The organism is Agrobacterium leguminum (assembly GCF_015704895.1).
GTDB lineage: Bacteria > Pseudomonadota > Alphaproteobacteria > Rhizobiales > Rhizobiaceae > Agrobacterium > Agrobacterium leguminum.
In genome coordinates, this window is sequence record NZ_JADQWB010000007.1 from 115,344 (window position 1) to 230,686 (window position 115,343).

Annotated in this window: 95 protein-coding genes and 1 riboswitch (2 of these 96 cut by a window edge); of the genes, 47 read left to right on the plus strand and 48 right to left on the minus strand. The window is 60.2% G+C overall.

Annotated elements, in window-relative coordinates; translation table 11 throughout:
- Window positions 1–349, plus strand: partial view of a L,D-transpeptidase gene (locus I3J13_RS12830; RefSeq protein WP_020811492.1) — the final stretch only. It extends 437 nt beyond the left edge of the window; only the last 349 of its 786 coding nucleotides appear in the window; the start codon falls outside the window, past its left edge; its stop codon occupies window positions 347–349.
- 54 nt (window positions 350–403) lie between these two features.
- Here the strand turns inward: I3J13_RS12830 and aptA are convergent, their stop codons facing one another.
- Entirely contained in the window at window positions 404–1,738 is a 1,335-nt protein-coding gene (aptA, locus tag I3J13_RS12835) for an omega-aminotransferase AptA (RefSeq protein ID WP_059758580.1), read from the minus strand.
- 145 nt (window positions 1,739–1,883) lie between these two features.
- On the opposite strand from aptA, the gene I3J13_RS12840 reads away from it, so the two are divergent.
- The 4 genes from I3J13_RS12840 (at window position 1,884) to I3J13_RS12855 (ending at window position 6,501) form a co-directional block, all read left to right on the plus strand.
- Window positions 1,884–2,432 (plus strand): cupin domain-containing protein, encoded by a 549-nt coding sequence (locus I3J13_RS12840; RefSeq protein WP_196379033.1) that lies wholly within the window; start codon window positions 1,884–1,886, stop codon window positions 2,430–2,432.
- 619 nt (window positions 2,433–3,051) lie between these two features.
- The gene (locus I3J13_RS12845) at window positions 3,052–3,732 is read left to right on the plus strand and encodes a sugar transferase (protein ID WP_003523803.1); all 681 of its coding nucleotides are present in this window, start codon (window positions 3,052–3,054) and stop codon (window positions 3,730–3,732) included.
- Window positions 3,733–3,926: 194 nt separating this feature from the next.
- Window positions 3,927–5,183, plus strand: coding sequence for a polysaccharide biosynthesis/export family protein (locus I3J13_RS12850; protein ID WP_196379034.1), 1,257 nt, complete (start codon window positions 3,927–3,929; stop codon window positions 5,181–5,183).
- Between the two features lie 7 nt (window positions 5,184–5,190).
- Window positions 5,191–6,501: an O-antigen ligase family protein gene (locus I3J13_RS12855; protein ID WP_196379035.1), complete on the plus strand. Its 1,311-nt coding sequence runs from the start codon at window positions 5,191–5,193 to the stop codon at window positions 6,499–6,501.
- Between the two features lie 78 nt (window positions 6,502–6,579).
- Here the strand turns inward: I3J13_RS12855 and I3J13_RS12860 are convergent, their stop codons facing one another.
- The 5 genes from I3J13_RS12860 to I3J13_RS12880 all read right to left on the minus strand — a co-directional run bounded on the left by I3J13_RS12860 (window position 6,580) and on the right by I3J13_RS12880 (window position 13,951).
- On the minus strand, window positions 6,580–7,074 hold the full coding sequence (locus I3J13_RS12860; RefSeq protein ID WP_035262271.1) for a hypothetical protein: 495 nt from the start codon (window positions 7,072–7,074) through the stop codon (window positions 6,580–6,582).
- Window positions 7,075–7,159: 85 nt separating this feature from the next.
- Window positions 7,160–8,518: an HlyD family type I secretion periplasmic adaptor subunit gene (locus tag I3J13_RS12865; RefSeq protein ID WP_035262274.1), complete on the minus strand. Its 1,359-nt coding sequence runs from the start codon at window positions 8,516–8,518 to the stop codon at window positions 7,160–7,162.
- 8 nt (window positions 8,519–8,526) lie between these two features.
- Complete coding sequence (locus I3J13_RS12870; protein WP_196379036.1) at window positions 8,527–10,731, minus strand: type I secretion system permease/ATPase; 2,205 nt, start codon at window positions 10,729–10,731, stop codon at window positions 8,527–8,529.
- 83 nt (window positions 10,732–10,814) lie between these two features.
- Window positions 10,815–12,833, minus strand: coding sequence for a hypothetical protein (locus I3J13_RS12875; protein WP_196379037.1), 2,019 nt, complete (start codon window positions 12,831–12,833; stop codon window positions 10,815–10,817).
- A 152-nt stretch (window positions 12,834–12,985) separates the two neighbouring features.
- Window positions 12,986–13,951: a hypothetical protein gene (locus tag I3J13_RS12880; protein ID WP_035262284.1), complete on the minus strand. Its 966-nt coding sequence runs from the start codon at window positions 13,949–13,951 to the stop codon at window positions 12,986–12,988.
- A gap of 914 nt (window positions 13,952–14,865) precedes the next feature.
- Between I3J13_RS12880 and I3J13_RS12885 the strand changes: the two genes are divergently transcribed.
- The gene (locus I3J13_RS12885) at window positions 14,866–15,639 is read left to right on the plus strand and encodes a helix-turn-helix domain-containing protein (protein WP_035262289.1); all 774 of its coding nucleotides are present in this window, start codon (window positions 14,866–14,868) and stop codon (window positions 15,637–15,639) included.
- 59 nt (window positions 15,640–15,698) lie between these two features.
- Here I3J13_RS12885 and I3J13_RS12890 read toward each other — a convergent pair whose 3' ends face one another.
- Complete coding sequence (locus I3J13_RS12890) at window positions 15,699–16,049, minus strand: hypothetical protein (RefSeq protein WP_035262291.1); 351 nt, start codon at window positions 16,047–16,049, stop codon at window positions 15,699–15,701.
- A 393-nt stretch (window positions 16,050–16,442) separates the two neighbouring features.
- On the opposite strand from I3J13_RS12890, the gene I3J13_RS12895 reads away from it, so the two are divergent.
- Genes I3J13_RS12895 through I3J13_RS12915 form a run of 5 tightly spaced genes read left to right on the plus strand, consistent with a single transcriptional unit; the run spans window position 16,443 to window position 21,878 of the window.
- A complete protein-coding gene (locus I3J13_RS12895; protein ID WP_035262294.1) occupies window positions 16,443–17,465 on the plus strand; it encodes a UDP-glucuronic acid decarboxylase family protein in 1,023 nt (340 codons plus the stop codon).
- Window position 17,466: 1 nt separating this feature from the next.
- Window positions 17,467–18,450, plus strand: a complete 984-nt coding sequence (galE, locus tag I3J13_RS12900) for a UDP-glucose 4-epimerase GalE (RefSeq protein WP_020811999.1) — start codon at window positions 17,467–17,469, stop codon at window positions 18,448–18,450.
- The gene (locus I3J13_RS12905; protein ID WP_196379038.1) at window positions 18,447–20,384 is read left to right on the plus strand and encodes a glycosyltransferase family 2 protein; all 1,938 of its coding nucleotides are present in this window, start codon (window positions 18,447–18,449) and stop codon (window positions 20,382–20,384) included. The genes galE and I3J13_RS12905 overlap by 4 nt, the downstream gene beginning before the upstream one ends.
- A gap of 14 nt (window positions 20,385–20,398) precedes the next feature.
- Window positions 20,399–20,902 carry a DUF995 domain-containing protein gene (locus I3J13_RS12910; RefSeq protein ID WP_003523821.1) on the plus strand — a complete coding sequence of 168 codons (504 nt, stop codon included), beginning with the start codon at window positions 20,399–20,401 and terminating at the stop codon, window positions 20,900–20,902.
- Window positions 20,903–20,915: 13 nt separating this feature from the next.
- Window positions 20,916–21,878 carry a glycoside hydrolase family 26 protein gene (locus tag I3J13_RS12915; protein WP_003523822.1) on the plus strand — a complete coding sequence of 321 codons (963 nt, stop codon included), beginning with the start codon at window positions 20,916–20,918 and terminating at the stop codon, window positions 21,876–21,878.
- 50 nt (window positions 21,879–21,928) lie between these two features.
- Here I3J13_RS12915 and I3J13_RS12920 read toward each other — a convergent pair whose 3' ends face one another.
- Window positions 21,929–23,113, minus strand: coding sequence for an AGE family epimerase/isomerase (locus I3J13_RS12920; RefSeq protein WP_196379039.1), 1,185 nt, complete (start codon window positions 23,111–23,113; stop codon window positions 21,929–21,931).
- A 433-nt stretch (window positions 23,114–23,546) separates the two neighbouring features.
- Here I3J13_RS12920 and bcsN point away from each other — a divergent pair, with 433 nt between their 5' ends.
- The 5 genes from bcsN to I3J13_RS12945 all read left to right on the plus strand — a co-directional run bounded on the left by bcsN (window position 23,547) and on the right by I3J13_RS12945 (window position 32,607).
- Window positions 23,547–24,449 carry a cellulose biosynthesis protein BcsN gene (bcsN, locus tag I3J13_RS12925; protein ID WP_206696182.1) on the plus strand — a complete coding sequence of 301 codons (903 nt, stop codon included), beginning with the start codon at window positions 23,547–23,549 and terminating at the stop codon, window positions 24,447–24,449.
- A gap of 94 nt (window positions 24,450–24,543) precedes the next feature.
- A complete protein-coding gene (gene bcsA, locus I3J13_RS12930; protein ID WP_065655596.1) occupies window positions 24,544–26,733 on the plus strand; it encodes a UDP-forming cellulose synthase catalytic subunit in 2,190 nt (729 codons plus the stop codon).
- Window positions 26,730–29,231 carry a cellulose biosynthesis cyclic di-GMP-binding regulatory protein BcsB gene (locus I3J13_RS12935; RefSeq protein WP_196379041.1) on the plus strand — a complete coding sequence of 834 codons (2,502 nt, stop codon included), beginning with the start codon at window positions 26,730–26,732 and terminating at the stop codon, window positions 29,229–29,231. Before bcsA ends, I3J13_RS12935 begins: the two co-directional genes overlap by 4 nt.
- Window positions 29,228–30,283 (plus strand): family 8 glycosyl hydrolase, encoded by a 1,056-nt coding sequence (locus I3J13_RS12940; protein WP_196379042.1) that lies wholly within the window; start codon window positions 29,228–29,230, stop codon window positions 30,281–30,283. The genes I3J13_RS12935 and I3J13_RS12940 overlap by 4 nt, the downstream gene beginning before the upstream one ends.
- On the plus strand, window positions 30,274–32,607 hold the full coding sequence (locus tag I3J13_RS12945) for a cellulose synthase (protein WP_196379043.1): 2,334 nt from the start codon (window positions 30,274–30,276) through the stop codon (window positions 32,605–32,607). The genes I3J13_RS12940 and I3J13_RS12945 overlap by 10 nt, the downstream gene beginning before the upstream one ends.
- Before the next feature lie 29 nt (window positions 32,608–32,636).
- On the opposite strand, the gene I3J13_RS12950 is transcribed toward I3J13_RS12945, so the two are convergent.
- Together I3J13_RS12950 and I3J13_RS12955 are read right to left on the minus strand one after the other, a co-directional pair.
- Complete coding sequence (locus I3J13_RS12950) at window positions 32,637–33,791, minus strand: amidohydrolase (protein ID WP_196379044.1); 1,155 nt, start codon at window positions 33,789–33,791, stop codon at window positions 32,637–32,639.
- A 60-nt stretch (window positions 33,792–33,851) separates the two neighbouring features.
- Window positions 33,852–35,498 carry a GNAT family N-acetyltransferase gene (locus I3J13_RS12955; protein WP_196379045.1) on the minus strand — a complete coding sequence of 549 codons (1,647 nt, stop codon included), beginning with the start codon at window positions 35,496–35,498 and terminating at the stop codon, window positions 33,852–33,854.
- A gap of 234 nt (window positions 35,499–35,732) precedes the next feature.
- Here I3J13_RS12955 and I3J13_RS12960 point away from each other — a divergent pair, with 234 nt between their 5' ends.
- Window positions 35,733–36,467 (plus strand): SDR family NAD(P)-dependent oxidoreductase, encoded by a 735-nt coding sequence (locus I3J13_RS12960; RefSeq protein ID WP_003524050.1) that lies wholly within the window; start codon window positions 35,733–35,735, stop codon window positions 36,465–36,467.
- A gap of 36 nt (window positions 36,468–36,503) precedes the next feature.
- On the plus strand, window positions 36,504–37,856 hold the full coding sequence (locus tag I3J13_RS12965) for an aspartate aminotransferase family protein (protein WP_196379046.1): 1,353 nt from the start codon (window positions 36,504–36,506) through the stop codon (window positions 37,854–37,856).
- A 39-nt stretch (window positions 37,857–37,895) separates the two neighbouring features.
- Here the strand turns inward: I3J13_RS12965 and I3J13_RS12970 are convergent, their stop codons facing one another.
- Together I3J13_RS12970 and I3J13_RS12975 are read right to left on the minus strand one after the other, a co-directional pair.
- A complete protein-coding gene (locus I3J13_RS12970; protein ID WP_196379047.1) occupies window positions 37,896–38,333 on the minus strand; it encodes an EamA family transporter in 438 nt (145 codons plus the stop codon).
- Between the two features lie 183 nt (window positions 38,334–38,516).
- Entirely contained in the window at window positions 38,517–39,863 is a 1,347-nt protein-coding gene (locus tag I3J13_RS12975) for a dicarboxylate/amino acid:cation symporter (protein WP_196379048.1), read from the minus strand.
- 236 nt (window positions 39,864–40,099) lie between these two features.
- Between I3J13_RS12975 and I3J13_RS12980 the strand changes: the two genes are divergently transcribed.
- Window positions 40,100–41,941 carry a sensor histidine kinase gene (locus tag I3J13_RS12980; RefSeq protein WP_196379049.1) on the plus strand — a complete coding sequence of 614 codons (1,842 nt, stop codon included), beginning with the start codon at window positions 40,100–40,102 and terminating at the stop codon, window positions 41,939–41,941.
- Between the two features lies 1 nt (window position 41,942).
- Complete coding sequence (locus I3J13_RS12985; RefSeq protein ID WP_196379050.1) at window positions 41,943–43,307, plus strand: sigma-54-dependent transcriptional regulator; 1,365 nt, start codon at window positions 41,943–41,945, stop codon at window positions 43,305–43,307.
- A gap of 89 nt (window positions 43,308–43,396) precedes the next feature.
- Here the strand turns inward: I3J13_RS12985 and I3J13_RS12990 are convergent, their stop codons facing one another.
- Window positions 43,397–43,873, minus strand: coding sequence for a BA14K family protein (locus tag I3J13_RS12990; RefSeq protein WP_003519917.1), 477 nt, complete (start codon window positions 43,871–43,873; stop codon window positions 43,397–43,399).
- A gap of 179 nt (window positions 43,874–44,052) precedes the next feature.
- Between I3J13_RS12990 and I3J13_RS12995 the strand changes: the two genes are divergently transcribed.
- Window positions 44,053–44,763 carry a GntR family transcriptional regulator gene (locus I3J13_RS12995; protein ID WP_003519916.1) on the plus strand — a complete coding sequence of 237 codons (711 nt, stop codon included), beginning with the start codon at window positions 44,053–44,055 and terminating at the stop codon, window positions 44,761–44,763.
- A gap of 48 nt (window positions 44,764–44,811) precedes the next feature.
- Here the strand turns inward: I3J13_RS12995 and I3J13_RS13000 are convergent, their stop codons facing one another.
- Window positions 44,812–46,068 (minus strand): D-amino acid dehydrogenase, encoded by a 1,257-nt coding sequence (locus I3J13_RS13000; RefSeq protein WP_065655608.1) that lies wholly within the window; start codon window positions 46,066–46,068, stop codon window positions 44,812–44,814.
- Between the two features lie 7 nt (window positions 46,069–46,075).
- Window positions 46,076–47,242 carry an alanine racemase gene (alr, locus tag I3J13_RS13005; RefSeq protein ID WP_142780429.1) on the minus strand — a complete coding sequence of 389 codons (1,167 nt, stop codon included), beginning with the start codon at window positions 47,240–47,242 and terminating at the stop codon, window positions 46,076–46,078.
- A 127-nt stretch (window positions 47,243–47,369) separates the two neighbouring features.
- Here alr and I3J13_RS13010 point away from each other — a divergent pair, with 127 nt between their 5' ends.
- Complete coding sequence (locus I3J13_RS13010; protein ID WP_003500727.1) at window positions 47,370–47,828, plus strand: Lrp/AsnC family transcriptional regulator; 459 nt, start codon at window positions 47,370–47,372, stop codon at window positions 47,826–47,828.
- Window positions 47,829–48,060: 232 nt separating this feature from the next.
- Here I3J13_RS13010 and thiD read toward each other — a convergent pair whose 3' ends face one another.
- From thiD to I3J13_RS13035, 5 genes are read right to left on the minus strand one after another with little or no spacing between them, the layout of a single operon-like run.
- Complete coding sequence (gene thiD / locus I3J13_RS13015) at window positions 48,061–48,858, minus strand: bifunctional hydroxymethylpyrimidine kinase/phosphomethylpyrimidine kinase (RefSeq protein ID WP_196379051.1); 798 nt, start codon at window positions 48,856–48,858, stop codon at window positions 48,061–48,063.
- On the minus strand, window positions 48,855–49,517 hold the full coding sequence (gene thiE / locus I3J13_RS13020; protein ID WP_196379052.1) for a thiamine phosphate synthase: 663 nt from the start codon (window positions 49,515–49,517) through the stop codon (window positions 48,855–48,857). The genes thiD and thiE overlap by 4 nt, the downstream gene beginning before the upstream one ends.
- Window positions 49,504–50,244 carry a hydroxyethylthiazole kinase gene (locus tag I3J13_RS13025; protein ID WP_196379053.1) on the minus strand — a complete coding sequence of 247 codons (741 nt, stop codon included), beginning with the start codon at window positions 50,242–50,244 and terminating at the stop codon, window positions 49,504–49,506. The genes thiE and I3J13_RS13025 overlap by 14 nt, the downstream gene beginning before the upstream one ends.
- A complete protein-coding gene (locus tag I3J13_RS13030) occupies window positions 50,241–51,191 on the minus strand; it encodes an ABC transporter substrate-binding protein (protein ID WP_196379054.1) in 951 nt (316 codons plus the stop codon). The genes I3J13_RS13025 and I3J13_RS13030 overlap by 4 nt, the downstream gene beginning before the upstream one ends.
- Window positions 51,188–51,973, minus strand: a complete 786-nt coding sequence (locus tag I3J13_RS13035) for an ABC transporter permease (RefSeq protein WP_020810523.1) — start codon at window positions 51,971–51,973, stop codon at window positions 51,188–51,190. The genes I3J13_RS13030 and I3J13_RS13035 overlap by 4 nt, the downstream gene beginning before the upstream one ends.
- A gap of 124 nt (window positions 51,974–52,097) precedes the next feature.
- Window positions 52,098–52,200: riboswitch (TPP riboswitch) on the minus strand.
- Between the two features lie 219 nt (window positions 52,201–52,419).
- Here I3J13_RS13035 and I3J13_RS13040 point away from each other — a divergent pair.
- Window positions 52,420–53,709: a pilus assembly protein TadG-related protein gene (locus I3J13_RS13040; RefSeq protein WP_196379055.1), complete on the plus strand. Its 1,290-nt coding sequence runs from the start codon at window positions 52,420–52,422 to the stop codon at window positions 53,707–53,709.
- 25 nt (window positions 53,710–53,734) lie between these two features.
- Here the strand turns inward: I3J13_RS13040 and I3J13_RS13045 are convergent, their stop codons facing one another.
- From I3J13_RS13045 to I3J13_RS13070, 6 genes are all read right to left on the minus strand, one after another.
- Window positions 53,735–55,729 carry an alpha-glucosidase gene (locus I3J13_RS13045; RefSeq protein ID WP_196379056.1) on the minus strand — a complete coding sequence of 665 codons (1,995 nt, stop codon included), beginning with the start codon at window positions 55,727–55,729 and terminating at the stop codon, window positions 53,735–53,737.
- Between the two features lie 12 nt (window positions 55,730–55,741).
- A complete protein-coding gene (locus I3J13_RS13050) occupies window positions 55,742–56,596 on the minus strand; it encodes a carbohydrate ABC transporter permease (protein ID WP_003519886.1) in 855 nt (284 codons plus the stop codon).
- A 4-nt stretch (window positions 56,597–56,600) separates the two neighbouring features.
- Complete coding sequence (locus I3J13_RS13055) at window positions 56,601–57,512, minus strand: carbohydrate ABC transporter permease (protein ID WP_020810525.1); 912 nt, start codon at window positions 57,510–57,512, stop codon at window positions 56,601–56,603.
- A 174-nt stretch (window positions 57,513–57,686) separates the two neighbouring features.
- Window positions 57,687–58,937 carry an ABC transporter substrate-binding protein gene (locus I3J13_RS13060; RefSeq protein WP_196379057.1) on the minus strand — a complete coding sequence of 417 codons (1,251 nt, stop codon included), beginning with the start codon at window positions 58,935–58,937 and terminating at the stop codon, window positions 57,687–57,689.
- Window positions 58,938–58,987: 50 nt separating this feature from the next.
- Window positions 58,988–60,064 (minus strand): ABC transporter ATP-binding protein, encoded by a 1,077-nt coding sequence (locus I3J13_RS13065; RefSeq protein WP_196379058.1) that lies wholly within the window; start codon window positions 60,062–60,064, stop codon window positions 58,988–58,990.
- Window positions 60,065–60,399: 335 nt separating this feature from the next.
- A complete protein-coding gene (locus I3J13_RS13070) occupies window positions 60,400–61,104 on the minus strand; it encodes a GntR family transcriptional regulator (RefSeq protein WP_196379059.1) in 705 nt (234 codons plus the stop codon).
- Window positions 61,105–61,204: 100 nt separating this feature from the next.
- On the opposite strand from I3J13_RS13070, the gene I3J13_RS13075 reads away from it, so the two are divergent.
- Genes I3J13_RS13075 through smoA form a run of 3 tightly spaced genes read left to right on the plus strand, consistent with a single transcriptional unit; the run spans window position 61,205 to window position 63,779 of the window.
- Window positions 61,205–62,362 carry an LLM class flavin-dependent oxidoreductase gene (locus I3J13_RS13075; protein ID WP_003519880.1) on the plus strand — a complete coding sequence of 386 codons (1,158 nt, stop codon included), beginning with the start codon at window positions 61,205–61,207 and terminating at the stop codon, window positions 62,360–62,362.
- Window positions 62,362–63,255: an aldo/keto reductase gene (locus I3J13_RS13080; RefSeq protein ID WP_080854584.1), complete on the plus strand. Its 894-nt coding sequence runs from the start codon at window positions 62,362–62,364 to the stop codon at window positions 63,253–63,255. Before I3J13_RS13075 ends, I3J13_RS13080 begins: the two co-directional genes overlap by 1 nt.
- Window positions 63,255–63,779, plus strand: a complete 525-nt coding sequence (gene smoA, locus I3J13_RS13085; protein ID WP_003519878.1) for an NADH-dependent FMN reductase SmoA — start codon at window positions 63,255–63,257, stop codon at window positions 63,777–63,779. The genes I3J13_RS13080 and smoA overlap by 1 nt, the downstream gene beginning before the upstream one ends.
- 103 nt (window positions 63,780–63,882) lie before the next feature.
- On the opposite strand, the gene I3J13_RS13090 is transcribed toward smoA, so the two are convergent.
- The 4 genes from I3J13_RS13090 to I3J13_RS13105 all read right to left on the minus strand — a co-directional run bounded on the left by I3J13_RS13090 (window position 63,883) and on the right by I3J13_RS13105 (window position 71,324).
- Complete coding sequence (locus I3J13_RS13090) at window positions 63,883–67,023, minus strand: efflux RND transporter permease subunit (RefSeq protein WP_196379060.1); 3,141 nt, start codon at window positions 67,021–67,023, stop codon at window positions 63,883–63,885.
- Window positions 67,020–68,297 carry an efflux RND transporter periplasmic adaptor subunit gene (locus tag I3J13_RS13095; protein WP_196379061.1) on the minus strand — a complete coding sequence of 426 codons (1,278 nt, stop codon included), beginning with the start codon at window positions 68,295–68,297 and terminating at the stop codon, window positions 67,020–67,022. The genes I3J13_RS13090 and I3J13_RS13095 overlap by 4 nt, the downstream gene beginning before the upstream one ends.
- A gap of 291 nt (window positions 68,298–68,588) precedes the next feature.
- Window positions 68,589–69,785, minus strand: a complete 1,197-nt coding sequence (locus I3J13_RS13100) for a polysaccharide biosynthesis/export family protein (protein ID WP_196379062.1) — start codon at window positions 69,783–69,785, stop codon at window positions 68,589–68,591.
- A 414-nt stretch (window positions 69,786–70,199) separates the two neighbouring features.
- Window positions 70,200–71,324 (minus strand): glycosyltransferase family 4 protein, encoded by a 1,125-nt coding sequence (locus I3J13_RS13105; RefSeq protein WP_174057747.1) that lies wholly within the window; start codon window positions 71,322–71,324, stop codon window positions 70,200–70,202.
- A 504-nt stretch (window positions 71,325–71,828) separates the two neighbouring features.
- Between I3J13_RS13105 and I3J13_RS13110 the strand changes: the two genes are divergently transcribed.
- From I3J13_RS13110 to I3J13_RS13130, 5 genes are all read left to right on the plus strand, one after another.
- A complete protein-coding gene (locus I3J13_RS13110) occupies window positions 71,829–73,355 on the plus strand; it encodes an ABC transporter substrate-binding protein (RefSeq protein ID WP_196379063.1) in 1,527 nt (508 codons plus the stop codon).
- A gap of 208 nt (window positions 73,356–73,563) precedes the next feature.
- Window positions 73,564–74,505: an ABC transporter permease gene (locus tag I3J13_RS13115; protein ID WP_059758179.1), complete on the plus strand. Its 942-nt coding sequence runs from the start codon at window positions 73,564–73,566 to the stop codon at window positions 74,503–74,505.
- The gene (locus tag I3J13_RS13120) at window positions 74,505–75,380 is read left to right on the plus strand and encodes an ABC transporter permease (RefSeq protein ID WP_065655629.1); all 876 of its coding nucleotides are present in this window, start codon (window positions 74,505–74,507) and stop codon (window positions 75,378–75,380) included. The genes I3J13_RS13115 and I3J13_RS13120 overlap by 1 nt, the downstream gene beginning before the upstream one ends.
- Window position 75,381: 1 nt before the next feature.
- Window positions 75,382–76,605, plus strand: coding sequence for an amidohydrolase/deacetylase family metallohydrolase (locus I3J13_RS13125; protein WP_196379064.1), 1,224 nt, complete (start codon window positions 75,382–75,384; stop codon window positions 76,603–76,605).
- 87 nt (window positions 76,606–76,692) lie between these two features.
- Window positions 76,693–77,187, plus strand: coding sequence for a RidA family protein (locus tag I3J13_RS13130; RefSeq protein ID WP_003519868.1), 495 nt, complete (start codon window positions 76,693–76,695; stop codon window positions 77,185–77,187).
- Window positions 77,188–77,193: 6 nt separating this feature from the next.
- Here I3J13_RS13130 and I3J13_RS13135 read toward each other — a convergent pair whose 3' ends face one another.
- Window positions 77,194–78,030 (minus strand): IclR family transcriptional regulator, encoded by an 837-nt coding sequence (locus tag I3J13_RS13135; RefSeq protein ID WP_196379065.1) that lies wholly within the window; start codon window positions 78,028–78,030, stop codon window positions 77,194–77,196.
- Between the two features lie 88 nt (window positions 78,031–78,118).
- Here I3J13_RS13135 and I3J13_RS13140 point away from each other — a divergent pair, with 88 nt between their 5' ends.
- Together I3J13_RS13140 and I3J13_RS13145 are read left to right on the plus strand one after the other, a co-directional pair.
- Window positions 78,119–79,315, plus strand: a complete 1,197-nt coding sequence (locus I3J13_RS13140) for an aminotransferase class V-fold PLP-dependent enzyme (RefSeq protein WP_196379066.1) — start codon at window positions 78,119–78,121, stop codon at window positions 79,313–79,315.
- A 210-nt stretch (window positions 79,316–79,525) separates the two neighbouring features.
- Window positions 79,526–81,361 (plus strand): ABC transporter ATP-binding protein, encoded by a 1,836-nt coding sequence (locus tag I3J13_RS13145; protein ID WP_196379067.1) that lies wholly within the window; start codon window positions 79,526–79,528, stop codon window positions 81,359–81,361.
- A gap of 6 nt (window positions 81,362–81,367) precedes the next feature.
- Here I3J13_RS13145 and I3J13_RS13150 read toward each other — a convergent pair whose 3' ends face one another.
- Both I3J13_RS13150 and I3J13_RS13155 read right to left on the minus strand, forming a co-directional pair.
- A complete protein-coding gene (locus I3J13_RS13150; RefSeq protein ID WP_196379068.1) occupies window positions 81,368–81,997 on the minus strand; it encodes a glutathione S-transferase family protein in 630 nt (209 codons plus the stop codon).
- A 1-nt stretch (window position 81,998) separates the two neighbouring features.
- Window positions 81,999–82,364 carry a metalloregulator ArsR/SmtB family transcription factor gene (locus I3J13_RS13155; protein WP_196379069.1) on the minus strand — a complete coding sequence of 122 codons (366 nt, stop codon included), beginning with the start codon at window positions 82,362–82,364 and terminating at the stop codon, window positions 81,999–82,001.
- Window positions 82,365–82,575: 211 nt separating this feature from the next.
- Here I3J13_RS13155 and I3J13_RS13160 point away from each other — a divergent pair, with 211 nt between their 5' ends.
- The 4 genes from I3J13_RS13160 to I3J13_RS13175 are packed head-to-tail and all read left to right on the plus strand — an operon-like array spanning window position 82,576 to window position 87,428.
- On the plus strand, window positions 82,576–83,427 hold the full coding sequence (locus I3J13_RS13160) for an ABC transporter substrate-binding protein (RefSeq protein WP_196379070.1): 852 nt from the start codon (window positions 82,576–82,578) through the stop codon (window positions 83,425–83,427).
- Window positions 83,424–84,551, plus strand: a complete 1,128-nt coding sequence (locus I3J13_RS13165; protein ID WP_196379071.1) for an LLM class flavin-dependent oxidoreductase — start codon at window positions 83,424–83,426, stop codon at window positions 84,549–84,551. The genes I3J13_RS13160 and I3J13_RS13165 overlap by 4 nt, the downstream gene beginning before the upstream one ends.
- Before the next feature lie 29 nt (window positions 84,552–84,580).
- Window positions 84,581–86,413 (plus strand): TRAP transporter large permease, encoded by a 1,833-nt coding sequence (locus I3J13_RS13170; protein WP_196379072.1) that lies wholly within the window; start codon window positions 84,581–84,583, stop codon window positions 86,411–86,413.
- A gap of 16 nt (window positions 86,414–86,429) precedes the next feature.
- Window positions 86,430–87,428 carry a TRAP transporter substrate-binding protein gene (locus I3J13_RS13175; RefSeq protein WP_196379073.1) on the plus strand — a complete coding sequence of 333 codons (999 nt, stop codon included), beginning with the start codon at window positions 86,430–86,432 and terminating at the stop codon, window positions 87,426–87,428.
- Window positions 87,429–87,495: 67 nt separating this feature from the next.
- On the opposite strand, the gene aztD is transcribed toward I3J13_RS13175, so the two are convergent.
- Window positions 87,496–88,746: a zinc metallochaperone AztD gene (gene aztD, locus I3J13_RS13180; RefSeq protein ID WP_196379074.1), complete on the minus strand. Its 1,251-nt coding sequence runs from the start codon at window positions 88,744–88,746 to the stop codon at window positions 87,496–87,498.
- 268 nt (window positions 88,747–89,014) lie between these two features.
- Window positions 89,015–90,526: an aldehyde dehydrogenase (NADP(+)) gene (locus I3J13_RS13185; protein ID WP_196379075.1), complete on the minus strand. Its 1,512-nt coding sequence runs from the start codon at window positions 90,524–90,526 to the stop codon at window positions 89,015–89,017.
- Window positions 90,527–90,770: 244 nt separating this feature from the next.
- Here I3J13_RS13185 and I3J13_RS13190 point away from each other — a divergent pair, with 244 nt between their 5' ends.
- Window positions 90,771–91,124: an antibiotic resistance protein VanZ gene (locus I3J13_RS13190; RefSeq protein ID WP_196379076.1), complete on the plus strand. Its 354-nt coding sequence runs from the start codon at window positions 90,771–90,773 to the stop codon at window positions 91,122–91,124.
- 27 nt (window positions 91,125–91,151) lie between these two features.
- Here the strand turns inward: I3J13_RS13190 and uxuA are convergent, their stop codons facing one another.
- The 7 genes from uxuA to I3J13_RS13225 all read right to left on the minus strand — a co-directional run bounded on the left by uxuA (window position 91,152) and on the right by I3J13_RS13225 (window position 98,367).
- Entirely contained in the window at window positions 91,152–92,360 is a 1,209-nt protein-coding gene (gene uxuA, locus I3J13_RS13195; protein ID WP_196379077.1) for a mannonate dehydratase, read from the minus strand.
- 16 nt (window positions 92,361–92,376) lie between these two features.
- Window positions 92,377–93,423, minus strand: coding sequence for an L-idonate 5-dehydrogenase (locus I3J13_RS13200; RefSeq protein WP_196379078.1), 1,047 nt, complete (start codon window positions 93,421–93,423; stop codon window positions 92,377–92,379).
- 70 nt (window positions 93,424–93,493) lie between these two features.
- The gene (locus tag I3J13_RS13205; RefSeq protein WP_196379079.1) at window positions 93,494–94,900 is read right to left on the minus strand and encodes a TRAP transporter large permease; all 1,407 of its coding nucleotides are present in this window, start codon (window positions 94,898–94,900) and stop codon (window positions 93,494–93,496) included.
- Window positions 94,901–94,904: 4 nt separating this feature from the next.
- Window positions 94,905–95,477 carry a TRAP transporter small permease gene (locus tag I3J13_RS13210; protein ID WP_064263022.1) on the minus strand — a complete coding sequence of 191 codons (573 nt, stop codon included), beginning with the start codon at window positions 95,475–95,477 and terminating at the stop codon, window positions 94,905–94,907.
- Between the two features lie 60 nt (window positions 95,478–95,537).
- On the minus strand, window positions 95,538–96,512 hold the full coding sequence (locus I3J13_RS13215) for a sialic acid TRAP transporter substrate-binding protein SiaP (protein WP_196379080.1): 975 nt from the start codon (window positions 96,510–96,512) through the stop codon (window positions 95,538–95,540).
- A 62-nt stretch (window positions 96,513–96,574) separates the two neighbouring features.
- Window positions 96,575–97,291 carry a FadR/GntR family transcriptional regulator gene (locus I3J13_RS13220; protein ID WP_020809475.1) on the minus strand — a complete coding sequence of 239 codons (717 nt, stop codon included), beginning with the start codon at window positions 97,289–97,291 and terminating at the stop codon, window positions 96,575–96,577.
- Between the two features lie 389 nt (window positions 97,292–97,680).
- The gene (locus I3J13_RS13225; protein ID WP_059757355.1) at window positions 97,681–98,367 is read right to left on the minus strand and encodes an HAD family hydrolase; all 687 of its coding nucleotides are present in this window, start codon (window positions 98,365–98,367) and stop codon (window positions 97,681–97,683) included.
- 406 nt (window positions 98,368–98,773) lie between these two features.
- Between I3J13_RS13225 and minC the strand changes: the two genes are divergently transcribed.
- From minC to minE, 3 genes are read left to right on the plus strand one after another with little or no spacing between them, the layout of a single operon-like run.
- The gene (gene minC, locus I3J13_RS13230) at window positions 98,774–99,502 is read left to right on the plus strand and encodes a septum site-determining protein MinC (RefSeq protein WP_196379081.1); all 729 of its coding nucleotides are present in this window, start codon (window positions 98,774–98,776) and stop codon (window positions 99,500–99,502) included.
- Window positions 99,503–99,539: 37 nt separating this feature from the next.
- Window positions 99,540–100,355, plus strand: coding sequence for a septum site-determining protein MinD (gene minD, locus I3J13_RS13235; protein ID WP_196379082.1), 816 nt, complete (start codon window positions 99,540–99,542; stop codon window positions 100,353–100,355).
- A complete protein-coding gene (gene minE / locus I3J13_RS13240) occupies window positions 100,352–100,612 on the plus strand; it encodes a cell division topological specificity factor MinE (protein ID WP_020809474.1) in 261 nt (86 codons plus the stop codon). The genes minD and minE overlap by 4 nt, the downstream gene beginning before the upstream one ends.
- A gap of 42 nt (window positions 100,613–100,654) precedes the next feature.
- On the opposite strand, the gene I3J13_RS13245 is transcribed toward minE, so the two are convergent.
- The 3 genes from I3J13_RS13245 to I3J13_RS13255 all read right to left on the minus strand — a co-directional run bounded on the left by I3J13_RS13245 (window position 100,655) and on the right by I3J13_RS13255 (window position 104,871).
- A complete protein-coding gene (locus tag I3J13_RS13245; RefSeq protein ID WP_196379083.1) occupies window positions 100,655–101,557 on the minus strand; it encodes an amino acid ABC transporter substrate-binding protein in 903 nt (300 codons plus the stop codon).
- Window positions 101,558–101,628: 71 nt separating this feature from the next.
- Entirely contained in the window at window positions 101,629–102,522 is an 894-nt protein-coding gene (locus tag I3J13_RS13250; protein ID WP_196379084.1) for an amino acid ABC transporter substrate-binding protein, read from the minus strand.
- Window positions 102,523–102,552: 30 nt separating this feature from the next.
- Window positions 102,553–104,871, minus strand: a complete 2,319-nt coding sequence (locus I3J13_RS13255; protein WP_196379085.1) for an EAL domain-containing protein — start codon at window positions 104,869–104,871, stop codon at window positions 102,553–102,555.
- 343 nt (window positions 104,872–105,214) lie between these two features.
- On the opposite strand from I3J13_RS13255, the gene I3J13_RS13260 reads away from it, so the two are divergent.
- Entirely contained in the window at window positions 105,215–106,573 is a 1,359-nt protein-coding gene (locus I3J13_RS13260) for an amidase (RefSeq protein ID WP_196379086.1), read from the plus strand.
- Between the two features lie 173 nt (window positions 106,574–106,746).
- Here the strand turns inward: I3J13_RS13260 and I3J13_RS13265 are convergent, their stop codons facing one another.
- From I3J13_RS13265 to I3J13_RS13275, 3 genes are read right to left on the minus strand one after another with little or no spacing between them, the layout of a single operon-like run.
- The gene (locus I3J13_RS13265) at window positions 106,747–107,388 is read right to left on the minus strand and encodes a ThuA domain-containing protein (RefSeq protein ID WP_196379087.1); all 642 of its coding nucleotides are present in this window, start codon (window positions 107,386–107,388) and stop codon (window positions 106,747–106,749) included.
- 17 nt (window positions 107,389–107,405) lie between these two features.
- Entirely contained in the window at window positions 107,406–108,506 is a 1,101-nt protein-coding gene (locus I3J13_RS13270; RefSeq protein ID WP_196379088.1) for a Gfo/Idh/MocA family protein, read from the minus strand.
- 54 nt (window positions 108,507–108,560) lie between these two features.
- Complete coding sequence (locus I3J13_RS13275; RefSeq protein ID WP_196379089.1) at window positions 108,561–109,760, minus strand: ROK family transcriptional regulator; 1,200 nt, start codon at window positions 109,758–109,760, stop codon at window positions 108,561–108,563.
- Between the two features lie 195 nt (window positions 109,761–109,955).
- Here I3J13_RS13275 and I3J13_RS13280 point away from each other — a divergent pair, with 195 nt between their 5' ends.
- The 5 genes from I3J13_RS13280 to I3J13_RS13300 form a co-directional block, all read left to right on the plus strand.
- Window positions 109,956–111,257 carry an ABC transporter substrate-binding protein gene (locus tag I3J13_RS13280; protein ID WP_196379090.1) on the plus strand — a complete coding sequence of 434 codons (1,302 nt, stop codon included), beginning with the start codon at window positions 109,956–109,958 and terminating at the stop codon, window positions 111,255–111,257.
- A gap of 68 nt (window positions 111,258–111,325) precedes the next feature.
- Complete coding sequence (locus I3J13_RS13285; RefSeq protein ID WP_196379091.1) at window positions 111,326–112,264, plus strand: carbohydrate ABC transporter permease; 939 nt, start codon at window positions 111,326–111,328, stop codon at window positions 112,262–112,264.
- Window positions 112,257–113,105 (plus strand): carbohydrate ABC transporter permease, encoded by an 849-nt coding sequence (locus I3J13_RS13290; RefSeq protein WP_020809465.1) that lies wholly within the window; start codon window positions 112,257–112,259, stop codon window positions 113,103–113,105. Before I3J13_RS13285 ends, I3J13_RS13290 begins: the two co-directional genes overlap by 8 nt.
- A 17-nt stretch (window positions 113,106–113,122) precedes the next feature.
- Window positions 113,123–114,196 carry an ABC transporter ATP-binding protein gene (locus I3J13_RS13295; protein WP_059757335.1) on the plus strand — a complete coding sequence of 358 codons (1,074 nt, stop codon included), beginning with the start codon at window positions 113,123–113,125 and terminating at the stop codon, window positions 114,194–114,196.
- 144 nt (window positions 114,197–114,340) lie between these two features.
- Window positions 114,341–115,343 carry the 5' portion of a sugar phosphate isomerase/epimerase family protein gene (locus tag I3J13_RS13300; protein WP_196379092.1) on the plus strand. The gene runs 50 nt beyond the window's last position, so the window shows 1,003 of its 1,053 coding nt (coding positions 1–1,003); its start codon is at window positions 114,341–114,343; the stop codon falls past the right edge of the window.

Consider the following 115,343-nt stretch of genomic DNA (forward strand, 5'->3'; position numbering starts at 1 on the left):
ACTCGAACCCTATAGCAGCCGCAACGGCGGCATGGAGCCGGGCCTCAAGAACCCGCTCGGTGCGCGCGCGCTCTATATCTTCAAGGATGGCAAGGACACGATCTACCGCCTGCACGGCTCGCCGGAATGGTGGACCATCGGCAAGTCGGTATCCTCCGGCTGCGTGCGCTTGCTCAACCAGGATATCATCGACCTTTACAACCGTGTGCCCGATGGCACGCCGATCGTGGTGACGGCGCTCGGCCCAGCACAGCAGGGCGTGCCGATCGGTCAGGAAGGTGTGCCCGTGGCGCAATATGGTAACGGCGTGATCGGCGACGGCCTCTCGCAACCGATGCAGACCTACTGACAGGGCACAAAAAAGGCCGCGCTTCCAGGCGCGGCCTTTTTGTTTGCATGGTCTTTACTGCGCGCGCTTCAGCGCATCGCCGAGGATCGAGACGATATCGTCGAAATGGGATTTTTCGGCGATCAGCGGCGGCGAAAGGGCGATGATGTCGCCGGTAACGCGAATGAGCAGGCCGCGCTCGAAGCAATCCACGAAGACATCATAGGCGCGTGCGCCAGCAGCACCGTCGCGCGATTGCAGCTCGATGCCGGCGATGAAGCCGATGGTGCGGATGTCGATGACATTCGGCAGGCCCTTCAGGGAATGGATGGCGTCGTGCCAGACATCCTGCAATTCGGCCGCGCGGGTGAAAAGGCCCTCATCGCGATAGATGTCGAGCGTCGCTATACCGGCGGCGCAGGCGACCGGGTGGCCGGAATAGGTATAGCCGTGGAACAGCTCGATCTGGTTTTCCGGCCCATGCATCAGCGCATCGTGCACCTTGCGGCTGGTGAAGACCGCGCCCATCGGGATCGCGCCGTTGGTCAGTCCCTTGGCGGTGGTGACGATATCGGGCGTAACGCCGAAATAATTGGTGGCGAAGGTGGAGCCCATGCGGCCGAAACCGGTGATGACCTCATCGAAGATCAAGAGGATGCCGTGCTTGTCGCAGATGGCGCGCAGGCGCTCCAGATAACCCTTGGGCGGCACCAGCACGCCGGTGGAGCCGGCGACCGGCTCGACGATGCAGGCTGCGATGGTTTCCGCACCATGCAGGGCGACCAGACGTTCCAGATCGTCAGCAAGCTCGGCGCCGTGCTCGGGCTGGCCCTTCACGAAGCTGTTCTTCGCCGGATCATGGGTATGACGCAGGTGGTCTGCGGGAATTTGCGGGAAAACGCGACGGTTGTTGACGAGGCCGCCCACGGAGATGCCGCCGAAACCGACGCCATGATAACCGCGCTCACGACCGATCAACCGGCTGCGGGTGCCCTGGCCGATGGCGCGCTGATAGGCGATGGCGATCTTCAGCGCCGTATCGACCGATTCCGATCCGGAGCCCGTATAGAAGACACGGTCGAGTTTTGCACCTTCCGGGCCGGGTGCAATCTCCGCCAGCCGCTCGGCGAATTCAAAGGCAACCGGGTGGCCCATCTGGAAGGAGGGCGCGTAATCCATCGTCGAAAGCTGGTGCTTGACGGCAGATGCGATCTGCTGGCGGCCGTGGCCGGCATTGACGCACCAAAGGCCAGCCGTGCCGTCGAGAACCTGGCGACCGTCATTGCTGGTGTAATACATGCCCTCGGCGCTCGTCAGCAGGCGGGGATTGGCCTTGAACTGCCGGTTGGCGGTAAACGGCATCCAGTAGCTGTCAAGCGAGGTGGAATTGGATCGGCTCGGGTTGTCCATTGTGGTCTCCTGTTCGTTGCCGGTGATTGAATGCTATTTTCACGACTGAACAAGCCCTTTTCTCTCTGTGGCCAAGCCATTGAAAATGCTATAGGCCTGAACTCGGGTTTTCGATATTTCGAACAAGGGCAACGGGGGCTCAGGCATGTCGGTGGATATAGGCGGGCGTTTGCGCCATTTGCGGCTGCGCCACAATATTTCCCAGCGGGAACTGGCAAGGCGTGCCGGTGTCACCAATTCGACGATTTCTCTGATCGAATCCAACACCTCGAACCCTTCCGTCGGCGCGCTGAAGCGCATTCTTGATGGCATACCGATCGGCCTTGCCGAGTTTTTCGCTTTCGAGCCGCAGACGAGCCGCAAGGCTTTTTACCGGGCGGATGAGCTGGTTGAAATCGGCAAGGGGCCGATATCCTTCCGGCAGGTGGGTGAGAATGTCTTCGGCCGCAGCCTGCAAATCCTCAAGGAATGTTACCAGCCGGGCGCAGATACCGGCAAGGTGCCGCTGGTTCACGATGGCGAGGAAGGAGGAATCATCCTCTCCGGACGGCTGGAAGTGACGGTTGACGAAGAGAGGCGGGTGCTCGGGCCGGGGGATGCCTATTATTTCGAAAGCCGCAGGCCGCATCGTTTCCGTTGCGTCGGTCCCGTGCCCTGTGAGGTCATCAGCGCCTGCACACCGCCAACCTTCTGATTCCAGCGGTTTTTGCGCCTCGTAACGCTCTTAGAACGGCCAAGTCGGAGCAATTCGGTAAAAAATGGCCGTGAGCTACGGCAATTTTGCGTGGCTGCCATGACTAGAATGCAGTTTCTTGCCACTCTTTTGCCGTGTTTGCGCCCTTTTAGCAATTTTTCCATCGCTTTTTCTTGGCGGCCTGGCAATGTCAGGCAAAAAAATCCCTACGGATATGTCAAATTTTATATGCATTGCCGCAATCTTGCTGCGATGCAAAAAAATTTTATATTCTGTTACAGACGGGGCTGTTCTTAACGTTCCTGTCTCATCTCGCCAAGTCATAAGAAACACATAAGAAAAGACTGCCGCTGGCACAAAACCCAATACATGCCGGGGCGGTACCCATGCTCTCAACACATGGCCGTCGGCACATTTGTTGCTTTTTTATGCAACCGTTAATATTGCCCGGACGTTGATCGGCCGCTCGCGCAAGAAATCGCATAGACGGTTATGGCCAATGTGCCTTACAAAAAATCCATTAGCATCAAATTCCGAACACAGACTTGTTATCTCTTTTAGACGGAAAGACGCGCCTCCGGGCACCGACCAATCGCAAAACATAAATGGAGTTCTCTCTATGAAGTCCGCGACCCAATCGGCTGAACAGACACTCAGCAGCTCCGAAGACTTCGATGTCAGTTTCCCTATCGGGGGCATCGCAAAACGCAGTTTCGATATGACATCGGCTGCGCTTGCGCTGCTCATCTTCAGCCCGATATTCCTGTTGATCGCCGCGCTGGTGAAATTGTCTGATCCCGGCCCGATCTTTTATGGCCACCGGCGTGTGGGACATAATGGCCGCTATTTCCATTGCCTGAAATTCAGGACGATGGCGATGAACGGCGATGAGATCCTGCGGCAATATCTTGCCGCCAATCCGGAAGCCGCCGAAGAATGGCGCGCCACCCGCAAGCTCAAGAACGACCCGCGTGTTACGGCTGTCGGCGCTGTGCTGCGCAAGCTCTCGCTCGACGAACTGCCGCAGCTCCTCAACATCATTCGCGGCGAAATGAGCGTGGTTGGCCCACGCCCGGTCGTCGATGAGGAACTGAGCTATTATGAAAGCGCTGCCGCTTATTATCTCAGCACCCGCCCTGGCCTGACCGGCCTGTGGCAGATCAGCGGCCGCAACGACGTATCCTACAAGACCCGCGTCGCTTTCGACACGCACTATGTGCAGAACTGGTCGATGCGGCAGGATGTCTTCATCATCGTCAAGACCATTCCCGCCGTGTGCCTTTCACGCGGAAGCTACTGAAAACCGATATTGAGTTCGGCTTTATCGATCTTCGTTTCGACACGCACCCCGACCGGGATCCCAAGTCCGGTCTTTGGGTGCGTCATTGGTGCTAATCATACCGGCCGCTTTTCGCGGCGCTGTGCAGCCGGCCTTGCCCAGTTGCGCGACGGCCGGATCGCCCGTGTGGCGATCCGCTAACAGGGAGTTTCCCGATGAACGGCTTGTCTGCCGCCCGCCGCCCGTTTGTGGCCTTCGTATTTGCCGCTTCCGTCGCCCTTTCCGCGCCGCTCTCCGCCATGGCTGCGGATGGCGCTCAATATAAGCTCGGTACCGCTGACAAGCTGCGTATCCGCGTTGCCGAATGGCAGCCGGCGGATGGCAGCATCCGCAACTGGGATGTGATCAACGGCGATTATTCCGTCGGTCCGTCGGGGGCGCTGTCCCTGCCTTTCATCGGTCAGCTGGATGTTGCGGGCAAGACCCCATCGGAGGTCAGCGAGCAAATTGGAGCCCAGCTTCAGAGCAAGTTCGCCCTTCGCAACCTGCCTTCGGCCTCCGTCGAGATCGCGCAGTTCCGACCGATCTTCTTGAGCGGCGATGTGCAGACGCCGGGTGAATATCCCTATGCCGCCAATCTCACGGTGCTGAAGGCGGTCAGCCTTGCCGGGGGCCTGCGGCGCTCGGATGCCGGGCAGCGTTTTGCCCGCGACTTCATCAATGCCCGTGGTGACGCCGCCGTCTATGACAACCAGCGCGCAAGGCTGCTCGCCCGTCAGGCGCGCCTGGTCGCAGAGGTCAAGGGTGACGCGACCATCGCCAAGACGCCTGAAATGGAAAAGATCGGCGAAATCGACGTGCTGCTGGCCAGCGAAAGCGCGCTGATGAAATCGCGCACCGAACGTTACACCCTGCAGCTCAAGGCGCTGACGGACCTGCATGCTCTTCTGCAGAGCGAAGTCGAATCCCTGAAGAAGAAATCGGAAACGCAGAATCGTCAGCTCCAGCTTGCCAACGAGGACCGCGACCGGGTCAACCGGCTGAACGAGCAGGGGCTTGCGCTGTCGCAACGGCGTATTTCCGCGGAAGAACGCGCCGCGGAAGTGGAATCCAACCTGCTCGATATCGATACGCAGTCGCTGCGCGCCAAACAGGATATCAACAAGGCGACCCAGGACGAGATCAACCTGCGTAACGACTGGGTGGCGCAGCGCTCCAAGGAATTGCAGGACACGGAAGCGGAACTGGACAAGCTCAATCTGCAACTGACCACCAGCCGCGAATTGATGTCGGAAGCGCTGGCGCAATCGGCCGAAGCGATCCGTTTCGACCCGTCGGGCAAGTCCGCGACGATCGGCTATGTCGTGGTGCGTGAGGAAAACGGCAAGCCGAAGGAGCTGAAGGTGGATGAAAACGCCATGCTCCAGCCCGGCGATGTCATCAAGGTCTCGTCTGAAATCCTGATGCAGTGAGGTTTCAATGCGGATCGCCAAATCGGCGCTGATCGATCCCGAACGCAATGAGATTTACGGAATGGCGGCGGTTGCGCTGTCGTTCTTCGTCTTCGCTTACTCGTCGCGTTTCGGGCAAATCTCGGTTCTGGCCTATTATGGCATGTGGCTGCCGCTGGTGGTGGTCGATTACCGGCGCGTGCTCGGCAATTATCCGCGCTATCTCTGGATATTCGCCTTCGGCATCTTGACGGTTCTGTCCAGTTTCTGGTCGGAAGCGGCGTCGGTGACCATGCGCGCCTCCATCCAGTATATGACGCATATCGTCTGCGCGCTGATCGCCATGCGGGTGATCTCCATCCGGACGTTGACGCGCGGGGCGCTGATCGGCATCGCCGTCGTTCTGCTCTATTCGCTGCTATTCGGCATTTATCTCTTCGATGCGCTGGATGGCACCTATAGTTTCGTCGGCGCTTTTTCTTCCAAGAACCAGCTCGGCTTTTATGCCTCGCTCGGCGTCATTTTCGCCGCCGCATCGGCGCTGGTGCTCAAGCAAAGGGGCGTCTGGCTGCCGATTGCCGGCGTCACCGGGCTCCTGTCGGCCTATAGCCTCCTTGCGTCCCAATCGGCCACATCCACTATTACCACGGCGGCGGTGGTCGCGCTCATCATCGGCTTCATTCCCATCGGCATGCTTTCGCCGGCGAACCGAAAGATGACGTTTTTTGTGCTGGGCGGTCTCGGCGCATTGCTGGCTGTCGCATCCCTGCAATTCGGCCTGCTGGACGCAATTCTCGGCATTTTCGGCAAGGATTCGACGCTGACCGGCCGAACTTACCTCTGGCAGCAGGGCATCGAGGCGGCGAAACAAACGCCGATCCTCGGCGTCGGTTATCAGGGGTTCTGGGTTGCGGGTTTTCCCGATGCCGAACGGTTGTGGAACGATTTCTTCATTACCGGCCGCAGCGGCTTCCATTTCCATAATACCTATATCGAAACCGTGGTGGAAAACGGCTTCGTTGGCATGCTGCTGCTTGGCATAGTGCTTTACGGAACGCTGCTCGGGCATCTGCGCTCGGTGCTGATGCGCAAGAGCGATCCGCAGGGCGTCATCCTGTTTGCGATCTGCGCCCTGTTTGTCGTGCGTTCCTTCGTGGAGATCGACATCATCTTTCCCTACCAGATCGGCTCGTTCCTGCTTTATTTCGCAGCCGGTAAACTGTGCCTTCCGGCAAGGGCTGCGGAGGGTAGCGTTCACCTGACTGGAGTTCGTGGCGGTTTCTCTCTCCGTCATTCCGGCCTTGGGCCGGAATCCAGCCAGCCCAAGTCCTTGGGCTGAAAGAACCCGTCTTCGCCGCGCGAGAGCCGCGTCGGCTGAATTCCGGCTCAAGGCCGGAATGACGTAGGCGAGGTGGTTCTAAAGATAATCCGCAGAGACATGCGGACTGGCATGGATGAAACTCCACATGTCCTTGCTGACCTCGACGATGTCGGCGATCGATTTTTCGAGCTGTCCGATTTCCTTCTCGTCCATGCGCTCCACCTTGCCGTAGCGCACCTGGCTGTCATCCTCCACCAGCCGCATGAGCTGCGTGCTGGCGATTTCGCCTTTTTCGTCGAAGGAATAGATGCAGTGATTATATTTGTTGCGCGTCTTCGCTTCCTTCTTCAGCCGCGCCATGATGGAGAGGATGGTCTTGCGGTCCTTCGCATCGGTGGAGGGAAGCTTCGCCAGGCGCTCGATCAGATCCATGCGCGCCCGCGTGGTGTTGAGCGTCAGGAACACGACGATGGCCGCTTCCTTTTCCACTTTCAGGAGATGGACGATCAGATAGATCATCAGGCTTTCCGTGTTGGTCCACACGTAATTCAGCCTGCCGACCAGCAGCAATACATCCGACATCGCCGCCATGCTGCTTCTCCCGCCCCGACGAAACATATTTGGATATTATATGCCGACCGCTGCGGAAAAGACAGTGTAGGTTACTGATATTTCTTCATCTTTCCTTGAAAGCACGGGACATGCTGTCGGAGATCGGCTTGGTCAGATATTCGAAGAAGGTACGCTCCGAAGTCTGGATCAGCACGTCGGCCGGCATGCCGGGCACGGGGTGGAAATTGTGAACCTTGGCGATTTCCTCGTCGGGTATCTGCACCCGCACGATGTAGACGTCCTTGACCTGAAGGCCGGCATTTTCCTCGATGCTGTCGGCTGAAACGTAAAAGACCTTGCCGTTCAGAACCGGTGTGGTGCGGCGGTTGAGCGCCGACAGGCGGATCGCGGCGGTCTGGCCCTCATGCAGCTGGTCGATGGAGGTTCTCAGCACCTGCGCCTCCAGAATAAGGGGCACATGAGCGGGCAGAATTTCCATGATCGGCTTGCCGGTGGTGATGACGCCGCCCGGTGTATGATAATAGGCGCGCACGACAGTGCCGTTGACGGGGGAACGGATGACGGTGCGCTCCAGCACTTCGGCGGCGCCACGCACCTGTTCACGCACGCTGTCGAGATCGGATTCGGCGGTTTCCAGCGCATCGAGCGCTGCCTGCTTGTTGGCGTTGACGGCAATGACCGCTTCCTGCCGGAACTTGGCGATTTCCGCCTCGCTCTGGTTCATTTCGCCGCTCAGCCGGGCGATGTCGCCCATGGCGTCGGCGATGGCGCGCTCCAGCGCCAGCATGTCGGTCTTGCGGATGACGCCGTCCTTGGCGAGCCGCTCCTTGGAATCGCGCTCCTGTGTCAAAAGCGCCAATTGCCGGTCGAAGGACTGTTTTTGGCCGTCATAGCCCGCATAGCGGAACTCCAGCGACCGGATATTCTTGTCGATCAGATTCATCTGCTCCTCAAGCTTGATGAGCTTGCTGTGGAACACGATGTTCTGGCTCTGGATGATGGAATTGATATCCGGATCGCCGGCTTCCTTCATGACGATATCCGGCACCTTGAAGCTTTTCGCGCCCTGGGCCTCGGCGCGCAAGCGCACCACGATGGTTTCGAGGCGAAGCCGCCGCAGCTGCAACATGCGCTCGTTGGCAAGCGCCGTCGTCTTGTCCAGCGTCAGAAGAACGTCGCCTTCCTTGACCGTGTCGCCTTCGCTGACCATCATTTCCTTGATGATGCCGCCTTCCAGATGCTGGACCACCTTGTTGTTGCCGGTGGCGACGAAACTGCCCTGGGCGATGATGGCGGAGGAGAGCGGCGCAGTGCCGGCCCAGAATCCGAAACCGCCGAAGGAGGCGAGCAGCACGGCAAGACCGATCGAGCTGTGCAGGCGGATGGAGCGCGGCACCTCGCTGTACCATTCGAGCTGGCCCTGGGGTTTGACTTCGGCAATGGCGTTTTTCTTTTTGAACATGACGGTTCTCAACCCTCGATCTGCGGGGACTGGTTGGCCTCGCGGCCATTGCCGGAAAGCGCCTTCAGCACGTCCATCCTTTCGCCGAACATGGCGACCGATCCGTCCTTCAGCACCATGATCTTGTCGACGCATTGAAGCAGCGCCGGCCGCTGGGTGATGGTGACGGTGGTGATGCCCTGTCTTTTGGCGTGCAGCAGCGCCTTGGCCAACGCCTGTTCGCCCTGCGTATCCAGATTGGAGTTCGGCTCATCCAGCACCACGAATTTCGGATCGCCGAAAAAGGCGCGGGCAAGTGCGATGCGCTGTTTCTGGCCGCCGGAAAGCGGTGCGCCATCGGCAGCGACCACGGTTTCATAACCCTGCGGGAAACCGGCGATCAGCTCGTGCACATCGGCCAGCACTGCCGCCTCGTAGATCTGCCGGTCTTCGATATCGTCGCGCATGCGGCAGATATTGGCTTTGATGGTACCGGGGAAAAGCTGCACGTCCTGTGGCAGATAACCGATGCTTTCACCGAATTGTCGCTGGTCCCAGTTGCGCAGATCCATGAGATCGAGACGTACATTGCCTGATGTGGGCAGAATGGAGCCCACCAGCATCTTGCCGAGCGTCGTCTTGCCGGAGCCGGAATTGCCGATGATGGCGAGCGACTCCCCCTTTTTCAGCGAAAAGGAAATGCCGTTCAAAATCACCTTTTTCTGCGGCGGCGGCACGAAGAGGATGCGCTCGACGTCGAGACGTCCTTCCGGGTTGGGAAGGCGCAGGCGAGGGAAGTTCAGCGGCGAATTGATGAGAAGCTGCTTGATGCGGCCATAGGAGGCGGCAGATTTGTTGAACTGGTGCCAGCCTTCTATTGCGCCTTCGATAGGCGCCAGTGCGCGGCCGGAAATGATGGAGGCTGCAATCACCATGCCGCCGGTCAGTTCGCCGGATAGCGACAGATGCGCGCCCCAGCCGAGCAGCGCCACCTGGGTAATCATGCGCGCCGCCTTGGAAACGCCGGAGAACATAATGTTGCGATCCTGCGCCGCCACATGCGATTTCAGCGAGCCGGCGGTTTCGCGGCCCCACATCTTCACCGCTTCGGGGATCATGGCGAGCGCATTGATGATCTGCGAATTGCGCGACATGGAATCGAGGTGGAAATTGGCGCGGCTCAAATAACCGGAAGCCTCTGAGAACTGTCTTGCGGTGAAGCGCTGGTTCAGCCAGGCGATGCCGAACAGCACGACGCAGCAGACCATGATGATGATGCCGAGATGCGGATGGACGAGATAGACCACCACGATGAAGAGCGGCATCAGCGGCGCATCGAGAAAGGCGATGAGCGTGCCGGAGGTGAGGAAGGAGCGCAATTGCTGTAGATCCTGCAAGGTCTGGTAGTCCTTGCCACTGCCATGCAGGGAGGCGCGGGCGGCGGCGGACAGGATCGGCGCGCCAAGCTGCACCTCGAGTTCGACGGCGGTGCGCATCAGGATGAAGCGGCGGATGGCGTCCATGAAGGCCTGCAGCAGAACCGCGCCAAGGACGGCGACCGTCAGCATCACCAGCGTATCCATTGAGCGGCTGGTCAGAACCCGGTCGGAAATCTGGAACAGATAAAGCGGGATGGCGAGCAGCAGGACGTTGATGGCGACCGTGAACAGCATCACCACCACCATGTTGCGCCGCACGGCGGCGATGCCCTTGGCAAGGCTTGCGGCGAAGTTGATCGGCTCGCTGCGTTTGTGAAAACCGCTCTGGCTTCCACCACCGCCGCCGCCACCACCGCCACCACCATTGTCCGTCGGCTCCTTGCCGCCGCCGCCCGTCACTGGCCGGCGTTCGTTTTCACGGATCGGTCCGTCATTATTGTCGATGGTCTTGACGAAAGGCAGGTCGGCATTGTCGATCTTGGCCTGCGGTTCCGGCGGGGAGGCAGGTTGCCGGTCCCGTTGAGGTGCCGGCCTTTCCGGGGGAACATCCCGCAACTGTTCCGTCTGCTCCGTTTTTGCATGCGGTTGGGAGAGAACTTGTGGGGGGGCGGTCTGTGCAGGGGAGGAAACTTCTTTTGCCGTCTGTTCCGCGCCGGATAATTGGCGCAGGTTTTCGACGGCTTCATTGATTGCTGAAATACAGGCGTCCGTCAGTTTGCTGTCTTCCGCATCCTGATCCAGCGGCAAGTCCAGCGAGCGTCCATCGGCAATGGTTTTTCTAGAAATATGATCCATTTTATATCGGTCCCCTCGGTGATCTAGCGGTGTTTGCGGTTCTGGCTGCGGCGGGGTGCGTTTGCAGCCCCGCCTGCCAGAGGTTACGCAACGACCGTCTGCATGACGTCGGCCGGATGGGCATTCGACCATGACAGGTCGTGACCGGCATTGATGACGCCATTGGATTCGTTTTCGATGGTGGCGGGATCGTCGTGAAGAAAGGCGATGACCTCGTTGGCCAGTTGGCCTTGCTGGGGTTGCGACGTGTCGTTTTCGATGATGCCGCCCTGTATCAGTATGGCATCGGAATAAACGCCGCCGGCGACATAGGTGGTGGAGCCGAAGCTGTCGTAGTCGACGATCTGCGCCAGATTGACCACGGCGTTGCTGCCGGTATCGATATGAACGGTGGCGTCCTCGTTATTTTCAAGAACCTTGGCGGCGGCCTGCGTCACATCGTCGGAATCACCCAGGACGCTCACCTGTTTTATGATGCTGACATCGTAGAGATTGCCGGTGATATAGAGGACGTTCAGACCCTCATAGCCGGCGAAATTGACGTCATGGGCAAGCGCATCCGGCATGTTGGGATCGCGCTCGTTGATGGCGTTCACCGTCTGGTTCATATAGTCCGGCATGGTTTCGAAACGATCGTTGCTGCCGACATTGTGAATGGCGGCGTCGTTCCACAGCAGGTTGTTGCCGGACTGGATGGTGGCGCCGTCCGGCGCATCGGGGTTGGCGCGCGCCCAGTCATTGTCGTAGAGCACGGCGATCTGGCTGATGATGTTCATGTCCAGCACATTGCCGCCGACGATGATCAGGTCGTATTGCATGCCGATGCCGAGGAAATTCGCAATATTGAGCGCGGCGTTGCCGCCTGTCAGCAGGCTGACGGTGGCGCCGGAGGTCGTTATCGTCATCGTGTCATTGTCGCTGACGAACTGGTATTGCTCGATCCAGTGGACGAAGGAAACGTCGCCTTCCAGCACGCTGACGCGCCAGGCGGTCGGAAATATCGGCGGTTCGCCGTTTTCCTGGCTGCTGTTCTCCGTGTTTTCGGCGCCCGGATAGACGCTGCGCTCGAAGCTGGCGATATTGAAGGCTGCCGTCGCCGCCTGATCTTCCGACCGTGTGAAAACGGAGTCGATCTCGTCCCGGTCGCTATAGATATAGGCCTGAGTGATCGCGTCGATCTGGTGATAGTCGCCCATGACGGCGGTTACCGACGTCATGACGCCGGTATTGACCAGGGTGGCGATGTTGGCGACGACATTGGCGCCTGCGGCGACGTCGAGGCTGTTGCCGGCGGGGCTGTCCTCATGCAGCGAAACATCGCTCTTTTCCGGCTCTTCCGCCGGCTTGGCGATACCGCGATCGGGCATGTAGTCGTCGAGCATCGGCTTTTCGCTGGCTATCGAGCCATTGATGTAAAGCCCGTGGATGTCATTGCCGGCCAGAACGAAATCCTGATCCGCGCCGGTGCCGAGCGACGTCACGTCGTTTTCGCGGGCATGGTCGATATAGTCGTGCGCGGATTTGGCGAGCGCCTGCAGGGCGTCGTAACTGTCGGTGCGCTGGAAACCGGCAAAAGGCGTGAAGACGGACGCTTCATTGTAGAACTCGACGGTGCGCTCTGTGACGAAGCTGGTGTCGCGCCACACGTAGGGGCCGTCCGTCATGTTCAGATAGTCGTCGTCCTGAAGAATATTGACCTGCGCCACATGCGCGATGACCGAACCGGGACCGGTGTGAACCACCAGTTCATACTCCTCCTCAAAGGAAAGCCGGCCGGGAAAACGGAAATTGACGCCGGAAATATCGACAGGGATGGCATCTGCGAGCCGCTGCATGTCGTGTTCGACCATGCGCGCGAAATGCGGCTGCAGATAATCGAAATCATAATAGCCGGCGCGGTAGTTGACGCCGGGATCGTAGTCCTTGAGCGGAACGTCATAGTTCTTGTCGAGCAGCTTTGCTGCTTCATCGTCCGGCAAACGGTCCGGATCGGAATGCGCCGGGCCTTCGCTGTAGTTGGTTCTCAGGCGCGCTTCCTCGATCACCGTGTCGAACAGGCCGATGAAATGCGCAATCATGTCCGAAATCTTGTCGATATGCATTGGAGGTCCCTCCCTGATCATCGCGGCAGAGCCTTAAGGCTGCGGAGGGCACACGTCCTGGAGGCGGTGCTTCGTTTTACGCAACCCCGGTCCTTCAACCGCGAACTGCACCGGCGGGTGCCGGTGCAGCTCTTTTCGTCAAGAGGTGGTTATCAGGAGTGATCCTCACCGACATCAGACACATGCGAGTTACCGCCTGTGATCGTGACATCAACTGCGTTGGAGAGCATGTTGGCGCCCTGCACCAGTTCCAGATGGAAGCCGGAATTTGCAAGGATTGCCGATGCATCCGCAGTGCTGGTACCTGCTGCGTCGTCGCCTGCCTTGAGGTCCCATCCCTTGCCGTCGATGCCTTCGGCGCCGAAGGCGTCACCGGCATTGGCGCTCAGGTGGTTTTCCGCACCGCCATTCTGCATCTTGATGTCGTAGGCCTCATCCTGATCCGCCAGGTGGTTGGCCTGCACCATGCTGAAGCCGGTGTCGTTGCCATCGCCATTGAGCGAGCCGTTGAGGATATTGTCGACATCGAGAGTGAAGGAGAAGTCGTCACCCAGATTGAAGGTGAGGTCTCCGCCGGCGATGCCGAGATTGCCGACATCCTTGACGCCCGTGATGTTGCCGAAGTCGTCATCCGACTTGTAGAAACTGTCTGCGGAGTTGAAGCTGTCGGAGGTCGTCGTGGTCTTGGTGGAGGTGTCGTTGTCGGAATAGTTGGACGTCTTTGTGTCCGTATCCGTGATCGTTTTCACATTGGTGTCGTTGTCGCTGTACGACTTGCTTTCATAGCTCCAGTCGTAGTCGACCTTGATATCGGTGTTGGTTTCGGTGCTGGTCTTGGTGGTCGTGTCGTTGTCGCTATAGGACTTGCTGTCATAGCTCCAGTCATAGTCGTTGTCGCGATTGTCACCGTTATTGGCTTCAACATCGATCTTGGCGTCAACATCCACATTGGTGCTGTTGTCGCTGTTGTCGTTGTTGCGGTTTTCACCGTTTGCGGTGCCGACGTTGCTGTCTTCCACCTTGGCGTCATTGGTCGACGTGTTGGCGAAACCATCGGAAAGCGCGCCGATCTTGGTGATGTCGTCGTCGCTGCCGGATGCCTTGTGATCATAACCCATTTCGATTTCCTCCGAAAAAGCTCGGAGCAGCTTTCGAAATCCCTCTCATCTCAAACGGGATTTTTTCGCGCTTGCCCCGGGTAGCATGAAGATTGATGTTTTGCAGATGCACTCGGTACGCATCATCTGCGGTTCGGTAGTGGCCCGTGAGCGGGCTCTTTTCGTTCAGCCCTTGTGCGCTACTCGGTAAAACGGCGCACAAATCCGTTCCTCGCTCCATAAGGGGAGCGCGGTGGCTTCGTCTTTTCGCTTGCATGTTTTCTTGAAAAGGGACCGGCGTTTTTCAAACACACGTCAAGGCCGGAGGTGTCTTTCCATCGGCCGCCGTTCAGCGACGGTCAGACTGTGCCGCAGAAAAATCGCGCTTCCTAGATATCAATTCGGGCTAAACCTATCGGCGCTTTACCCGAATATATATGTCGCAGGCGGTTGTCCGGCGGGTCGTTTGGCCGGTTTGGCCTTAAAAAAACGCCGCTTCGCCAGGGCAAGGCGGCTTTTTTCGAGAAACATGGTCTATTTCGGTGGGAAAAGGCCTTTATCCCGAAAAGGAACAGGCTGCAGCGTGCTTCGCCGGCGAGCTATGTAAAGGGATATCAACTAAAAGTTATATTTTCCCGGAACGCAAAACCACAGCGAAAGCTTTTCCAATGTGATTGTTTTTGCAGCGGTTACAGAATGAATGATTCTATCTCGGCGTAACCTATTTTGTATGTCAATTGTAAAAAATAACCCGTTTGGGCCATTTATTTACACAGCTTTTCGTATTAGCGTGTGTTAATTAACGGGTAATTAATGATAGTTGACATGGCCTAAAGCGGAGAATCGCCCCCAAGTATTCAGGGGAAAGATAGCCGGCGGACAACAGACTGCACAACCAAAAGAAAGTAATGCGTAAGCGCTTGAGGGAGGCGTCAATGTTCATGGGAACGTCAGATTATGCGGCAAAACAAAAAAACGCCGTTGCTCCTATAAATGGAACTTTATTGGTCATAGCGGATCCGGACCTGTTTTCCGAGTGCCTCATGGAGGCGCTGGGCAAAAAGTTCCCCACATTCGCGGTGGTGAGCGTAAGGTCGTCGGCGGGCATCGAGGACGACTACGGTAACAATGTACGGCTGGTTTTGCCTTACCGGATGTCGGGGGATCGTCTTCATGCCGTTCTTTCGGAGGTTCGGGAAAAACATCCCGATGCGCCGATCGCGCTCGTCGTCGAAACCATCGATAAATTCGAGGAGCCGCTGAAAAGGCTGGTGGGAATGCGCGTCATCGATGGCGTGCTGCCGCTCAACCTCAGGCTCGATGTCTTCATGGCGGCCGTCGATCTGCTCATGAAGGGCGGGGAGCATTTTCCTGCTGCTCTTCTCGGCAAGCTCACGCCCTATTCGCCTTCCGTCAACAGCAAGAGCGTTCAAAGCAATGCCGTGATCGCCAACCGCGCCGATGCCCTTGCCGCAAGCAGGAGCGACGTGGCGGCGCTGACGACACGCGAGGTGCAAATCCTCGACCTGCTTTGCAAGGGAACGCAAAACAAGATCATCGCTGATCGGCTGCATCTGTCCGAGAACACCGTCAAGGTTCACGTTCGCAATATTTATAAGAAAATGAACGTGCGCAACCGCACGGAGGCGGCGTCGCGCTTCTTCAACAAAGATGAAGACACGACCTTCTCCGGCGGCTGGAAGAACTGAGCGTCAGGGCGGCTAGAGCCGTCCGGACGCCAGTTCCCTCCGGTATTTCTCCAGGAGGCTCAGGGCCTCAGGAAGCAGCGGGATTTCTGCCCGAATCCGCTCGGTGAGCAGATATAGGGAGAGGAGCCCGAGTAGGACTGCCGCGATACCGCGGGTGTGCCCGAGGCATCGGCAACAAGCGTAACGGCCGCGTTGCCGGTTTTTTGATAACCGTAGGACGCCTTCGCCGGAACGACCCTGCTCTTGGTCGTGGCGGTATTGGCCGACGCGGTCTTGATGAGAACGGCGTCTTCGACCACGGAACATGAGGCCGTCGCGAAGGTGAAGGTTACAAGTGCTGCGGCAACAAGCGCGAAGCGACAATGGCGGGCTGCTTTGCCGCTATGGGAATAAGGCATTTCATTCGTCATGTGTGTCCCCTGAAATCGACTGTCTGTCGCATCTCGCCGGGCGGTTTTGTTCCCGGTGGACCGAGCCTTACAAAACCAGGATAGCCCCGACTGGTTGAGCGAAGCTTGCGCTAATGCTCAATAAGAAAGGCATAATAGAGGCGTAGTTAAAAAGTATTAAATCAAGGGGCTATTTTGAGTAATTTTGGGTAATCAATTGTAATATTTTGATAAAATGAAGTTGACCTGTTTTCTGCTGCGCCTATCATGAAAGTTGAAATTTATCCGATCGAAATATTAAACCTCCAGAAGAAGTAAAAACCGGAGGATGATATTCAAGATATCGTACAATCGGGAGTTTGATCCAGTTTAGGTGAATCAGCTGCGCTGATTCCTCATGGGGAGGATTGTGTAATGCGTAATTTCGTTCCCAACGACCACGACAACGGCGTCACCATCTACTCCGAATGGAGACCTGGCCAACGCGTTCTCGTCAATGGCGGCGCCGGTTTTCTCGGTTCCCATCTTTGCGAGCGCCTGTTGAGCTGCGGTCACGAGGTGATCTGTCTCGACGATCTTTCGACCGGACGCACCGCGAATGTGGCGCATTTGCGGGATAATAAGCGGTTTTTGCTGGTTGAGCACGATGTGCGCAAACCCTATGACATCGATGTCTCGCTGATCTTCAACTTCGCCTCGCCGGCTTCGCCGCCAGACTATCAGCGCGACCCTGTCGGCACGCTGCTCACCAATGTCCTGGGTGCGGTCAATGTACTGGAAGTGGCACGCAGATGCGGTGCAACCGTCGTGCAGTCGTCGACATCGGAAGTCTACGGCGATCCGCACGTCAATCCGCAGCCGGAAACCTATTTCGGCAATGTAAATACAATCGGGCCGCGAGCTTGTTACGATGAAGGGAAACGCAGCGCCGAAACGCTGTTTTTCGATTATCACCGTAGCTTCGGTGTCGATATCAAGGTGGGACGCATCTTCAACACCTATGGGCCGCGCATGCGACCCGATGACGGACGTGTGGTTTCGAACTTCATCGTCCAGGCTCTGAAGGGCGCCGACATCACCATTTACGGCGATGGCAGCCAGACCCGTTCCTTCTGCTATGTCGATGACCTGATCGACGGTTTCCTGCGCTTCTCGGCCAAGCCGAAGGATTGCACCGGGCCGATCAATCTCGGCAACCCGAGCGAAATTCCGGTGCGGCAGCTCGCCGATATCGTTATCCGCATGACGGGTTCCCGTTCGCGCATCGTGCATCTGCCCGCCGCGATCGACGATCCGCAGCAGCGCCGCCCCGACATTTCGCGGGCAAAGGAACTGTTGAGATGGCAGCCGCGCGTGCCGCTCGAAATCGGCCTGGAAAAAACCATCGTCTATTTCGATGCGTTGCTGGCCGGCAAGACTGTGGCGGAGGCCGTATGAGATGCCCCGCACAATCCTCGTCACGGGCGGGGCCGGATTCATAGGCAGCCACATATGCAAGGCGCTGGCCCAATCCGGCTTCAAGCCCATCGCTTACGACAATCTCTCGACGGGTCACGCGGATTCGGTTCGCTGGGGTCCCTTCATCGAGGGCGATATTCTGGATCGCGGCCTTTTGAAAGCCACGCTGAAGGAGTTTTCGCCAGCCTTCGTCATCCATTGCGCCGCCAACGCCTATGTCGGTGAGTCCGTCGAGGATCCGCGCAAATATTACCGCAACAATGTCGGCGGCAGTCTTGCGCTGCTGGATGCCTGTCTCGACCAGAATATCGGCGGGCTGGTGTTTTCTTCCAGCTGCGCCACCTATGGCGTGCCGCCGCAATTGCCCATCCGTGAGGAAACGGCGCAAATGCCGGTCAATCCTTACGGGCGCACGAAACTGATCTTCGAAATGGCGCTCGATGATTATGCCGCCGCCTACGGTCTGCGTTTCGTGGCGCTGCGTTATTTCAATGCCGCCGGGGCCGACCCGGACGGTGAGCTTTACGAGCGCCATGAGCCTGAAACCCATCTGATCCCGCGGGCACTGATGGCGGCTGCCGCAAGGCTGCCGCAACTGGATGTCTTCGGGGCGGATTACGACACCAGCGACGGCACCTGCATTCGCGATTACATCCATGTCAGCGATCTGGCCGATGCCCATGTGGCTGCCGTCAATTATCTTGCCGAGGGCGGAGAGACGCTGCGCGTCAATCTCGGTTCCGGTCACGGTACATCGGTCGGCGATATCATCCGGGCGATCCACCGCGTGACGGGGCAGGAAGTTCCGGTCCATTTCGGCGCAAGGCGCGCCGGCGATCCGCCAGCCCTGTTTGCGGATATCAAACGTGCGGAAGAGACGCTCGGCTTTATCCCGAAGCGTTCGGATATCGACACCATCATCCGGACGGCAGGTCCCGGTTTCGGACTGGAGGTGCGGTCATGAAAGCCCATTCCACCCCTTCCGTTCCATCGGCCCGGGCAGTTGCAGTCGCCAGCGATTTGCGGATGCTGCCGGTCTTTGCCGGCTGGAACCGCACGGCCTATCTTCTCGGCATTGGCGGCTGGCTGGTGACGCTCGCTTATTTCTGGATCTGGTGGCTCGATCGCGATCGTGTCATCGACTGGCCCTATTATACCGTCGTTACGATGACGCTCGCGTGGATCACGCTTCTGCCATCCTATTTCATCTTCATCTTTCTGAACGCGAAGGTTGTCGACCGGCGCTCCCCTCTGCCACGGGGCAGGGTGGCGATGGTCGTCACCAAGGCGCCGTCGGAACCTTTCGCGGTGGTGCAGAAGACGCTGCTGGCCATGCTCGAACAGAAGGGTCTGGAATTCGACGTCTGGCTTGCCGACGAGGCTCCGGATGCGGAAACGCTGAAATGGTGTGGCGCGCACGGCGTTTTCGTTTCCACCCGACAGGGCGTTGCGGAGTATCATCGCAAGACCTGGCCGCGGCGCACGCGCTGCAAGGAGGGCAATCTCGCTTATTTCTACGATCACCACGGTTACGAGCGTTATGATTTCGTCGCCCAGTTCGATGCGGATCACGTGCCGGAACCGGATTATCTGCGCGAGATCATCCGTCCCTTTGCCGATCCGAAGGTTGGATATGTTTCGGCCCCGAGCATCTGCGACGCCAATGCCGGTGAAAGCTGGGCCGCGCGCGGCAGGCTTTATGCCGAGGCGAGCCTGCATGGCGCGCTGCAACTGGGTTACAATAATGGCTGGGCGCCTCTATGCATCGGTTCTCATTATGCCGTGCGCACGAAAGCCCTGCGGGAGGTCGGCGGCCTTGGGCCGGAGCTTGCCGAGGATCATTCCACCACGCTTCTGATGAATGCCGGCGGCTGGCGCGGCGTTCACGCCGTCAACGCCATCGCCCATGGCGACGGGCCGGTGACTTTTGCTGATCTCATCGTGCAGGAATTCCAGTGGTCGCGCAGCCTGATGACCATTCTGCTGCAATATTCAAGGCACTACGTGCCGAAGCTGCCGCCGCGGCTGAAGTTCCAGTTTCTGTTTTCGCAGCTCTGGTATCCGCTGTTTTCCGGCTTCATGGCGCTGATGTTCGTTCTTCCCGCCGTTGCGCTGATGCGCGGCGATGTGCTGGTCAATGCATCCTATCCGGCGTTTCTGGCGCATTTCCTGCCGGTTTCGCTGATCATGATCGTGTTTGCCTTCTTCTGGCGGGCCACGGGTGCATTCCGCCCGCATGATGCGAAGCTCTTCAGCTGGGAGGCCATGGTATTTCTGTTCCTGCGCTGGCCCTGGTCGCTGATGGGCGTGCTGGCGGCGATACGCGACACGATCCGTGGCGATTTCGTCGATTTCCGCATCACTCCCAAGGGCACGCAGGCAAAACCGCCGCTGCCGTTGAGGGTGGTCGCGCCTTACATTCTTCTGGCGGCGCTCAGCCTCGTGGCCATGGTTCTGGCGCCGCGTGAAAACGGGGCGGAGGGCTTCTTCGTCTTCGCCGCCATCAATGTGGCGATCTATGCGGGCCTTTCGGTGTTTCTGCTCATCCGCCATGCGATGGAAAACGGCTTGCCAAGGCTGCCGGCATTGCGCGGGGGAGCGACCGCCGCGGCCTGTTCGTTGCTGCTGGTGGCGGGCAGTGCCGTACAGCTCAGCTCCCATGCGATCGGCGGGCTGGAGGCCCTGTCGCACGGGCAGTCCTATGTCAGTTTTACCGAAACGCGGTTCACGGTCGCCGGTGCGGGCGTGGAAGGTGCGAGATCGGTGCGTCTGAAACTGCGCATTACCGTACCGGGACTGCGCGGACCGCAGGAAATGCAGGCGGAACCCATCGTGGCGCCGCCGCCGGCGGTGGCAACCGGAGAGATCATGCTGGCCGACAATAGGGTCGGACAATGAAGGAGGAGGCTGTGATGAAAACAACAATAAGCAAATGCGGATTCTCCGCTTTCGTACTCTGTCTTGCGGTGGTCGTGCCAAGCGCGGTCCACGCTGCAGGCGGCACGAAGACGCCGAAACCGCTCAGAACCAGCGAAGTCGTGGACATGTACTTCGACAAGACCTGGAAATGGGAAACGGGCGGTGGACGCTTCATCGCCCAAGACCGCAAATTCATCGCCGCAACGGAAGAAAAGGGCAAGAAGTCCATCGGTGAAGGCCGCTGGACCGTCGATGCCAACGGCACCCTGTGCATGCGCGCCACCTGGAAAAGTGCGGCAGGAAACGGCAAGGCCGATACCTGCTTCGACCATGGCCGCATTGGCAAGGTGCTCTACCAGCGCAAGCAGGGCGGGCCATGGTACGTGTTCCGGCACAACCCGCCACGCCCTGGCGATGAATTCCTCAAGCTCGTCCGCAAGGACGATGTCACGCCGCAGATCGCCGCTTACGACAAGGCGATGACGGCAACAAGGTAGGGAGTAAGGTGTCATGCAGATAACAAGAAGAAAACTTCTGTTCGCAGGTGGTGCCGCCGCAGCCTTTACCGCCGGCATGTATCCGGTGCTCAAGCTCGACGCACAGGGTGTCGCCCCCATGACGTCGACGGGCATGAAGACACTTGCCGACAAAAGACCGACATTGCATGCGGACGGCATCCGTTTCGGTGCCTACGATCCGCACGGCGATTTCACGGCCCAGACCGGGGTGGCGTCGGAACATCTGTTCCTGCCCTGGGAAGACGTGGATCTCGACAGTCTCGCACTTGCGGATGCCTACGCTCTGGAGCGCAAGCGCAACGTGCTGATCACGGTCGAACCCTGGTCCTGGGACGTTAACTGGCGGCTCACCTCCGACGAGTTGCGTCGCAAGGTAATGAGAGGCGACTATGACCAGAACATGCAGGCGATCGCCGCACGCATGTCGGCGATGAAAAGTCCGCTGATCCTGCGCTGGGGACAGGAAATGGAAGACACGTCCGGCCGCTTCTCGTGGTCGGGCTGGAACCCGCGTGATTACATCACGGCGTATAAACGCATGGTGGACATGACCCGCAAGGCGGTTCCCAGCGTCAAGGTGATGTGGTCACCGAAAGGTCTGGACGGTCTGCAGGCCTACTACCCAGGTGACAGCTATGCCGATCTGGTCGGCCTCTCGGTCTTCGGTCTTGAGGAATACGACAAGATCGAATATGGCGGACCGAAGACCTTCACCGATCTGCTGCGCAAGGGCTATGGACTTGTCGAAACCTTCAACAAGCCGGTCTGGGTTGCCGAACTGGGTTATGAAGGCGGCGATTCCTATGTTCGTCCGTGGATGAATGACGTGACGCTGAAACAGGCGGATTTTCCGAAGCTGGAAGAGGTCGTCTATTTCAACGACAAGGATGTTCATGCCTGGCCGCACAATCTCGGCAGACCGGACTGGCGCGTCGTGCGCCCGGCCAAGGCCTGATCGACGCCGAAAACCGGCGAGCGGCGATGCCGCTCGCCGGCGGTCCGATATTAGCTGGCCGTCGCCAGCACAGCCTCCGCCTCATATATGGCGCAGACGATGTGATAAAACGTGCTTGCCGGCGCCGGCTCGTCGAGCATCGGCCTGTCGGCCGGCCATTTGTCGAACCACAGGCCCTTGACCGGCGTGTCGAGGAAAGGCTGCAGCGCGCCGATGGCGCTGAGACCGGAGGCGAGGTAACGTTGCCGCTCCTCGCCGCTTGTGACGCTTGCAAGCCGCACCGAAGCCTTCAGCCATTCCGTCTGCGGCCATAACCGCGCCAGCCCGTCATGCACCGAAAAATCGTCGTAGAGGCTCATCACCGCCACCTTGCGGCGCGGGCAGATGCCGTAGGCCTCGCCGATCTCGAACAGCCGTTTTGCCTTGCCCATCGCTTCGTCGTTTCCACGCAGGCTGCCCCAGCGCACCAGAAGCCAGGCCCATTCGAACTGGTGGCCCGGCTCCATGATCCGGCCTTTGTCGCTGTCATGCGGTGTCCAGTCATGGGTAAAGAATTCGCGCAAGCCGCCATTGCCGCCATCGATGAAGCGGTTAAGCGCAAGATCGGCGATCTCGTCGGCCAGCGCCGACCACGGGCCGTCCGGGTCCTGCACCTCCCAGGCCAGCATCGCCTCGAAGAGATGCATATGCGGATTGGAGCAGAGCGGCGTGCGCGGCGGGTTCGCTTCCTCGAAGCCGGCGACCGGATGTCTGTAGTCGCGTTCGAGGATGGCAAGAATATCGAGCGCCCGGCCGCGCATCTCGTCCCGGCGCTCGGGAAGGCTTGCGGCGGCCTGTGCGGCGGCAAACAGCGCAAAGGCCTGATTGTAGAGATCGAAGGAGGGATCGATCAGCCGGCCGGTCTGGTCGGCAAGGTTGCCGTAAAGGCCGTTTTCAAGGCGATAGACCTTTTCGAACCAGGAAAGCCCGTGCAGGAGCGCGTCTTTCCACGGTCCCTGCCAGCCATGCTGGCCGGCGGCGGCGAAACAATAGGCCTGGCGCGGCTGCACACGGGCGCGGCGGTCATCGGAAAAAACCGGTTTGGCATCCTGGCCGAGACGTTCGTAAAAGCCGCCATCCGGCCGCGCCGAACCCGCCTCCCACCACAGGGGCAGGGCGTCCTCATCCAGCCATTTGCGTAATCTTCCGATCTCTTCGGCAAGCGTCTGCGCGATGCTCGGAAATTGCAATGTCATGCGTCAACTCTCTGTTTTTACAGTTGAATAAAAAGCGGGCCAATAAAAATACGTCATTATGGAGGCAAGTAGACCATGGGACATATTGCGCTGCAACCGTAAAATTATCGACCTGACAGGAAGCCAACCCCCGGCGGCGCGATTGGTTCCACCTTCTTCCATGGCGAACATGGGGCGGCAATGGTGATTCGCTAGCCATAAAGTGTCAGAAATTACAACGCAAATTTGAGATTGCTTATTCGTAGTCCTCACGTATTTCGTAACAATGGTCTGGTCATTAGTGATTCGGTCTCCTTTTAACCTGGGCGGCGTTGGGGAAATAAAGGGGCGTAAGGCAGTGAATTTTTCTGCCTATACTTCATTGCTGTTCTCCATTGCGGTTCTGTCGGGCTGCAATACTCCCGCGGGCGTTCGGTCCTTCGGGGGACCCCAGATGCTGTCACCTTCCGAGGCGCTGGTTTTCCCGCCGCCCGGTGGCCCCGAAATCGTGACCGTGGTCAACCGCACCTATTCCAACGCCGTGGCGCAGCAGGTCATCTTGCGCTCCGAGGCCGCAACGCCCGGGCAGAACTACATCAAGGCGGAGTTTTTCGGTCCGCAACAGGCCGGCGATACCGGTGGCGACGCTCTGGCTTTTTCCGGTTTCAGGGCATCTTCCGTCGCGCGGGAAATCCGCGCCGAGTTTCCGGGCGAAAACATCGCCATGTCGGCAAATTACCTGCAGAACGGTTATGGCGCGTTCTCCTATGCCGCCGGCAGCGGCCGTGGCGACGATACCTGCCTTTATGGCTGGCAGGACATACGCTCGCCGGAAAGCATGCGGCAGGATTTCCGCAATCTCGGACGCATCAAGGTGCGGCTGCGCCTTTGCCAGTCGGGCGCCAGCGTCGAGCGGCTGCTGGCGGTCATGTATAATTACACGATTACCGGCACCTATGCCTCGCCCAGCTGGAACCCTTACGGCACGCCGCAGGCAGTGGATAAAAATCTCGGACGGCCGGGCCATCCGGTCTATCCCATAAAGGCGGATGAGGTGCCGATGCGGCCCGGCGGCGAGGTGACCGCGAGCGTGCCGCCCCGGCCCGTTCGTCGCACGGCTGCCGTTGCACCGCCCGCCCAGCCGGAACCGCAGCCGCTTCCACCCGTTGCTGCAGTCAGTATCCCGTCGCCCGCATCGGCTGGCGCACCCCTCCAGCCTGCAAGGCCCACGGTGGCGGGCAGGCGCCTGGATGGTGTGCCGGCGGCTAGCGGTGGGCAACCGTCGCAGGTTCCGCAGGTATCCATTCCGTCGCCCGCATGTCTGTCCGGTTCGGGGGTGGCGTCAGGATGCAGGTGATCGCCGGAACCAGCGGGAAAGAGCGCGCCAAGGCGCAGATCGCAAAAATTCCGGGCCGAAATTCCGGGTGGGGAAGACAACGGAAAGTTTCTGGATGAGCAAGGCCATCACAATCATTGTCTGGTTACTTGTGTCGCTTTGCGTTCTGGCCATCGTCACGATGCCGGTCAGCCTGCAGACGCATCTGGTTGCTACGGCGATTTCGCTCATTCTGCTGGCGACGATCAAGAGCTTCAACGGGCAGGGGGCCTGGCGTCTGGTAGCGCTCGGTTTCGGCACGGCCATCGTGCTGCGCTATGTCTACTGGCGCACCACCAGCACGTTGCCGCCCGTCAACCAGCTCGAGAACTTCATTCCCGGCTTTCTGCTTTATCTGGCGGAAATGTACAGCGTCGTGATGCTGGCGCTCAGCCTCGTCATCGTGTCGATGCCGCTGCCGTCGCGCAAGACGAGACCCGGTTCACCCGATTACCGGCCGACGGTCGACGTCTTCGTGCCGAGCTATAACGAGGACGCGGAGCTTCTCGCCAATACGCTCGCAGCGGCCAAGAACATGGATTATCCGGCCGACCGGTTCACCGTCTGGCTGCTGGACGATGGCGGCTCGGTGCAGAAGCGCAACGCCAGCAATATTGTCGAGGCGCAGGCGGCGCAGCGCCGCCACGAGGAGTTGAAGAAGCTCTGCGAGGACCTCGACGTCCGTTATCTGACGCGCGAGCGCAATGTCCACGCCAAGGCTGGAAATCTCAATAACGGGCTTGCCCATTCGACCGGCGAGCTCGTGACCGTGTTCGACGCCGACCACGCGCCCGCCCGCGACTTCCTTCTGGAAACGGTTGGCTATTTCGAAGAGGACCCGCGGCTCTTTCTGGTGCAGACACCGCATTTCTTCGTCAATCCCGATCCCATCGAGCGCAATCTGCGCACCTTCGAGACGATGCCGAGCGAAAACGAGATGTTTTACGGCATCATCCAGCGCGGTCTCGACAAGTGGAACGGTGCATTCTTCTGCGGTTCCGCCGCCGTGCTGCGGCGCGAGGCGCTGCAGGATACCGAAGGTTTCAGCGGCGTCAGCATCACGGAAGATTGCGAAACGGCGCTGGCGCTGCATTCGCGCGGCTGGAACAGCATCTATGTCGACAAGCCGTTGATCGCCGGACTGCAGCCGGCCACCTTCGCAAGCTTCATCGGCCAGCGCAGCCGCTGGGCGCAGGGCATGATGCAGATCCTGATCTTCCGGCAGCCCCTTTTCCGGCGCGGTCTCTCGTTTACGCAGCGCCTCTGCTACATGTCGTCGACGCTGTTCTGGCTGTTTCCGTTCCCGCGCACCATCTTCCTGTTCGCGCCGCTGTTCTACCTGTTCTTCGACCTGCAGATTTTCGTGGCCTCGGGCGGCGAGTTTTTGGCCTATACGGCGGCCTATATGCTCGTGAACCTGATGATGCAGAACTATCTCTACGGCAGCTTCCGCTGGCCGTGGATTTCGGAACTTTACGAATATGTGCAGACGGTTCACCTCCTGCCCGCCGTCGTTTCGGTGATTTTCAATCCCGGCAAGCCCACCTTCAAGGTGACGGCGAAGGATGAATCCATTGCCGAGGCGCGGCTTTCGGAAATCAGCCGGCCGTTCTTCGTCATTTTTGCGCTGCTGCTGGTGGCGATGGCCTTTGCCGCTTGGCGCATCTACAGCGAGCCTTACAAGGCGGATGTCACGCTCGTGGTCGGCGGCTGGAACCTGCTCAATCTCATCTTCGCGGGCTGTGCGCTCGGTGTCGTTTCCGAGCGCGGCGACAAGTCGGCGTCGCGGCGCATCACGGTCAAACGGCGTTGCGAAGTCAAGCTCGAGGGTAGCGACGCCTGGGTGCCGGCTTCCATCGATAACGTGTCGGTGCATGGCCTGCTGATCAATCTCTTCGACAGCGCGACAACCATCGAAAAAGGCGCGACGGCCATCGTCAAGGTCAAGCCGCATAGCGAGGGCGTGCCGGAAACCATGCCTGTCAACGTGGTGCGAACGGTGAAGGGCGAGGGTTTCGTCTCGATCGGCTGTACCTTCTCGCCGCAGCGCGCCGTCGATCACCGCCTGATTGCGGACCTGATCTTCGCCAATTCGGAACAGTGGAGCGAATTCCAGCGGGTGCGTCGCAAGAACCCCGGCCTTATCCGTGGTACGGCCATCTTCCTGGCCATATCGCTTTTCCAGACGCAGCGCGGCCTTTATTATCTGGTCCGAACGCTTCGGCCTGCTCCCAGAGACGCCAAACCTGTCGGAGCGGTAAAATGACCGGCCGTAAACCCATCCGGGATTCTCTGGCAATGTTGATATGGGGGGCCGTCGCCACGGGTGCTGTGGCGCAGTCCTCCCCCTTCGACATGTCGCCGGAACGGCCCGCCCAGACGGCTCCGACACCCGTGCCGCCGTCCGCCGTTGCGCCTGCCGCGCCGCGTCAGCAGCCACCTGCCCAGATGCCGGCCCAGACGCCGTCTCAGCCATCCGCCCCGCCGCCATTTGCGGTTCAGCCCGCGCCGCAGCCGCAACAGCGCCCAGCCGTTCCGTTGCCGCCGCCGGTTGCGGCTCCTCCGAGTCAGGAAGGCGCAAGACCTCTTCCGGCAACAGCTCCGTCGCTCAACGCCGACAGTCGCCGCCGATACATCCTGCCCTATGAAAAGCTCAGTCTTTCCGGGGAGATGGACCGGCGGCAATGGAGCATCTATCTGACGCCGGAGCAGGTGAACGCCGCCGTTTCGCTCAATATCGGTTATCAGAACGCTATCGTGGTTGCGCCGGAAAGCTCGAATTTTCAGATCAGCCTGAACAATGTCGCGCTGGATCCGGCGCGTATCGAAGCGCCCGACAGCGAGGGCAATGTCTCCTTGAAGATACCGCCCGGCGTCTTGCAGGTCGGCTCGAATGTCGTGAGACTGGGCGTGCAGCAGCGCCACAGAACCGATTGCACGATCCAGTCCACCTACGATCTGTGGACCGATATAGACCCTGCCAATACCTATATCGGCTTTAATGCGGATGTCGCCGGAAGCTTTGCCAATATCGACGATATTCAGGCAACGGGGCCGGACGGAAAGGCGATGACGTCGATCGAGATTGTCGCACCGGCGCTCGCCAATCCGGCATTTGCGGATTCTCTCCTGCGTCTTTCACAGGCGCTGGCGCTCAGAACCCAGATGCCGAACCAGACGATCCGTTTCGTGGCCGCTCCTTCCGCTGAACGCAAGGCGGGCACGCTGACGGTCTTCGTCGGCACCGCCCGCGAGATTGCCGGAATTGCCGGAACGCTGCCACCCGAGGCTTCAGCGGGCGCTTTCGCCGGCTTTGGCACCGCCGCGCCGGGCGGTCTTTCGCCGCTTTTCGTCAGCGGCCCCACCCCGCAGGCGGTGCAGGCGGCAATTGAGACGCTGTTTTCGTCGATATCGCGCACACCCGGTGCGCAGAGAACGACTTTTTCGACCCGCAACTGGCATGCGCCGGATGTGCCGCTCGTCATGTCGGATCGCCGTATCGCGCTTTCCGAACTTGGTTTCGAAAGCACCGAATTTGGCGGCCGGCGTTTCCGCAACGAATTTTACGTCGGCATGCCAGCCGATTTTTATGCGTCCGCCTATGGTGAGGCGTCGCTTCTCCTCGATGCCGCCTATTCGTCGCAGGTATTGCCGGGCAGCCATGTCGATATCTACGTCAATGACCAGATTGCCTCGACCGTGCCGATTTCCAACAATGGCGGCGGCATTTTCCGGCATCTGCCGATCAATGTGACGATGCGTCATTTCAAGCCCGGGCCGAACAAGGTGACCATCGAGGCAGTGTTGATGACGGCGCAGGATCAGGCCTGCGCGCCGGGCGCACCCGCCAGCACGACGCCGCGTTTTGCATTGTTCGACACATCGGAACTTCATATTCCGGACTATGCGCAGATCGGCCGCAAGCCGGATCTTGCCGCGATGGCCGGGGCCGGACAGCCCTATCGGACCGGCGGAGCGCCTGTTGCCCTGTCGCTCGACCGTTTCGACACCGATACCATGTCTGCGGCAGCCACGCTTATCAGCCGGCTGGCAAGCGTGGCGGGGCATCCCATCGACATCGAGACTGTTGCTTCGCCACTGGTGATCGGCGATCGCGACGCGCTGTTCGTCGGCACGATTTCGCAATTCCCGCAGGCATTGATCGGCCAGTTCAATCTCGTTCCTTCCAGCCAGATATCCTGGAAAATGGGAACCGGCGTTCAGCCGCCCGCCCAGAGCAGCGAGACCCTTTTCAATGACTGGCGCGAGCGGGTGGACGGCGGTGTCTGGGAGGGGCAGGTGTCTTCTCTCGAGGAATGGATGAAGCGGAATTTCGACCTGAGCTCGGATACGCTGCGCTTCCTGCCGGCCGCCGAGCAGCTCTATGCGCCGCCAAGCAATGTCTCCTTCATGCTGGCTCAGGGACTTAGCCCCTCCGGCGAAGGGGTGTGGACGCTTGCCACTGCACCGACGTCCGCGGAACTTCTTGACGGCATGGCGGCGATGACGCGGGAAAACCGCTGGCGCGGTGTCACGGGACGTGTTGCCGCTTACGATGCCGCTGCCGAAAAGCTTGAAACGGTGGAGGTGGAACGGCCGTATTTTTACGTCACGCGGGCGTTTTCCCTTTCCAACTGGAGGCTGGTCGCCGCCAACTGGCTGTCTTCCAACGTTCTTTCCTATTCGCTGGCGTTCATCGGTTTCGTGTCTCTTCTCGGCCTCGCCACTTTCACGATGCTGCGTATGATGGGACGGCATCGATGAAGAACGGGATCTCGAAACTGGCCGGCATTTTCTTCCTGTCCATGATGACGGTGATTGCAGGTATTTCCGTCAGCCGCGCCGCTTCGGTTTCGCCGGAGGCGTGGTCTGCCTATAAAGGCGCGTTTCTCGATCCCGGCGGCCGTGTCATCGATACCGGCAACGGCAATATCAGCCACAGCGAAGGCCAGGGCTACGGCATGTGGCTTGCCGTGCTTGCCGACAACCTGTCCGATTTCGAGCTGATCTGGAGTTTCACGCGCACCGAGCTTTTGGTGCGTGACGACGGGCTTTCCGCCTGGAAATGGGATCCGCGCACCAGACCACATGTAACCGATATCAACAACGCCACGGATGGCGATATTCTGATCGCCTATGCGCTGGCGCTGGCGGCCGGGCAATGGAACCGGCAGGACTATGCCGAAGCATCCGCGGCCATCGCATCCGCCATTCTCAAGAAGACGGTGGTGCAACGCGGCGGGCGAACGCTGCTTCTGCCGGCGGCCAGCGGTTTCGACGAGGATGACCGGGAGGATGGGCCAGTGGTCAATCCTTCCTATCTGATTTTCGAGGCCTTTCCGGTGCTTAATCTTGTTGCGCCATCGCCGCTTTGGAAAGCGCTTGCCGATGACGGTGTGGCGCAGATCGGCACATTCGCTTTCAGCGATAGAAAACTGCCGGCCGACTGGGTATCGGTGAAGACGAAGCCGCAGCCGGCATCGGGCTTCCCGCCGGAATTCGGCTATAATGCGGTGCGCATACCGCTTTACCTCGCAAGGGCGAATATAGGCTCGCCGGAGCTGCTCGCCCGGCTGAAAGGCGGCATGACGCTGGAAAGCGGCGCTGCCGGAATCTTCGATCTGAAGAACGGAGCGGTCAAGGATGTCCTGTCCGATCCCGGTTATCGCATCATTCCGGCGCTTGCGGCCTGTATCGGCGGCGGGCCGGCCGTTTCCGCCGAACTTAAAAACTTCCAGCCAACACTTTATTATCCTTCCACATTGCATCTTCTGGCATTGTCGTTTCTGGCAAGGAATAACGGGGAATGCCGATGAACAAGCCACTGTCGACCTCGGCTCTCATTCTGCTTCTGATAGCGCTCGCTGCCTTCCACTGGCGCGACAGCATTCTCGGGCGGGTGTCGGACGTGCATACCTCCGCGGTCGGCGACAACCGGGCGGTACAGCGTGTTTTGCCGACGGCGGCCAATCCGGCGCAGATCAACGCTTTCGTCAAGAACCGTGAAATGGCGCAGGTAACGCAGCCCGCGACACCGCCGGTCACTGTGCCGGCGACCGACCCCTTGCCGGTGACGCAGGCTGGCGGGCAGACGCCGCAAACACAGACGGCGCAGGCGCCGGCCCCTCGTGCCACCCAGCCTGCATCGGCCGATATGCCCGAGGTCGATCTGAGTGCGTTGCGCTATTTCGCGGCGAGGGGCGATACGCAGCGTCTTCAGGCCGAAATCGCGCGCCTGCGCACGCTTTATCCCAACTGGACGCCGCCTGCCGATCCTCTTGCCATTCCCGAAAACGGCGATCCGCGGCTTGATGCCATGTGGCAGCTTTATACCGATGGCCGTTATGCCGAAGTGAGGAAGGCGATTGCCGACCGCCAGCAGGCGGAGCCCGGCTGGCAGCCGCCCGACAATCTGACGGGCATGCTTTCCCTTGCCGAAGCGCGCCAGCGGCTCGTCAATGCTTCCGATCTCAAGCAATATGCGACAGTGGTGGATACGGCCGCCAATAATCCCGGCCTGCTGACCTGCGGCGAGGTCGATGTGCTGTGGCGGGTTGCCGATGCTTTCGCCAATACCGACCGGATGGGACGGGCGCGCGACGCCTATCTCTACATCCTCAACAATTGCACGGTCGCCAGCGACAGGCTCGCCACCGTGCAGAAGGCATCCGCGCTTTTGCCGGCGGAAATGATGGACGAACTGCTGGCCAAGGAAAAACCCGGCGCGGACGGCCAGCTGGAATTCGAGCCGGTCAAGAACGATCTTGCCCGTCAGTTCGTGGCCAGGGCAGGGGAGAAGGAGGGCGTCGCCGTTCCCTCGGCCTATGTGATGCGGCTTCAGCGGCTTGCCGAGACCGACAAGCTTGCAAGCGACGCTCTGCTGCTCGGCTGGTACAATATCCGGCAGAAGAACATGGCGGAGGCGGAGAAGTGGTTCCGCAAGGCGCGGGAAGAGGAAGACAGCGCATCGGCCTCGCAGGGGCTGGCGCTGGCGCTGATCGACCGTAACGAGCCGCGTGAGGCCGAGGACGTCATGTATAAATGGCGCAAGGCATCCGACGATGCGCTTGCGACCTATCTCGCCGCGACGGCCAATCTTCTCGCGCTGGAGCCGCCGGTCGTTCTGCCGCCGGAGGTGCTGCAACGTATCGCCGCCGAAACGGTGGCGCGCAAGGATGCGGCGACGGCGCAGCAATTCGGCTGGTATTCGCTTGCGTTCCGGCAGACGCCGCTTGCTTTGCAATGGTTCAGCACGGCCCTTGGCTGGAAACCCGATGATGAGCCATCGGCTTACGGCATGGCGGTCAGCTATCACGATCTTCGCAATCTCGCCGGTCTGCGTGGCATCCAGCAGCAATGGGGAGGCCGTTCGCAACGTATCGCCGATGTCGGAACGGCGCGCATGGTGGACCAGTCCGGGCAGGCGGTTGCTCCCATAACAGCGCCGCCGGTTGTCGCACAGGTGACGGCTTCGCCCGTGCAGACCAATGTACCGCAGGGCGAGACGGCGGTGGTCTATAACCCGCCTGTCGTTCAGCAGCTTGAACCTTCGCGCAAGCAGGCGCGCCGCCCCGTGCAGGTGCAAAGGGAAACCAGCGCCGCATCGCGCCCGCGTTTCTGCGCGGCCTATCCCGATCCGCAACGTCTGCCGCCACAGCAGGCGCTCGATCTCGGCTGGTGCCTGATGGAGACGAACCGGCCGGCGGAGGCTCTCAAAGCTTTCGAATCCGCGATTGAAAGCGGTCAGTCCAATGTCAAAAGCGACGCAGCCTATGGCCAGAGCCTTGCCTATCTGCGAATGGGCTTGACGGACCATGCAGCCGTCTCGGCGACGAAATCGCGTATGGATCGCCCACGCGCGACTGAGTTGCAGGTCTCGATCCTTGCCGATCGAGCGGTCTCCGCATTCGGGTCAAAGCGATATGCCGAAACGCTTCTCCTGCTCGACCAGCGGGCGCGGCTGGCGGATGAGCGCACGGACCTGATGGTGCTGCGCGGTTATTCCTACCTCGCCATGCGCCGTTATGGTGAGGCCGCCCAGATTTTCGAAAGCCTGACGGCTATCGGAAACAAGGATGGCATCCGGGGGCTGGCTGCGGTGCGTGCCGCCCGGCCGAGCAACGGTCCCCAGGGCGGCTGATGGGTGGCTGGATATAGCCGCGGCCGCTGCTATCCCGCGTCGGTGAGGTTGCGGATGATGCGCATGAAGATGCGCGCGCCGGTGCCGATCAACGCATCCGGAAAGTCGTAATCCGGATTGTGCAGGTTGGGATAGTCCCGGCCTGCGCCGAGAAAGAACATCGCCGATGACGAAACGGCGCGAAAGCGGCCGAAATCCTCGGAAGCCCGCATGGGCAGACCCTCCGAACCGTGGGAGATTTTCTCCTCGTCCAGCGCACGCCGGATATGCCCGACCGCGTCAGGCGCATTTTCGCAATGCAGGAAAATATCGTCATAGGTGATGTCGAGCGTCAGCTTCTGTTCGTCCGCCACCTTCTTAGCCAGCGTTTCCGCAGCCTCGCAGAGTTTTTCCATCCGGTCGTCGGTCAGTGTCCGGAGTGTTGCCCAGATTTCAGCATCGGCCGGGGAAATTCCGAAGGCGGCTTCGCCCATCACGGCATGGGTGATCGTCACCATCGAAAAATCGGGTTCGGGCGGGAAACCGGAGCCCAGTTCGGCCAAGGCCGGCATCAGCCGGGATATTGCCCGCATCGGCGAAATGCCATGTTCGGGCGAAGACGCATGCGCCGTCTTGCCGGAAAGGTGGATCTTGACCCCGCGCGACGCGCAGTTGACCGGTCCCTCCACGACGCTGACATGGCCGAAAGGCAGGCCGGGCAGATTATGGAGCGAAAAGGAATAATCCGGCTTTATCTGCCCAAAGCGCGGGTCGGCGAGAACGGCGGCGGCGCCCGCGCCGGTTTCTTCCGCCGGCTGGTACAGAAGGATGACGCGGCCTGTCGCAGGCCGCTGCCGTGAAAGGCCGAGCGCCAGCGCCGTCAGAATGGTGGAGTGGCCATCATGACCGCAAAGATGGCCCTTGCCGTCGGTGCCGGAGCGGTATTCGGCGTCACTCTTTTCGTGAATGGGCAGGGCATCGAGTTCCGAACGGATCAGGATCGCCGGGCCGCTTTTGCCGCTGTCATAGACCGCAGCCACGCCATGGCCGCCGAGATCGGCGAAAAGCTGATCGGGCTGCGCCTGCTCGAGGAAAGCGCGGATGCGCCGCGCCGTTTCCTTCTCCTCGCCGGAAATTTCCGGATGACGGTGCAGATCATGGCGAAGCTCAATGAGATCGAGCATGTCCTTGTTGGTCAGAAACATCAAAAATCCTTGCAAGTCGTCCGGCCGGTTTTTCCCGCCGCAACTTACAGGGCGTTGCCTTTAATGCAAAACCTTTGGCGGGTGCCAGCGTTTGCCCGCCGCTTTCGGCTTGATGGCGAGCGTGACGACATCGGCTGGCAGCGGAACCTTGGCTTTTGCCACTTCCAGCCGGGCAAGGGCTGCACGGGCCTTTTCCGCATATTCCAGATGCGCCGCATCGTCCGAATGGTAGTGCTGCAGCCTGTCGAGGATTTCCGCACCTTCCATCGTTCTTTCGGCGGCAATCAGCGCTACGGCACATTTGTAAAGCGCTTCCCGGTGGAAGGGCGCGCGATTGGTCACCTGACGGAAGGCCTCGGACGCCTCATGGTAATGCTGCTGCGCCAGTCGGGCCTCGCCGATACGCAGCCACAGGACGACGGGTTCCTGCCCGGCGGCCAGAAGGCTTAGAAAGGCGATTTCGGCCTCCCGGAATTCGCCCCGGTCGAACAACAGATTGGCGAGCCCGAATTGCGCGCCGAGATGGTCCGGTGCCGCAGTCAGGACCTGCGCGAAGGCAATATTGGCGGCCGCCTTCTGCCCGGTCTTATAGAGTTTGAGGGCCTGTTCGTAGACAAAACGGATGCTGCGCGGGTGAAGCGTGCCGCCGAGATTGTCGCCCGAGCGGGTGCGGAACAGCGTGCAGCTCAGCTTCTGCTCCTCCGGCCCGAAGAAATATTTGTAAGGTTCGTTGCCGCGCAGGAAATCATAGGTTTTGAAACCCTGCTCGATTGCCCTGCGAATGCAATGGCCATGCAGCACGAGGCCGGGGGAAGGGGTCTTCCAGTTCTCGTCGCGGCCGGTAATGTAGAACAGGACCGATTTCTTCTGGCGGTCGATGATATTGGCGAGCGCGCCTAGCGGCTGGTCGCCGAACCAGAGTACCGGCACTTCCAGATCGCCACGGATATAGACATCCATCAGCATCTGCCGTGTCGCGCCGATCAGGAGTTCCGTGCGTTCCTTGCCCTTGTGCGGCGCCCAGCGGATGCGCCAGAAATCGAACAGGATGTCCATGTCCCGCTTGATTGTTTCCCTCGTTGCAAAGGTGATGCGATATTCGTCGCCGCCCTCCACTTTTCTCAGGAAACGCCTGAGCTTCTGCCGGGTCTGACTGCTCATATGGCTGTCGAGATAGCCGTCGAACGTCTCCGGCAGGGCCACCACCGGGCAGATGCAATTGTTGATGTTGTAGGGGTTGGTCGGCATGTTGTCGCGAAACATGACGAGCGGACCCTGAAGTGCGCGGATCATCGCCTCGCGGCGTTCCGGCGGGCCGGAAAGATAATCGAGCTTCAGCTCGGTCCAGTTCTGCTGGCGGATATAGGAACAGAAACCGGCGACTGCGTGATTTTCATAGTCCGGCAGGGTGATGAAACCGGTGTAATCCGCCGCCGCATTGCCGGCCATGACGATGCTGTCGTGGAAGCGTCCGGTTTTCTTGTCCGGTTCGGTAACGATGCGCAGCGGGAAAAACGCCACATAGGGCGAGCCTTCCGCCCGTTCGCGCAGCGCAAGAATGAACCAGCGCCTGCGGCGCGGCATATAGTCCCTCAGCCACCCCCAGGAGAGGAAATGCCGGGCATGGGGATCGGCCATGAACACCGCATCCCAGTTTTCGCGGATCGCCTCGAAGCCGGCGTCCGTGTCGATGATATCGATACGCATTCGTCCCCCTCCCAATACTGATCACACATTCGGGAGGCTTCATTTTATGGGTAAACGGTCGGCTTCAAATATTCCCTTCGGGTGAAAGCCATGCATCAAATGGGATTAACCCGTCGCCGATCCGCCATCGCTGCGCCGCGACAAAAAAGACCTTGTCAGCCGGTGGCAGCGCTCTAACATGCGGGGCTGAATGCGCGGCCGGCTCAACGGTCCGCATGGCACAGGAGTTCTCATATGGCTGTTCCTTATATGCTTCTGACCGGCGCAAGCCGCGGAATAGGGCACGCCACCGTCAAGCTGTTTCAGGAAAAGGGCTGGAGAATTCTCACCGTATCGCGGCAACCTTTCTCCGAGGAATGCCGTTGGCCGTCGGCGCGGGAGAGCCATATTCAGGCCGATCTGGAGGACCTGTCCCGCATCGACGATCTGGCGGACGAGGTGCGTTCACGCCTGCCGGAGGGAAAGCTTGCGGCGCTTGTCAACAATGCCGGAATTTCGCCGAAGGGCGAGGGCGGAAGCCGTCTCGGTGTCATGGATACGACGGCGGAAATCTGGACGCGGGTGCTGAACGTCAATCTCGTTTCGACGGCGCTGCTTGCCCGCACGCTTTTGCCGGAACTGGAAGCGGCAAAAGGCTCCATCGTCAACGTCACATCGATTGTCGGCTCACGGGTGCATCCTTTTGCCGGCGTGGCCTATGCCACCTCGAAGGCGGCGCTCGCGGCGCTGACGCGCGAACTGGCGCATGAGTTCGGCCCGCGCGGCGTGCGCGCCAATGCGATTGCGCCGGGCGAGATCAACACCGCCATCCTCTCCCCCGGAACGGCGGAGCTGGTGGAAGCCCAGGTGCCGCTCGGGCGGCTCGGCACCACGGCCGAGGTGGCGCAGACCATCTATTTCCTGTGCTCGGAACAGTCGAGCTACATCAACGGCGCGGAAATTCACATCAATGGCGGCCAGCACGTCTGACACGCCGAGCATCAACCGAAAATGGAGCCTTCATCGATGACCATCCTGCCGAATTCCGTCGAGGCACGCGATATCGCCTATCAGATGCATCCGAACGTCAATCTGCGCAAATTCGAAAAGACCGGCGGTCTGGTGATCGAGAGCGGCGAGGGCATCTATGTCACCGACAGCAGCGGCAAGCGCTATATCGAGGCGATGGCGGGGCTGTGGTCCGTGGCGCTCGGCTTCGGTGAACAGCGGCTGGTGGAAGCGGCGACGAAGCAGATGCAGAAGCTGCCCTATTACCACACCTTTTCCTACAAAACGCACGGCCCGTCGGTCGATCTCGCCGAGCTGCTGATCGAGCTTTCACCGGTGCCGATGTCCAAGGTGCATTTCACCTCCTCCGGCTCCGAGGCCAACGATCTGGTCGCCAAGATGGTCTGGTATCGCTCCAATGCGCTGGGCAGACGAGACAAGAAGAAGATCATCGGCCGCATCAAGGGGTATCATGGTGTGACGATTGCCTCGGCCTCGATCACCGGCCTGCCGCGTAACCATGAAAGCTTCGACCTGCCGCTGGACCGCATGTTGCATACGGCCTGCCCCTCCTATGTGCATTTTGGAAAGGAAGGGGAAAGCGAGACGGATTTCACCGTGCGTATCCTGAAGGAGCTGGAAGATCTGATCCTGCGCGAAGGCCCGGAAACCATCGCCGCTTTCTGGGGCGAGCCGGTAATGGGCGCCGGCGGCGTTCTTTTGCCGCCGGAAGGTTATTGGGAAGGCGTACAGGCGATCCTGAAGAAATACGATATTCTGCTTGTGGTGGATGAGGTGATCTGCGGTTTCGGCCGAACCGGCAAGATGTTCGCCTGCGAGACCTACGGCATCAAGCCGGATGTGCTTGTCGTCTCCAAGCAGATTTCGTCGTCCTATATGCCGCTTTCGGCAATCATCATGAATGACAATTTCTACCAGCCGATTGCCGATGAATCTGACCGTATCGGCTCCTTCGGCCATGGGTACACCGCCTCCGGCCATCCCGTCGCAACAGCTGTGGGGCTGGAAAACCTGAAGATCATTCAGGAGCGCGATCTGGTCGGCAATGTCGCCCGGCTGGAAGGCAAGTTTCTCGATCATCTTAAGGCGCTCGCCGATCACCCGCTCATTCATTCCTCGCGCGGTATCGGCCTGATCGGCGCGCTGGAGGTGAAGCCATGGGAGGGCATGAAGCCGGGCGATACCACGCTCGCCCTTGCCGCGGCCATTGAGGAGGAGGGTGTCATCACCCGTCCTATCGGTGAATCCATTTGCTTCTGCCCGCCGCTCATCATTACGGCCGAACAGCTGGACGAGCTGTTTGCCGGTGTGAAGCGCGGTCTCGACAAGGTTGCGGCTGCCCGAGGCTGACGACTCCAGCGATTGTGCCGGCCGGTTTATCCGGCCGGCCTATCCCCGATAGGCCACAAGCACCGCGCCGCAGGCGATCAGCACCACGCCGAGCCAGTTGGGCAAAGACAGCCTTTCCCCCAGAAACAGCACCGCAAAGACGGCGACAAACACGACGCTCAGCTTGTCGATGGGCGCGACGCGGGCGGCGTCGCCGAGTTTCAGCGCCCGGAAATAACATATCCACGATGCGCCGGTGGCCAGACCGGAGAGCACGAGGAACACCCAGGTTTTACCCGAGACGGTGGAAGGCTGCTGCCAGTTGCCGGTGATGTAAACCATCAGGCCGGCGGCGGCGAGAATGACGACGGTGCGGATGAGAGTGGCGAAATCGGAATTGATATTTTCGACGCCGATCTTCGCAAAGATGGCGGTCAAAGCTGCAAAGGCCGCCGATAGCAGCGCCCAGAATTGCCAGGCCAGAAACAGGTTCTTCATGCCGCCACTCCGCTTATCGCATTTGTTCCGCTTCGGCTCTACCGCATCTTCCGGCCGATAAAAACCCCGTTTGGTGGGCGCGAGCCTGAACGATGAAAGCCCGGCGCATCCAGTCGATGCGCCGGGCGTTCCATATGTGCCTGCCCGGAGAAACCGGAACAGGCCGGACCTTGGGAGGTCTTATTATTCGGCGGGCTGCACCGAAACCGGAAGCTGATCCACATCGGCGATGCCGGTGAACTCTTCCTGGCCGCTCAGCACGCGGGCAAGCTGATCCTGATCCAGTTCGCCCTCCCAGCGGGCGACGACGATGGTGGCAACCGCATTGCCGACGAAGTTGGTGAGGGCGCGGCATTCCGACATGAAACGGTCGATGCCGAGGATCAGCGCCATGCCGGCGACGGGAACCGAAGGCACAACAGAGAGGGTTGCCGCGAGCGTGATGAAGCCCGCGCCGGTGATGCCGGCGGCACCCTTGGAGGAGAGCATGGCCACGAGCAGCAGCAGAATCTGTTCGCCGAAGGAGAGGTGGATACCGGTCGCCTGCGCGATGAAGAGGGCCGCCAGCGTCATGTAGATGTTGGTGCCGTCAAGATTGAAGGAATAGCCCGTGGGGATGACGAGACCGACGACGGAGCGCTTGCAGCCCGCCTTTTCCATCTTGCTCATAAGGCCCGGCAGGGCGGCTTCGGAAGACGACGTGCCGAGAACCAGAAGCAGTTCTTCCTTGATATAGCGGATAAGCGCGACGATGGAGAAGCCGTTATAACGGCATACCGCACCGAGAACCACGAACACGAACAGGAAGGACGTGACGTAGAAGGTGCCGATCAGCATCGCAAGGTTGGTGACGGACGAGATGCCATATTTGCCGATGGTGAAGGCCATGGCGCCGAAAGCGCCGATGGGGGCGGCCTTCATCAGGATCGCGACCAGCTTGAAGATCGGATACATCAGGGCGTGCATGAAATCGGTGACGGGCTTGCCCTTTTCGCCGACGATGCCAAGCGCGATACCGAACAGAACCGAGAAGAACAGCACCTGCAGGATATCGCCGCTGGCGAAAGCACCGACGATGGTGGTCGGGATGATGTTCATCAGGAAGCCGGTGATGGTCTGCTCATGGGCCTTGTCGGCGTAGGTCGCGACTGCCTTGGCATCCAGCGTGGCGGGATCGATGTTCATGCCGGCGCCCGGCTGCACGGTGTTGGCGACGATGAGGCCAACGATGAGCGCGAGCGTGGAGAATACGAGGAAGTAGATCATGGCCTTGCCGGCCACGCGGCCCACCTTCTTCATGTCGTTCATGCCGGCGATGCCGGTTGCGACGGTGAGGAAGATGACGGGAGCGATGATCATCTTGACGAGACGGATGAAGCCGTCGCCGAGCGGCTTCAGCTGTTCGCCGAAGGCCGGATAGAAATGGCCGAGCGCGATACCGGCGATGATGGCTACCAGAACCTGGAAATACAGGTGCTTGTAGAATGGCTGCTTGGCGTGGCCTGCGGCCACGGCTGTAGTATCGATCATGTTTTTTCCTCCTCGGCCTCACCCTGCCTTTATTGGCCTCCCGGGATCGCCGTGACGTTGACGGCTTCGCGCCGATTGCGGAGTCATGTGCAATACGCATGCCAGACTTGCTTATTTGGTGTAACTGGCTGATTTCAAAAGTAGTTTTTATTGGCGCTTGATCAGCCCATATGTATTTGTGCGGAATTCCGGACAAAATCTCTTGCGGTCTGTGCGTAAATCCGCACAATTGTCGCATGACCTATCAGGATCAGGCATCTCATTCCCATGCGAAGCGGCGGGCGCAATGGCTGGCGCTGGCGGGCCTGTGGCTGCTCGCCAGTCTTGGCGTTCTGCTGGTGGCCGATGAGTTCGCCCGCAATCAGGCGCTGCGCATGGCCGGGTCCGAGGCCGCCACGGATGCCGAACTGAAGATCGCGCTCCTGAATGTCGCGCTGGAGCGGCCGCGCGCCATTCCGCTTGTCCTCTCCGGAGATCCCGATCTTGCTGCTGCGCTGGATGGCGGCGGTGCTCCTGCCCTCGACCGGTTGAACCGCAAGCTGGAGGGGCTGATTGAAGGCACACAATCCTCGGTGATTTATGTGACCGGGCCGACCGGATTGACCATCGCGTCGAGCAACTGGCGGCAGGACGACAGCTTTGTCGGCTCCAACTATGCTTTCCGCGAATATTTCCAGGCGGCGATGAAGACCGGCATGTCCGAGCATTATGCTCTCGGCAATGTCAGCCGTCGGCCGGGTCTTTATATCTCCCGCCGCATAGACGCCGCCGATGGGCGGCCGCTTGGCGTCGTCATTGCTAAGGTCGAGTTCAACCGGCTGGAGACAGACTGGAACATTGGCGGCAAGCCGGTCTATGTGGTCGACAGAAACGGCGTCGTGCTGATGACCAGCGTGCCGGAGTGGCGCTTCAAGACCGTTGCACCGATCGATAAGGCGCGGCGGAAAATCATTTCCGAGAGCCTGCAATTCGGCAATGAGGCGCTTTCAACGCTGCCGTTTCGGGCGGCGCGGCGCGCGAGCGAGGGTGTTCCGCTCATTCATGTCGATGAGCCGGGGAGGGAACGCGGCGACTATCTGCAGCTGGAAGTGCCGGTGCCGACCACTTCATGGACGCTGCATTATCTGCAACCGGTCGCGCCGGCGCTGAATGCCGCCATCCGCGAGGGCAGAGTGGTGGCGCTGGCGACGCTGATGCCGCTGATGGCGCTTTCGGCCCTGTGGCTCTGGCGCAGGCACAAGGCGCTCAAGGAAAAGGAAGAGGAGCAGCGCGCCCGCGCCGAGCTGGAAATGAAGGTGCAGGAGCGGACCCGCGACCTGACGAAGACCCGCGATCATCTACAGGCCGAAATCGCCCTGCATGAAAAGACCTCGGGCGAATTGCGCAATGTGCAGCACGAACTGGTGCAGGCCAACCGCCTTTCCATTCTGGGGCAGGTGGCGGCGGGCGTGGCGCACGAGATCAATCAGCCGGTCGCGACCATCCGCGCCTTTGCCGACAATGCCCGCACCCTGCTGAAACGCGACCGCATGTCCGAGGCCACCGAAAATCTCGAAAACATCGCGGCACTGACCGAGCGTATCGGCACGATTACCGGCGACCTGAAGATATTGGCGCGCAAGGGCCGCACCGCCGCCGAGCCTGTCAGTGTTCGACTGGTTATCGAAGGTGCGGTCATGCTGTTGCGCAGCCGCTTCTCCGGGCAGATGGATGCGCTGGATATCGTGTTGCCGGATCAGGACCTGAAAGTGCTCGGCAGCCGTATCCGGCTGGAGCAAATCCTCATCAACCTTCTGCAAAACGCGCTGGAAGCCACGGAAGAGACTGGGGCAGCCCGTGTCGAAGTTCGGGTGCGCGAGGAAGGCGACATGGTCGTGCTTTCCGTCAGCGATAATGGCACGGGCATTCCCGAAGCCATCCGCGCCCAGCTTTTTTCGCCCTTCAATACCTCTAAGGAAAGCGGCCTCGGCCTCGGTCTCGTCATCTCTAACGATATTGCTTCGGACTATGGCGGGCGTATCGAGGTGGCGAGCAGCAAGGCGGGCACATGTTTTTCCGTATTTCTGAAGCGAGCATAACATGACGGTGGACGGAACCATATTCCTGGTGGACGACGACTCCCAGCTGCGCAAGGCGATGGTGCAGACGCTGGAACTCGATGGATTGCCGGTCACGTCGTTTGCCCGCGCAGAACAGGCGCTTGCGGCTTTGAACGAGGATTTCGACGGTGTCGTCATCACCGATGTGCGAATGCCCGGCATGACCGGGCTCGAATTTTTCGACCATGTCCGCAAGATCGATGCCGATCTGCCGGTCATCCTCATCACCGGCCATGGCGATGTGCCGATGGCGGTCGATGCGCTTCACAATGGCGCCTATGATTTCATCGCCAAGCCATTTCCCGCCGAACGCATGGTGGAAAGCGCCCGGCGGGCGTTGGAAAAACGCCGCCTCGTGCTGGAAAACCGGGCGCTTCGCCGGGCGGGGGCCCAAGCGGAGGACGATCTGCCGCTGATCGGCCAGACGCCCGCCATGGAGCGCCTGCGCACCACGCTGCGGCACATTGCCGATACGGATGTAGATGTGCTGGTGGCTGGCGAGACGGGCAGCGGCAAGGAAGTGGTGGCGACGGTCCTTCACCGCTGGAGCAAGAAGCGGTCCAAGGGCAATTTCGTGGCTTTGAATTGCGGTGCGCTGCCGGAAACGGTGATCGAAAGCGAGCTCTTCGGCCATGAGCCGGGGGCTTTCACCGGCGCGCAGAAAAAGCGCGTCGGCCGCATCGAACATTCGAGTGGCGGCACCCTGTTTCTGGACGAAATCGAGAGCATGCCGCTTGCGGTGCAGGTGAAGATGCTGCGTGTGCTGGAAATGCGCGAGGTTTCTCCGCTTGGGTCGAATGAGGAGCGGCCGGTCGATATTCGCGTGGTCGCGGCGGCCAAGGTCGATCTTGGCGATCCTGCCGAACGCGGCACGTTTCGCGAGGACCTCTATTACCGGCTGAATGTGGTGACGCTGTCCATTCCGCCGCTGCGCGAACGCAAGGCGGATATTCCGCTCTTGTTTTCCCATTTCGTCACCAAGGCAGCCAACCGTTTCAACATGGCGGTGCCGCAGATCAGCGCCGGCATTTCCCGCCGCCTCAATGATCACGACTGGCCGGGCAATGTGCGCGAACTCGGCCATTTCGCCGAAAGGGTGGTTCTGGGGCTGGAGACGGAACCAGCGGAGGCGCCCGCATTACGATCCGCGATCCCCGCCTCTGGTACCCTGCCGGAACGCATGGACGAGATCGAGGCGCGCATCATCCGCGAAACGCTGGAACAATCGAATGGCGACGTGGCGGAGACTATCGCCATGCTCGGCATCGCCCGCAAGACCTTTTACGACAAGCTGCAGCGCCACGGCATCAACCGGGCGGATTATGTGAGGAGCGGCACGGCGTAAGTTGGCGCGGAGCGCGCATGGAAAAGCCGCGGACGTTTCCATCCGCGGCCTGACAATAACGGTAATAACCGTGTTGAAGGTCTTCCCGATCAACCCGCGACGCAGAAATGGCGCTGGCCGTCATAATCCGTATAGGTGCCGGTGCGGGTGTTGAAGCTCCGGTAACGCTGCGAGCAATAGTCGTACCAGGCGTTTGTCCAGGGCTCGATGGTGCGATAGGTGCGGCGCTGGTTGTAGACCGGGCGGCTGTCGTAAACCGGCTGGGCGCGATAGACGGGTGCCGGGCGGTAAACCGGCTGCGGTGCTGCGCGATAATAACGGTAATCCGGCTCTTCATCGATATAGCTCGGCTCGTCGACATAGACGCGCTCATCGTAGGCCGGCGCCGGACGCGACATTGCGGAGCCGACGGCGACACCGGCGGCAAGGCCGAGCACGCCACCCAGAATGGCGGCATCGCGACGGTCGCGGCGGTCCCAGTCGCCAGCGGATGCGCTGCTCAAGGGAACAATGGTGGCGGCGGCGACGGCGACAGCCAGAACGGTTTTAGCTGCAAAGGACGACATGGTGTGTTCTTCCATACAGGTGGCAGGGCGCTGCCAGTTGCAAATTCGATGGTTAAGGAAATACAGCCCGGCTGCTGAACGGGCGCTGAATGAATTGTGGCAGACCGGCGGCGGCCCGCAATTCCTGTTTGCGCGCGACGCACTTCGCGCTAGAACTCAAGAACAAACAGGACGCACCGATGAGCCTTTCCCAGATAACCGTCAATTCCGACACCTCGCATGAAGACCGTGCCCAGGCCATTCGCGATACGCTGCGTGACGCCATTGTCGACCGGCGGCTGGCGCCGGGAACCAAACTGTCGGAATCGGAAGTGGGAACGCTGTTCGATGTCAGCCGTACGGTGGTGCGCGCCGCACTTCAGATGCTGGCCTATGAGGGGCTGGTGAAGGCCGAACGCAACCGGGGCGCCTTCGTCTCCAATCCCACGCCGGATGAAGCGCGGCAGGTGTTCGCTTCGCGCCGGCTGATCGAACCCGGCGTCGTGGATGCCGCAATCGAAAAAATCACGCCGGCGGCGGTGAAGCGGCTGCGTGAACATCTGGTGCAGGAAAGCCGCCACCAGCATGAGCGCGGCCCGAGCGCCAGACGCGCGGAAATCAAGGCATCGGGCGATTTCCACCTGATGCTGGCCTCGCTTGCCGGCAACGCCATTCTGGAAAAATTCATGGACGAGCTGGTCGCCCGCTCGTCGCTGGTCATTGCGCTTTACGGCCGCTCGGGTGTTTCAAGCTGCGGCCACAACGATCACGCCGATCTCCTGGACGCGCTTGAGGCGAAAGATACGGCAAAGGCGCGTGCGCTGATGTTGCAGCATCTCGACCACATCGAGGCCGATCTCGACCTGCGCATGATGGAAGGTCTGGCGCTGAAGGATGCGCTGGCGCTCTGATTGACCGCCATCCCCGTCGCGGGACGGGAATGGCGGGTTGATTGCGTGTCAGGCGGCGTAACGGCTGATCGCCAGATCGTGCGTGTCGATCTCCGGCTTGTTGCCGCTGATGAGATCGGCAAGCACCCGGGCGGAGCCGCAGGACATGGTCCAGCCAAGCGTGCCGTGGCCGGTGTTGAGATAAAGATTGCTGTAGCGGGTGGCGCCGATGACAGGCGTGCCGTCCGGCGTCATCGGGCGCAGGCCGCACCAGAATTTCGCCTGGGTCTGGTCGCCCGCGCCGCCGAACAGGTCTTCCACCGAATGGGCCAGCGTTTCCTGGCGAGCGGCGGGCAAATCCTTGCTGAAACCGGCGATCTCCGCCATGCCGCCGGCGCGAATGCGTGAGCCGAGGCGGGTAATCGCCACCTTGAACGTTTCGTCCATGACCGTGGAAACGGGTGCGCGCTCCTCTTTCACGATCGGAACCGTGATGGAGTAACCCTTGACCGGGTAAACCGGCAGGGTAAGGCCAAGCTGGCGCACGAATTGCGGCGAATAGCTGCCCAGTGCCGCCACGAAAATATCGGCCTCCACCAGCCCACGGGTGGTCTCCACAGCCTTGACGCGTCCTGCCTCGACGATGGGGCGCATGATGCCGGTGTCGTAAAGGAAGGTAACGCCCGCCTCTTCGGCCATGCGGGCAAGTTCTGTCGTGAACATGAAGCAATCGCCGGTCTCATCGCCGGGCAGGCGCAGGCCGCCGACGATCTTCTCCTTCGAAGGAGAAAGACCGGGTTCGATGGCGGCGCAGCCGTCGCGGTCGAGAATCTCGAAAGGCACGCCGCCTGCCGTCAGCACGTCGACATCCTTGCCGATGGCATCGAACTGCTTCTGGGTGCGGAACACCTCCAGCGTGCCCTGCATGCGCTGGTCATATTCGATGCCGGTTTCTTCACGAAGCGCCATCAGGCAATCGCGGCTATATTCGGCAACGCGCACCATGCGGCTTTTGTTGATGGCGTAACGCGCCGAGGTGCAGTTGCGCAGCATCTGGCTCATCCAGCGCCATGCAGCCGGATCGGCCGTCGGGCGGATGATGAGAGGCGCGTGTTTCATGAACAGCCATTTCATCGCCTTGACCGGAATGCCAGGGGCAGCCCAGGGCGAAGAATAGCCGGGGGAAACCTCGCCGGCATTGGCGAAGCTGGTTTCGAGCGCTGCCGCCGGCTGGCGATCGATCACCGTCACCTTGTGCCCGGCTTTGGCCAGATACCAGGCGGATGTCACGCCGACGACGCCGGCTCCGAGGATAGTGACGTTCATGATCGTCTCACTTGTGATTGACTGATGTTGAAGCGGCTGCCGGGGTTTCTCCCGGTTGAATATAATTACGGCGATAGCGGCGTCCGAGGCCGGTCAGGATTTCATAGGCGATCGTGCCCGCATCCTCGGCGATGTCTTCCAGTGTCTGGTCAGGACCGATCATCTGCACAAGGCTGCCCTGGGTCAATGTTCCCTCGGGCAGGGCGGATATGTCGAGAATGATGCTGTCCATGGAAACGCGGCCCGCAATCGGCAAGCGCACGCCGTTATACCACGTCGCGCCACGATTGCTGAGCGAACGCGGCAGACCGTCAGCGTAACCGGCGGCGATGGTCGCCAGACGCGTGGGCCCGGCCGCTTCGAAGGAGCCGCCGTAACCGACCAGCGAACCGGCGGGAACGGTGCGGGTCTGGATGACGGCCAGATCGAGGCGAACGACCGGCTTCATCGGGTTGGGGCGTGTAACGGAGGGCGCGCCGCCATAAAGCGCGATGCCGGGGCGCAGCAGGTGGTTGTGATAATCATTGCCCAGAAAGATGCCGCCGGAATTCGAAAAACAGACGGGCGCTTCAGGAAAGGCAATGGCGGCTTTGCGCATCACCGCAAGCTGCGCGGCATTGGAGGCATGGTCCGGTTCGTCGGCGCAGGCGAGGTGGCTCATGACGAAGGCGATGTCGATGCCATCGAGCAATTGCGGCCGGGAGGCTAGGATTCCGAGCTCTTCGGGGGAAAGGCCGAGACGGCACATGCCGGTATCGATCTGCACGGCGGCGGTGAGCGTCTTGCCAAGCTTTTTGGCGTGGGCCGACCATTGGGCGATCTGCTCCAGCGAATTCAGAACCGGGGTGATGGCCATGGCGGCGCAGGAGGTCTCATTGCCGGGCTGAAGCCCGTTGAGAACAAAAATCCGCGCTTCTGCCGAAAGTCGCAGTCGCAACGCCAAGGCTTCATCGATATGGGCAACGAAGAAATTGCGGCAACCCGCCTCGAACAGGACCTGTGAGACGATATCCGCGCCGAGACCATAGGCATCGGCCTTCACGACCGCTGCCGTCTGCGATGCGGGCGCCATGGCCGCAAGGGTCAGATAATTGTCGCGCAATGCGCCGAGATCGATGGTTAAATGGCCGCTTGCACCACCGGCGGCCTGCTGGCGGCTGATCTGCATGTCCATGGTCGTTCACCCTCATTTTTATCCCATGAGGGTATTGCAACGATTGTCGAATTTCTTGGCGATTGTTCGAAGAAAATGCGATAGAATTCGCAATGGCGCAATTTTCTTTTGCTGATTGGAATCTTCTATGTCGTCACTCGATGCGACCGACCGCCACATCATCCGCCTGCTTCGGCTCAATGCCCGCATCAGCAATGCGAAACTCGCAGCAGAAGTCGGGCTTTCCGCATCCGCCTGCCTTCGCCGGGTCGATATTCTCGAGCGGGAAGGGATTATCAGGGGATATACGGCGCTGACGAGCGGCCTTGCCGGCGGCGAGGTGATTTCGGTTATCGTGCAGATCACGCTCGACCGCCAGACGGAGGATTTTCTCAACCGTTTTGAAAATGCGGTGCGACGCTATCCGGAAATCCGCGAATGTTATCTGATGACGGGTGGTTCGGATTATTTCCTGCGCTGCGAGGCGGAAAGTGCTGGGGATTTCGAGCGGATTCACAAGGAGATACTGTCGAAGCTGCCGGGGGTTTCGCGCATTCATTCGAGTTTTGCGATCCGGAATGTGTTGGCGACGCCGAAGGCGAGGTAGTCGCATTTTACGAGCGGCAGAATATGCGGCCACCCCCCTCTGTCCTGCCGGACATCTCCCCCTCAAGGGGGGAGATCGGGTGAGGCTTTCGCTCGGACCCACGCAACCATTTCGCCACAGGTGCTATGGCTTGCTAAATATGGAGAGCAGCCCGCTTGTCGATCTCCCCCCTTGTGGGGGAGATGTCCGGCAGGACAGAGGGGGGTAAACCCCAAACTCCGCCCTCTCATCGCTAACCCCACCAACGATAAAAATGATGCACCGGCCCCCGCCCGTGCCCGACAGCAAGGCTCCGCCCGGCATCGAGCGCCCCATTCAGATACTCCTTCGCAAGCCCCACCGCCTCCCGCAACTCACAACCCTTTGCAAAATGAGCCGTAATCGCTGCCGCCAGCGTGCAGCCGGTGCCGTGGTCGTTCTTCGTCTCCACCCGTGGCGCGGAAAGCGCCTGCATGGCGCCATCCGCAAACAGATAATCTGTGCTCTCCGGCCCATCGCCATGGCCGCCCTTGATGAGCACGGCTTTCGCGCCCGCCTTCAGGATCAGCTCCGCCTGGCGGGCGATCTCCGTCTCCGTCTTCGCCATCGAAGTGCCGGTCAACAGCGCCGCTTCCGGCAGGTTCGGTGTAACGATGGTCGCGAGCGGCAGCAAGTCGCGCCGCAATGTCTCGATGGCGTCTTCATGCAGCAGCCTGTCACCGGAGGTCGCTACCATTACCGGGTCCAGCACCACCGGCTGCGATTGCCGCCGAAGCCGTTCCGCGATGGCGGTGATGGTTTCGATCCGCGAGACCATGCCGATCTTCACCGCATTGACGGTAAGATCGGAAAAAACCGCATCCATCTGCGCGATAATGGTGGCGACCGAAATATCCTCGACCGCCGTTACGCCCTTGGTGTTCTGGGCAGTGATGGCGGTGATGACGCTGGCGGCATAGGCGCCGAGCGCGGAGAAGGTCTTGATGTCCGCCTGAATACCCGCGCCGCCGCCGCTGTCGGAGCCGGCAATGGTCAATGCAATGGCTGTCATGGCTGTCTCGCTTTCAGCGTGGCGTCAATTGCGGCGCGGAAGTCCTTGGTTGCGCTGGCAATATCGCCCGCGCGGAAAATGGCGGAAATGACTGCCACACCATCCGCGCCGGCGGCAATGACGGGTGGCACACGGGCAAGATCGATGCCGGCGATAGCGCCGACCGGCATATCCGGCTTCCACTCCTTCAGCAGGGCGCGTAGCGTGGTAAAACCGTCGATACCGACCGGCTTGTCCGGATTGACCTTGGAAACGGTTTCGAACACGCCGCCGATGCAGGCGTAGTCGGCGGGCATGGAGGCCGCCCGTTCGGCATCGGGGCGGTTCTTGACGGTGAGGCCGATGATCGCCTTTTCGCCGAGAATGCGCCTTGCAGTTTTGGCGTCCATGTCGTCAGCGCCGAGATGCACCCCATCAGCGCCCGAGGCGAGGGCCACATCCACCCGGTCGTTGATGACCAGCGGTACGCCGGTGCCGGCGATGGCCTCGTGAATGGCGCGGGCGTTTTCGATCATCTCGCGCGTCGAGCCGTGCTTGTCGCGATATTGCAGAATGGTCGCGCCGTTGAGTGCGGCGGCCAGAGCAAGCTCCGGCAGTGGCGCAACGTCACTAAGGCTCGCATCGACCAGCGCGTTGAGGCGGTAGTCAACCTTGTTCATGCTCTATCCTCGCGTGATTTGTGATGTCCTCACCGGAAATTTCGGAAAGCGCATCCAGAAACGCCGGTTCGAAGGTGCCGGGGCCTCTGGCGTGCTTGGCCGCAAGTTCGGCGGAAACGCCGGTGACGGCAAGGGCGGAGGCCGCCGCCGTCAACGCGTCTTTTTCGACAGCCATGAAGGCGGCGATGACGCCGCCCGAAAGGCACCCTGTTCCGGTCACCTTCGCCATCCACGGATGACCGTTGACGATCCTGACGCTGCGGGTCGTGTCGCTGAGATGATCCACAGGCCCGGTCTCAATCCGTACAGTATCCGGCACATCGCCGATCAGGCTCATTTCGGCATGATTGCCACGCACGATCGTCGGGGAAAGTGCGATGAGTTCGCGCGCGAATTCCAGCCGCGACGGCGAATAATCGCAATGCACGGGGTCGACGATCCACGGCTTGCCGGATGCATTGGCGATTTCGATCGCTAGCCGGATGACCTTGCGCCGCTCGGCATCCAGCGTGCCGAGATTGACGGTCAGCGCATCCGCCTTGGTGACGAAGCTCTCGATTTCCTCCAGCGAGGTGGTCATGGAAGGAATACCGCCAACGACGGTGATGCCGTCTGCGGTGAATTTCTGCACCACGGTGTTCATCAGGCAATGCACGCGCGGGCGCGTCTTGCGCACCCGCTCCAGAATCTCGGCGGCGATTGCCGCTGTCGGAAAAGTCGTGGTCATGGCTGTTGCAGCTCCACGGCGATGTCGTCCGCCGCCGGCGCCTGCTTGATCAGCTGCATCTCCTGCATGAAAGCGCCAAAACGGGCATAGCGGGTGCGATCAAGTGCGGCCGGGCGCTTGGCGAAGCGCGGCAGCGTGTCGAAGAAGGCCTGCTTGTTCAGCGCGTCGTCAAGGTTCGGATAGGCCTTGATGAAAAGCTGCCAAGATTCCTGAGGATGGTTGGTAATGAAGATCGCGGCTTGCTCCACGGCGGAGAGGAAACGCGGCAGGCGGTTGTCTTTCGCGAGATCGCGGTGCGTGACGAAGATCAGCTCGTCATAGGCCGGCACGCCGTGTTCCTCCGGGAAGAAAGAGCGGCCTTCATGTCCCTCAAGCTTCATCTGCGTCAGCTCGAAATTGCGAAAGCCGCCCAGCGTGGCATCCACCTTGCCGGCGATCAGCGACGGCGAGAGCGAGAAATTGACGTTGATGAGTTCGACATCATCCTTCATCAGGCCGTCCTTTTCCAGCATGCGCTTCAGCATCGCATCCTCGAAGCCGGAAACGGAAAAGCCGACCTTCTTGCCCTTCAGGTCTTTCAGGCTCTTGATCGGGCCATCGGCCAGAACGGTGACGGTGTTGAGAGGCGTCTCGACCAGTGTACCGAAACGCACGAGCGGCAGGCCGGCATCGTGATCGAGATAGAGGTTCGGTTGGTAATGCACGCCGATATCGGCCTGTTTCGCCGAGACGAGACGCGGAACGGCGGAGGGGTCTGCGGGCGGAACCAGTTCCACCTCGAGCCCCGCATCGGCAAACAGGCCGCGTTCCTTGGCGATCACCATCGGCGCATGATCGGGGTTCACGAACCATTCGAGCAACACGGTCAGCTTGCCTGCCGCATGCGATTGCATGGGTGAAAGCACGCTTGTTGCCGCGACGACGAGGGAAAGAAGAGTTCGTTTCATGGTGCCGAAAGTCTCCGTAAAGATCTGAAAGGAATGGTGTGTTCTGTTTCCTTGGCCCAGGGGGCCAGATTGGCGGTCGAAAAGTCGACGATGAGCCGCAGCAGCACCGCCATGATGGCGAGAATGGCCATAGCGGCGAACATGGTGTCGGTCTGCATGCGGGCATTGGACTGGATCATCACAAACCCGAGCCCGGCCGATGCGCCCACCCATTCGCCGATGACGGCGCCGAGCGGGGCAAGCGGCGCCGCCACCCTCAAGCCCGAAATCAGCGATGGCAACGCCAGCGGCACACGCAACCGGGTGAGGATCTGCCAGTGGCTCGCCTCAGTCAGCGAGGCGGCGTCGAGGATGGCGCGATCGGTGCGGTTGAGCCCGTCAGTGAAAGCGGAGGCAACGGGGAAGAAGATAATGATCGCCGTCATCACCACTTTCGAGGCCATGCCGAAACCGAACCAGAGGACGAGGATGGGGGCGAGCACGAAGACCGGGAAGGCCTGTAACACCAGAACCATGGGCCAGACGAGGCGGCCGAGGCGCGGGATGGCGGCAATGGTGAAAGCGACGAGAATGCCGGCGGCGATGCCCGCCGCAAGCCCGAGCGCCATTTCACCGAGCGTTACCAGTGCCTGCCCGAACAGGAAGCCCGGCTGGCGCCAGAAAGCGCCGGCAACATCGGCGGGCGATGGCAGGATATAGCGGGGCGGTGAAAACAGCCACGTTCCCGCCTGCCAGAAAACCAGCAGAAGACCGACACCGTTCAGCGCATGGGTGGCACGCATGAGCCGGACCTCAGACGCAGACGCACCGTGTGCGAAGGGCGGAAGGTTTCAGCATCATCATTCGTCTCCAGATATGACAATCCCGGAGATCAGGCAAAGCGGAGAAGAGAAAGGGCAGCGCCTCTTGGCGCGACAGTTCCGTTCCTACGCCGGCATGACCCGGATCAGGTTCAAGGGTCCGGCTCGTCGCCGTCTCAGCACCGTTCGGTGCTCCCCTCGGAAGAGCTTGTTTTGTAGGTCAAGTTTCATAAATGTCAACGTCCCGCCAGTGATCCGTCGTCAGGCGTGATCGTCAATGCCTGAACGGGCTTGCGCTGGTGCGCATCTCCCATTGGCGTATTAGTTATTGAGGAAATTAGATTTATCGAAAATTAGTTATCTCTTGAAACTGCCTTTCAATATTATTCGGCTAACTTTCGCTCCGGGGAAAGGTTCCGGGGGCGAATTTGAAAAACATCTGGCAGGATAAATCGGGAAATTTCGGCATTCTCAGCGCCCTGTTGATGGTGCCGCTGATTGGGGCGGCCGGCGTGGCCCTTGATGTGACGCATGGCATGGCCGTCAAATCGGACCTGCAGATGGCGGCGGATGCTGCGGCGCTTGCTGTGGTTGCCGATACGTCGTCGAGCGTTCACAAGGCAAAGGAAATGTCGGGCGACGGTGTCATTTCGCTTGGCACTGATGAAGCCTCCGCATTCTTTGAAAGCAATGAGCGGGCCAATCCCGATTATAAGCTCCTGTCTCTTGATGTGTCGGTGATCAAACACGGTAACGCCATCGAATCCTCGGTCAGCTTCAAGGCATCGGTCGGCACGACGCTTTCAAGGATACTCGGAGAGGATCTCATTACCGTTTCGGGCAAGGCGACCGCCAAATACGAGACGGAAACATTCAGCGACTTCTATGTCCTTCTGGATAACACCCCCTCGATGGGTGTCGGCGCGACGCCAACCGACGTTGCTACCATGGTTGCCAACACGAGCGACAAATGTGCTTTCGCCTGTCACATCGTGAAAAACGGGGTGGTCGATACGAACAGCTATTACTACAAAGCCAAAAGCCTCGGGGTCACGACGCGCATCAATGTGGTGGCGCAGGCCACGGCAAGCCTGATGGATACGGCAAAGTCCACGCGGAAAAGCAGCAATCAATATCGCATGGCGGTCTATACCTTCGGAGAGAAGGCGGAAGATACGAAGCTGCTCGAAGTGGTTCCCCTGACCTCGGATCTGGCGACCGCGAAGAAAAAAGCGGGCGAAATCGATCTGATGTCCATTCCCTATCAGGGCTATAATAATGACCAGCAGACCGATTTCGACCGGGCGCTGACCCAGATTGGAGACAGGATCGGCTCTTCGGGCACCGGTGCGAGTTCGGCGAGCCCGGAGAAGATCGTCTTCTTCGTGTCAGACGGCGTCGGCGACAGCTACAAGCCATCCTCCTGTACCAAAAAAACGACCAGCGGCCGCTGTCAGGAACCGATCGATATCAAATATTGCACGAAGCTGAAGGAAAAGGGTTTTCGCATCGCCGTGCTTTATACCACCTATCTGCCGCTGCCGACCAATGGCTGGTACAATAGCTGGATCGCGCCCTTTCAGCCGGAAATCGGCGCACGCATGCAGCAATGCGCTTCGCCGGGCCTGTTCTTCGAAGTTAGCCCGTCGCAGGGTATCAGCGATGCGATGACCGCCCTTTTCAAAAAGGCCATCACATCACCCCGCCTGACGGGGTGATGGCAGTGAGGAACTCGGCTATCGTTCAGCCGATGGTGCGAAGCTGTTCAAACAGCGGACGATGGCTGCTATCGGCAGAATAGAATACCGCCGGCTCGCCGAGCGGCGCGTCGACGGTGGCGTTTTGTCCGCCGGGATAATGCGTGCCGCTCCACAGGTGCACCCATTCACCGTCGCCCGGAAGATAGAGCGAGCGTTGCGTTTCGCCCGCTTTCCAGACCGGTGCGACAAGCATGTCCGCCCCGTAGAGATAGCAGTCCTGAATGGTATAGGTCCGCCGATCATTCTCGTAGTGCAGGAAGAGCGGACGCTGCACCGGCAGGCCTGTTCTGGCCGCTTCCGCCGAGAGCGATTTCAGATAAGGGGCCAGCGCGACATAGATGGATGTCATGCGGGCGAAATGGGCAAGAACCGCCTCGTCCTGATCGATCTGGAGATTGTCGCGCGGCCGGTTGCCCTCATGGGTACGCATGACCGGCGTGAAGGCGGCCATCTCCGTCCAGCGCATGATGAGCTCTGCGGTTCTGACATTGCCGAACAGGCTGGTGTAACCGCCAATATCGGAATGGTGATAGGCATTGCCCATGAGGCCGGAGGAGAGCGCCCCGCAGATGACGGTGACCAGACCGTCGTGACGGGAGAAATCGACCGACTGGTCGCCGCCCCAGATGAGCGGGCAATGGGCCTGCACACCGGTGAAGCCGGCCCGCATGAAGAACAGCGCTTCGCCGGTCTTGCCGCGACTTTCGACGGCCTTGGCGTTGACCTCGGCCCAGAGCGTTGGCCAGGCATTGTGCATCAGCTTGGCGTCGACGCCATTGGAAAGCGTGATGTCGATGGGTAGATATTCACCGAAATCGGCCATCCAGCCGGAAAGGCCGAAATCGAGCATGTTCCTGCCGATGATCTCCTCGGCAAACCAGTCGGCGGCGGCCGGATTGGTGAAATCGACCACGCCGCAATCGAACTCGCCGAAATCCACCAGCGCCGTCTTGCCCTCGGCGTCGGTGGCGAAATAACCGGCTTCTTCGGCAACCGGAAAGAGCGGGCCATCGACGCAGAGATAGGGGTTCACATAACCCAGGAAGCGGATGCCCTGATCGGCAAGCTCGGCAATCTTCTGGCGCAGATGCGGATAACGCGTATCATTCGCCTGCCAGTCCCAGAACAGGCGCGCGCCGAAGGATGTCTGGCGCAGACCCACCCAATCTTCGCACCAGAGGCCGGACACCTTCGTTCCGGCCGCGCGGATTTTCTCCAGTCGCGCAAAGGAGTTGACGCCGTCCTTTAACCCGATGATCGCACCATTATAGATCCATTCCGGCAGTTCCGGCTGGCGTCCGAAGCGCAGGGAGAGGGCGGAAACGATGTCGGTAAAAGCGTCGCCGGTGAAGAATTCGATCTTTTCGGGGATGGCCCAGATTTCGATCTCATGGAAATCGCCGTTGCGGAAATCGAAGACCGAATAGGCGCTTGTCTCCACATGGAGGGCGTATCTGCGCGACGACAGGTAAGTCGGCTGCGGGTAGTTGGTGTTGTAATAATCACCGCCCGCCTTGCCGCTGACATCGGACTTGAAGGTGATTTCGGTGGTCTTGTCGCGGCCGACCCCCGGCTCGGAGGTCCAGAGCGGGAAATGCCGGCCGCGCATGTCGAAATAGGACATCTGCTCGCCGCCGCCCCAGACATGCTCATTCGTTTCCGCCACGACGCGCAGCCAGAGGCGGTTGATGGTCTCATCCAGTGCGGTGAGCCGCATCGCATTGCCGTCGAGCGTCAGGCGAAGGCGCGGTGCCTGTCCCTGCGCGGATGAGAGCGTGACGCTGTCGCCGCTGACCTCGGCGTGGCGCAGGGCGGTTCGTTCGATAAGGTAGTCCTCGATATCGAAATTGCCGCGATACATATCCATTCGCTCCTTGCCGAAACCGGCGAAGAAGGCCGGGTTTTCGGATGAATGGGAAAGTATGGTGCGATTGCCTATCGCGAGCGTGAAGCCGTCTTTGGTCGTTTCGAAATGCATGACTGTACCTGTTTAGCCCTTGAGACCGCCGGCGGTGAGGCCGGAGACGACCCGTTCCTGAAAGATGACGATCAGGATCGCGACCGGCACGATGCCAACCACCAGCGCTGCCGAAATGACCGGCCAGGGGAAGGCGAATTCACCCTGATAAAGCTGGATGCCAACGGGAAGCGTGCGGAGCGCCGGATTGGAATTGAAGGACAGCGCCAGCAGGAACTCATCCCAGGCATTCACGAAGGCAAGGATGCCGGCGGTGAAGACGCCCGGCGCGCAGAGCGGCACGACGACCTTGAATAGCGCGCCGATGCGGGTGCAGCCGTCGATCATGGCGGCGTTTTCGAGATCGCGCGGAATGCTTTCGAAGAAGGAGACCAGCATCAGCGTGCAGACCGGCAGCGAAAGCACCGTGTAGGGCAGGATAAGCGCCGTCCAGCTGTTGAGCAGGTTCAGCGCCCGCATGATTTCGAACAGCGGCACCAGAAGCGTCACCAGCGGGAAGGTGGAGACGGCGATGATGAGCGAGAGGATCAGCGCGCGATATTTGAGGTTCAGCCGCGCCAGCGCGTAAGCCGCCAGCACCGAAATCAGGATGGTGAGCGCGGTCGAAAGCAGCGCCACCATGAAGCTGTTGAACAGGAAGAGATGCAGCGGCTGGTCGGAAAAGGCCTGCATGTAATTGGCCAGCGTCGGCGCGTGCGGAAACCAGGTGATCGGCTTGACCGTCAGTTCCGCTTCGGTCTTCAGCGAGGTGAAAAGGATCCAGATCGCCGGAAACAGGCCGTTGACCAAAAGAATGGAGGCCGCGATGAAGCGCAGCGGCTTGCCGGAAAAGAAGGAGGACAGACCGGAATTCGCAACGGTGCTCATGGGATCAGTCCTTCGTCCTGATGATGCGGAGATAAACGGCAGTAACGCACATGGAGAGGGCAAACATCATGACCGCCAAGGCCGAACCGTAACCCAGATCGAGGAAGGAAACGGTGTTCTGGTGGATATACATGGCAAGCGTCGTGGTGGATGTGCCGGGGCCGCCGCCGGTCATCATGTAAGGAATATCAAAGGTCTGCAGCGCCGTGATCGTGCGGAAGATGAGGGCGACGACAATCGAGGGTTTGAGAAGCGGCAGGGTGATTTCGAAGAACTGCCGGATTTTGCCGGCGCCATCCACGTCCGCCGCCTCGTAGAGCGAACGCGGAATGGTCTGCAGGCCGGCGAGGATCATCAGCGCCATGAAGGAGGATGTCTTCCAGATGATCGTCAGGCAGATGGCCGCAAAGGCCCAGTTCGGCGAATTGAACCAGATGATGCCTTCGAAGCCGAAACGGTTGAGCACATCGTTGACGACGCCGTATTCGTAATGGAAGAACCATGCGAAGATGAGGCCGGCGAAGGACAGCGGCAGCGCCCAGGGGATCAGCAGCGAAAGCCGCATCGGCCACTGCATGGAAAAAGGCAGGTTGGCGAGCAGTGCGAGGCCAAGGCCCATGATGAGCGCGCCGGGCACGGTGATCAGCGTTATCAGAACCGTATTCCAGGTCGTTTCCCAGAAGATCGGGTCGTCGAACATCGCCGTATAGTTTTCAAAGCCGATGAATTCCGCCGGCAGGCCCGATGTCAGCGACAGGCTGAAAAACGAGGTATAGACGAGCCGCGCCACCGGATAGACGATGATGAGCGACAGCAGGATTGCCGCCGGCGCCAAGAGAAGCACGGCCAGCGGCCGGTCGCCGAGATCGAGCCACCGCGTCCAGCGCGGCTGCGGTTTCTCGTCCACCCGAACCATGGTTCTTTCCGGCATTGTCACGTCTGCCACTCCCGCAACTGGATTCACGTCGTCGTCTCCCGATCGGACCGGTTCTTATCCGGCCCGTTTATCGCGCCTTTCAGGCGTCCTTATTCCTGTCAGTCGAAGCGGCCGGAAAGGGCATGGCAGGCATGCCGCTTTCCGGCCCAAAGCTTAGCGCAGAACGCGCCGCAGACGGCTTTCCATCTGCTTTGCGCCGTCCTCCGGCGTCATCACGCCGGCGAGCACGCCGTTAACGGTGGTGCGGATTGTCTCGCTGACCTCGTTGTAACGCGGCGTCACGGGGCGGGCCTTGGCGGTCTCGACGACGGGCAGGGCATCCGCGAACCACGGGATCGCCTTGGTCACATCCGCATCCTTGTAGAGAGCGGCATAGGTCGGCAGCAGCGTGGCATTGATGGCCATGAACTTCGAAACATCCTGACCGGAGAGATATTCCACAAGCTTCTTGGCTTCCTCCTGCTGCTTGGAATAGGCCGAAACACCGAATTCCCAGCCGCCGAGGCAGGTCGTCTGCTCGCCGCCCTTGACGGCCGGCAGGCGGGCGACGCCAACCTTGTCATTCACCTGCGATTCCTTGCCCTGGAAATGAGTCCAGGCGTAGGACCAGTTGACGGCGAAGAGAACCTTGCCGGCCTGGAATTCCTTGCGGGTGTCGTCGGTCGCCACTTCCGAAATATTCTTCTTGGAAATGCCTTCATCGACAAAGCTCTTCCAGAGCTTCAGCGAATCCACAGCAGCCTTGTTGTCGAAATTCAGCTTGCCGTTCTCAACCAGCGACTTGCCCTCGCTCCAATAGGGCAGGAGGAAGGTGCAGACCGCGCCTTCGATCGCCTTGCCCTGGAAGGACAGGCCCTGAAGCTCGGGGTTCTTTTCGCCTTCCATCACCTTCTTGGAGGCTTCCTTAAGCTCGTCCCAGGTGGTTGGCGGCTTGATGCCGTATTTGTCGAGCAGGTCCTTACGGTAATAAAGGAACATGGAATCCGCAAAGGCGGGCAGCGCCACGATCTTGCCGTCCACGGTGTTGGCTTCGGCATAGGTCGGCAGATAGGCGGACATGTCCTTGCCGGAGAAATCGCTGGTCCAGCCGGCGGTGGCGAACTGTGCCGGGCGGATGACGTCGAGCATCAGCACGTCAAGGCTCGAATCCTTGGCCGACATCACGGTGTTGAGATATTGCGCCTGCATTTCCGAGGTGTTGCCGCCGGTCTCGATGACCACCTTCACGCCGGGCGTCTTGGCCTCATATTGATCGAGCGCCTTGCGCCACACATCGGGCTGATGCTGGCTGGAAACGAAGATCTTCAGTTCGGCGTCGGCAAAGGCCTGTCCCGAAAAGGCGAGCATGGTTGCGCAGAGCGCGGCACCCATGAGGGCTTTGCCCCCGATAGCTTTGAATGTCATGTGTTCCTCCCGTTATTAAATACTTGGCCGCAGCGTTTCTCGCCCGGCAATCAGTGGATCGAGCGTTCCGTTGCTGCATCGAAAAGATGGACCTTGGACGGATCGACGCCGATCTTCAGTTCCTCATTTGGCGCAGGCCGCAGATGCGGCGGCATGCGTGCGGTCAGCGCCGCATCGCCAAGGCTGAAATGGACGAGCGTGTCCGAGCCCAGCGGTTCCACTACCTGTACTTTGACCGCAAGCTGCGTGTCGAAGCCCTCGACGGGGCCGAAATGTTCCGGACGAATGCCGACGATGACTTCGCGCCCTTCGAGGCCCGTTTCCCGCGATGGCCGGATGGCGGCCATCGGCAGGGCGTTGCCGTCGGAAAATACCAGCCGGTCGCCGTTCACCTTTGCGCGTGCGAAATTCATCGCCGGCGCGCCGACGAAACCACCGACAAACACGCTTTCCGGACGGTTATAGACCTCGTCCGGCGTGCCGACCTGCTCGATATCGCCGCCGCGCAGGATGACGATACGGTCGGCCAGCGTCATGGCCTCCACCTGGTCATGGGTGACATAGATGATGGTCGTGCCGAGCTGCTGGTGCAGCCGCTTGATTTCCGTGCGCACCTGTCCGCGCAGCTTGGCGTCGAGGTTGGAAAGCGGCTCATCGAACAGAAACACCTGCGGGCGGCGCACGATGGCGCGGCCCATGGCCACGCGCTGGCGCTGGCCGCCGGAAAGCTGGCCGGGCCGACGGTCGAGCAGGTGCTCGATGCCCAGCATCTTCGCCGCCTCGTCGATGCTGGCATTGGCCTGCGAGGCGCTGACACCGCGCACCTTCAGGCTGAAACCCATGTTTTCGCGCACCGTCTTGTGCGGATAAAGCGCATAGTCCTGAAAGACCATGGCGATGTCACGCTCGCGCGGCGGCAGCCGGTTGACGACGCGGTCACCGATCTTCACTTCGCCGCCGGTAATGCTTTCAAGCCCGGCGACCATGCGCAGCGTCGTCGATTTGCCGCAACCGGAAGGGCCGACGAACACGACGAATTCGCCATCGTTGATTTCAAGGTCTATGCCCTTGACGATGCGAAGCGCACCGTAACTCTTGTCCAGCTTGCGCAGGCTGACCGAAGCCATATTTTCCTCCTCACGACCGGCGCGTCCAGAATTCGGATGGACGCCATTGCCGGTATCAACCTTCAAGTTCCACGCATCGCATCGTCGAAAATCGATCCCGATTGTCTGGCGATATCGTGGGATGGCGAAACGCCTGTCTCCCTGAGGACGTGATATTACCTTTCAAAAAAAGGAAATCAATAGTGTATCAATTTTATTTCTGACAGAAATCAAAAACTATTAAGTCATTGATTTAAAGAAATATAGTCGCAAAACAGCCTGCGAGACAGGCCGCTGCTTGCTTGCCTCCCGTCAAATTTCTCCGTTCATCTGGATCACGCGAATTTTGCGCAGTCTCAACGTATGCGAGAAACGTATCGCGCAACGCTATGGTCGAACCAGGTCCATGAAACTTCGGCCACCGCACCGTCCTGCGCCTGGCTGAGACGCAACACCCGCGGCACCAGCGCGCCTGATTTCTGACCGAAGACCTCGGGCGTCCATTCCGGTACTTCGCCGAGATCGATGCGATCCTCCGCCTTCGATATCCAGAGGTTGAGGCGGGTGCGGTAATAGAGATAGAGGGATTCCGACATGTTCTCGATGGCGATGGTGTCGACGTAAGAACCGTCCAGCCAGATTTCCTCGATGGCCGCCGGTTTGCCGGCAATGCGCCGCAGGCGACGAATCCTGTGTCCTTCGGTCGATGTGCCGAAAGCGGGCAGGTCGGCAGGCTTGGCAAGGCGTGCCACATCCAGAACCTCCGCCGTCGGCAGGCCGCCGCCCTCGATCAGTTCAAGCCGGAAGAAGGCGTAGACGCTTTGCGGATCGCTGACGGCGCGAATGTAATTGCCCGAGCCCTGCACCCGCTCCAGCAGGCCGCGCTCCTGCAATTCGGCGAGCGACTTGCGAAGCGTGCCAACGGCGATGCCGAGATCGGCCGCCATATCGCGCTCCGGCGCGAGCTTCTCGCCATCGATCAGCCGGCCCGCCGCCACTTCGCGCACCAGCATTTCCGCGATCTGCATATACATTGGCAGGCTGCCGCCAGTGTGTTTCATATGCCGTTTCCTCCCCCGAAACAAAAATTGATACATCATTGATTTACATATTTCTTGATGTTATGCAAGAAAAACGAGAGCGGCCCTGAGGAGGAATTGCATGACCGTCGTACCCGTTACATCCGCTGATCTCGATGCTGCCGAGGTCTCCTGGTTTTCCGCTTTGTGTTCCGATGACTACGCCTATCTTGGTGTGCCGGATGGCAGCCTGCGCTCCAGTTTCGAACATTGTTCCGATATCGTCAAAAAGGCCGAAGAACTCGGCTTTCGCAACATCCTCTGCCCTTCCTCCTATCAGGTGGGGCAGGATACGCTGAGCTTCGTCGCCGGCTGTGCGCCGATCAGCGACCGCATCAATTTTCTTGCTGCTATCCGTTGCGGCGAGATGCAGCCGATCATGCTGGCGCGCACGGTGGCGACGCTCGACCACATGCTGAAAGGCCGCCTGACGCTCAACGTCATCAGCTCCGATTTCCCCGGCGAAGTGGCCGATAGCGCCTTTCGCTACAAGCGCAGCCATGAGGTGGTTGAGATTCTGCGCCAGGCCTGGACGCGCGACACCATCGACCATGACGGCGAAATATACCAGTTCAAGGGCGTCTCCACCGAGCCGGCAAGACCCTATCAGCAGAATGGCGGACCGCTCCTTTATTTCGGTGGCTACTCGCCGGATGCGCTGGAACTCTGCGGCGCGCAATGCGACGTCTATCTGATGTGGCCGGAAACGAAGGACCAGCTTGCGGACCGCATGCGTGCCGCAAATGAGCGCGCCGCCGCCCATGGCCGCACGCTGGATTACGGCCTGCGCGTTCATATGGTGGTGCGCGATACCGAACAGGAAGCCCGCGAATATGCCGAACATCTTGTCTCGAAGCTCGATGACGAATATGGGCAACTGATCCGCAACCGCGCGCATGACAGCGGCTCGCTCGGCGTGTCGCATCAGGCGCGTGCCCGCGAACTCGCCGACAAGTTCGGTTATGTCGAACCCAATCTGTGGACCGGCATCGGCCGGGCGCGTTCGGGCTGCGGTGCGGCGCTGGTCGGTTCCACCGACAAGGTGCTTTCGGCGCTGGAGGAATACCAGAAGATGGGCATTCGCGCCTTCATCCTTTCCGGTTATCCGCATCTCGATGAGGCGGAGCACTTCGGCACCAAGGTTCTGCCGCAGATGAAAACCTGCTCCCTGCCGCATGCCTATGGCCGGGTGCCTTCTGAAACGCCGGCCACGCCGCTCGGCAACGGGGAACGCCACTGATGGAACGTATCGCTCTTTCCGACAAACTCGAACTCAGCCGCATCGTCTACGGCATGTGGCGCATCGGCGACGATGCCGATACCTCGCCCGCCCATGTGCAGGCCAAGATCGAGGCTTGCCTCGCGCAGGGCATCACCACCATGGATCAGGCCGATATTTACGGCGGATACACGGCGGAAGCCATTCTGGGGGCCGGCCTGAAAGCCGCTCCGGGGCTGCGTGACAGAATAGAAATCGTCACCAAATGCGGCATCGTTGCACCCGCAGGCCGTCACGCCGCCGCCCGCGTCAAACATTACGACACGACGGCCGGCCACATCAACGCCTCGGTCGAGGCATCGCTTCGCGACATGGGGACGGATCACGTCGACCTGCTGCTCATTCACCGTCCCGATCCGTTGATCGATGCGGAAGAAACCGGCAAGGCACTCGATGCGCTGGTGGCATCCGGCAAGGTCAAGGCCGTCGGCGTCTCCAACTTCCGCCCGTGGGATTTCTCCCTGCTGCAATCGGCGATGAGCAACCGGCTCGTGACCAACCAGATCGAAATGAGCCTTCTCGCCACGGATTGCTTCACCAATGGCGATCTGGCCTTCCTGCAGGAAAAGCGTGTTTCTCCAATGGCATGGTCGCCGCTTGGCGGCGGCTCGCTGTTCTCCGGTGCCCATGGCGGCACCATGGCCGCCCTGCAGCGCATCGGCAAGGAACAGGGCGTGGATGCCACGGCAGTGGCGATCGCCTGGCTTTTGCGGCATCCGGCCAAGATCGTGCCTGTGCTCGGCACCAACAATATCGAGCGTATCAGAACGGCGGCCGATGCCCTCAACGTGACGATGGACCGCCAGACGTGGTTCGAACTCTATACCCTTGCGCTTGGAAAAGAGGTGCCGTGATGACAGTGGCAGAGGCGATCAAAATGCCCAATGAGCATGTATTCGTTCCCGGCGGTGAAAACAGCCGCAGCTTCCGCAATGCGCTCGGCGCTTTCACGACAGGTGTGACGGTGGTGACCGCCACGACGCCGGAAGGGCCGATCGGTATGACGGTCAACAGCTTCGCATCCGTGTCGCTCGATCCGCCGTTGGTACTCTGGTCGCCGGCCAAAAGCTCGTCGCGTTATCAGGCCTTCAGCGGCGCCACCCATTTCGCCATCCATGTGCTCAGCGCCGATCAGGATGTGCTGAGCGCCCGCTTCACCCGCAACGGCCGCGCTTTCGATGATCTTGACTGGGAAATGAATGACGAGGGCGTTCCCGTCATTCCCGGCACGCTTGCCCGTTTCGAATGCCGGCAGGCGGCGTCCCACGATGCGGGCGACCACACCATCATCGTCGGCGAGGTGCTGCGCGCCGCCCATCGCGACGGGGACCCGCTATGCTTTTCGGGTGGAGCCTTTGGCCGGTTTTCGCGGCAATAAAAGAGCCTGGCTGGATTTTCATATTCTCTGACAGAGGTCTCTGTTATTGCAGCCGTAGCGCCGTAGCGGGTTTCGAGGCGCTGAAGCGCCTCGAAAATCTGCGTTAAGCGGCAACGGAATCCGGTTCGCCGGTCCCTTCCGGCTTCTGCGGTTCAGCGTGTTTTTCCGCCTTTTTCCGGCGGGAAAACAGCCCGGTGAGGAAATGGCCGAACCGGTCCATTTCCACGAAGATGACAGGCGTGATGAACAGCGTCAGCAATTGCGAGACGATGAGGCCGCCGACCACGGCGATGCCGAGCGGCTGGCGCAGTTCCGAACTCGCGCCCGAGCCGAGTGCGATGGGAAGCGCCCCAAGCAGCGCGCAGAAGGTCGTCATCATTATCGGCCGGAAACGGCGCACGCAGGCCTCGTGAATGGCGGTTGCGGGCGGTTCGGCCTTTTCGCGCATCAGTTCCACCGCGACATCGATCATCATGATCGCGTTTTTCTTGACGATGCCGATCAGCATCAGCAGGCCGATCAGCGCGATGATCGAGAAATCCATGCCCATCACCTTCAGCGCCACCAGTGCGCCGAAGGCCGCCGCCGGCAGGCCGGAGAGGATGGTCAGCGGGTGGATGAAGCTCTCGTAAAGCACGCCTAGAACCACATAGATGGTCAGCACCGCCGCCAGAATGAGGATGCCGGTATTGCCCTGGCTCTGCTGGAAGATCGCCGCCGTGCCGCCATAGCTGGTGAAGACATCCTGCGGCAGGCCTATCGTGCTCTTGATCTGATCGATCCGGCTTGTGGCATCGGAAAGCGCCACGCCGTCCGGCAGGTTGAAGGAGATGGTGGTGGAGACGAGCTGGCCGGTCTGGTTGATGGTGACAGGCGCCTGCGTGCGGGTGAGGGTGGCGAAGTTTGAAAGCGGAACCAGAACGCCCGATTTCGCCGAAAGAATGTTGATATCGCTGAGGAAATCATCATTCCACGGTTTCGAGCTGTCGAATTCCACAATCACGTCGTAGCTGTCGCCGGTGGACTGGATCTGTGCCGCCGTATAACCGCCAAAGGACATTTCCAGCGTCTTGCGCAACTGGTCATTGGTGATGCCGAAGGCGGCGGCCTTTTCCGGATCGACGGAAATCGTCGCGGCGATCGCGCCGTTCTGGGCGTCCGAGGTGACGGAGGTAAAGGTGTGGTCGCGGCGCATCGCCTCCATCAGCTTGTTCGACCATTCATTGGTCGTGTCGGCATTCAGGCCCTGAACGACGAGCTGGTATTGGCTGGCGGAGCTGCGCCCGCCGAAACGCAGGCTCTGCTGCGGATTGATATAGGTGCGGATGCCCGCCACTTTCGATGTGGCCTGCCCCAGTTCCGCCAGCACCTGGCTGAGCGGCGCGCGCTCTTCCTTGGGCTTCAGCTCCACGAACATCGAGCCGTTGTTCAGCGGGTTACGGGAATTGCCGCCGACAATGGAGGTGACATGCACCACGGCCGGATTCTTGCGGATCTGATCGGCGACCTGAGCCTGGAGATCGCGCATCGCCGTATAGGAAATATCCTCACGCGCCTGTGTTGAAACCGAAAGACGGCCAATATCTTCCTGGGGAAAGAAGCTGGAGGGCAGGGTTTCGAAGAGATAGAGCGATGCCGCGACCGAAGCGAGAAACGATGCCAAAACGATGCGGCGATGGGAGAGGCACCAGCCGACGGCGCGGCCATAGGCGCGCAGCGTGCGTTCGAAACCCGCATCGAACCAGCGGATGATCGCCGGTGGTCTGGAGGAGTGGCCGGAGAGGCGCGAAGCGAGCATCGGCGTCACCGTCAGCGAGACCAGCGCCGAGGCCATGATCGCGAGCGTGACAACCATGCCGAATTCGTTGAAGAGCCTGCCAATGACGCCGCCCATCAACAGGATGGGAATGAAGACCGCAACCAGCGAGACGGACATGGAGAGAATGGTGCTGCTGACCTCCGCCGCGCCCTGAAGGGCCGCTTCACGCATGGGCAGGCCTTTTTCATGCAGGCGCAGGATGTTTTCCAGCATGACGATGGCGTCGTCCACCACCAGCCCCACCGAAAGTGTCAGGCCGAGCAGCGAGATATTGTCGATGCTGTAGCCCAGAACATACATCATGCCGAAGGCGGTGATGAGAGACAGAGGCACGGCAAGGCCCGGAATGATGGTTGCCGTCAGGTGCCCCGTGAAGAGATAGATGACCGCGACCACCAGCCCGATGGTGAGAAACAGCGTGAACTGCACGTCCGAAATCGCGTCCTTGATAGCGGTTGAGGCGTCATTCATGACGTTGATATTGACCGAAGGCGGCAATTGCTGGTGAAGCGCCGGCAGCTTGGCCTTGATGGCGTCCACTACGTCCACGGTATTGGCGTCCGGCTGACGCTGGACGGCGAGAACGATGGCCTGTTCGCCGTCGAACCAGCTGCCGGCATTGGTGTTGTCGATGCTGTCGGTGACATTGGCGATATCGCCGAGATGGATCGGTGCGCCATTATTCGTCGAGACGACCAGCGAGCGGAAGGCGGCCGCATTGGTGCGCTGGGTATCGGCCTCGATCGTCAGGCGCTGATTGTCGTTCTGCAACGCCCCGACGGGCACCTGATTATTCGCCTGGGCGATGGCGGTGGTGACGGTGTCGACGCCGAGCCCTCTTGCCTGAAGCTGGGCCGGATCGAGGCCGATACGCACGGCATAGGTCTGCGCGCCATAGATGCTCACCTGCGCGACGCCCGATATGGTGGAAAGAAGCGGCGAGATGATGTTCTCGGCGATTTCATCGACCTTGCTGGTCGGCATCTCCTTGCTGTTGACGGCAAGCAGCAGCACCGGCGCATCGGCTGGGTTGGTCTTGCGATAGCTCGGCGTTGTCGTCATGTTGCTCGGCAATTGCCGCTGCGCGCGGGAAATCGCGGCCTGCACATCGGCCGCCGCTGCATCGATATCGCGGTTGAGATCGAACTGCAGCACGATCGAGCTGTTGCCGAGCGTATTGGTGGCGCTGATTTCGCTGACGCCGGGAATGGTCTCGAACTGCTTGACCAGCGGTGTGGTGACCGATGTGGCCATGGTTTGTGGCGAAGCGCCGGAAAGCGACGAGGAAACGTTGATCGTCGGGAAATCCACCTTCGGCAGGGCGGCTACGGGCAGCAGGCGGAAGCCGGCAAGCCCGGCCAGCACCAGGCCGATGGCGAGAAGCGTGGTGGCGACGGGCCGGTTGATGCAGAAATTGGGGATCATTGGTCGCCAACCTTTTCCTGCGGAATATTGGCGGCCAGATTGCCGGCCGCGCCGCCCTTGTCGGAAAATTGCTCGACCACGAACTGGCCGTCGGCAAGTTCGGATTGACCCTCGATAATCACATGCTCGCCACCATTGAGGCCGCTTGCGATGGCGGTAAGATCGCCATTCGAGCGGGCGACTTCCACCGGCGTCATATGGGCATGATGCTCGCTATCGACGGTATAGACGAAGTTGCCCTTCGGCCCCGGCCGCACGGCAACCGTCGGTACGACGATCATTTCATCGTCCGACACGAAGTGGGCCGTGACGTTGACGGACTGGCCGGGCCATAAAAGACCACGATCGTTCTTGAATTCCGCCTTGGCCAGCACCGTACCGGAGGTCTGGTCCACCGTATTGTCGTAGAACCGCAGTACGCCGCTCATCGGTTCGCCCCCCGTCGCCGCGGGGTCGACATCGACTGCGGTATCCTTCGCCACGCCTTCGCGCAATTGCGGTAGATAGCGCTGTGAGAGCCGGAAACTGACCGAAATCGGATCGTATTTGGTGATCGTCACGATATTGACGCCGGCGCTGAGATAGGCGCCGGGGCTGACGCTGATATCGCCGAGTCGCCCATCGAAGGGGGCACGGATTTCCATATGTTCGAGCGTCACCTGGTCGGAGGCAAGCGTTGCCTTGTCGGCATCGATCTTGGCGCTGGCGCTATCCCGCGCCGCCCTTGCCTGATCCAGCACCTGCTGGGATTCCGCACTCTGCTTGACGAGATTGGCGGCGCGCTGGAAGGCGGCCTCCGTCTGTTCCAGCGTTGCCTGATCGGCGGCGATATTGGCCTTGTCCTTGTCGACAGCGGCGCGGGCGATGCGGTCATCCATCTTGAGGATAAGGTCGCCCGCCTTGATATGCTGACCGTCCTTCGCCTCGATTTCCATGACGAGGCCGGCCTGAAGCGGCGCGATATTGGTGATGTCGGCCGCAACCGCCCAGCCCGTCGCCGTTGCATCCATCGGCAGCGTCGCCTTGCCGGCGGCGATGGTGCTGACGGTGGGTGGCCCGCCATTGCGCCGCCCTCCGCCCTGTCTTTGTCCCTGCTGCCGGGCTGGTTGGCCGCTTTGGGAGGACTGCGTCGCCGTTTCGGCGTCGGCCCTGGGAGATACGCTGGCAAATTGCTTGAGATAGGGGACTTGATCGAGCGGCAGGCGATCCTTGAAATACCAGGCACCGGCGGCTGCGATGGCAAGAACGCTGAGAGCGGTCCAGAAACGTTTCATCTGACGATTCCGCGTAATGAGAGCGATACATGTTTACCGAACATGTGCGGTAAGCCTTGGGAGCAGCTTTCCCCCACAAGACACCCAATGCGCTGCGAAATCACCTTAAACTTTTGTAATGGCGGCGACAATGACCGTCGCTATATGCCTTGTCTTTTGGGGGTAGCAGACGGTTTCGGTTCCTCCCCCGTGCAATGCGTGACCATGTTCCCGTTCGCCGCTGGTTCCGGCCAAAGAAAAAGCCGCCTCGTTTCCGGGGCGGCTCTGGCATGAACGGCGAAAAGCCTCCGATTAGAAGGCCCGGATGGCGTTGCGGGTCGCAAGCACGTCCTCGGCGACATTGCCTGTCGTTGCCGGTACGGAGCCGACGAGATCCAGGAACTTGTAAAGTTCGGTGGCCTGCGAGTTGGTGACATAGATGATGTCGCGATCCTGCATCGGGAACTTCGTGGCGGCGAAGAAGGTCGACGGATCGCGCAGATTGGCGCGGAAGATGACCGGAACGTCCTGTCCGGGGAACTTCGACGTATTGATGCCGAGCTTCACGAGAAGATCGCGCTTGACGATACGATAGACATAGACCTGAGCCGGGTCGGCACGGGAATCGAGCAGTCCACCCGCTTTGCCGAGTGCATCCGAAAGCTTGAGATCGGCATCCTCGAACTCGAAACGTCCGTTGAGGCCCGAAGCGCCGAAGGCAAGGTAAGTGCGGCGTTCACGCTCCACCATGATCGTGTCACCCGGAACCACATAGATGTTTTCGGACGGCGTGCTGACGAGGTGGTTGTAGTTGACGCGGGCGGTCTTGCCGCGGCGGATCAGCGTGACATAGGATTCGATATTCGGGGCGCTGAGGCCCTTTGCATAGGAGATGACGTCGAGAACCCGATCGCCCGCTTCCGAAAGCTGAACCTTCGTCGGTTCCTTGACGTCGCCCAGCACGGAGGCCTGTGCGGAGCGGCTGGAAATCTTGGTGATGAGAACCTGCGGCTCGATGGCGCGGTTGGCGAGCCGTTCCTCGATTTCGCTCTGCACATCCTCGACATTGCGGCCGGTGGCGCGAATCTTGCCCGCATAGGGAACGCTGATATTGCCTTCCCGGTCCACGGTCTGGTTCGGCAGGCTGATGAAGTTGCCGGGACGGCTGCCGGCGTCGTTCGGAATGAACAGGCCGCCGGCCTGGCTTTCAAAGATCGCGACCTGCACCACGTCGCCGACGCCCATCGGCAGCGCCGGAACGCCGCCCTTGCCGCCGCCGAAACTGCCGAGCAGAGTGGTGGTTGTGGTGTCGCCGACATAATTGAGTACGGAGCTGTTGATGTCGAGCAGCGCGTAGTCGACACCGGCGGTTTTCTGCTTGTCCTTGGAGGCGAATTTCACGGAAGCGTTAGATTCGATCGAGGCTGCATCGGGGCCGGAGGCCGCAGTAACCGTGCAACCCGCCAGTGCTGCAGAGGTAAGCAGAATCGAAACATTCAATAAACGCATTTGGTCCTCGAAATGAATGCCGTCCGAAAAGCAGAAATAATCCGGACATCGTATAAGTTTTTAAAAATAAGCACTTCATAAATGACACCGGTAAAGGAAATCCAAACCGGCATTACATCCGTTCAGCGGAATCGCATCCCGGGATGTTTACGTCCCCTATCAGGCATATGCCCAATTTCAGACGATGCTTCAAGTTCATCATCGCTCAACTGCGCCGAAAAATTCCGGGCGAGGCACGATGTTCGAATCCCCTGACGGTGTCAGTATTGTTGCGCTTCAATATTCAGTTGGATGCCATAATCTCTTTGATTGCTGCATTGCGCTAGTGCAGTTTTGTCACGCTTGCGCGGTTTCTTTTGCTGTTGACTTGCATGAAGACTAATCAATTGTTTTGTAAATGTTTTTATGTGCCCGTCACGCCCGTTCAGCCAGTGCGAAATTCACGGTGTCCGCGAATTCCCGCAGGAAACGCTCGCGTGAGAAGCGGGCGGCATTGTTGATGCAGGCGTTCTTGTCGAAGCGGTCGGAATTGTCGACGAACTCCTGTACGGCGGCGCAGATCGCCTCCGGTGTCTGCTCACCGAAATAAAGGCCGGTCGGATGGTTGGAGGCGCCGAGCGGAACGACGGTTTCCAGCACGCCGCCCTTGCCATAGGCGATGACCGGTGTGCCGAGCGCCTGGGATTCGACGGGCACGATGCCGAAATCGTCTTCTGCTGCAAAAACAAAGGCCCTGGCCTCGGCCATGTATTTGTGAAGCTCGTCATTGCCGACGAAACCGAGGATTTCGACATTCGGCGTGGCGATTTCGCGGATGCGTTTCATGTCCGGCCCGTCGCCGATGACGACCAGCCGTTTGTCGGGCATCTTTGCAAAGGCCTCCACGATCAGGTGCACCTTCTTGTAGGGCACGAGCCGCGATGCCGTGACGAAATAGTCACCCTTAAGCTCGGACGGGGAAAGATGGGACGTGTCCACCGGCGGATAGATCACGGTGGAATCGCGGCCATAACACTTGCGCACTCGGTTACGGATGAATTTGGAGTTGACCGTCATCAAGTCGACACCGTTGGCGGTGCGGATGTCCCACATGCGGATATAGTGCAGAATGGCGCGCGCGATCCATGAGGTGAAGCCGCGCGTCAGTCTGGTTTCCTTGAGATACTGGTGCTGGAGGTCCCAGGCGTAGCGGATGGGGCTATGGATATAGGAGACGTGAAACTGGCCCGGGCCGGTGATGACGCCCTTGGCAACCGCATAGCTCGAGGAAATCACCAGATCGTAGCCGCTCAGATCGAACTGTTCGATGGCAAGCGGCATCAGAGGCAGATAGGAGCGGTATTTTTTCCGGGCGAAAGGCAGCTTCTGGATGAAGGAAGTGTTGACGGGACGGCCGCCGAGAAACCCCCGGTCGCGCTCGCTCATGAAATCGACAAGGCAGTACAGATCCGCGTGAGGATAAATTTCAAGAAGGTTGTGAAGCACTTTTTCGGCCCCGCCTCTGTCGGTGAGCCAGTCATGCACGATTGCCGTCTTCATAATTTCCTCAATAATTTCAACGTAATAAAAATTAATGTTCCGCCATGGAATAAAGTTTGGCGGTGTAGAATATCAGGTCTGTCTGCAGCCCTTGAAAATACGGCTGGCGGCGTCAAATGGCGTAATTATTAATAAGAATATGCGGGTATGTCTGTGGCGGCCTAGCGTTAGTCCGCTCTTTAATAGCACTTTGTTCGCAAATGCGAAATATCCAACCTTCTTAATTCCCTTTTCTTCCTGTGCAGTCAAACGCCGGTCGTCATGCCCTCTCTTCCAGCCGGAAAAGATGGATATCACGGCACGTCGCTTTTTTGGCGAAACTCCCGTTTTTTCATCGCCTTAAACGGTGCCGCTTTCTTTCGCAAAGACCTGTCTTGCGTTTCGCCGATCATGGAAACCCATCATCGTGCCGCATTGTCATTGACAAGGCGTCTTATCGAGATATTCTGTTATAAAGATGCATATAACATAATAATGGAACACATGAGAGCTGGGAGCTTGACCATGAGACGTAAACTTGCATTTCTCGCCACCGCCGCTTTGCTGCTTGCGCCGGGTGTAATGATGGCTGCGGAGAAGGGTGGCGTTATCAATGTCGCCACGATCGGCGAGCCGCCGACCCTCGATCCCATGGCGTCTACCGCCGATCTCGTCGGCATCGTCACGCAGCATATTTTCGAAACGCTCTATACCTTCGACAAGGGCTGGAAGGTGACGCCGCTTCTGGCGGAAAGCCTGCCCGAGATCAGTGCGGACGGCAAAACCTACACGATCAAGCTCAGGCAGGGCATCAAGTTCCATGACGGCAGCGACATGACGTCCGAAGATGTCGTCGCCTCGCTCGGCCGCTGGATGAAGATCGCCTCGCGCGGCAAACAGGCAGCCGGCTTTATCGACAATATCTCCGCGCCGGATGCCGGAACGGTGACGATCTCCCTCAAGCAGCCCTATGCGCCGCTCGCCTCGCTGCTCGCCTTCAACAATTCCGCAGCCATCATCCTGCCGGCCGAAAAGCAGGCGGAGCCGATGGCCGAATTCATCGGCACCGGCCCCTATATGCTGAAGGAACGCAAGGCCGACCAATATATCCAGCTCGTGCGCTTCGATGGTTACAAGTCCCGCGATGGCGAAAGCGACGGTTATGGCGGCGCACGCCATCAGTATCTCGATGAAATCCGCTTCGTTCCGGTGCCCGATCCGAATACCCGCGTCGAAGCCGCCGTTTCCGGGCAATATGATTATGTCGATTCCATACCGGTGGAATCCTTCGGCAAGGTGAAGTCGTCGTCTGCCTCGCAGCCTTTGATGCTGAAGCCTTTCGGTTATCCGGTCTTCGTGTTCAACACGAAGGAGGGGCTTTCTTCCAAGCTGGAGGTCCGCAAGGCGGTGACCGAAGCGCTGAACATGGAGGATATGCTGGCGGCTGCATTCGGCAGCACGGATTTCTATGCGCTCGACGGCGCCTATTATCCCGATAATTTCTCCTGGCATTCGGAAGAGGGCGTCGAGGGCAATTACAATCTTGGCAACCCGGAAGCCGCCGCCGAAAAGCTGAAGGCGGCCGGTTACAACGGCGAGCCGCTGCGCATCCTCACCAGCCGCCAGTATGAGTTCCATTACAAGATGGCGCAGGTCGCGGCGGAATATCTGAAGCTTGCCGGTTTCAAGGTGGATATGCAGGTAGTGGACTGGGCGACGCTGACGCAGCGCCGCGCCGACCCGAAGCTCTGGGATATCTACATCACCCACAGCCCCTTCCTGCCGGAGCCGGCGCTGATCGGTGCGCTCTCCACCGGCTCGCCGGGTTGGTGGGATACGCCGGCGCGCAAGGCGGCGGTTGACGCCTTCACCTCGGAAGCCGATCCGGAGAAACGCGTCGCGCTCTGGGCCAATGTGCAGAAGACGATCTATGCCGAGCTGCCGCTCATCAAGATCGGCGACTTCAATGCTGTGGCGGCCAAGTCCAACAAGCTGGAAGGCGTCGATCCGGCTCCATGGCCGTATTTCTGGAATGCATCGGTTACGAAATAAGGCCGGCACCGCACGCCGTCATCCCGGCCTTGAGCCGGGGTCCAGCGCGATCAAGTCCTTGGTCGCAAGAGACCTTTTCACCACGCGGACGCGTGGTGGCTGGATGCCGGATCAAGTCCGGCATGACGGAAGTGCGCAGTCGATCTTTAAGCAACCCGGTTCAACCATCGCCTGATAGCGGCAATCACGCGCCTTGGAGCCTTCATACGTGATACGGTATATTTTCCAGAGACTTGCGGGAATGATCGTGGTGATGTTCCTCGTCGTCACCATCGTCTTCGTCATCCTGCGCGTAACACCCGGAGATCCTGCCGCCGTGATGCTGGGGCCGGATGCCTCGGCGCAGGATATTGCGGAGCTGCGCAGCCGGCTCGGTCTCGATCAGTCGCTCGGCGTGCAATATGTCTATTATATCGGGCAATTGCTGAAGGGCGATCTCGGCCAGTCGATCTTTCTCAACATGCCGGTTGGCTCAGCGCTGCTGGACCGGGCCGAACCGACCTTTTTCCTGACGATCTTTTCGCTGCTGATCGCGAGCGTCATCGCGCTTCCCATCGGCATTTACGCCGCTTACCGGCGCGGTTCCTTCGTGGATCAGGCAGCGACCACGGTGGCGATGCTGGCGGCGAGCATCCCGAGCTTCTGGCTCGGCCTCATCCTCATGCAGGTCTTCGCCGTGCGGCTCGATCTGTTCCCGGTGTCGGGTTATGGCGGGCCGGGTGCCAGCTTCATGGAGCGCATGTATCACCTGACCTTGCCGGCCATCGCGCTTGGCCTCGTCTCTTCGGCCCTCATTCTGCGCTTCACCCGCGCCTCGATGCTGGATGTTCTCGGCGACGATTATGTCCGCACTGCGAGAGCCAAGGGCGTCAAGGAGCGCCGGGTGGTGATGAAACACGCGCTGAAGAATGCGCTCATCCCCATCCTCACCGTGCTTGGCCTTACCGCCGCCGTCTTGATTTCCGGTGCAGTGGTGACGGAAACCGTCTTCGGCCTGCCGGGCGTCGGCAATCTCGTCGTTTCGGCCGTTCTCCGGCGCGATTATCCGGTCATCCAGGGCGCGCTTCTCGTCATCGCCGGGCTTTACGTGCTCATCAATTTTGCAATCGACATGCTTTATCTGCTGGTCGATCCGAGGGTTCGTTACTGATGGCCGATATTGTTTCCACCGCCCCGCCGGCACGCAACCCGACCGTCCTTTTCATTCGGCGTCTTCTGAAACGCAAGACGGTCGCTGCCGGTCTCATCGTGCTGCTCGTCTTCGTGCTGCTCGCGGTTTTCGCGCCGATGATCGCGCCTTATTCACCTTCGAAACTGTCGATCGTCAATCGTCTGAAACCGCCGAGTGAGCTTTACTGGTTCGGCACCGATGAGTTCGGTCGCGACGTCTTCTCGCGCACTATCTATGCCGGAAGGCTGTCGCTTCTGGTCGGTGCCGCCGTGGTGGCGCTTTCGGCGCTGATCGGCATCACGCTAGGCCTGCTCGCTGGTTTCTTCCAGAAGCTGGATACGCCGATTGCGCGGTTGATCGACGCGATGATGGCCTTTCCGGATATTCTGCTCGCCATCGCGCTGGTGGCGGCGCTCGGCCCGTCGCTGACGACTGTCATCATCGCACTTGCTGTCGTTTATTCGCCGCGCCTTGCCCGCATCGTGCGCGCCTCGACGCTGGTGATCCGTGAACTGCCCTATGTGGAGGCGGCGAAGGCGCTCGGCATTTCCACTTTTCACATCATGACGCGGCATGTGCTGCGCAATCTGGTTTCGCCGATCCTCGTGCAATGCACCTTCCTCTTCGCCAGCGCCATGCTGGCCGAGGCCGGCCTGTCGTTTCTGGGGCTTGGTGTCAGCCCTGAAATTCCGACCTGGGGAACCATGATCTCCGCCGGCCGCCAATATATCGGCCAGGCCGACTGGATGACCTATTTCCCCGGCTTTGCCATCATTCTTTCCGTGCTGTCGCTGCAAATGGTCGGTGACGGGCTGCGGGACATGCTCGACCCAAGACTGCGAAGGGATTTGTAATATGACGTCCGGTGAACAGGCGAAAACGCCTCTTCAAGCTCCCATTCTTCTCACCAATGTCAAACCCGTCGGTTTCGGAAAGGGTGCACCACAGGCTTCGACCGATATTCTGATCGGCGGCGATGGCAAGATCGCCGCGGTTGGGCCTGGCATTCAAGCGCCTGCTGATGCGCAGCGCATCGATGCCAAGGGTGCCTTCGTCTCGCCCGGCTGGGTCGATCTGCACGTGCATATCTGGCACGGCGGCACCGATATCTCCATCCGCCCCTCCGAATGCGGGGCCGAGCGCGGCGTGACGACGCTGGTGGATGCCGGTTCGGCGGGTGAGGCGAATTTCCACGGTTTCCGGGAATATATCATCGAGCCCTCGAAGGAGCGCATTAAGGCCTTCCTCAATCTCGGCTCCATCGGGCTCGTCGCCTGTAACCGCGTGCCTGAACTGCGGGATATCAAGGATATCGATCTCGATCGTATCATCGAATGTTACGCCGAAAACAGCGAACATATCGTCGGCCTCAAGGTGCGGGCAAGCCATGTCATCACCGGCTCCTGGGGCGTCACACCGGTCAAGCTCGGCAAGAAGATCGCCAAGATCCTGAAAGTGCCGATGATGGTGCATGTGGGCGAACCGCCGGCACTTTATGACGAGGTACTGGAAATTCTCGGCCCCGGCGATGTCGTGACCCATTGCTTCAACGGCAAATCGGGTTCCAGCATCATGGAAGACGAGGACCTCTTCAACCTTGCCGAACGCTGCGCCGGTGAAGGCATCCGGCTGGATATCGGCCATGGCGGCGCATCCTTCTCCTTCAAGGTGGCGGAAGCGGCGATTGTACGCGGCCTTTTGCCCTTTTCTATCTCCACGGATTTGCACGGCCACTCGATGAATTTCCCGGTCTGGGATCTGGCGACGACCATGTCGAAGCTGCTGTCGGTCGATATGCCTTTCGAAAATGTCGTCGAGGCCGTTACCCGCAATCCGGCCTCCGTCATCCGCCTCGATATGGAAAACCGTCTCGATGTTGGCCAGCGCGCCGATTTCACCATTTTCGATCTAGTGGATTCCGATCTGGAAGCGACCGATTCCAATGGCGATGTGGCGCGCCTAACGCGTCTGTTCGAGCCGCGTTACGCGGTCATTGGCGCCGAGGCGATTGCCGCCAGCCGTTACATTCCAAGGGCGCGCAAGCTCGTGCGCCACAGCCATGGTTATTCCTGGCGCTGAACCCAAATGGACAGGGCGGAGGAGGGCAACCCCTCCGTCTTCCGCAGAGATTAAGGGATACCCGTCCCTGTATTATGAGGAATTCGCGTGAAACAGTCTTCGCTTGAGGCAGAGGGGCGTCATTCGCCCTACGACCGGCTCGCCGCGCTCGGCATCTCCCTGCCGCCGCCACCGCCGCCGATTGCCAATTTCGTCACGCATGTGGTGGAAGGCAACATGCTTTATCTTTCGGGGCAGGGGCCGCGGGAGGAAAACGGCCATCTTTACGCCGGCAAGGTGGGCGCGGAAATCGGGCTGGAAGAGGCCTATAACCATGCGCGGCTCACCGGCATCAATCTGCTTGCCGTCATGCATGAGGCGCTGGGAGACCTGTCGCGGGTGAAGAAGGTGGTTAAGCTGCTCGGCATGGTCAATGCGGTCAGCGATTTCCGCGATCACCCGAGCGTCATTAATGGCTGCTCCGATCTCTTCATCGATGTGTTCGGCGATGCGGGACAACATGCCCGCTCCGCCGTCGGTTTCGGCTCGCTGCCGGGTAACATCACCGTTGAGATAGAAGCCATCGTCGCGCTCAAGGATTGAGGCCGTTCAATGGTTGCGCCAGCCCATCAGCTTTTCGATCCGTTCCGCCGAAACCCTGACCTGTTCGGTGTAATGGTTTTCGTCTGCCAGCACCTTCTGTTCCGGCAGCACGATGGAAATCGTCGCAACGCATTCGCCCCTGTTGTCGCAGATCGGCGAGGCGATGCAGGCGACGGCGTAATCGGATTCGGCGACCTGTATCGACAGCCTGTCATGGAAGGCCGCACCTGCCGATTGCGACAGGGTCTCCGGGTTGATTTCCGCGCGACCGGTCGGCGAGGTGCGGGCGCAGCGCCTGAAAAGCTCGACACGTTCAGCCTCCGGCAAATGACCGACGAGCAGGCGGCCGGATGCCGTCCAGTTCAGGGGAACACGGGTGCCGACGCGGGACGCGACCTGAAAATGGCTTGGACCATCGGCCATGGCCAGAACAAGCATATGGTCGCCATCGCGGCCACAAAGCTGCACGGTCTCGCCCGCATGGCGGCACAGATCGTGCATTTCGTGGGTGGCGACACCCATGAAATCCAGCGAGCGGGCATAGGCGAGGCCATAATGGTAAAGCCGGGCGCCGAGCCAGATGTTGCCATCGGCATTGCGCGCAAGCATGTTCTTTTCGACGAGATCGTCGACGATCACATAGACGGTGGAAAGCGGCGCCTTTATCGCCTTGGCAATAGCGTAAGCGCCGGCTGGCGATCCGGTTTCGTAAAGGTAATCAATAACCTGAAGGGCGCGGTCGATGCCGCTGACGCGCGAGCGCTTGGCCGCCTTCGCGTCTGCGTTTTCGGCGCCCTCGGACAGGGCGGTTGAAGACGTTTCGTCCAGTTTATGGGCGTCCAATTTTGGCTCCTCACGGGTTTTGAGAAGCTATTACATTATTATGGCATATATGTCGATGCCCATCGCATCGCAAAGACAGGAGAAAGACATGACCGAGGATATCAGAAGCAGGATCGGCCTTCGCCCGGTCATCAACGTCTCGGGCACCATGACCTCGCTTGGTGCTTCCATTGTCGTTCCCGAAGCGGTCGAGGCCATGGCGGCGATCCTGCCGCAATTCGTCGAGATCAATGATCTGCAACGCAAGGCGAGCGCGATCATTGCAAGACTGACGGGCGGCGAGGCCGGTTTCGTCACGGCGTCCTGCTCCTCCGGCATCAGCCTTGCGGTAGCGGGCGCCATTACCGGCAATAATCTGCTGGCCATCGAAAAGCTGCCCGATGTGACCCCGGAAAAGAACGAAGTGCTGGTGCAGATGGGTCATGTGGTGAGCTATGGTGCGCCGGTGGATCAGGCGATCCGCCTCGGCGGCGGCAAGGTGGTGCTGATCGGGCAGGCGACATCGACCCATCGTTTCCACATGGAAAACGCCATTACCGAAAAGACGGCGGCAGCGGTCTATGTCGTCTCGCACCATGTGGTGGATTACGGCCTGCTGCATCTTTCCGAATTCGTCGAGATTGCCCATGCCAAGGGCGTGCCTGTCATCGTGGATGCGGCTTCCGAATATGATCTGAAGCTGTTTCTGGCCACGGGCGCGGATGTGGTGCTCTATTCCGGCCACAAGTTCCTCGGCGGCCCGACCTCCGGCATCGTCGCCGGCAAAAAGGAGCTGGTGCGCAACGCCTTCCTCCAGAATATGGGTATCGGCCGCGGCATGAAGGTCGGCAAGGAAAGCATCTATGGCGTCATGGCGGCGCTGGAAGCCTGGGAAAAGCGCGATCATGCCGGTATTCGCGAGCGTGAAACCGGCTATCTCAACCTCTGGAAAAAGACGCTGGACGGGCGCCCCGGCGTGACGGCGCTGATCGAGCCCGACCCGACCAATAACCCGCTCGACCGGCTGCGCGTCATCATCGACGCCGAGGAAGCCCATATCACGGCATGGGACCTGACGACGGCGCTCGCCAAAGGCAGCCCGCCGATCATTGTCCGCGACCACGAGGTGGAGCACCGCTATTTCTATCTCGACCCCTGCAATCTGCATCCCGGCCAGGAAACCATCGTGGCTTCCCGGCTGGCCGAGGAGCTGGACAAGGCGCGCGCCTCCAACGAGGTGATCGCGACGCCATTCGAAGACCGCAGCCGCCACCGTTTCGACGGCATGCTGCGCTGGCCGGACTAAGTAACGACTGCATATGGAACGAGCGGGTGCCGCGAGCTTCTTCTCCCCGAGGGGGAGAAGTCCGCGGCAGCGGGATGAGGGGGCGAGGGTGCGGTCTATCGCTGGCGTTGCCCCCTCATCCGACCCTTCGGGCCACCTTCTCCCCGGCGGGGAGAAGAAATTTGCCGCAACGCTGTGCCTGAGTTGAAACATAAAAAGAAGGGAACGATCATGACCATGCCGCAGGCAGCACCTCTTGGTGCCGAAGATGCCGTGCTTTCCGTCCGCAATCTCACTACGTCCTTTTTCGTGGATGGCGGCTGGAAGCCGGTGGTGCGTGATATTTCCTTCGATGTCGGGCCGGGAGAGACGGTTGCGATCGTTGGCGAAAGCGGTTCGGGCAAGAGCGTTACCTCGCTTTCCATCATGCGGCTGCTGGACCGCGAAAGCAGCAGGGTTCAGGGCGAAATCCTGCTGGGCGGTCGCAACCTCTTGTCCCTCTCCGAAGACGCCATGCGGCGGGTGCGGGGCAATGAAGTGGCCATGATCTTTCAGGAGCCGATGACCAGCCTCAATCCGCTCTTCACCATCGGCGACCAGATTTCCGAGGCTTTGCTTTGCCATCAGCCGATGTCGAAAGCGGAAGCGCGGTCGGAGACGATCCGCCTTCTCGAAAAGGTCCGCATCCCCTCTGCCGCTTCGCGTTTCGATGAATATCCGCACCGCTTTTCCGGCGGCATGCGCCAGCGCGTGATGATCGCCATGGCGCTTGCCTCGCGACCAAAGCTCCTGATCGCCGACGAACCGACGACGGCGCTCGATGTGACGATTCAGGGCCAGATCCTCGATCTCATCAAGACGCTGCAGGAAGAGGAGGGCACGTCGGTCCTCTTCATTACCCATGACATGGGTGTGGTGGCCGAAATCGCCGACCGCACCGTCGTCATGTATCGCGGCGAGCAGGTGGAAGTCGGCGCGACGGCGGATATTTTCCATCGCGGCAAACATCCGTATACCCGCGCACTTTTGTCCGCCGTTCCGGTTCTGGGGTCGATGAAAGGCGAAGAGAGGCCGCTCCGTTTTCCCATCGTCAACACCACCACGGGAGAAACGCAGGAGCCGGCGCGTCCGGCCGATACAGTCGACGCCGCCGCACAGCCCGTGCTCAAGGTGGAGGGGCTGACCAAGCGCTTCGATATCCACTCCGGTCTTCTGGGACGGCTCAGTGGCCGCGTGCATGCGGTGGAAAACGTGTCCTTCGATCTCAGGGCCGGTGAAACATTGTCGCTGGTGGGCGAAAGCGGCTGCGGCAAGTCCACCACCGGACGCGCCATCATGCGGCTGATAGAGCCGGATGCCGGTTCGGTCGTGGTCAACGGCGAAAACATTCTCGCCCTCGACAAGACAGGCATGCGGGATATGCGCAAGACGGTTCAGATGATCTTTCAGGACCCCTTCGCCTCGCTCAATCCACGTATGACGGTGGGTGCGGCGATTGCCGAACCTTTTCTGGAGCACCGCATGGGAAGCGCCCGCGAGGCGAAGGATGTGGTGGCCGACATGCTCAAAAAGGTCGGTCTCTCACCGGACATGGCTTCGCGTTACCCGCATGAATTTTCCGGTGGCCAGCGCCAGCGCATCTGCATCGCCCGCGCGCTTGCCCTCCAGCCAAAGGTGATCGTCGCGGATGAGAGCGTTTCGGCGCTGGATGTTTCCATCAAGGCGCAGGTCATCAACCTGATGCTGGATCTGCAGCAAAGCCTCGATCTTGCCTTCCTGTTCATATCCCATGACATGGCGGTGGTGGAACGTGTCAGCCACCGGGTGGCGGTGATGTATCTCGGCGAGATCGTCGAAATCGGCCCACGCGCCGCTGTCTTCGACAATCCGCAGCATGACTATACCTGCAAGCTGATGGCGGCCGTGCCGGTGCCGGACCCGGATCGCCGCAACACAAGGCGCGGTGCGGCGAATGACGAGCTGAAAAGCCCGATCCGCGCCGTCGATTATGTCGTCAAGCCGCGTGAATATCGCGAGGTTTCGCCTGGCCACCTCGTTGCCTGCTGAAGCTGGTTACAGGCCCGGCACATCCGATGTCGCGAAAGGTATACGGTAACCGCGCTGAAAACTTTCCCGCTGTCCGAGATGGCGATACCATGTCTGCACGGCTGGAAAGTCACCGAGGTTGATCTCGTGGCGCGCGAAACGTGAGACCCATGGCCAGATGGCGATATCGGCTATTGAAAAATCGCCGGCCACAAACTCCCGCCCGCTCAAGCGGTCGTTCAATGTCCGGTAAAGCCGCGCCACATCTGCCGCGAAACGCGTTTCGGCAAAGGGGGCCTCTCCGGCATGGTAGGTCAGGAAATAATGGGCATAACCGAGTGTCGGGCCGAAATTGGCGGCCTGCCACATCAGCCATTCGGTGACGATCAGTCGCTCGGTCGCGGCGGCGGGCAGAAGCCGGCCTGCCTTTTCGGCAAGATAGATCAGGATCGCGTTCGATTCCGTCAGGACGGTACCGTTCTCATTGTCGACGATCGCAGGGATTTTCGAGCCGGGATTGATGCGGACGTAATCGGCGGCAAATTGCTCGCCTTTTTCGATGTCTATGGCATGGCTTCGATAGGGCAGGCCAAGTTCTTCCAGCGCAATCGAGATTTTAAGGCCATTGGGCGTGATCCAGGTGTAGAGGTCGATCATGCTAGTCGAACATCGCCTCATCAAGCGGCAGTACCCGTCTGCCTTTCTTGCCGGTCACGTCGGAAAGGTCCGTGTAAAGACCGCGCAGCGTCAGAACCAATTGGACGATACGCTGATCGGTGACACGATAGATCACCGCCTTGCCTTCCCGTGAGCCTTCGATCACACCGGCGTCGCGCAATTCGGCAAGCTGCTGCGAAAGCGTTGGCTGCTGGATGCCGAGTTCATATTCCAGCGCGGAAACGGAAGCTTCCGTTTCCATGAGATAACAGACGATGGCCAGACGATTGGCGTTGGCGACAAGCTTCAAAAGCTCGCTCGCTTCCACCACGCTGCGGCAGATGAGATTGGAAACCGGTTTCGTCACGAGTGAAGGCCCATTTTTCAAACTATAAAAAAGTAAATTGTATGGCGATAAATTTCAATGGCTTGATGAGTCTCATCTCGGCTCTATCTTGCGTTTTTTAAAATCTACAGGATTGGTAGATTTCTCTTTCATTTTCCGGCTGAGGATAGCCAAAACGTTTCTAGAAAACATTCTATAAAAAAGTAGATTGATTGCGAAATGAGGTGTCGACATGAAAATCGGGGTCCATCCCAACAATCTGCATTTACGTCTCGCCCGGCTCTGGCCCGGCGCCTTTGAAGAATTCGATCCGGAATTCGTGGCCTATCGTGAAGGCCGCGATACGGCGGCGCTTCTGGAAAAGGGCGAAATCCATTTCGGGGGTACGGGTTCGACGCCGCCCATAGAGGCGGATGCGCGCGGGCTTTCAGCGGTCTATATCGCCGCGTCCGCACCACGGCCCGCCAATGGTGCGATCCTCGTGCGGCGCGATAGCCCGATCCGTTCCGCAGCGGATCTTGCGGGAAAACGCATATCGCTAATCGATGGATCGTTTCACACTTATCTTCTGGCGCGCAGCCTCGAAGGGGCGGGGCTTGGCCTTTCAGATGTGACCCGTATCGAAAGCGGCGATAGCGATAGCCTGCGCGATCTCGTGGAAGGCCGTGTCGATGCCTGGGTGACGATGTCGCCGCGGCTGGAAAAGGCTCTGACCCATGAGGAGATCAGCCTTCTGGTTCGCTGTGGCTCCACCATTCCCAACCGTTCGCTATTCTGGACGCTTGCGCGCCACAACATAGCGGGCGAGACAGGGCAGGCAATTGCGGCCGAACTGGATCGCGTCGGCCGGGCCGTCATGGCGGATATCGACAAAGCCGCCGCCCTTCTTGCCGCCGAACCGGGCAGCGAGGGTGATGCACAGTCCTGGGCCAAGGTGCTGAGGTCGCGAGATCTTTCGGTCGTGGCCGCTGCTGAAAATATCCTTGCCGAACAGCAGGAGGAGGCCGATACGCTTTACAGGCACGGTCATTTTTCTTTACCGGTTCTGACCGGGCAATCAGCCAGCACGGGAGGCGGCAGATGAATGTTTTCTGGTACATGTGCGCGCCCGACGGCGCTTATCCCTGGCAGCCGGAAGGGTCCCGCAAGGTCGATCTCGGTTATTACAAACAGCTGGCGCTTGCCTATGACCAGCTGGGTTACACCGGTGCGCTGTTTGCCACCGGCGCGCATGATGTCTGGGTTCTGGCGGGTGCGCTGCTTTCCTATACCGAGCGGCTGAAACTGCTGGTTGCCATTCATCCGGGCCTTGTCGCGCCGACGCTGCTCGCCAAGATGGCGGCGACGCTTCAGGAGTTTTCGCGCGGCCGCCTGCTGATCAATGTCGTCTCGGGCGATGCCAAGATGCTCGGCGCTTACGGCATGACCATGCCGCATGACGAGCGTTACGATATGGCGGATGAATATCTGCAGATCTGGCACCGTCTTTTTGCCGGCGAAACGGTCGATTTCAAGGGGCGGCATTTCCAGACGGAGGGCGCAAAGTTGGCGCTGCCGGTGGGGCAGGGCATCGAGCCGCCGCCATTGTGGTTCGGCGGTTCCTCGGACAAGGCCATCGACGTTGCCGCCAAACATGTCGAGACCTATCTTTCCTGGGGTGAAACGCCGGACCAGATCGGCGCAAAGGTCGATCTCGTCAAGGCGCGGGCGGAGAAGCTTGGCCGTGAGCTGGAATACGGCATTCGTCTCTATGTTATTTTGCGTGATACGGATGAAGAGGCATGGGCCGCCGCCGCCGATCTCTATGGGCGCATGGATGAGCGGGCCATTGCCGCCAATCAGCGTTTCGTCGGCAAGACGGATTCCGTCGGCCAGCAGCGCATGACGGCGATGCATGGCGGGCAGAAGCCGGAGAACCTGCGCGATCTTGAAATCGCGCCCAATCTCTGGGCCGGCATCGGCCTTGTGCGGCCGGGGCCGGGAACCGCGATTGTCGGTTCGCCGGACACTGTCATCCGCACGCTGGAGGCCTATAAGAAGGCGGGCGTGAATACCTTCATCCTTTCCGGCATGCCATTGCTGGAAGAGGCTTTCCGCTTCGGGGAAAAGGTTCTGCCGCGTCTTGACGTATCGCGTGAGGTCTCGACGGCAAAACAATTCACATGGTCGACTTTGTTCGATCGCGACCTCTCGGCCAAGGCCTCCTGAGCATGGCTTTGGGAGTGGAGAAGAAACACATGACGGCAAGTCCGGCAACGACAATCGCACAAAGACGCATCGGCCCGCAACGCGTGGCAGAGCGGGTGCTCGCCGTTCTGGACACGGTGCTCGGCGCAGTCGCGGCGGCAATCCTTGCGGCGCTGCTCGTGGTGGTGTTGGTCAATGTCACGCTGCGTTACCTGTTTCACACCGGCTTCATTGGCGCGGAAGACCTCGGCATCTGGCTGCATGTAGCCATGATCGCGGTCGGTGCGCCGCTCAGTCTCAAAAGCGCGCTCGCCATGCGGCTCGACGTTTTTGTGCGGTTTTTGCCTCAGCGATTTCACGCGGTAACCGAAGTGCTGGCCGATGCCTTCTCCTTCGTCGCCGCACTCATCCTCGCCTTCGGCGGGGTAGAGATCGCGGCGATGCTCGGCGGCACGTCTCCGACGCTTGGCCTGCCGGAATGGGTGCGTTTCGGCTTTCTCGGTGCAGGCGGCGCGCTTATCCTTGTCTATCTGGCACTTCAGCGTGTCAGTGAAGGCAAGCTGTTTGCCGTTCTCGCATCTCTCGCCATCGCAGTCGTGGCCTATGTTGGCCTGCCGGAAGTTTTCGTTGATACGAGCCTGCCGCCGAGCCTGTTTCTGGCGCTGACGGCGGCCGTGGGGCTGGTGCTCGCCGCGCCGCTTGCCCATGCCTTCCTTGCCGCCGCCTATGTGGCGATTGCCTTCGGCAGCACCTTGCCGGAACCGGCCATCGTTTCGTCAACCGTGACCGGCATGTCGAAATTCCTGCTGCTCGCCATTCCCTTCTTCCTGCTGGCCGGAAGCCTGCTGACGGAATCTGGCGTCGCCAACCAGCTGGTCCGTTTTGCCGCCTCCATGGTTGGTCACCGGCGGGCAGGCCTGGCGCAGACGACGCTTTTGACCAGCGTGTTGTTTTCCGGCGCATCCGGCTCTTCGGTCGCCAATGCCGCCTTCGGCGCCTCCACCTTCCAGCCGGAGCTGGTGAAACACGGCTATCCGCCGGCGCAGGCGGGCGCGATCATTGCCGCCACCTCGGTGCTGGACAATGTCATTCCGCCTTCCATCGCGTTTCTCATCCTCGCAACAGCCACTAACCTTTCGGTCGGCTCGCTGCTGGTCGGTGGCTTTTTTGCCGGCGGGCTGATGGCGGTCTGCCTTGCGGTGGCGATCCATTTCAGCGTGCGCAGCGTCGATACCTTGCCGCGCACCACGGGTGCGGAGCGCTGGCGCTCGGCCATCGCCGCCATACCGGCCTTCGGTCTTGGTGTCATCGTGGTGGTCGGCATCCGCATCGGCATCGTCACCACCACGGAAGCGGCAGCACTTGCGGCGCTTTACACGCTGCTTCTCGGCTTCGGTTATCGGCTGGGCGCGGGCCGCATTTTCGCGACTTTTCGCCAGTCGGCGGGTGAAGCGGCGGCCATTGGTCTTCTGATCGGCACGGCGGGGCCTTTCGCCTTCCTGCTGGCGGTCGATAATGTCTCGGGCCTCGTCACGGATTTCGTGACGTTGCTCGGCGGCAGCAAGATCGCGGTACTGCTGCTCTCCAACCTTATCCTGCTCGTGGTCGGCCTGGTGCTGGATATCGGCGCGGCCATCCTGCTGTTCGGGCCGATCTTGCTGCCCGCGGCCGTGGCCGCCGGCATCGATCCGATCCATTTCGGCGTCATCCTCGTGGTCAATCTGATGATCCATGGCCTGACGCCGCCGCTCGGCATGCTGATCTTCGTGGTCAGCGGCGTCACTCGCATTCCGGCAACCGCGCTTTTCCGGGCGGTCGTTCCCTATCTCGTCTCTCTTCTCGTTTCCCTCGCCATTCTGTGCGCCTGGGCCATTTTCTTCTAAATCCGGGGTTTCATTCATGACTATTATCGATCGCCGCAATCTCCTCAAATTTTCCGCCATTGGCGCGGCAACGCTTGCCGCACCCGCCTTCGTGCGGACGGCACATGCCAGAACGCGCAGCCTCACCGTCGCGTCGCTTTTCGCCGACGACAAGCCGGAGACGAAAATCTGGGTGAAGATCAGCGAGCTGGTGGAGGCGAAGCTGCCCGGCCGCTTCCGTTTCAACATCGTCAAGAGCGGTGCCCTAGGCGGCGAAAAGGAAGTGGCGGAAAATATCCGTCTGGGATCGGTTCAGGCGAGCCTTTCCACCGTCTCCTCGCTTTCCGGCTGGGTGCCGGAATTGCAAATCCTCGATTTGCCCTTCCTGTTTCGCGATGCCGACCATGTGCGCAAGGTGGTAACGGGCGAGACGGGCAACGAGCTGAAGACGAAGCTCGCTGCCCAGCAATTCGTCGCCGCCGATTTCATCAATTACGGCGCTCGCCATCTTCTGACCAAGGAGCCTGTTACCCGGCCGGAGCAGTTGGAAGGCAAGAAGATTCGCGTCATCCAGAGCCCGCTGCACACCAAGCTCTGGAGCGCCTTCGGCACCACGCCGGTCGGTATTCCGATCACAGAGACTTATAATGCGCTGGCGACCGGCGTGGCCGATGCCATGGACCTGACCAAGTCCGCCTATGCCGGCTTCAAGCTTTACGAGGTCGTGCCCTATATGACCGAGACCGGCCATATCTGGGCCTCGGGCGTCGTGTATTACGGCGCGACCTTCTGGAACCAGCTGGACGACGAAGAAAAGAAGGTTCTTTCGGAAGCCTCCAGCGAGGGTGCACACTATTTCAACCAGCTGATCGTCGAAGACGAAACGAAGTCCGTCGAGCTTGCGCTCTCCAAGGGCGGCAAGGTGCTGCAGCCGGAAGCGCTGGATGAATGGCGCAAGGGTGCTCAGGGCGTCTGGCAGGATTTTGCCGGCATCGTTGGCGGCATCGACAAGATCGAGGCGATCCAGTCCGCTTGAGGATAGGGTCTTTGAAATTGAAGAACCCCGTGCGCCAGTCGACGCACGGGGTTTTCTTTGTTCAGGATCAGTGCGAAGCGCCAGAACCGCCGACGGCGACGATGGAGAAGGGCTGGCCTTCCACCGCAACCGTGCGGGTTTCCTTCAGGCTTTCTGCGTCCACCACGCGGATCAGCGAATGGCGCGGATCGGAGATCGCGACCTGCCCATCGGCAACGGCGAGACGTGGGCGCGGATCGCGCCAATGGCCATCCTTGCTATAGGGCTCGGTCACCTTTGCCTTGCGGGTGATGGCGCCGTCCAGCACGTCAAGCACATGCAGATCGCCGTCTTCCGTCAGAATATAGGCGTTGCGCGGATTGGCGGGATCGAGAATGAAATCGACGCGCCGGGTCGGCAGTTCCACCAGACGGAAAGCGTCCTTGCTGTCCGGATCGATCAGGACGACCTTGTCCTCACCGTAATTGCCGAGGAAGAACTGCATGGATTTGCCGCCAAGCAGCGTGCCGGTATAGGCTTTCGGGAAATCTTCCGGATAGGTCAGCATTTCCAGCTTCGGGCCATCCGTGCCGCCGGGGCGGGCAACGAGAATGCCTTCCTTGCAGCCGAAAGCGGCAAGCCGCGCGGATGTCGCCTCGCCATGCAGATCGGTGCATGGCGCCTGTTCGCCGACCTGCTTGCCTTCCCTGTCGAGAACACGCAGCCCGATGCGTGGCGGCAGCGTATCGGGTTTCGTTTCGATCTCGGTATTCGGCACGGAAACCAGAACGTAACGCCCCATCGTCACCGCCACGCCATGGTGCGGCGCAGTTGTGTCGACGGTGCGGACCTTGGCCTTGCCGTCCAGCAGGGCCGCCTCGTCGATGATCTCCGCCTTGCCGCCACGGTCATAGAAAAGGATCGCATGATCGTCATGCGGCACGACGTGGAAAGGGCGCTTGCCTTCGAAGGTGACGGGCAAAAGCGCCGCATCTTCCACATCCAGATCGCGATGCTCGCCGTGATCGGAAAAAACGATGCCGGTCTTGATCACATGCACCATGTCGGCATCCGATTGCGTCGCGAAGACCGTCTTGCCGGAGGCGCTGGCGGTCAGCGCCGCATAGCCCTTGAGATCGTAGCGTCCGAGTTCCTTGCCGGTTTCGAAATCGATTGCGCGCACCACCGGTTGGCTGTGATCGGCGACGAACAGCCGCCATTCCTTGACGCTGTCGCTGCTTTCTTCGGCCAGCGCCATGTCTGGGCCAAGGGGCATGGCGAGGGCAAGGCATGTTGCAAGCGCGCGCATGCCGAGATGGTGATGAAGGGAAAATCTCATGGTGTTCCTTCCAGACGTTATCATCCTCTTGCGGAGTTGAACCGATGGCGGTCTTTCGAGGATGATTGTAATGTTATTACGTTACGAGTCGCGTATTAGCATTACGTGCAGGGCCAATGTCAACCAAGCAGAACGTCGCAATGTGGAAAATCTGGAAGAAGCAGATGATGCGCCGGTGTTGGGTCGCATCTTTCGAAAGGCCGATAGCCTTCTTTAAAGGCCGGCTGAAAGAATGGCAGGCGCGTTGCCGCGCCTGCCATCGTTCAATTTAGCGAATGTCTTCCGGCAGAACGTCCGAAGGGATGTTCTGGTAGGAAACCGGGCGCGTGAAGCGGCGGATCGACATGGTGCCGACCGAAGTTGCGCCGAAGTTCGTGGAGGCCGGGTAGGGGCCGCCGTGAACCATGGCGTCGCAGACTTCAACGCCGGTCGGGAAGCCGTTGGCGAGAACGCGGCCGGCCTTGCGCTCCAGGATCGGCAGCAGCTTGCGGCCGAGTTCGGCGTCGCCGGCATCGAGATGCAGGGTGGCGGTCAGCTGGCCTTCGAAGCTTTTCGCAACCGCGATCATCTCTTCCGTGCTCTCGACCGTTACGATCAGGCCGAGCGGTCCGAAGACCTCTTCGGCAAGCGCGTGGTTTGCAATCCAGTCCTTGCCGGAAACGCGGTAGAGATAAGGCGTGGCGTTGCGCAGGTTGCAGGTGGTGGTCAGCACGTCACGCACGCCATTGCCGGCGGCGATGCGGTCGCGGCCGTCGCGATAGGCGGCAGCGATGCCGTCGGTCAGCATGACCTGCGGGCCGACTTCGGAAAGGACTGCACGGGCGGTTTCAGCAACGGCATCCGCCTGCGAGGCGAGAATGACGGCGATGCCGGGATTGGTGCAGAACTGGCCGGCGCCCATGGTGAGCGAACCCGCCCAACCCTTGGCGATGGCCTCGCCACGGGCGGCAACGGCTTCCGGCAGCAGGAACATCGGGTTGACAGAACCGAGTTCGCCGAAGAAGGGGATCGGCTCGGGGCGCTGGGCGCAGAGATCGAACAGCGCGCGGCCGCCGGCGAGCGAACCGGTAAAACCGACCGCCTTGATGCGCGGATGCTGCACAAGCGCGGAACCGACATCGCGGCGGCCGCCCTGGATCAGCGAGAAGACGCCGGGATGCAGATTGTGCTTCTTGACGGCGGCGAGAACGGCTTCGGCAACGATTTCGCCGGTGCCGGGATGGGCGGAATGGCCCTTGACGACGACCGGGCAGCCGGCTGCCAGAGCCGCTGCGGTGTCACCGCCGGCCGTGGAGAAGGCGAGCGGGAAGTTGGAGGCGCCGAAGACCGCGACGGGGCCGATCGGACGCTGCATCAGGCGGATATCCGGGCGCGGCAGGGGCTGGCGGTCCGGCAGCGCCTCATCGTGGCGGCGGTCGAGATAGTCGCCCTTGCGGATATGCGAGGCGAAAAGGCGCAGCTGGCCAACGGTACGGCCGCGTTCGCCCTGCAGGCGTCCTGCGGGCAGGCCGGTTTCGGAGGAGCCGATTTCGGTGATGGCGTCGGCGCGGGCTTCGATCTCATCGGCAATGGTGTCGAGGAATGCGGCGCGCTCTTCGCGGGTGGTGTAACCGTAGCTCCAGAAGGCGTCTTCGGCTGCTTCACAGGCTGCATTCACCAGATCGACGGTGCCGACCGAAAAATCGAAAGCTTCGCCATGTGCAGGCTCGCTGCGGAATTTAGCTTCCGTTGCGACCCATTCTCCTGCAACCAGATGTTTGCCGTGCGGCTTAAAACTCATTGTGCTCTTCCCTGAAAATCTGATCCTGTGTGGAAAATCCACCCGACACCGTGACGTTGCACCGAAAGGCGACAGCGCAAACGCCATCAGCCGCGATCCTCGCCCGGTTGCCTTCTGCCTTAGCCCGTGTGGCGCCTGAGCGAAAGCCGGTTTTTCAACTATCTGACCGAAAAGTGTGATTAATTGGGCGAGGCGTGAAAAAGACCCGCTTCCGTTTACGCGCACGGCGCTCTATTGTGACGCCATGATGACAAATAGACTTCCGAAATATGTTGCCTGGTCGGTTTTTCTGCTGATCGTGATCGTTACAGTTTGCCCCATCGGCTTTCGCCCGCACACGCTGACGACGGTGGGCCTGGACCGCGCCGCGGCCTTCGCCTTCTGTTCGGCCGCCTTCGTGCTCGCCTATCCGCGTTACTGGCTGGCGATCATAGTGGCAGGCATTGCGGCGGCTTTCGGCATCGAGGCGCTGCAATTCCTGTCGCCCACCCGCCATCCGCATCTGATGGACGCCGCTGTGAAAGCCGCCGGCGTCATTGCCGGCGGGCTTGCGACCTTTTCCTACCTGCTGTTCAGGGCGCGGCTGGCTGCAAGCTGACGGAACGCCCACAGCCGGGAACATTGTTCAGCGTGTCTCACCCGCGAGCCCGAAACGGCTGTGCGATAACGTGCGTTCGATGCCGCGCAGTTCCGCCAACCCTTTCAGCCGGCCGATGGCGGGGTAACCGGGTTGTGCGCCGCGCGTCAGGTCGTCGAGGATTTCCTGGCCGTGATCGGGCCGCATCGGAATGGTGTGGTCTTCGCGGCCCTCCGCCCGGCGGCGCGCCTCTTCGGTGAGGAGTGCTGCGATGACGGCGACCATGTCGGTTCCGCCTTCCAGATGTTCATCCTCGAAGAAGGAGCAGGGCACGGTGTCGGTGTCACGCGTCACGTTGCGCAGATGTACGAAATGAATGCGATCTGCAAAACGGCTGGCGATGAAGGGCAGGTCGTTATCCGCCCGCGCGCCGAGGGAGCCGGTGCAGAGCGTCACGCCATTGGCGCGGCTGTCGACCTTTGAGAGCATATGGGCGTAGTCGGCTTCGGTGGAGAGAATACGCGGCAGGCCGAGCAGCGGCCATGGCGGATCGTCGCCATGGGCGCAGATGTTGATACCCACCTCTTCGGCAACCGGCGTCACCTCGCAGAGAAAGTCGATGAGGTTCTGTTGCAGCCTTTCGCGGTCGATGCCGTGATAGGACCGCAGTTTTTCCAGAAGCTGGGCAAGCGTATAGCCATCCGCCGAGCCGGGCAGACCCGCACCGATATTGCGCCCGAGGGCGGCGATTTTCGTGTCCGGCATGTCGGCGAAACGTTTTGCCGCTTCCTCCGCCAGCCAGTCCGGATAATCGGCCTTTGCCCCGGGGCGTTTCAGGATGTGGATGTCGAAGGCTGCGAAATCGGGAAGATCGAAACGCATCGCCTTTGCGCCGTGTCTGGTTTCCCAGCGCAGGTCCGTGCGGGTCCAGTCCAGCACGGGCATGAAATTATAGCAGACGGTGCGGATGCCGGAGGCGGAGAGGCGGCGTAGGGTTTCCTGCCAGTTGGCGATGTGATTTTTCCAGTCACCGGTCTGGGTCTTGATATCCTCGGAGACCGGCACGCTTTCCACCACGTCCCAATAAAGCCCGCCGGCCTTGATGGCTTCATGCCGTTTGGCGATTTCATCCACCGGCCAGACATCGCCGGTGGCGACGTGGTGCAGCGCGCTGACGATGCCTTCCGCGCCCGCCTGAGCCGCATCCTGAACCGTGACCTTGTCGACCGGGCCGAACCAGCGCCATGTATGTCTCATCTTTAATCCTCAAATATCAGTCTGCGGAAAATGTCAGCTGCACCTTGCAGGCGGCGGAGCGGTCTCCGGCCTGTTCGAATGCCGCTTTCGCCTCGCCGAGCGGGAAGCTGTGGGAAATGATCGGCCGTACATCGATCCTGCGGGTGGAGATCAGCCCGGCGGCAATGGCGAATTCGTCATGAAAGCGCTGCGAGCCACGCCAGAGGATTTCCTTGCCGACCAGCGCGTTGAGCGGAATGGTGATGTCACCGGTGACGCCCACCTGCACGATGGTGCCGCGCGGGCGCACGCAGGCAAAGGCGGTGCGAAGTGCTGGACCGGCTGCGGAGCAATCGAAAATGACGTCGAAATAACCCTTATTGTCCTGATAGGGCAAAAGCGCCTCGGCGTCTTTCGCGACATTGATCGTGCGGTCGGCGCCCATGGCTGGCGCGCGTTCAAGTGCGGCATCGGTGAGGTCGGTGGCGACAATGGTGGCCGCACCGGCATGGCGAGCGGCGGCGATGGTCAGGAGGCCGATGGGGCCTGCGCCCGTCACGAGTACGTTTGCCCCTTTCAGGTCGCCGGCCTGGGCCACAGCGTGCAGGCAGACGGCGAGCGGCTCGGTGCAGGCGGCTTCGGCGGGTGATGTATCCTCTGAAAATGTCGCGCATTGTTTGACGGGAACCACCAGCCGGTCGCGGAACATGCCCTGTTCATGCGGCAGGCGCATGGCGCTGCCCATGAAGCGCATTTCGAGGCAATGGATCGGCTGGCCCTTCAGGCAGAAATGGCAATGGCCGCAGGGCTGGGAGGGATTGACGGAGACGAGCTGGCCGATGGCAAGCCCGCTGACGCCTTCTCCCAGCGCCCGCACATGGCCGGATGCCTCATGCCCGCAGATGATCGGCTCACGCACCCGGACCGGGCCGAAGCCGCCATCCTGATAATAATGCAGATCGGAGCCGCAGATGCCGCCCGCCGCCATGGCAAGCAGCACTTCGCCGGGTCCCGGTGCGGGAAGATCCTGCGTTTCGACGCGAATGTCCTTCTGGCCGTATAGACGTGCCACGCGTGTCTGCATGACGATGCCCTCATATGTGTATGGGATGAAGAAGCCCGCGCGGGAAACCGCGCGGGCGATGATGCTTGCGTTAGCGGATCAGGCCCATTTCGGTCGGCAGCCACAGCGTGATGGCCGGAACGAAGGTGATCAGCAGCAGCGCCACGAACAGCGGCACCAGCCACGGCAGGATGGCCATCGTCGTGCGTTCGACGGAGAGTTTCGCCACGCGCGAGAGCACGAACAGCACCATGCCGAGCGGCGGGTGCAGCAGCCCTATCATCAGGTTGAGCGTGATGATGAGACCGAAATGCACCGGATCGATATGGAATTGCAGCACCAGCGGCAGCAGGATCGGCACGAGGATGGTGATCGCCGCAATCGTATCGAGGAAGCAGCCGACGAACAGCATCAGGAGGTTGACCAGCACGAGGAAAATCCACTTGCTGTCGGTAATCGTCAGGATCGCCGCCGACAGAAGCTGCGCCGCCTGGCTCACCGTCAGCAGCCATGCGAAGACCGATGCCGCCGCGACGATGAAGAGCACCGAAGCGGTCGTTTCAATCGTATCGAAGGTCGATTTCGCAAGCGTCTTGAAGGTCATCGTCCGGTAACGGACCAGCCCGAGGAACAGCGACCACAACACGGCTGCGACGGCCGCCTCCGTTGGTGTGAACCAGCCCATGGTCATGCCGCCGATCAGGATCACCGGCGTCATCAGCGCCATCACGGCCGAAAAGTCGAAATACCAGTCGCAGGCCAGCAATATCACCAGCACGATCAGGATCGACAGGTTGAGCGACAGGCCAAGCGCCGTGAGGATATAGATGCCTAGCGGCACCATCATCACCACGAAGACTTCGATTGAGGCGCCGAAGATGGTTCTGAGGCTGAACGGCGTATCGGAGCCCCAGCCCTTGATATAGGCGAAGACCGCAACCGTGATCATCATCAGAAGCGTCATGACGACGCCCGGAACGATGCCGGCCATGAACAGCGCGCCGATGGAGACATTCGCCATCATGCCGTAGATGACGAAGGGCAGCGACGGCGGGAAGATCGGCCCGAGCGTTGCGGAGGCGGCGGTGACGCCGACGGCCGCTTCGACCGGATAACCGTGATCCTTCATGGCCTTGATTTCGATGGTGCCGATACCGGCCGCATCGGCAAGCGCCGTGCCGGACATGCCGGAAAAGATAACCGAGCCGATGATGTTGACCTGTGCGAGACCACCTTTCATCCAGCCGACGAGCGCGACCGCGAAGGAATAGATGCGTCCCGTAACCCCTGCCGTATTCATCAGGTTGCCGGCAAGGATGAAGAAGGGAACGGCCAGAAGCGGGAAGCTTTCCACACCCGCGATCAGGCGCTGCGCGGCGATGATATCAGGCGCGACATTGTAAAACACGATGTAGAGCAGCGAGGCCGAGGCCATGGAAATGGCGACGGGCAGGCCGATCAGCATCAGGAGAAGAAAGGAGCCGATAAGAAGCAGCATGTGATCAATCTCCCGCGCTCTGGAATTCTTCGGGCCGCTCGAGCACGGAATAACCACGCTGCATATTGGCGATGAAGACCTGCACCGACCGGAAGAACATCAGCACGAAAGCGGCCAGAACCGTATAAAAAACGATGTTGCGCGGCAGCGCCACGGTGACCATCTCCTCATCCGCGACGATTTCCATATACCGCCACATCAGCCACGAGGTGTAGGCGAAGAAGAGGATGCGCAGCACGTCGACGAGGATCGACATGGCGCGGGCCACCTGCGGCGGCACATAGTGATAAAGCACGTCCACCTGGATGTGGCGCGACATGCGCACGCACATGACCGAACCTAAAAAGACGACGCCGATCAGGCAGTTGACGGCGATTTCTTCCGTCCAGGCGTAGCTGTCGTTGAGCACGTAGCGGGTGAAGAACTGAAGGAACACGCAGCCCGTCATCAGCCAGAAGAGGCCGAGCGTGACCCAGTCTTCGAATGAATAGACCTTGAGATCGACCTCCGGCGGCGCCTCGTCGAACGTATGGGCGAGTTCCTCAGGCGTGACCTGAGTATGGATTTCCTGCGACATTGAGATATCCCGTCTGGAGAGAAAGGGCGGTGCGGCAACGGGGCCGCACCGGATCTTGGCTCACTTGACGGCGCGAATGGCTTCCCAGTCGGCCTTGTCGTAACCGAAGTCCTCGAACTTCACTTTTTCGAGGACGTTCTTCTCGAAGTCGGCCTTGTCGACCTCGGCGACGGTCAGGCCGCGCTTCTTGAAGTCTTCGACGAGGCTCTTTTCGCGGCCTTCGATGGTCTTGGTGGTGCGCTCGGCGGCCTGCTGCATGACTTCGGTGAAGATTTGTCTGTCTTCATCGGAGAGCTGCGACCAAAGGTTCTTCGAAATCACCGTGTTGAGGTGGTCGACGATATGGCCGGTCAGGACGATGTTCTTCTGCACTTCGAAGAACTTTTTCGCCTCGATGGTGGTCAGCGGGTTTTCCTGGGCGTCGACCGTGCCGTTCTGGAGCGCCAGATAAACTTCCGCAAAGGCAATCGGGGTCGTGTTGGCGCCGCAGGCACGCGGCATGGCGAGATAGGCCGGAACGTCAGGAACGCGCATCTTCAGGCCGGCCATGTCGGCGCAGGCGGCAATCGGTTTGTTCGACGTGGTGTGACGCGTGCCGTAATAGCTGACGGCGGCGATGTGATTGCCGGTCTTGTCTTCGTAGCCCTTGGCGAGACGCTTGAATATATCGCTCTTGGTATAGGCGATCAGATGGCTCGGATCGCGGAAGATGTAAGGGAAATAGGTGACGCCGATCGGCTTGAAGTCACGCGCGGCAAAGCTCGAGCCGGAAATGATGATATCGACGGTGCCGATCTTCAGGCCCTGGTTGATATCGGCTTCCTTGCCGAGCTGCGAGGCGGGGAAAACATCCACCTTGTAACGGCCATCGGTGCGCTTGGCGATTTCTTCCGCGGCCCAGACCGAATCCGTATGGAAAGGTTCGGAGGTCTCGTAGACATGCGCCCATTTCAGCGTGGTCTGCGCCTGCGCCGCGAGCGCGGAAAGCAGGATGGCGGCTGTTGCGCCCATCAAAGTCGACAATCTGATTTTCATTCTTAACTCCTCCCGAATTAAAGCCAGATTTCTCATTTTTCCCGTCGCCGGTTGCGGCGCGGTCACTCTTCCCCGATCGTTTCCTCCCCGAAACTTTCGGAAAATCTCTTTTGCGACAGCGTCAGATGCTGCCGCATCGCCTCACGCGCACCTTCCGGGTCGTTGGCGGCAATGGCGTCGCGGATTGCGCGGTGTTCCTGAACGGCAAGGTTCCAGGTGTGCGGACCCTCGAAATAGCTGGCGAGCTTTTCGAAAAAGGGTGACAGGCTGCGCTCGTCATAGATCAGGCCGGTAAAGCGGTTCAGCGCCGAATTGCCGATGATATCGGCAATCGCGGTGTGGAAGGCCCGGTCGAAATTGAGCGCCTGCGGCGAGCTGTCGAGCGCGCCGGCCATGCGCTCGATGATATCATCGAGCTTGGCGATGCATTCCGGCGTGGCAAGCCGTGCTGCCTCCTCTGCAATCGCACTCTCAATGATGCAGCGCGCCTGCAGGATTTCGAATGGCCCATGCGCATCCGGCACCGGCGGCTTTTCCTTGGCCTGCTTGCCGGCTGCGCTGACATAAACGCCCGAACCCATGCGGATATGGATATGGCCTTCCACTTCCAGAACGATCAGCGCTTCGCGAACCGTCGGGCGCGATACGCCGAAGCGTTCGGCAAGATCCCGTTCCGCCGGCAGGCGCTGGCCTTCGGTCAGTTCTCCGCTTTCGATGAGCAAACGAATTTGTTCCGCGACCAGCCGGTAAAGGCGGCGCGGCTCCAGAGCCACAAACATGATATCCTCCCAGCGCGAAAGTCTCCCCCGATCGCGCAAGCGGTAAGATGGTCTTACCAATTTTATTAGGACGCATTTATGCGGTGCTGTCAATTGGCCGCTGGTGGAAAAGTGTGGGGAGGAGTTTGAGGCGGTTCAGCAGGTCGGGCGTTGTCTTATTCCGGGGCTTTTACCACTTCCGTCATTCCGGCTTGGAGTGGGCATTCAGCCAGCCTGAGTCTTTGTGCATAAGAGGATGGTAAAGTTCGCAAGCCTTGCCTCCGTCATGCTCGGGCTTGTCCCGAGCATCTGCTACCGGTCAGTTTTACGATAGGTGGTTAGATCCTCGGGACAGGCCCGAGGATGACGTCGGGTGTGTTGGCTTGTTAGCCGATAGAAAGTTCGGCTTCTCAGCCCCTGCCACCCGCGAGCCTCAGAGCGCCATTCTCACCGATGACAACATCCAGCTCACCATAACCCCCAATGGAAAGATGCGGCGTTTCGATGAGATGGGAATGGGTGGCGTTGATGACGACCACGGTTGCGCCCATGCTTTCCCCGGCCTGAATGCCGGCGGGGGCGTCCTCGAAGACGACACAGTTTTCAGGCGCGACGCCGAGCTTTTCCGCTGCCTTTTTATATCCTTCCGGATCAGGCTTGCCGTTCACCACATCCTCGGCGCAGATCATCACCGGAGGTGGGGTGAGGCCTGCGGCCGCCAGCCGGCGTTCGGCGAGCGCGCGGGCAGCGGAGGTGACGATGGCCCATTTGCCGGCCGGCAATTTTTCGAGAAATGCCGCAGCCTCGGGAATCTGGAGGATGCCGTCGACATCGTCCATTTCCTTCTGCAGCAGCATCGCCGCCTGTTCCGCGACATCGAGACCGGGAACGGCTTCGCGGCGCACCACTTCCGACGCGCGCATGCCGTGGATGCGCTGCAGGAAAGCGTTCGGCTCTATGCCGTTGTCCACGGCCCATTCGCGCCAGACCCGCTCCACCACCGCAATCGAGTTGAGCAATGTTCCATCCATGTCGAACAGGAAGGCCGCATAGTCTTGCGAAAATATCTGGTTCTGCGGCGGGACTTTGCTGTGCATCTCATTCTTCCGTTGAAGCTGTCGGGACGCCTGTCTCTACAGCATCGGCGGACATAACGGAATCGCTTTTCCACATTGAAGGCATAATGCGCTCATCTGGCCGAAGGCGGATATTGTCCCGGAATCGGACGTTCGCTTGTTCCGCGACTCGCCGGGTTGGGGTAGGGGACATGGCGTGCCCATCTCGCGATGCCGGGCGTCAGGTTGCAGCAAGGATGAGCTGCTATCGTGAGTTTTCGCAAGTGCCGGAAACACGCTAAATCAAAAGGTAATGAGGGATTTTGACTGTTTCGCATGAAGTTTTTCCGGGCGGAATTTTCTTAACGAATCCGCCGCTTCAGGGGTGGCGTTAACCATTTGTTAACCATATTCGAGGTACCTAATTGTCAACGATTTGTTTACCAAGATGACCAAAGTGCTAACAGACCAGCGTTCGATCCGTATCAAAGGCCGCTCCTTCCTCGCAGTCGTCCTGTCCCCCGAATCTCCGGTCGATCAATGGCTGGAAAGGCTCGATGATCTTGCCGCCCGTTCGGCAGGCTTCTTCCTGTCGCGTCCGGTGGTTCTGGATGTGTCGGAGCTGTCGCTTGACAAGGCGGGGCTGAAGGAGCTGCTGGCGGCGCTGACGGAGCGCAATGTCGGCATCATGGGTATCGAGGGCGTTCGCCCCTCCATGATCGAGCCGGGCATGCCGCCGTCGCTGAAGGGCGGAAAGCCTGCTTCCGATGTCGAGGTTGAGCCGGTCGCCATCGCCGCCGAGCTGCCGGAGGAAAAGCCGCGCGCTGCCGGTGAGGTCAGGGCCGTGGTGCCGTCGCTGGTCATCAACGAGCCGGTGCGCTCCGGCCAGTCGATCATGTTTCCCGAGGGTGACGTGACCGTCATCGGTTCGGTCGCCTCGGGGGCGGAAATCATCGCCGGCGGTTCGGTGCATATTTACGGTGCGCTGCGCGGACGTGCGATGGCCGGTTCGCTCGGAAATGTCTCGGCGCGCATTTTTTGCCGCAAGCTGGAGGCCGAGCTGCTTGCCATCGACGGCGTCTACAAGGTGGCTGAGGATATTGACGACAAGCTGCGCGGCCAGCCCGTTCAGCTCTGGCTGGAAAACGATACGATAAAGGCCGAAAAACTTGGCTGAAGAAACACTGAAGACAACACAGGAACAGGAGAGCCGTATGGGGAAGGTAGTCGTTGTTACTTCCGGCAAGGGCGGGGTCGGCAAGACCACCTCGACCGCAGCGCTTGGCGCCGCACTGGCGCAGAACAAGCAGAAGGTCGTGGTTGTCGATTTCGATGTCGGCCTGCGCAACCTCGATCTCGTCATGGGTGCTGAACGCCGGGTGGTTTACGACCTCGTCAACGTCATCCAGGGCGATGCCAAGCTGACCCAGGCGCTGATCCGCGACAAGCGCCTCGAAACGCTGTTCCTGCTGCCTGCCTCGCAGACGCGTGACAAGGACAATCTGACGCCCGAGGGTGTCGAATGGGTTATTGCCGAGCTGAAGAAACATTTCGACTGGGTGATCTGCGACAGCCCGGCCGGCATCGAACGCGGCGCGACGCTGGCCATGCGCCATGCGGATGTGGCCGTCGTTGTCACCAATCCGGAAGTCTCCTCGGTGCGCGACAGCGACCGCATCATCGGCCTGCTGGATTCCAAGACGCTGAAGGCGGAACGCGGCGAGCGTATGGAGAAGCATCTGCTTCTGACGCGCTACGACGCCTCCCGCGCCGAGCGTGGCGACATGCTGAAGGTTGACGACGTTCTGGAAATCCTTTCCATTCCACTGCTCGGCATCATTCCCGAAAGCACGGATGTGCTGCGGGCCTCGAACGTCGGTGCGCCCGTCACGCTGGCGGATGCCCGCTGCGCGCCGGCCATGGCTTATTTCGACGCCGCCCGCCGCCTGTCAGGCGAGGATATTCCGGTGGTCATTCCGGGCGAGAAGCGTGGCATCTTCTCCAAGATCTTCGCAAGGAGGGCTGCATGAGCATCTTCAGTCTTTTCCGCAAACAGAAGTCGGCACCGCTTGCGCGCGAACGCCTGCAGGTGCTGCTCGCCCACGAAAGGGCATCCTCCGGCTCCGATCTGGTCGCCATCCTCAGGGAAGAAATTCTCGGCGTCATCGCCAAGCATGTGCAGATCGACAATGATCGGGTGCATGTGAAGATGGATCGCGACGAGCATGTCTCCATCTTGGAGATCGATGTCGAGATTCCTCTGGGTGCCGATCTGCGCGCCGCGTAAGATACGTCTTGAAAAAACGCCGCCCGCCACCGGGCGGCATTTTTATTCCGCCGTCGTATCGACGGGTTTTCGAAATGCCTCAGCCAGATCGCCGGGCAGCGGGCGCTTCAGGTTGATGCCGTTTGGCGGGATCGGCGCGTTGAACCATTTGTCGTAGATTTTCTCGATTTCGCCGCTCTCATAGATTTGGCCGAGCGCTTCGTTGACGGCGTCGCGGAAGCCGGTATCGCCGTGGCGGAGCATCAGGCCATAGGGCTGCGGCGGGGCGAGATATTCATCGGAGATGACGTAGTCTTCCGGCTTGCCGGTCTCGGCAACGAAGGATCGCAGAAGTATATCGTCCATGACGAAGGCCGAGGCGCGGTTTTCCGTCACCATGTCGAAACTGCCCTCGGTGCTGTCATTTTGAAGAACCGCGACGTTCAGCCCCAGCTTGCGATTGAGCACGTTGAGTTGGGTGATGTTGATGGTTCCCGTCGTCACCACCACCGTTCGCCCGGCGAGATCGGCGACGGTGTTCAGGCCGCTCGATTTCAGCGCCACATAACGGGTGCCGGTGATGAAGTGGCTGTAGGAGAACCACACGGCCTTGCGTCTCTCTTCCGTATTCGTGCTCGCCACGCATTCCATGTCCATCGTGCCGTCGTTGAGAAGCATGATGCGGTTGCTGGGTGTGCGCTTGACGAACTCGACCTTCAGTTCCGGCAGGCCGAGCTTTTTCTTGATGGAATCCGCCACTCTCAGGCATAGCTCGATGCTGTAGCCGATAGGCTCTGGCCCAGTGCCGAGATAAGAAAAGGGAATATTGCGATCGGCATAACCGAGCTTGATGGTGCCGGTTCTGGCAATGGTTTCAAGTGTCGGCGGTTGGGCATCCTCGCTCACCGCCTGGGCGGGAAGAAGACTTGAAAAAACGAGTATAAGCCATAATGTCGATCTCTGCATCGCGCATCTCCAGCCAAAGAATCCGTCAAAACATTTTCATGAAAATCGATACGGCTTGACGCCTTGCGCTCTCAGTCCTGGTATTCGCTCGGATGTTCGTATGCCTGTTTCAGAGAAGCGGCCATCGGCAGGTTCAGGTTCATGCCGTTTGGGGGAATGGGCTTGGTGAACCACTTTTCATAAAGGCCATGAATGACCGGCCCGGTGAAAATATGCCGAAGGCTTTCATTGACCGCTGCCTTGAAACCGGGGTCGTTGCGCCGGAAAACCAGGCCATAGGGTTCGGGGGCGCTCAGCGTTTCCTCAGAAAGCGCATAGAGGTCCGGATTCTCTGAGGTTGCCGCCAGCGCCGCGAGCAATATGCCATCCATGACAAAGGCGGAGGCCTTGCCGGAAACCACGAGTTCGAAGGCCTCCTCATTGGTTTTCGTCGGCATCACCGAGATATTGAGGTTCTTCGCCCGGTTCACGGCATTGAGCTGCTCGATATTGACGGTGCCGGAAGCGGATGTGACGGACCGCCCGGCGAGATCGGCAAGGCTTTTCAGATTGTCCTGCTTGCGGGAGAGAAACTGCGTCGCGGTCATGAAGTTGGGATAGGAGAAATCCACGATCTTGCGGCGTTCGCTATTATTGGTCGTGGCCGCGCATTCAATGTCGATCTGGCCGCCGCGGACAAGAATAAAGCGGGTTGCGGGCGTCGCCTTGACGTATTCGAGTTCGATCCTGTCGAGCTTCAGCTTCCTGCGAATATCTTCGCTGATCGCCCGACAAAGATCGGTCGAGAAACCGGTGACCTCCCCATTCGGCAATTGATAGGAAAAGGGCGGTTCGGCATCGCGATAGCCGATGCGGATCTTTGCGGTTTTGGCGATCTGCTGAAGCGTGTCGCCTTCGCCGGCAGCCTGGAGAGGCGTGATGGGAGCAAGGCATGTGAGGAAAAGGCAAAATACTGAAAGACGCATTTTATGTCCTCTGGGCCGGCGGCCGGTTTCTCAAATGGCTTTTTGCGGTGGGCAATAGGTTTCCTGTGTCGGTCGACCGATATCGCCGAATTCATCCTTCGCAATCGGAGCGATGACGGCGCGGTTCTTGAGAATGCGGGCAAGCGGCGCGGGCTCGGCAAAATAATAACCCTGCGCTTCGTCGCAGCCGGAAAGCTTGAGCGCTTCGACCTGCTCCCTGTTTTCAACGCCCTCGGCGGTGACCTTCAGGCCGATTTGTTCAGCCATGTCGATGACAGTGTTGACGATGGCGGAACACATGGGATTGGAGGGCAGGCCGGAGACGAATTCCCGGTCGATCTTGATCTTGTCGAAGGCGACATGGGTGAGCGTGCTGAGCCCCGCATAACCGGTGCCGAAATCGTCAAGCGCGAGGCGAACGCCCCGTTCCTTCAGCAGTTTCAGGGCTCGGGCGCTGTTATCGCGCTCCAGCATGACCGTTTCCGTCACTTCCAGCTCAAGCCGTTCCGCCGGGAAGCCGGATGCTTCAAGCGCCCGGTCCACAATCGGGACTATTTCGTCATTACTGAGTTGAACGGCGGATAGATTGACCGCAAGCCTGATATCCTTCGGCCACGTCATCGCATCCCTGCAGGCCTGCCCCAGAACCCACTCACCCAACGGCTTGATGAAATTGTTTTCTTCGGCAAGCGCGATGAAGCGGTCCGGTGCGATGAGGCCAAGCTTGCTGTGCCGCCAGCGGGCCAGCGCTTCATAAGCGACGATGCGACCGCTCTGCAGATTGACAACCGGCTGGTAGTGCAGCTCGAATTCCTGGTTTTCGAGCGCAGATTTCATGTCTATTTCCAGCGCATGCTTGTGCTGCGCCGCCATGTCCATGCCGGGCTCATAAAAGACGAAATAGCCGCAGCCCATGGATTTCGCCCGGTAAAGACCGAGATCGGCATGTTGCAGAAGCTGCGTTGCGGATGTGCCGTGGCCCGGCGCGCAGGCGATGCCGATGCTGGTGTCGATGCTGATATCGCTGCCTTCAAGGCTGAAACTGCGCGAAACGGCATGGACCACCCGCGCGGCCAGCATCGCCGCATCGCTCTCGCAGTCACCGTTTGCCGATTGTATGATCGCGAATTCGTCGCCGCCGAGACGGCTTACCATGTCGTTTTCACCCAGCACGGCAGAAATCCGTGAGGCCACCGCCACCAGCAAGGCATCGCCGGCGGCATGTCCGAGTGTATCATTGACGGCCTTGAAGCGGTCCAGATCGAGCAGCATGACATTGAACGGCTGGCCTGACGCGGCAAGCTGTTCGAGGCGGTTTTCCAGCGTCTTCATCAGCAGCACGCGGTTTGGAAGTCCGGTCAGCGCATCGTGATGGGCCATATGTTCCAGCTGCTGCGCCATATCGCGTATCTGCCGCAGACGTCCGCGTTCCAGAACCGCCTCGCGCAACGTCTCGATGGCGGTGGCCATGTCGCCGATCTCGTCTCGCCGCTCCTGAAACGGCGTGGCGACATCCGTTTCCTCGCGGGCGATCCGAAGCGTCGCCTGCACCAGCGCCGGGACCGGTTTCAGGAAATGCCGGGCGATGACGGTCACCAGCACGCCGGTGACGGTCAAGACCACGATCAGCGCGGCGAGCGAATTATAGATGAGCTTGCGCTGCGCGCCATAAAGCGCGTCCGAGCCGCCGATGCTGACGGCGACCGCGCCGATGGGTTTCTTCGTTTCCGTGCTGATGATCGGCAGCAGGCCGATATAATGGCTGGATTCGCCGATATTCGCAAAACCGGTGGAAAAACGCGCGGCGACCGCATCCCGGGAAAAGATGGGATCGGTGGCGAGCGGCTTTTCATCGTCGTCGGTGGCGTTGTCGAAAGCCGCCGCGATCTGCCGGAAGCCGGAATCCGCCTCGTCATATCGGAAAAGCCAGACGGCATTCTTGGTCTGTGCGCCGATAAGCGCGAGAACGTCGCTGGGGTTGAAGCCGGTGACGAGAATGGATTCGTCGTCGCCGATGGGCTTGTCGGTCAATATGCCGTTGACCTGCCCGTCGGCATCGGCGGTGACGCTGACATAGGTGTAGATGCTGCGAAGCGTGGCGCTGGCGATCTGCGAATTGACGCGCGCCTGGTTGAGCCATTGCTCGCTGGCGGCGGCGACGAACATATACCAGCCGACAAGTGCGCCGATGCTGTAGGAAAAGATCACGCCGCCGAGGAATATCAGGGTTATCTTGCTGGCGAGCGAACGCCGCCGCGAAAACCGGCCTGTTTCCGGCTGCGTTGGCGAGCGAAGCGTGTGGCCCGGTTCAACCTGTCTATCTGTCCCGCGATAGGCAGTCTCTTCCATTCGCGATAGTCCCCCGCGATGTCGCGTTATAATTGTTATATGGAATTTTATAGGGCATGCATTTCAATGCTGTCTGCTAAATAATTCAACAAAGTTTAGATGCGATTAAGAATTAATCCGTCTTTTTATAGTCGTAGCTTATATAAGAGATGGCGTTCCTGCACCTCAGGTTGAAAAAATCGGAGGTTAGAAATGAATCGTCAAGGATAAACTCCAAAATTCTGCCATCTCCGCCATGTTTCCCGATCCGGTATGTCTCTCATCGATAGCGCGGCGATTGGCCTTGCCAACTGGCCGATAAACGGCATGTTGTGCGCAGCATGCCGCTTTCAGGGGAGATATCATGGCTCATAAAGGCAAAAACATCGCGCAGCTTTCCGTTCTCCTCCAGAGCGGCCATCTCGATCCGCGTGCCCTGGCGGAAGAGACGCTGGATGCGATCGGCGGAGAGGACGCTCAGGCGATTTTTGTCGAGTTGACGGCAGCGCGGGCGATGTCGGAGGCGGAAGCTGCGGCAAAACGCCTTGGTGAGGGCCGTTCCTGTGGTGTGCTCGATGGTATTCCGGTGGCCTGGAAGGACCTGTTTGACCTTGAAGGCATGGCGACCACGGCGGGATCGACGGTGCTTGCCAACGATAAGCCTGCGTCGCGCGACGCGGATGTGGTGACGGCGCTGAAACAGGCTGGCATGATCTGCATCGGCCGCACCAATATGAGCGAATTCGCGTTTTCCGGTCTCGGCATCAATCCGCATTACGGTACGCCACGCAATCCTGCTTCTACGGATGGTCACCGTCTGCCGGGCGGCTCTTCGTCGGGTGCGGGCGTCGCCGTGGCTGCCGGTCTGGTGCCGGTGGCGATCGGCACAGATACCGGCGGATCGGTGCGTATTCCCGCTGCCTTCAACGGCGTGGTGGGTTACAAGGCAAGTCGTGGCCGTTATTCGATGCGCGGGGTTTATCCCTTGGCGAAAAGCCTCGATTCGCTCGGCCCGCTCACGCACACCGTACAGGACGCCGTCTGGGTGGATGCCGCCATGCGCGGCAAGGCTGCTGCCGATCTCACGCGCGCACCCCTTTCCGGCCTGTCTCTGGTGGTGCCGGAAACTGTCTTTTTCGATGGCATCGAGGATGGCGTCGCAGCCGCTTTCGAGCAGGCGGTGGAACGTCTCGTCCGCGCCGGCGCCTCGGTGCGGCGGCAGGCATTCCCGATTTTTTCGGAACTGTTCGATCTTATCAGGGAAAAGGGTGCGCTGGTGACGGCGGAGGCCTTCGCCCTGCACAAGACCCGTCTGGAAGGCGCCGACGCCGCCCGCATGGATCCGCGCGTGGTGGCCAGAGCAGGGCTCGGCGCGAATATTTCCATGCCGGACTATATCGCCATCATCGAGGCGCGCGAACGCATGACGGCGGCGTTTTCGGGCATGATTGGCAGGCAAGAACTGCTGGTGTCGCCGACATTGCCGCATGTCGCGGCCAAGGTCGCGCCGCTTCTCGAGAGTGACGATGCCTTTTTCGCCATGAATGCGAAGACCCTGCGCAACACCCAGATCGGCAATTTTTTCGATCTCTGCGGTGTTTCGATTCCCTGCGGAACCGGCGATGCGGGCATGCCGGTCGGCCTGCTGCTTTCCGGCCTGCACGGCACTGATGACCATGTGCTGGGTGTCGCGATGACGGCGGAAGAAATCGTTCGGGGCTGAGGAGAAGGCGGTTCACACAGCCATACTCCGTCACCCGGGATTTGATCCGGGGTCCAGCGCGATCAAGTCCTTGATCGCGAAAGACTCCTGACGCCGCGCAGACGCGCGGCTGCTGGATGCCGGATCAAGTCCGGCATGACGGAGAGAGTACTTGGCCGCCTACTCCCATAGCCTCACCGCGCCGCCCAATTCGCGCCACGGCGGAACATGGTCTTCATCTGCGGCACGGCGAACTCCTTGGCCTGATGGCCGAGCGCCGAATAGAAGACCCGGCCCTTGCCGTATTTGCGTTTCCAGACCACCGGCATCACCACGCCGTCGATCCACCAGGCATGATCGCCGGTGAATTTCGTCGTCGCGAGAACCTCGTTGGAGGGGTCGACATGCATGTAATATTGCTCCGACGTATAGGGGAAATCGGAAATCCCCTCCATCAGCGGGTCGTCGGGACGAGTGATGTTGACGTGGTAGTCGATGATATTGCCGGGATGGGCAACCCATTGGCCGCCGATCATGAACTGATATTCGACGCATTCGCGGAAACTGTCGCCCGCACCACCGTGGAAACCGGCAATGCCGACGCCGTTTTCCACGGCGGCGGTGAGATTCTTGATCTCTTCCTTCTCGATCTTCGACATGGTGACGATGGGTACGACGAGGCTGAGATCATGTACTGAAGGATCGGCGAAGGCCTCCGTGCTGTGCTCTACATAGACCTTGAAACCGTCCTCCTCCAGCATGTCCTTGACGATGGTGGCGCATTCCTGCGGTTCGTGGCCGCTCCAGCCGCCCCAGACGATGAGTGCTTCGCGCATTTATTTCCTCCTCCGGATTATTTGCCGAGCTGGCCGTCGACCAGCGATGTTTCAAGCGGAGCAGGGCGCTCCGCCTTGGTGGTGATGGAAACGGCGGTGCCGCTGTTCGATGCCGTCTGGAAGGCCTCCATGACCTCAAGCACATGAAGGGCAAGATCGCCATTGGCGCGATGCGGGCGGTTTTCGCGGATCGCATGGGCCATGTCGGCGACGCCTATCGAGCGGTAATTGCCGTCGGCATAGGGTGACGACAGCGCCTGCGGCTCGAACTGGCCGCCCTTTTTCAGCAATTGCACCTCGCCGCCGAAATGGTTTGGATCCGGCACGATCAGCGTGCCTTCAGTGCCATAGAGTTCCAGCGGCACATGTTTGTGGCCCGCCACATCGAAGCTCATGCCCACCTGCACCACGGCACCATTCTGGAACGCCAGCACGCCGGAGACATGGGTGGCAACATGAACGGGGATTTTTTCGCCGTTTTTCGGCTCGCTGGTGATGAGGCGCTCATTGCGCGGCGCGATGGCAAAGCCCGCCACTTTGGCGACCGGGCCGAACAGGTTGACGAGATCGGTGATGTAATAGGGGCCCATATCCAGCATCGGCCCGCCGCCGACTTCGTAATAAAAGGCCGGGTTGGGATGCCAGCGCTCATGGCCGGGGCACATAAAGGTGGCCGTTCCGCCGACCGGCTGGCCCAGCACGCCCTCATCGATCAGCCGGCGTGCGGTCTGGTGCCCGCCGCCGAGGAATGTATCCGGAGCCGAGCCGATGCGCAGGCCCTTGGCCTCTGCCGCATCCGCAAGGCGTTTGCCCTCGGTGAAATTGATGCCGAGCGGCTTTTCGGAATAGGCGTGTTTGCCGGCGTCAAGCGCGCGCAGTCCCACCTCCACATGCGCCTTGGGGATCGTCAGGTTGACGATGATCTCCACGGCAGGATCGGCGAGAAGCGCGTCGATGCTGGTTGCCTTAAGGCCGAATTCATCGGCGCGGGCTTTCGCGGCCTCCGCGTTCATATCCGCAAGACCGCGAATGTCGAGAATGGGAAACGACGCCATGGCCTTGAGATAGGCGCTGGAGATGTTGCCGCAGCCGATGATGCCGATACCGACCCTGTTCATGTGATTTCCTCCCGTAAATCAGAAATGTCTGAGCCCGCCGCTCTGCCCTGATGGCTAAAGCGCCGGCCCCGTTGTGTTCCATGGCGATTCGTAAAGCTCGTAGAGCGCGACCGCCGCAGCCCCCTGCGCCCAGAGCTCGTCGCTCGCAATGTCGAAAACCAGCTCGGCGACGCCGGCCAGTGAAGGCGGCACGGCGGCGTTGTAGCTGTCACGAATACTGGCGATGAAGGGTTCGCCAAGCTCGAGGCTGGAGCCGGTGATGATGACCCGCGGCGGCGCAAACAGCGTGACGATATTGGCAAGCGTCAGGCCCAGCGCCGCGCCGGCGCGCAGGGCTGCCGCAATGAGATCGTGATCTTCAGCTGCAATCAGCGCATGGGCGTGCTGCATGCCGCGACCAAGCCGGATCGCCTCGGCAAAGCGCCCGTCCACCGGGCGCGAGCCTAAAATGGCGTTTTCACCCGCCTGGCTCGCCAGCCGTACCGTGCCATCATTGGCAAGGCCGATGACGAGATCGCCGAGATTGTGGCTGAGGCCGCCGGCGCCGCGAAACAGCTGGTTCTGGTGCAGAACGCCAAGCCCAAGCGTCTGTTCGAGCGAAATCAGCACCATGTCTTCCAGATCGCGGGCATGGCCGAACCAGTGGTGGGCGAGCGTGATGGCGTGGGCGTCGCTTTCGATGATGGTCGGCGAATTCAGCCGCGCCGTCATTTCCTCGGCAAAATTGACGTTCACTTCCCGCAATATGGGGCTGCTGCGGATTTTCCCGGTGCGGTGTTCGATGACGCCGGGCAGGCCGAGGCAGACCATGTCCACATCCTCAAGCGAAAGACCGGCATCGACGACGCAGCGCCGCACCCCGTCCTCCACCAGATCGGCGATGACGCCGATGGGCTGGCGGTCGACACGGATCGGCAGGGCAAGCGTCGAAAGCACGTTGCCGCAGAAATCGGTGACGACGAAGACCATGCGGCTTGCGGCGATCTTGGCGCCCACCACGCGGGCCGCATCCGGGTTCAGTTCCAGCATCACGCGCGGCCTGCCGCGTGCGCCTTCAGTGCGGATATCGCCGATATGACGGGTGAGGATAAGCCCGTCATCGAGCAGCGAGGCGGTGATCGCCGAAACGGTGGTGGTGGAGAGCTGCGTTCTTTCGCTGATTTCCACCCGCGAGATCGGCCCATGGCGGCGGATGCTGTCCAGCACGCTTAGCCTGTTGATCGCGCGCATTAATTCGGGGTCTGCGGTCTTCATGGGGTCCTGCTGCGATCGGGTTCGATCTAAAACGAATTTATATCGGATTGCGGATTAAATAACGTCTGCCGGGAGGGGTGTGTCAAGCCATCAGGGTAAAAAATCAGCAACCCGCCTTGACATTGGGCAGGGTGTGGGGTGAATTAATCCGCATTGGGGAATAAATGGTGAGGAACCCCAGGGAGGATCACGAACATGACCTATTGGCACGCAGGCGCAAGCCTGAGCGGCAGGCGGATCGCCTTTGCCGCAACGACAAGCATAGCCCTGATGTTCGGCGCGGCCAGCGCCTCGGCGGCGACCGTCGTTAAATGGATGCATGTGGAATTGGACCCGAAATCCGTGGCTGTCTGGGAGGAGATTGCCAAGGAATACGAGGCCAAGCACCCCGATGTCGATATTCAGCTGCAGTTCCTGGAAAACGAGGCTTTCAAGGCAAAATTGCCGACGCTGCTGCAATCCAACGACGTGCCGGATTTCTTCTATAGCTGGGGTGGCGGCGTTCTGGAGGAGCAGTCCAAAACCGGTGCGCTGAAGGATCTGACCGAAGTTTTCGACGCCGATGGCGGCAAGTTGCGTCAGGCCTATAATGCATCCGCAATCGACGGCCTGTCTTTCGATGGCAAGGTCTGGGCCGTGCCCTACAAGGTCAGCCTCGTCAGCTTCTTTTATAACAAGGCGCTGTTTGCCAAGGCCGGCGTGAAGGCGGAAGACATCAAGAGCTGGGACGATTTCAGCGCCACGGTTAAGAAGATCAAGGAAGCGGGCATCGTCCCGATTGCCGGCGGCGGCGGTGAGAAATGGCCGATCCATTTCTACTGGAGCTATCTCGTCATGCGCAATGGCGGGCAGGCCGTGTTCGATGCCGCTCGCAAGGGCGAGGGCGAAGGTTTTATGGATCCGGCGATCATCAAGGCGGGTGAACAGCTGGCCGAATTCGGCAAGCTCGAACCCTTCCAGCCCGGTTATCTCGGCTCCACCTGGCCACAGGCGCTTGGCGTCTTCGGCGACGGCAAGGCGGCGATTATTCTCGGTTTCGACAATACGGAAGCCAACCAGCGCAAGAATGCCGGTGACGGCAAGGGGCTTGCCGCCGACAATATCGGCCGCTTCGCCTTCCCCGTTGTCGAGGGCGGCGCGGGCAAGGCCACCGATACGCTGGGCGGCCTGAACGGCTGGGCGGTCACGAAAAACGCGTCCAAGGAAGCAATCGATTTCGCGACCTTCCTGACCAGCAAGGAGAGCGAAGAAAAGATGGCGGCTGCCGGCATGATTCTGCCGGTTGCGAGCGGGGCGGACGGCGCGGTGAAGAACCCGCTGCTGGCGGATTCAGCGAAGCAGCTTGCCGCCTCCACCTGGCACCAGAACTTCTTCGACCAGACGCTGGGCGCCGCCGTTGGCCGTGTCGTCAATGATGTCTCCGTCGAGATCGTTTCCGGCCAGATGAGCGCGGAAGAGGGCGCCAAGCAAATTCAGGATGCTTTCGAGCTTCGCTGATTGTGTTCCATGACGGCGCCGCGCGGGACGCGGCGCCGCAATATCTGCCTCCATGAAAGCGGATAGAGATGACGGATATTTCCATGACTTCTGCGTCGATACCGGCGCGCGGCGCGGCGAAGACAAAGCGCAGGCAAAGTTCGGTCGCGCATGACCGGGCGCTGACCCTTCTGGTCTTCCTGCCGCCCGCCCTGCTGCTCTTTACCCTGTTCGTCATCCTGCCCATGGGCGAGGCGGCATGGTACAGCCTTTACCGCTGGAACGGCTATGGCACGCCGACCGATTTCGTCGGTTTGAGGAATTTTCAGGTCCTGTTCGGCAATGCCGCCTTCTCGCAGGCCCTGCTCAATAACGGCCTCATCATCCTGATTTCCGTATTGATCCAGATCCCGCTGGCGATCTGGCTTGCGATGATGCTGGCGCACCGCATTCCCGGCGTCGTCGCCTTCCGGCTGATCTTCTTCCTGCCCTATGTGCTGGCGGATGTCGCAGCCGGTCTGATCTGGCGTTTCGTTTATGACGGCGATTACGGTCTGTTTGCCGCCATCTCCAATTTCTTCGGCTTTGCCAATCCTTACGTGCTGGCCGACAAGGATGTGGCGATCTATGCCGTGCTCGGCGTCATCGTCTGGAAATATTTCGGATTTCACATGATGCTGTTCATCGCCGGCCTTCAATCCGTCGATAAGAATGTGCTGGAAGCCGCCGAAATCGACGGCGCTTCCGGCTGGCAGAAATTCCGTTATGTCACGCTGCCGATGCTCGGCTCCACCGTTCGCCTCTCCGTCTTCTTCGCGGTGATCGGCTCATTGCAGCTCTTCGACATGATCATGCCGCTCACCGGCGGTGGGCCGTCCAACTCCACACAGACCATGGTTACCTTCCTCTATACCTACGGCGTCATGCGCATGCAGGTGGGACTTGGCAGCGCGGTCGGCGTCGTTCTTTTCATCATCTGCGTGACGCTCGCCTTCGGTTACAAAAGGATTTTCATGCGCCATGACTGACACATCCACCTCCGTCCGCATGCCGCTGCAAACCAAGCTTTATCTCTATATATCGCTGAGCCTGATCGCGGCCATCGTGCTTATCCCGTTGCTCACCACCGCGCTTGGCGGCTTCAAGACGCTGGGAGACCTGCGCGTCAACCCGTTTGGCATTCCGGCCGAATGGCAATGGGCCAATTACGGCGATATTCTCTTCGGCAAACGCTACTGGCTGCAAATCTTCAATTCGCTTGTCATCGCGCTGTTGACGGTGTTCCTGACGCTCACCGTTTCGGCCATGGCCGCCTTCACCTTCGCGCATGTGAAGTTCTTCGGCTCGTCCTTCCTGCTGAATTATTTCCTGCTGGGGCTGATGTTTCCAGCGGCCACCGCCATCCTGCCACTGTTCATCCGCATCCGCGACCTCGGCCTGCTCGATACCTATTGGGGTGTGGTGCTGCCGCAGGTTGCCTTCGGGCTTGGCATGAGCATTCTCCTGTTCCGCAATTATTTCCGCAATCTGCCGGAGGAGCTGTTTCAGGCCGCTTTCGTGGATGGCTGCGGGTATCTGCGCTTCTTCTGGCACATTTCCATGCCGCTTTCGCGGCCGATTGTGGCGACCGTCGGCATCGTGTCCTTCGTTGGCAGCTGGAACAGCTACATCCTGCCGCTGATCATGCTGAATTCGGAATCGAAATATCCCTGGCCGCTCGGCATCATGGTCTATCGCGGCGAATTCGGCACGGAATGGCAGCTCGTTCTCGCCTTCATCACGCTGACGATCCTGCCGACCGTCATCGTCTTCTTCCTCGCACAGAAACACATCATCGCGGGCCTGACGGCCGGTGCCGTCAAATCGTGACTTGAAAGGAGCAAAACATGGCTTCCGTCGAACTTAGGGATATCCGCAAGTCCTATGCCGCGCTCGATGTCATTCACGGCATCTCGCTTGATATTACGGATGGCGAATTCATCGCGCTGGTCGGCCCTTCCGGCTGCGGCAAGTCCACCCTGCTGCGTATGATCGCCGGGCTGGAGGAAATCACCGATGGGGATATTCTCATCGGCGACAAGGTGGTCAATGGCATGACCCCGCGCGAGCGCAACATCGCCATGGTGTTCCAGTCTTATGCGCTTTATCCGCATATGACGGTGGCCGAAAACATGGGCTTCAACCTGAAGCTCGCCGGCCAGCCGAAAAACATCATCGAGGAGCGCGTGGCGGAAGCCGCCCGTATGCTCGATCTCGGCAAGCTTCTCGACCGCAAGCCCTCGCAGCTCTCCGGTGGTCAGCGCCAGCGTGTCGCCATGGGTCGCGCCGTGGTGCGCAATCCGGCCGTCTTCCTGTTCGATGAGCCGCTGTCCAATCTGGATGCCAAGCTTCGCGTGCAGATGCGCAGCGAGATCAAGGCGCTTCATCAGAAAGTCGGCACCACCTCCATCTATGTCACCCATGACCAGATCGAGGCGATGACATTGGCGGACCGGGTCGTGGTGCTCAATCACGGCCGCATCGAGCAGCAGGGCACGCCGCTCGAACTTTACAAGACGCCCGCCAATCTCTTCGTCGCCGCCTTCATCGGCTCGCCGGCCATGAACCTCATCGAATGCGTGGTCGATGGCGAGGGAGACCAGCCGGCGGCCCGGCTGAAGGACGGAACCGCGATCCGCATTGCCGCCTCCCGAAAGGTCAAACGCGGCCAGCCGGTGACGATTGGCTTGAGGCCGGAACATATCGGCTCGGCCATCGGCGGTGATGTGTCGCTCTCCGGCCGGACGCTGCTGGTGGAGCCGACGGGCGCACAGACCCATGTGATCTTCGAACTGGCGGGCGATCATGTGACGGCGGTGGTGGATGGCGAGCAGCCGGTCAAGGTCAACACTCCCTTTGTCGCCACCGTGCACCATGAGCGTGTGCACGTCTTCGACAGGGCGAGCGGACTGGCGCTTTAAGCGCCTTCCGCATTTTCAATGAAATACGGAAATTCTCTCGTCTCTCCGCTTTTGGGGCTTGTTTGAAAATCACGAGCGGTTAGCTTGGCGCTTGGGAAAAAAGCGGATTACCGCGAAACTGTATCGATGCAGGAGGAGATTTTTATGAGAACGATCAAGGGGCCGGGTCTTTTTCTCGGCCAGTTTGCCGGCGATGCCGCACCCTTCAACAGCTGGGACGGCATTACCAAATGGGCGGCGGAAAAAGGCTACCTCGGCGTGCAGGTGCCGACCTGGGCTGGGCAGCTGATCGATCTCAAAAAAGCAGCGGAATCGAAAGATTATTGCGACGAGTTCGCCGGTGTCGCACGCCAGAACGGCGTGGAAGTGACCGAGCTTTCCACCCATCTGCAGGGTCAGCTCGTCGCCGTTCACCCCGCCTATGACGAGGCCTTTGACGGTTTTGCTGCACCGGAAGTGCGCGGCAACCCCAAGGCGCGTCAGCAATGGGCGGTGGAGCAGGTGAAGCTTGCGCTGAAGGCGTCGAAAAACCTTGGCGTCAAGGCGCATGCGACCTTCTCCGGTGCGCTTGCCTGGCCCTTCGTTTACCCGTGGCCGCAGCGCCCGGCTGGTCTGGTGGAAACAGCCTTTGACGAGCTGGCGAAACGCTGGACGCCGATCCTCGACTATGCCGATGAGCAGGGTGTGGATGTCTGCTACGAAATCCATCCCGGCGAAGACCTGCATGATGGCGTGACCTTCGAGATGTTCCTGGAGCGGGTGAAGAACCACAAGCGCGCCAACATGCTCTACGATCCCTCGCATTACATTCTGCAATGCCTCGATTATCTCGACAATATCGATATCTACAAGGACCGCATCAAGATGTTCCACGTCAAGGATGCGGAGTTTAACCCGACCGGACGGCAGGGCGTTTATGGCGGTTATCAGGGCTGGGTCAACCGCGCGGGCCGGTTCCGTTCGCTGGGCGACGGGCAGGTGGATTTCGGTGCGGTTTTCTCGAAAATGGCGGCCAATGATTTCGATGGCTGGGCCGTGGTCGAATGGGAATGCGCGCTGAAGCACCCTGAAGACGGTGCCCGGGAAGGAGCCGAATTCGTCAAGGCGCATATCATCCGCGTCACGGAAAAAGCCTTTGACGATTTCG

Coding starts and splice junctions, on each gene's coding strand:
- I3J13_RS12980 (WP_196379049.1), top strand. CDS start 40,100: ATGACCTATCAGGATCAGGCATCTCATTCCCATGCGAAGCGGCGGGCG.
- thiE (WP_196379052.1), bottom strand. CDS start 49,517: ATGAACAAGGTTGACTACCGCCTCAACGCGCTGGTCGATGCGAGCCTT.
- I3J13_RS13095 (WP_196379061.1), bottom strand. CDS start 68,297: ATGAAACGTTTCTGGACCGCTCTCAGCGTTCTTGCCATCGCAGCCGCC.
- I3J13_RS13200 (WP_196379078.1), bottom strand. CDS start 93,423: ATGCAGACACGCGTGGCACGTCTATACGGCCAGAAGGACATTCGCGTC.
- I3J13_RS13110 (WP_196379063.1), top strand. CDS start 71,829: ATGAGACGTAAACTTGCATTTCTCGCCACCGCCGCTTTGCTGCTTGCG.
- alr (WP_142780429.1), bottom strand. CDS start 47,242: ATGGACATGCAGATCAGCCGCCAGCAGGCCGCCGGTGGTGCAAGCGGC.
- I3J13_RS12920 (WP_196379039.1), bottom strand. CDS start 23,113: ATGACATTGCAATTTCCGAGCATCGCGCAGACGCTTGCCGAAGAGATC.
- I3J13_RS12935 (WP_196379041.1), top strand. CDS start 26,730: ATGACCGGCCGTAAACCCATCCGGGATTCTCTGGCAATGTTGATATGG.
- I3J13_RS12840 (WP_196379033.1), top strand. CDS start 1,884: ATGTCGGTGGATATAGGCGGGCGTTTGCGCCATTTGCGGCTGCGCCAC.
- I3J13_RS12910 (WP_003523821.1), top strand. CDS start 20,399: ATGAAAACAACAATAAGCAAATGCGGATTCTCCGCTTTCGTACTCTGT.
- I3J13_RS12850 (WP_196379034.1), top strand. CDS start 3,927: ATGAACGGCTTGTCTGCCGCCCGCCGCCCGTTTGTGGCCTTCGTATTT.
- minE (WP_020809474.1), top strand. CDS start 100,352: ATGAGCATCTTCAGTCTTTTCCGCAAACAGAAGTCGGCACCGCTTGCG.
- I3J13_RS13260 (WP_196379086.1), top strand. CDS start 105,215: ATGGCTCATAAAGGCAAAAACATCGCGCAGCTTTCCGTTCTCCTCCAG.
- I3J13_RS13160 (WP_196379070.1), top strand. CDS start 82,576: ATGAAAATCGGGGTCCATCCCAACAATCTGCATTTACGTCTCGCCCGG.
- I3J13_RS13270 (WP_196379088.1), bottom strand. CDS start 108,506: ATGAACAGGGTCGGTATCGGCATCATCGGCTGCGGCAACATCTCCAGC.
- I3J13_RS13145 (WP_196379067.1), top strand. CDS start 79,526: ATGACCATGCCGCAGGCAGCACCTCTTGGTGCCGAAGATGCCGTGCTT.
- I3J13_RS13265 (WP_196379087.1), bottom strand. CDS start 107,388: ATGCGCGAAGCACTCATCGTCTGGGGCGGCTGGAGCGGCCACGAACCG.
- I3J13_RS13010 (WP_003500727.1), top strand. CDS start 47,370: ATGTCGTCACTCGATGCGACCGACCGCCACATCATCCGCCTGCTTCGG.
- I3J13_RS13070 (WP_196379059.1), bottom strand. CDS start 61,104: ATGAAACACACTGGCGGCAGCCTGCCAATGTATATGCAGATCGCGGAA.
- I3J13_RS13125 (WP_196379064.1), top strand. CDS start 75,382: ATGACGTCCGGTGAACAGGCGAAAACGCCTCTTCAAGCTCCCATTCTT.
- I3J13_RS13290 (WP_020809465.1), top strand. CDS start 112,257: ATGACTGACACATCCACCTCCGTCCGCATGCCGCTGCAAACCAAGCTT.
- I3J13_RS13190 (WP_196379076.1), top strand. CDS start 90,771: ATGATGACAAATAGACTTCCGAAATATGTTGCCTGGTCGGTTTTTCTG.
- minD (WP_196379082.1), top strand. CDS start 99,540: ATGGGGAAGGTAGTCGTTGTTACTTCCGGCAAGGGCGGGGTCGGCAAG.
- I3J13_RS12990 (WP_003519917.1), bottom strand. CDS start 43,873: ATGTCGTCCTTTGCAGCTAAAACCGTTCTGGCTGTCGCCGTCGCCGCC.
- I3J13_RS13150 (WP_196379068.1), bottom strand. CDS start 81,997: ATGATCGACCTCTACACCTGGATCACGCCCAATGGCCTTAAAATCTCG.
- I3J13_RS13215 (WP_196379080.1), bottom strand. CDS start 96,512: ATGAAAATCAGATTGTCGACTTTGATGGGCGCAACAGCCGCCATCCTG.
- I3J13_RS13100 (WP_196379062.1), bottom strand. CDS start 69,785: ATGCGTTTATTGAATGTTTCGATTCTGCTTACCTCTGCAGCACTGGCG.
- I3J13_RS12975 (WP_196379048.1), bottom strand. CDS start 39,863: ATGATCGATACTACAGCCGTGGCCGCAGGCCACGCCAAGCAGCCATTC.
- I3J13_RS13080 (WP_080854584.1), top strand. CDS start 62,362: ATGGAACGTATCGCTCTTTCCGACAAACTCGAACTCAGCCGCATCGTC.
- uxuA (WP_196379077.1), bottom strand. CDS start 92,360: ATGAGACATACATGGCGCTGGTTCGGCCCGGTCGACAAGGTCACGGTT.
- I3J13_RS13275 (WP_196379089.1), bottom strand. CDS start 109,760: ATGAAGACCGCAGACCCCGAATTAATGCGCGCGATCAACAGGCTAAGC.
- I3J13_RS13205 (WP_196379079.1), bottom strand. CDS start 94,900: ATGCTGCTTCTTATCGGCTCCTTTCTTCTCCTGATGCTGATCGGCCTG.
- I3J13_RS12985 (WP_196379050.1), top strand. CDS start 41,943: ATGACGGTGGACGGAACCATATTCCTGGTGGACGACGACTCCCAGCTG.
- I3J13_RS12995 (WP_003519916.1), top strand. CDS start 44,053: ATGAGCCTTTCCCAGATAACCGTCAATTCCGACACCTCGCATGAAGAC.
- I3J13_RS12955 (WP_196379045.1), bottom strand. CDS start 35,498: ATGCGTATCGATATCATCGACACGGACGCCGGCTTCGAGGCGATCCGC.
- I3J13_RS12940 (WP_196379042.1), top strand. CDS start 29,228: ATGAAGAACGGGATCTCGAAACTGGCCGGCATTTTCTTCCTGTCCATG.
- I3J13_RS12905 (WP_196379038.1), top strand. CDS start 18,447: ATGAAAGCCCATTCCACCCCTTCCGTTCCATCGGCCCGGGCAGTTGCA.
- I3J13_RS13140 (WP_196379066.1), top strand. CDS start 78,119: ATGACCGAGGATATCAGAAGCAGGATCGGCCTTCGCCCGGTCATCAAC.
- aptA (WP_059758580.1), bottom strand. CDS start 1,738: ATGGACAACCCGAGCCGATCCAATTCCACCTCGCTTGACAGCTACTGG.
- aztD (WP_196379074.1), bottom strand. CDS start 88,746: ATGAGATTTTCCCTTCATCACCATCTCGGCATGCGCGCGCTTGCAACA.
- I3J13_RS13255 (WP_196379085.1), bottom strand. CDS start 104,871: ATGGAAGAGACTGCCTATCGCGGGACAGATAGACAGGTTGAACCGGGC.
- I3J13_RS13075 (WP_003519880.1), top strand. CDS start 61,205: ATGACCGTCGTACCCGTTACATCCGCTGATCTCGATGCTGCCGAGGTC.
- I3J13_RS13245 (WP_196379083.1), bottom strand. CDS start 101,557: ATGCAGAGATCGACATTATGGCTTATACTCGTTTTTTCAAGTCTTCTT.
- I3J13_RS13175 (WP_196379073.1), top strand. CDS start 86,430: ATGACTATTATCGATCGCCGCAATCTCCTCAAATTTTCCGCCATTGGC.
- I3J13_RS13105 (WP_174057747.1), bottom strand. CDS start 71,324: ATGAAGACGGCAATCGTGCATGACTGGCTCACCGACAGAGGCGGGGCC.
- I3J13_RS13045 (WP_196379056.1), bottom strand. CDS start 55,729: ATGCATTTCGAAACGACCAAAGACGGCTTCACGCTCGCGATAGGCAAT.
- I3J13_RS12845 (WP_003523803.1), top strand. CDS start 3,052: ATGAAGTCCGCGACCCAATCGGCTGAACAGACACTCAGCAGCTCCGAA.
- I3J13_RS13295 (WP_059757335.1), top strand. CDS start 113,123: ATGGCTTCCGTCGAACTTAGGGATATCCGCAAGTCCTATGCCGCGCTC.
- I3J13_RS13220 (WP_020809475.1), bottom strand. CDS start 97,291: ATGTTTGTGGCTCTGGAGCCGCGCCGCCTTTACCGGCTGGTCGCGGAA.
- galE (WP_020811999.1), top strand. CDS start 17,467: ATGCCCCGCACAATCCTCGTCACGGGCGGGGCCGGATTCATAGGCAGC.
- bcsN (WP_206696182.1), top strand. CDS start 23,547: ATGCTGTCACCTTCCGAGGCGCTGGTTTTCCCGCCGCCCGGTGGCCCC.
- I3J13_RS12865 (WP_035262274.1), bottom strand. CDS start 8,518: ATGTTCAAAAAGAAAAACGCCATTGCCGAAGTCAAACCCCAGGGCCAG.
- I3J13_RS13120 (WP_065655629.1), top strand. CDS start 74,505: ATGGCCGATATTGTTTCCACCGCCCCGCCGGCACGCAACCCGACCGTC.
- I3J13_RS13090 (WP_196379060.1), bottom strand. CDS start 67,023: ATGATCCCCAATTTCTGCATCAACCGGCCCGTCGCCACCACGCTTCTC.
- thiD (WP_196379051.1), bottom strand. CDS start 48,858: ATGACAGCCATTGCATTGACCATTGCCGGCTCCGACAGCGGCGGCGGC.
- I3J13_RS13185 (WP_196379075.1), bottom strand. CDS start 90,526: ATGAGTTTTAAGCCGCACGGCAAACATCTGGTTGCAGGAGAATGGGTC.
- I3J13_RS12870 (WP_196379036.1), bottom strand. CDS start 10,731: ATGGATCATATTTCTAGAAAAACCATTGCCGATGGACGCTCGCTGGAC.
- I3J13_RS13165 (WP_196379071.1), top strand. CDS start 83,424: ATGAATGTTTTCTGGTACATGTGCGCGCCCGACGGCGCTTATCCCTGG.
- I3J13_RS12880 (WP_035262284.1), bottom strand. CDS start 13,951: ATGGGTTATGATCACAAGGCATCCGGCAGCGACGACGACATCACCAAG.
- I3J13_RS13280 (WP_196379090.1), top strand. CDS start 109,956: ATGACCTATTGGCACGCAGGCGCAAGCCTGAGCGGCAGGCGGATCGCC.
- I3J13_RS13170 (WP_196379072.1), top strand. CDS start 84,581: ATGACGGCAAGTCCGGCAACGACAATCGCACAAAGACGCATCGGCCCG.
- I3J13_RS12915 (WP_003523822.1), top strand. CDS start 20,916: ATGCAGATAACAAGAAGAAAACTTCTGTTCGCAGGTGGTGCCGCCGCA.
- I3J13_RS13035 (WP_020810523.1), bottom strand. CDS start 51,973: ATGCGTGCCACCCATGCGCTGAACGGTGTCGGTCTTCTGCTGGTTTTC.
- I3J13_RS13225 (WP_059757355.1), bottom strand. CDS start 98,367: ATGCACAGCAAAGTCCCGCCGCAGAACCAGATATTTTCGCAAGACTAT.
- I3J13_RS13055 (WP_020810525.1), bottom strand. CDS start 57,512: ATGGTTCGGGTGGACGAGAAACCGCAGCCGCGCTGGACGCGGTGGCTC.
- smoA (WP_003519878.1), top strand. CDS start 63,255: ATGACAGTGGCAGAGGCGATCAAAATGCCCAATGAGCATGTATTCGTT.
- bcsA (WP_065655596.1), top strand. CDS start 24,544: ATGAGCAAGGCCATCACAATCATTGTCTGGTTACTTGTGTCGCTTTGC.
- I3J13_RS12960 (WP_003524050.1), top strand. CDS start 35,733: ATGGCTGTTCCTTATATGCTTCTGACCGGCGCAAGCCGCGGAATAGGG.
- I3J13_RS13210 (WP_064263022.1), bottom strand. CDS start 95,477: ATGTCGCAGGAAATCCATACTCAGGTCACGCCTGAGGAACTCGCCCAT.
- I3J13_RS12875 (WP_196379037.1), bottom strand. CDS start 12,833: ATGCATATCGACAAGATTTCGGACATGATTGCGCATTTCATCGGCCTG.
- I3J13_RS12890 (WP_035262291.1), bottom strand. CDS start 16,049: ATGACGAATGAAATGCCTTATTCCCATAGCGGCAAAGCAGCCCGCCAT.
- I3J13_RS13025 (WP_196379053.1), bottom strand. CDS start 50,244: ATGACCACGACTTTTCCGACAGCGGCAATCGCCGCCGAGATTCTGGAG.
- I3J13_RS13000 (WP_065655608.1), bottom strand. CDS start 46,068: ATGAACGTCACTATCCTCGGAGCCGGCGTCGTCGGCGTGACATCCGCC.
- I3J13_RS13050 (WP_003519886.1), bottom strand. CDS start 56,596: ATGAGCACCGTTGCGAATTCCGGTCTGTCCTCCTTCTTTTCCGGCAAG.
- I3J13_RS12970 (WP_196379047.1), bottom strand. CDS start 38,333: ATGAAGAACCTGTTTCTGGCCTGGCAATTCTGGGCGCTGCTATCGGCG.
- I3J13_RS13065 (WP_196379058.1), bottom strand. CDS start 60,064: ATGGCTTCGGTCAGCCTGCGCAAGCTGGACAAGAGTTACGGTGCGCTT.
- I3J13_RS12945 (WP_196379043.1), top strand. CDS start 30,274: ATGCCGATGAACAAGCCACTGTCGACCTCGGCTCTCATTCTGCTTCTG.
- I3J13_RS12855 (WP_196379035.1), top strand. CDS start 5,191: ATGCGGATCGCCAAATCGGCGCTGATCGATCCCGAACGCAATGAGATT.
- I3J13_RS12950 (WP_196379044.1), bottom strand. CDS start 33,791: ATGTTTCTGACCAACAAGGACATGCTCGATCTCATTGAGCTTCGCCAT.
- I3J13_RS12885 (WP_035262289.1), top strand. CDS start 14,866: ATGTTCATGGGAACGTCAGATTATGCGGCAAAACAAAAAAACGCCGTT.
- I3J13_RS12965 (WP_196379046.1), top strand. CDS start 36,504: ATGACCATCCTGCCGAATTCCGTCGAGGCACGCGATATCGCCTATCAG.
- I3J13_RS13060 (WP_196379057.1), bottom strand. CDS start 58,937: ATGACATTCAAAGCTATCGGGGGCAAAGCCCTCATGGGTGCCGCGCTC.
- I3J13_RS13250 (WP_196379084.1), bottom strand. CDS start 102,522: ATGCGTCTTTCAGTATTTTGCCTTTTCCTCACATGCCTTGCTCCCATC.
- I3J13_RS12895 (WP_035262294.1), top strand. CDS start 16,443: ATGCGTAATTTCGTTCCCAACGACCACGACAACGGCGTCACCATCTAC.
- I3J13_RS12860 (WP_035262271.1), bottom strand. CDS start 7,074: ATGGCGGCGATGTCGGATGTATTGCTGCTGGTCGGCAGGCTGAATTAC.
- minC (WP_196379081.1), top strand. CDS start 98,774: ATGACCAAAGTGCTAACAGACCAGCGTTCGATCCGTATCAAAGGCCGC.
- I3J13_RS13285 (WP_196379091.1), top strand. CDS start 111,326: ATGACGGATATTTCCATGACTTCTGCGTCGATACCGGCGCGCGGCGCG.
- I3J13_RS13030 (WP_196379054.1), bottom strand. CDS start 51,191: ATGAAACGAACTCTTCTTTCCCTCGTCGTCGCGGCAACAAGCGTGCTT.